Raw genomic sequence first — 115,343 nt, forward strand, 5'->3', positions numbered from 1 at the left:
GAAAAAAATAGACCACCTTTATGAAAATACTTTTTTCGTGCTTGCTACGATTACAACGCGCGTTTTAAAACAAAAAGATCTTAAAATTATTATTGCGAGGACTTAATCATGAATTTCAAACAAGCTCATATATTATTTTTGCTTATTTGTCAAAAATGCAATCTACCGATTAAATAATAAATATAAATGGTAATTTACTTAACTTTGCGCTTTTACCCATGCCATAAACATTGCCTTAAAAGAATCGGTAATGGCGCCGCTGCCTTGGATCATAGTAGCAGATCCGCCACAGTTGAGCCCTTGGCTTTTTAACCATTCAATTAAAGCTTTGCCATTAATTACCGTAAATTGGGGAGAAATAAGTATCAAAAACTGGCTATGTGCAACCAAACAATATACGCCCGATTGTTTTTGAGCAAGTTGCTGAGCAATTTCACGCAGTTCAGACGCAAGCGCAGGCTCTATAGTTACATAACATACCGGTATATTATTAATAATTTCTGTTTTTTGTAGCCATTCTGCGCTATTTTTCTTAATAAGCTCTTTTTTTAATTGCTTATTATCTGCCTGAGATGATTTTAAGAGAGCTTGTTGTTTTTCGATAGCCTCTAGAACATCTGCCGGCTTGACTTTAAATTCTTGAGAAAGTGATTTTATAGTTGCATAACTTTCTTGAAAAAGTGCCACTGCTTGTGGCCCCGTCACCGCAACAATGCGACGATTGCCCGCCGATAATGTTGTTACTTCTGTTATTTTAAAGCAACCAATATCACCAGTTGCTGTTACGTGCGTCCCACCGCATAGCTCTGCAGAAAAACCTGGGACTTCGACTACTCGTACATTCTCTGGATTATATTTTTCTCCAAAAAAGGCAGTAACGCCACGATCAACAGCATTTTTGTATGTACTTACGGTAACCTGTACGCGTATATTTTCTTGAATTTTTTTATTAACTAATGCTTCGATATTTTTTATCTGCTCAGCAGAAAGGGTTTCTTGATGAGTAAAGTCGAACCTTAAATAATCAGGCGCAACGAGGGAGCCGGACTGTTTAATATGTTTGCCAAATATATTCACAAGAGCAGCCTGCAAAAGATGGGTTGCTGTATGATTTTTTGCAGCATTCTGACGCAATTCTTTATCAACAAGTAACGTTAATGCGTCGCCGACTCTTAAAAGTTCTGTTGATTGTAGCTCAACTGCAATCGCATTACCCATTTTTTTAAGATTAAGCACCGGCATGCGATCATGTGATTTTATAATCCAGCCTTGATCGCTTATTTGTCCACCGCATTCTACATAAAATGGAGACTGAGCTGTTATTATCCAACATTTTTCTCCAGCAGGAATTTCTTCTACTTCTACTCCATTGCACAAAATTTTTGTTATATGCGTTGCCGTTTCTAACTCAGAATACCCCGTAAATTCTGAGTGTTCTTCACCAGATACAGTAATAGTAGTTGCCTGAGTATCTATATTTTTTTTACCGGACTGCACTCGCTGGCGTTCCATTTCTTTTTCAAAATTAATAACATCAACAGTATAACCATTATCGTGAGCTATTATCTTAGTGAGTTCTACCGGAAACCCATAAGTGTCATAGAGCTTAAATGCCTGAGCCCCACTAATAATTTTATTTTTGTTATCTTCTTCAAAATATTTTTTCAAGATAGTTTGTCCATGTATAAGATTATGTGAAAATTTTTCAATTTCACCTGTAATCAACGTATGCACAAAGTCTTTTTGCGCAACAAGCTCTGGATATATATCACCCATTGCATGTGCAATAGTAAAAACCAGCTCCGGAAAGAAATTGTCTCCACTGAGTTTTTGTGCAAATAATGCGGCTCTTCTAATAATTTTACGCACTACATACCCACGCCCTTCATTAGAGGGGATACACCCATCAGTAATAGCAAACGTAGATGATCTAATATGATCTGCTATAACCCTAAAAGCCGCTTTTATTTCTGGCGTTGCGCTAGAATAATCATGCCCAGTAAGCTTTTCTGTTGCATGTATAATAGATGCAAAAAGATCTACTTCAAAAACTGATTCTTTGTGTTGCATAACCAAAGATAAACGCTCCAAACCCATCCCTGTATCAACGCCGGTTTGTTTTAAGAGGGCATCATGATAATTACCAGCTTGATCTTTGGAACGATCAAACTGCATAAAAACATTATTCCAAATTTCTAAAAATCTATCGCATGAGCAACCAGGAGCGCATTCTTTTGTTCGACATCCATGATCAGCGCCTCTATCAAAATATATCTCGCTGCAGGGGCCACAAGGCCCTATATCACCCATTTGCCAAAAATTATCAGCGGCCCCTAAACGAAAAATCCGTTCTGTGGACAATCCAATAATGTTATGCCAAATATCATAAGCTTCTTGATCGTCAGTAAAAACTGTTACATATAGCTTTTCTTGGGATAGGCCTAAGTCTATGGTCAAAAATTCCCAGGCATATTGAAGTGCTTCTTTTTTAAAATAATCACCAAATGAAAAATTGCCCATCATCTCAAAAAAAGTTAAGTGGCGCTCGGTAAACCCAACATTTTCTAAATCATTATGCTTACCGCCAGCCCTGATACATTTTTGTATAGAAACGGCGCGCGTATAACTTCTTTTTTCTTTACCCAAAAAAACATCTTTAAATTGATTCATTCCCGCATTGGCAAATAACAGCGTCGGATCTTCAGCAGGTATTAACGACGAACTTGCCACACGCTCATGACCTTTTTTAATAAAAAAATCAAAAAATTTTTTACGAATTTCAATAGATTTCATAGTTTATATCCTGTTATAAGAGGCTTTTCTTATAGTAAACAAGTATATACTAAGAGCCTGGTTTTATAAAACTAGATTCTCGATTCGCGTTTTTTAAAACTTTCTTCTTTAAGATAATAGGCATCTCCACTCAGCTGAATATTTTTATTTACTTGCTGGTGTAATTCTTCGAGAGAAATATTCTTATCCACAAAAATATCTGTTTTATCAAATTCACTACCTTGACTTTGATTATGCCATTGTTCATCTGGCCGTATAACAGGAGTTGATTTTATATCTTGGAGCTTGGTAATAAGAGGGTGCAGCTGTTTTTGTACCGATTTTGATGAAAAAAGAGCCTTATACCAAGGTTCTTTTGTAGCAACTTGCGCTGCATCTGCATAGAAAAAGAGACGTGCAAAATTTTTATGCCCTTTATTTATAAAAACTCGATACTGTTCTATAAACGGGTGTACGGGCTCTTTGATAGCAGCATCTTGCTGTATACAACGGAATCCTCTTGGCGGAGAAAAGTAAAGGCTTTTATAAATAACGCTTTTCGCATAACGAAGTATTATAAACTCTTGCGCATCAATTGAATTGTTTTCATCTTTTTGCAGCACGTAGACGGATCTTGTTGGCACATCATAAGCAACATAAGGCTCTCGTGTATTACTTAGGATAATTAACGGCTTATAGCGCTTATCATCACAAGTCTCTTTCTCAACAGCCAACCCAGAACCAACAAAACATAACATCATTAATATAAATATGCGCATTTTCATAATTATCTTTATTACCACGGTGCAATACGCGACCAAACACGTGCAAATAATCCTTTTGAAGCTAAAGCCTTTTCAGCATTGGCTCTCATCCGCGTTTCGGCCAAAATAATCAAACGCTCATTTTCTTTTTCTCTCTGCTGATTCAATTCTTCACATTTTTTTATTATTTTTCGACCTCTATCATCCATGCTTAAAGAAGCTAGGAAAATACATGCCTTTTGCTTCAAGTGCAACAATTCCTCTGCATCTGTCCAGTATGGTTTTATTTCCATCTTAGAATAGTGCAAAGCCATAGAAACCCCAGGTAACATCGTATCCTCCATCATGCTCATGAAATCTTTTTTGCTTTCTTCAACAGCCAAGCCAGAGCCAACAGAGCATAACGTCATTAACACAAGCATACGCATTTTCATAATTACCTTTTATCTCTATAAAAACATTAAAATAATAGTATGTTTTTATTATATCGGTAATTATATTACTGTCAATTTGAGTTAAAAAAGCTGCCTACGAAACCGTGATACTAGAAGCATTCCCCTGAATAGCATACAATTTACCTGCCGTTACCGATTTGATATTCGTAATAACGCCCCAATTAGGATCGCCGTTCCAAAAAATTTTAAAATTGGCTGGTTTTGGATCAGGATTTGTAGCTGGATCTATAGTGGGTAAATACACTAAAACAGGCGTATCTTTAGGCAAATCTACTTTAAAATTAACCAATAAATCAGTTTTACTATTAAGCCATTGAACGGTAAATACCGTTGATGATAAAGTAGCTCTATTAATCAATTGAATAAACGGAGCGCTCAAGCATATCGGCGCTATGCACAAGCTCAACACAATAAATAATAAAATTTTCATCTTCATATTTTCACTCCAGCAATTAATTATTTACTAAACACACATAATAATACTAATATAATTTAATAAAAAAAATCAAGCTTATACTTGACTTGCTGAGACAAAAAAAGTGACAGTTATACAAGATGCATGAGCAATAGAAGGTTTACAGAAATGAATAAAACAATAATACCTGATCATTATGCATATAGGCCAGTTCGGCCGCTTTTTCAACTGATAATGATAGTCATAACCGGATCTATTCTTGCTGTATCGTTGTATCGGTCATCACTGTATTTTACGTCGACTGATCCAACGCCTGCCATTTCACGATTGACTCCCAAGATCTTAGAAGGCTTTGCGGGCAATCCAAGCGTAGTCCGTACTGGTATCTTTATTAGTGATTTTTTAACATTTGATCCGGTCAAAAATGACTTTATATTTAAGGGAATTGTTTGGTTTGAACTTGACCCCGCCATTATTTCTATAGATATGCTCAAAAAATTCACGTTTGAACGGGCTGAAATACTTGAACGGTCTGAACCATATACTCGTATTATCAATGATAAATTATTTGTAAGATATGATGTAAAAGTTCGATTTAAAACACAACTTCAATATAGTTATTTCCCTTTTGACGATCATAGAATTTTTTTACAATTGGTTCATGGAGTCGTTTCTCCCGACGAAATGATTTTTGAATCGTCCTCTGCTGATTTTATTGTGCATTTTTCTACCGCTGCTTTGGGATGGACCGCTATTGACCGTCATGTTGTCACGGGATTTATCGAGTCGGATGTTGACCCCTATGACCCAAAAAAAAATGTCTATCATCCAAGCGTTTTATTTTCTATTGATTACCAAAGAAATGGCATTAGATATGCCCTAACTATTTTACTGCCACTGTTATTAATTTTCTTTGTTTCTCTATTTATTTTTTCAATCGACGCATTTAAATATTCAACTGTTGCTGTTTCGTTGGCGGCCGGTAGCGTTACCGCTCTTTTAGCATATCGGTTTGTCATAGAAAATTTTTCACCAGCAGTAGGCTATTTTATGCTTTCTGACTATATCTTTTTTCTTTTTTTGTTTGCGTCATCATTTGTTTTTTTCTTCAGCATTATTTTAGTAAAATTAACCCACTTATTAAAAAAAATTATTATCATGGGACTACATACCTTTGTATCAGGAGTGTGTATTTATTTGTTCTTTTTTTGGCTACATTAAATAGAGGCGTGCCGTATGAAAACAACGTTTATTATAATAAACATATTTTTTATACACGCAGTTGCTCTTGAAAATTTTACAGATCTACAGCATTATATCGCAACACTGCCAGAAAATATAAAAAGTGATAATCATGACTGGAGCGATCCTAACTACAGCACTTTTCATGCGCAATTAAAACCTTCTTGGACCGATACTATCATGCAATTTTTGCATCTCAAAAAAAAACCGCTCTGGAATATAAGAAATATAAAAAAATTGCTCGATGAGTTAATTGCAACGCGTAAACCATTACTAGAAAAAGCGCCCTACGTTATTAATATTACCAGTAAACCAGGCGCTCAATTTGTTATATGGGGAGACCTCTTTGGCGCAGCTCACTCGTTATTTAGAGATTTAGAATATTTTTACGAGCAAAAAATAATTGATGATAACTTTTCTATAACAAAGCCCAATTATTATTTTATTTTTTTAGGCGATGCCATGGATCGATCACCCTATGTTTTAGAAACACTTCATATTATTCTTACCTTAATGCAACGCAATCCTGACAATGTTTTTTACCTCAAAGGCAAGCATGAAACGAATGATTATTGGAAAAACTTTGGTTTAAAACGAGAAATAGAGATATTCTTAAAAACAAACTTTCAAGAAAAAAAACGTTTTGAAAATACAGTAAGCTTATTTTTCAAATCATTGCCTGAAGCTCTCTATATTAATCAAAAAGATTCAACGCACAATGTAATTAGACTGTCACATGGCCCACGCAATGATTATACATTTAATGAAATGTATCTAGATAATTTTTTTACAAAAAATATTGGCACCATAGATGCCATTACTTTGCAAGACCAATATAAATCTCTTAACCCTCCAGAAGTCGCTGCAATTATTAAAGGAGGGGAACATATGAAGCCAGCTATTATAACCAATGGATTGGATTTATTAGAACCTGATCAAGGAGCAACTGCCTGGTCGCTTATTTCTTGCCCAACTCAAATATATCAAGAATTTTTTGATTTTTACGCTGACGCATTTGCACAATTAAAACTCGGCGCCACTATTGATCAAGCAACCATACAATTATTTTATCAAGATTTAAGAAACAAAGCCGGGTTTAAGCAAAGCCCTGTATATAATCTTGTTTCTGGACAAATTACAGATGCTAACGTAACGGAAAGTAAACCAACCTATACTATCGGCTCAACAATGGCCCTTACAAAAGGCGTTTTCTTTATGGGTCAACGTATTAAACGTGGTATTTCAACCCTTATTAACCAACAAAATCAACTTGGTGGTATTAATGGTCATATTATAAAAACTATTATCTTTGATGATGAATATGAACGTAGCCTCGCCTTGAAAAATGTCGAAATACTCAGAAATCGCTATAAAATTGATACATTGCTCTTGCCTGTTGGAAGCCCTACACTTGAGGCTTATATCGATTTGGTTAAATCAGGTAAAATTACCGTTTTATTTCCTGTAACAGGGGCTCCCTATTTTAGAAAACCAGAACTAAAAGGGATTATTAATTGGAGAGCTTCTTATGCAGATGAAGCTCGAGCACTTATTGAGCATATGGTAGGCCGATACGCAGTAAAAAAATTCGCGTTTTTTTATCAAAATGATGCGTATGGACTTGGGCCATTAGAAGCAGCTCATACACTATTAAAAGAAAAAGGGATCACCGATTGGGTAGACGTTCCATACAACAGAGCGGAAACCGATTTTACCAGCGAGGCAGAAATTATTAAGAAAGCCCAGCCAGACGCCATAGGATTTTTTTCGATTGCTAGCGCCTCGGAAGAATTGATTAGAAATCTTGGCATTGATACGCTTATTACGCGCAAACTGTTTGGTATATCATTTTTAGCAGAAAACACGTTTAGAAAATTTTTAAAAGATCGGGGATTAGAAGTACTTTTTGCTCAAGTTGTCCCCAACCCAAAAACAAGTGATCTGCAAATAGTACAAGAATTTAGAACACTGATGGATGAAAATAACCTCCCCTATGACATATTTGCCCTAGAAGGATATATCTGCACCAGCCTCTATCTCGAAGCGCTCAAAAACTTAAAAGACCCAATAACGCCAGAAAAACTTATTGGGTACTTTGAATCACTGAATAAATTTCAGTACAAAGGCTTAGAATTAACGTTCAACCCCGAACGTCGCGACCTGACACAAGATGTATGGTTTGAAATCAGCGACGCCCTCTGGACAAAATATAGCGCTACAAAATAGTCTTCTATAATCCAAAGATTAATAATACGGCGCGCAATAAGAGTAGTGTGGCGATAATGAGACAGGCTTTTTTTATAATATTATTTTTTTTGCTTTGATACATCTTGCTCAATCTTACCCACAACAAGCAACTTATAGTTATTACAGCAATTAAAAAACTTATAATAATATTACTGCCTAATGACACAAGAGCACTCACAAATAATGCTTTTTTTATTGATATAACATTCGCCAAATACCATCCCATATTGGGTATTTTTTCTAACAATAAAGAGCTCTTATTTTTATTTGCAACTTCAATATCTACATTTGTTATTGATACATGAGAATTGTTGTATACAACTTTTCCATCAAGCGAAACAATAAATGGCTGCGCATATTGTGTATTTTTTTGCTGCAAATTGGCAATAAATGATTGCATGGAACAGGTAATTCCAATAACCCCAAGCGGCGTACGTTGCTCTTTATCATCAACGGCATAATAGGCCAGCGCATACGTTGTTATCATTTCATGCGTATTGCTGTCTTGATAAGGGGGGATCCACAACGCTCCGTGATCCAACGCCTCTGTAAACCAATAGGGGAGATTGTTATTTTGTAGCTGCGTTATGGCAAGATCACTATTTTTCTTAGTAACTTCATACATATTCCACGGCTGAGCAGGATCATTTTTTGTAATAACAGCTACAGACATTGCACTAGTATTTTCTACAAGATCTTTTTTTAACCGTTCTCCCAACGCATTTAGTACTATTTTTTGGTTACTCAAATCAAAAGCCAACGAATGCGCCCATGCTTCTAATACATACGTAGTGCGACTTATTTGTTGCGCCTCACGCTGTAAATTGATTTTAAATTCTAATTTTTCTGTATATAAAGCCCTACTCACAGAATAATAATATTTATACAAAAACATATTGAACATGATGACAGAGATGATAAAAAAAATTCGTAAACATAACTGCCCTGCATGCGGCAAAAAGTGGTACTTGCGTAGCAAAAATTTAAAATAAGATCGCTTCTTAACCAAAAAATAAATTACATACATAATACACAAAATAAAGAGTGTAAAAAGTATTATTTTCATCATTAATAGCGGGCGCTCTACCTCTCGCATATTTATTTTAACAACAATGCCCCATTCCATGAGTGGTATATATTCCCAAACAAAAAAGCATTTTGCTTTTTTATAATCTAAAAAAATGCCCGTTCCTTTATGCCCATTAACTGACTTTTGCAAGGGGATCGCATGCGATTCGCCGAGTGCAATTTTATAAGTAAAACCTGCGTTTTGATCAAAACGCGTTGGAAACAAAACTACGGCATGATCATCAATTTTTTTCCCCACAACAATTTCACCCGTTGCGCCAAGACCTGCGTAATCATGCGTCAAAACAGTTATATTATTAAGTATTACTGCAAACGCAATGGTTCCTAAAAAAACTTGTTCATAAAAAATGGGCGCCGTTATACATAATGTTTGTTGCTGAGCAATAGGGTGCAAAAAAAAATCAGAAATATCCGGCTCGAGTAAAATTTGAGCTCGCTGCAATGAGTTTTGCAATGCTTTATTATCTTTGTACATCATAAAATTATCAGAAAAAGCTACGAGTGGCGTATTATGCGCATCAAAAATAATAATGTCATGATAATCTTTAGAATAATTTTTTTTTAAAAAATCTTGTACTTGAACTATAGTTATTTTTTTGTTTAAAAAATCTATAACCTGAGACACACTTGTTAATTCTTTAACCTTTTGCATTTCTGATTGTATGTAATGATTAAGCCTTTGCTTGGTCGTATCCAGCGTGCTGTTCATAGCAATACGTGTATTTTTAAGAAAAGTAGTTCGTATATACATATAACCAAAAAATGAGGCTACTACTACAAATGCAATAATACCAATTAATATACTGCGAGCTGCTGCATAAAAATGAGATAAATTAGTTATTCTAAGGCCCATTTTTTATTCCATCCTTCATACAGTTTTTCTAAAAAGCCCTCCCAATTTATTCTTCCACGAAATGATGGAAATGGAATTGGCCGGATCGCTTTATGTGAACTCCATACAATATCAAACTGTCCCTGCTGAGTTATTTTACCAATACGCACTGTTTTCCAGGTATGATTATTATTAGGATCTATGTAGACTATGCCTTCCGGAGCATCTTGACCCTGTTTTTTTATAGCGTTTTTTATTTTAAGCACTTGTGATGTCTTTACTTCTCGAACCGCTTGCGCCCAGAGACCTATGCCAAAATATGCAGCTTCTAACGGATCACTCACCACACGATCTTGACCGTATTTTTTTTTAAACCGATCGACAAAACGTTCATTAGTCGGCGAAGCAACACTTTGGAAATAACTCCATGCAGCATAATCACCTACCAACTCCTGTGCGCCTAATACTTCTAAATCTTGCTCAGCTATACTAAAAGACATAGTGGGAATTTTATCCGGCGTTATGCCCGCATTTCGTAATGCTTTAAAAAAAGTATTATTGCTATTGCCATTAATCGTATTAATAATAACTTTTGGCTGCAATGCGACAATATTTTTTACAATACCCTCAAAAGACGTGCCTCCTAGCGGCACATACGCTTCACCAATTATTTTTCCATTAAATAATTTTATATAATTTTTAATAATTTCATGGGCAGTTCTTGGAAACACATAATCAGATCCGACTAAAAAAAACGTTGCGCCAAGATTATAATAACACCACGTTACCCCTGGTAATATTTGTTGATTGGGTGTAGCTCCTGTGTAGATTATATTCGGAGAATCTTCAAGCCCTTCATATTGAACCGGGTAAAATAACAGATGATCATGTTTTTCTACAATAGACTTAACAGCCTTTCTACTTGCAGACGTCCAACACCCAAAAATAACATCGACCTTATCCTTGGTAATTAACTTTTCTGCTTTGGCTGCAAATGTTGCGGGATCCGATGCACCATCTTCTACAATGGGCTCTATAGACCTTCCCAATAGCCCGCCACTATCATTAATTTCTTCAATTGCCATAAGCGTCGCATCGATAATAGGCAGCTCGCTAATAGCCATTGTCCCCGTTTGGGAATGCAAAATCCCCACACGTATTGGCAATCTTTTTTTTATAACAACTATAGATAGATACACGAGCGAACTTGCAGCAGCAAGAGCAAAAATAAGTATGCTTATAAAAATAATTTTTCTTCCCGCCGCCTGCGCCATTACACCCCTTTTTTTATTAATAAGATTAGTTATTTTTTTATTAATAAAGCAAGATTACGGCCATCATACATTTTTGCAGCGAAAAACAACCACTATTGCTTTTTAACCGCACTTACAGGTTCAAATTTCATTGTGAAGCTTTGACTTGTACCCTTAATACTCAATTTCCATTCAACAGAACCCAAGGGGAATTTTAGTTGCTGATTAAAATTATCAGCTCCAATCGCAGGTATTATTAGATCTTGAATATCAATAGGTAACGCTTGATAACCCTTACTGTCAATCATAGCACTGCGCAATTGATTACTCTTAATTTTTTCTAGATCAATATTAAACTCAAAACTGTTTTTGCTAGATTCTAGGCGCTTATTAAGCGCACTTAAAAAGAGAGAAAGCTGAGTTATATCAGTAAATTCTTTTGGGATTGGTTCTGTTTCAAAAGATACATACTTTTTCCCCTTCTTAGACTCAGGCACCTTTTGGCCCAAGCGCTGAAATTCGATTAAAAGTGAATTTTTATCAAGCTTGGCCTGCAATTTCCATTTAAAAAAGCCAGCCGTAAATTCTACTGGGTTAGCAACATCATTCAAAGAATTAAAAGATTTTAATGTATCTTGAACAGCGACAGGTAATGCCTTAAACTCACCACTCATCACAAAGTTTTTCAACTCGTTATCAGTAATCTTAATTCTATCAATAGTAATATTAAATTCTGACTTACCGACGTCTAACAGCCTATTTATTTCCCCTACAATACCATAAAGTTCGCCCAAATTTTGAACTTGAGTAATTTTTTGATCTGCATAATATTCTTGATATGGCTGTTCTTTAGATGGCAGCTCTTGTTCCGGTGCTGTAGGCGTAATTCTTACATTAACCTTTTTTGGTAGACGCGCCTTATCACCTTCTTCCAACGGATCAAACTCTATCATACACGCAATATTATCCTCACCTTTTCTTTTTTTGAAAGTTATGCGAATGCCATGAATAGTCAACTTTATGGGAATAATACTAGCTGATTGGAGTAATTCTTTAATACCAGCATCAATTTTATTTTTGGCATATGGCTCTGGAATAAAAGCAATAGGTTGCTTCGCTTCATTGTTAATAGAACGTTCAAGATAGGGCACTTGCTCATTCATATTGAAAGTCATAGTGCCAAAGTTTGAATTTTCAATTGTTAATGGTTCTTTATACCTCCGATCATTATCAGCTAAAGCTAATACACTGAAATAGACTATAGCCCTATTCGTTTCAGCATTAATTGCCTCGGTCCTTAAAACAGAATTTGACCACCAGGTATATCCTGTTCTTCCACCAACCAAAAAAGCCACGGCCAACGCCGCGATTTTTGGATTTTGTGCAATTTTACTTGCCGTAGCGGTAATTCCCCAACCTATAGCTCTACCCGCAGCACTACCCGCAGCTTCAGTCGCTTTTTGAAAGCCTTCCGATGTAAAATAACCAGCGTTTACAATAAATCCTTGTACAAGCGTTAAGCTTGCTAATAATACTAAAAATTTAGAGTATATTTTTACTTTCAAAACAGCCCCTTTTCTGCTATTTTATTTCTATTATTATTTTTAATATAACAGATTATGCATTCAATAAACAAGAAAAATGCTTACCAATTTTTTTATAGGAATATTGCACAGCTGAGGGATCCAACTTAATTACTTAGTAAGCGCTATATCGTATTTCAGTTCTTGGAATCCGATAACAACCCGCTCATCATCGGATTTGATCGTGGCGTTCCAGCGGATAGCCTGCGGCTCATTTGGATCAGCATCGAAGGATATCGTCCTGTCCTGATGGCGCGCATCCTCTAGTGCATCTTGTATCAATTTTTGAATATTATCAGGCAAGCCACTATCAATCAAAGATTTTTTTAATTTTTCAGAAGAAGTTTTTCGATACAGAGTAATCCATATTCCGTCTGATTTTTTACTAAACCAAGCTACTATTTTATTCTTAGCACTGCGCGTGCGTGATTCAATATAACTAGCCAGCTTATTCTTAATATCAGCAAGATCATCTAATCCCTTCTGCATATCCGCCTCCTCTGCAGTTAGTACAAGCGCACCAGATCCCGACGGCGTATCACTTTCAACCGGACTCTCTTTTTCTTGGGACACCTCAGGTATCACATTAGGCTGGCTATCAACAGACGGCATAGTACCCATCGCTTGCTGTGACGTTTCAGGGATCTTTGCAGATGCATTAGAAAGAAGTATGGATAGTTTAGGATCTTTTTCGACATCACCCAAAAATGGTAGCTTAATCCAGATATTCCCACTATTTTCTTTCGCAATGGTTACAGGAAAGTTATCTACATACAATGTATTTAAATGCACCGGCCGTGAGCTAATACGTTTCAGATCGCCCTGTATAAGTTGTTCAAGCTTTTCTCTCCTGTCTTTTATAGAAATTGTTTTTTGTGGTTTATCATTAATAGTATAAGCAAGCTGATCATTACCTTGATACTTAAAGTCTATTGTACCAAATATTGCATTTTCACGAACCAACGATGCTCCCACCGTAAGTTGATTTGCAACACTTAACACGCTAAAATAAATTTTTGCCTTCTCTATCTCAACATCGATTGCCATTTGTCTTAACACCGACTTTGACCACCAAATATACCCCAAGCCTCCGGCTGCTAAGACAGCTGCGCATGCTGCAATTTTTGGATTATCTGCAACTTTACACGCAAAAGCCTGCGCTCCTTTGCCCGCAACCTGACCTACATACTGACCAGCTGCTCGAAATTTTTCATAAGAAAAATAACCAGCTTTTAGCGAATACTCCTGCGCGAGTATCAAACTTGCCAATAAGATCAAAAATCGAGAGTGTATATTTTTATTCATAACAAACCTGTTATATTATTTTATTTCTATTATTATTTATAATATAACAAATTACACGCTCAATAAACAAGAAAAAGCATAAGTACTTATGCTTTTTTAAGAAGCTCGTCTTTATAAAAAATATATAGACCACAGAAGGTGATTGATAAAGCGGTGAAGAAATAAGGGGATAGCGGTTCACCAATAACCAATGGGCCATACAGGTGAACAAATAATGGCACAGATAAGCCCACCAAAGAAACAAATGTCGCTGTATAATTTTTTAAAAATGTTGCATACATGCCATAGGCAATAACGTTACCAACAATAACGGTATAAGCGAATAATGCCGTAAATTTTGGCGTAAAACACAGAGTACTCAAACTGTCGCTTTCTATAAAAAAGGCTGCAAGCAAAGCATAACAACCGCCAAATAACATCATCAGGCCATTGAGTTCCGAAGGCATATAGCGCTCATTTTTTAACATTTTTTGAGCTAAAAGCCATCCATATCTACTGATTGCTATGGCAATAATCGCTGCAAGCTCTGGGTATGAAATAACGCACCAGGCACTGATGGTTGAGGTACAAGAAGTTGCCATGAGGAGGACAACTGTTCCGGTAAAAGCCATGCCCATGCCTAATAATTTATTTCTAGTTAATGTTTCTCCAAGTAAAAAATAAGCGTATAAAGCAGTAATGACAGGGTCTAAACTTCCTAAAAAAGCAGCCTTTGATGAAATCAAATATTTAAGAGCATATGCCTTGAGAATTGACGGAATAAACGTCGTATACAACGCGCATATTGCGACTTCCAGAATATCGATTTTCATATGTCCCGGCCGCAGTCGCGGCGATGTTCTAAAATGATATACAACCAGAAACAGACCGGCACATGTCATACGTAAGGCAACAAAAAATGTTGGCGATATAGTTGCAAGAAGAAGCTTGTTTGCCGTAATGCCACTTGCAAGAAGGGCAAAACCAATAAAAATTTCTATCATATACTACCAGGATGTTGCGGCAAAAACAGGCAATAATTTTTTATAAATATCCTGCAAGTCAAGCGATATTGGCTTTGCGTGAGCTAACGCTGGCAAAAAGCTCGTGTCCCCTATCCATCGCGGCAAAACATGCGCATGAATATGTTCAGGAATACTCCCACCAGCAGCCTTACCGCCTAAATTAAACCCAATATTTGTTCCTTCGGTATGCACATGCTCATTAAGCAGAGTGACGCTATGACTTATAATTTCCATCATTTCAGCGCGTGCCTCCTGAACCAATAAGCTTAAATTATCACAGTGATTATAGGGAACAATTAATAAGTGTCCGGGATTATACGGATATATATTTAAAAAAATAGCGTTATATGCGCATCGCTTAAGAATAAAATTTTTTGCATCGGTATGTTCTTCCAACTGCGCACAAAACGCACAGCTATTATTTGATAGATCATGCATATTGTCAGCAATATATGTTCCACGCCATGGAGCATAAAGATTTTTCATGCTTTTTTTCTTTGAACTTGTTGTATAAAAATAAACCACCAGAATGTCACGCTTATAATAATAATAAGGGGTTCTACCGGCAGACGCAAGCGTGCGTAGCCAAAACCGCCCGATTGCATAACAACGGACCCTATAATAATACCGGATACAAGCCACATGTAACAATATTTTTGTATAGACACCCAATAAGTGCTATCACTCCACAAAGGCTTTAATAAAAATAAATATACGCCCCATGCTATACCAAGCCATGTGAGCAATACCCACAACGCTTCCAGCCAGGCAATCATGCGTAACGGCAACGGCAAATAACTAGCCCATAAACACGCCGCCCATTTTTCTGGTAAATATTCTACAAGCGGGTCCCATTTAAAATGATTATTTACCAGCGCAACCAACTGATAAGAATAGAGGTCGAATGTCGTTTTACACACTTCAATAATCCAATCGTATATACATAAAAATGGGTGTTCACGTATAATTGGCCAAGCGGTTGAAAGACACACTAGCTCACCACACATATAATATGGGCTATTATTGCGCTGAAGCACGTACAACTCTTGCCGTTGGGCTTGGGCGGCTGCCTGCGTTAATGCTGTATGAGCATTTTTAAGAGAAATATTGGTTGTTCTGGCAATAATTTTTGGCGCGTTAAAAACATTAAGATACAGACCTATCAACGGACAAAAAAATACTTTCCCCGTTAAGTGATAATTACGAACAAACCATGGCATAAGTAATATAAAAAAAAGTGTTATAAATATAGTAATTTTTTGTAATTTTTTAGACCAAGTGTCTTGCGTTGTAAATAATAACAAGCTTACAGCGCAAGCAACAAACTGTCCCATAGGACGCAACCATGTATACACAGCAAGCCACCCCGCAGCAGCACAAAGCCATGCCAAAGATTTTGTATTATTGGTATACGCATAAAAAAAACTTATTAAAAATAATGTAAAAAATAGTAATCCAAGTGCATCAGTTAATAAAAAAGTGGAAGCTACTACAAAGCCAACGTGAATGACAGAGATACACATGACAAGCCAAGCAACGGGCAACAAACTGGTTATAGTAATGGCAAGCCAAAAAATAAGTATGGGCAAAAAAGAACAAAGTGTAATTTGCAACCACAATGCAGCACAATGCGTCGCCCTGTGTTCTTCAAACGGAGCAGTGATAGGCAATTTATTATATCTATAAAAAGGCGCTAAAAATAATGGATAACCCGGGGTGCGCCAAAATATTGGTTGCTTATTGTCTGGCCGGAACATGCCATACCCATGCGCAATGCACAGCGCACTAATATGATAGTCGACACTATCTGGTTGGCAATAACGCTCCTCGTGTTGTATATAACCCCAAAAGAGCGCCGCCCTGATGCAAAAAGCTATGAGTGCGACTGCGGCATACTCTTGCCATCTTGGATATCTACTGAATATTTTTACCATAGTGCTTTTTATAGTATTTATGATTAACAATTGATTATCTTAACAAAGACTATATGTAAAATTATAAAAAACGTATACGTTTAAAAAAATACTGGAGAATACATTATGTTAATCAAAGTTATAATGAATAGTCTCATTATTACAACGCTTACATCATGCACTATAAGTAAAACAGCTCAATTTACAGAAACTGATTTTTCTTCTCTTAATTCAATTCTACTTATTGTTAATTATAATCACCCTCATTATGGATCAGTAGAATTTATAAAAAACCTGTATAAAAGAGCTTTTCCTCATATTGTTTTTTATGGAGAGCGAAGAATTAGAAGTAAGAATGTAAGAGTTATTCCAACAAATCAGGGATATTATGCTCAGCGAGTTCTTGCCGATGCAATTCAAAACTATCCTGGATATGATGGATACTTAATGCTTCAGGATGACTGTCTTCTTAATTTTTGGAATCTTCTACGTTTTGATAAAAATAAATTATGGATAAATACATTTGGCACCGAAGATTTGCACACTCAAACAACATCATGGTGGTGGAATCAAATGTCAGCACGATATCAAAAAACAAATGCCCAAGCAACTATGGATGGAATACAGGCCCTACCAGATACATTTAAAGAACAAATTACTGCTAATATTGGCAAAGATATGGGCGCAGGCGGGGCGACTGATTTTATATATATTCCCCAAAAATATGCGCACGATTATTGCAGCATATGGAAACACTTTAATGATATTTTTGTAGAAATAGCGCTTCCTACTATATTTTTATGCATGGATGATATACAAAACCTAGAAATAACTCAATCTGCCTGGGGTTCATCGGAATTGAATAACGCCTTAGACTGGATTCATCCCGTTAAATTTTCGAGCAAAGATAATAGGGATAGAGTTTTGAGAGAATTTGTGACACTTGGGGCACTAGCATGAAACGCCGCATACTTTTTTGCATATGCCTTGTTATTATGGTGTATCAAAAAATGCAATCTCAACATAATAAGTGGATAGTAATTACAACAATTCAAAAGCCAACTCCAGCACTAAAAAAAATAGCCCAAAAGTGCCCAGAATGGCAACTGCTGGTAGTTGGAGATGAAAAAACACCAGATGATTGGCATCTTGATGATCATTGTATTTACTTAAGCCCATCTGATCAAAAAAAATTACCTTACTCTCTGTGTAAATTATTACCGTTTAATCACTACGCACGAAAAAATATAGGTTATTTATATGCAATTGCACATGGCGCCCAGATTATTTATGAAACAGATGACGATAATTATATCATTGATACTATTAAAATTTTTAGAAATAACGATAATATAGCACTGCTTTCAAGTAAAAATTTTGTTATTAATGTATATCATTATTTTGGACAAGAAAAAGCATGGCCACGAGGATATCCTCTGGCGCACATTAAAAATAGCGATAATTATTACATAGAACCATTCAAAAACAATGGTAAAATTATTATCGAACAGGGATTGGTTGATAAAGACCCTGATTTAGACGCGTTATTTCGCTTAACTTATCATCAAGAACTTTTTTTCAATGAAGCACAGCGGCCGTGCGTTTTAGCAGATAATATCTTTTCTCCTTTTAATACACAAAATACATTATTTCATTATGAAGCATTTTATGGATTGTACATACCAGCATATGTTCCATTTCGTACTTGTGACATATGGCGTGGTTACATAACACAACGTCTTATGCAAGAAACAGGTCACAAAATTTGCTTTACTCCTCCAACCGCAATTCAAGAAAGAAATGTTCATAATTACATGCAAGATTTTGAAGAGGAGATTGATCTCTATCTCAAATCTCACCTTCTCTTGCAACTACTCAATGACTGGAAAGCCCCAGGTAAAAATATTTTAGACAATATGAAAGATCTATATTCATACTTAATTCAGAATAATTTTTTTGAAAAACAAGAAGAGCCTTTAATTTCTGCGTGGATAGATGATATTACATGTGCTCTTGCTGCACAAAATGCTATTTAGGAGTCTTTTATGAAAAAAATAATAATTTTTACTTGTTTATGCATAGTCGCAACAATACATTCAAACTATCTTTCTGAGAGTCTTATTGCGCTGTCAAATCATCTTGAACAATTTGCTACTTCTTTTTTTAAAACTGAAGCGCCAAAGCCTAAAAAACTTGTCCCGCGAAAAGACTTTTTTAAAGACATTATGGGCATTGATGAAAAAAAATTCGAGCAATTTTTTGATAAAAACGTAGATGTAGAGGAACAGAAAAAAGTACATATTTCTTATAAAGAATATAATAATCATGAAGTTACGCTATTACACAGCGCTGATGGCAAACAGACATTCCAAGCGGGTTATTTTGAAGAACTTTCTATTGGAAAACTACGTGAACAAGTTGCAAAAATTACAAAAACTTCTGATGGCAAATTAAATGCTATTATTGCGTATAATCCCTTTGGCAAAGACTACGCACGCTACGTTGATGTGGGCGCGATGCAAGCAGAACCTGATTATAAGGACGCAATTTTCCAAGTTGCATCAAATTTTAGCACGTTAGAACCAACATCAAAAACTCATCTACCTGAAGCTGGAATAACGGGTTATATAAGTGATAAAACACAAGGACCATTTGCAGCAATTTCTGCTGCACCAGGCCTTATTCAACGCATGTATTATGCTTTTTATAACACTGAGATAGCTTCATTTTTGTGGCGACAAACACGAGATCATCAAATTGCGTTATTGGATGATACTAATATACCCGTTACAAATGGTTACGTTGTTATTGATCCAACTTACCTTGGCAACCTGACAAAAAATGCTGATGTAAAAAAATATTTCTCAGATACACTGGCAAAAATAAAAGTTGGATTCCAAGGAGAAGTGCAAGTAACTTTTGGAGAAGTTACAGGCGACAAGCACGTACTTTTAGAAAGAAATGATCAAATCATTAATCAGGTCTATACCGCGGCGATTGATTTTGGCGGTGAAAATTATAAATATAGAGACAATGCGCTAATTCAAGACTTAGCAAAAACTATATTAAAAGCGGCGTATGAAGGGACGATCTTAGCTGCAATTGCCAAGCGTAAGCAAAAAGTTGTATTAACGCTCATTGGCGGCGGTGTTTTTAAAAATCCGCTTGAATGGATTGCAGGCGCAATTGAACATGTTACGCCGCTTATAAAAGATTATGGGCTAAATGTTACGGTAATCGTGTATAATGCCGCGAATAACAGCGAAATGCCGGAATTCTTGAGTGCATTAAAAACATTAATCGACCAAACGGGCGGCACAATAACAACACATGGAGAGCCAAAATATCAGGTGCTTGTGTGATAAATTTGTAATTAAGAGAAGAGGGTAGTTAATGAAAAAAATAATACTGCTCATTGCGCTATCGAGCGTTATGACCGCACAAGCTGGCTATTTTGATAGTTTTAAAACATCTTTCTACAACGCCATACAAAAAATTACTGGTTACTTTAACGACAAGGCTTCCGGCGCCAAAAAACGCATGGCAACTATTTATTACGCGTGGTTCAAAAAAACAAACCCCACTACGCAGCAGCAAGTACACGAAGAAACAAAACAATCAGAAGTAGCAAAACCCATAGAACTACCAGCAACTCATCTACTACCTGTGACAGAGACCGCATCAACAAAAGCAGAAGAAGTGCTGCCGCAAGAAGTACAACAAGGGCCTGAGGTATCAGTTGAAAGATCTAAATTCTTCGAAGAGATTATGGGCATTAAAGAAAGTGACTTTAAGTCTTTTTTAACAAATGCAACTCAAGAAGATGCAAAACAATATATTATTCCTGCTGGAACAGACAAAATTCTACGCCTAAAGGGCGCTGACGGCAAAATATTTCGGGCGGGTTATTTTGAAGAAATTTCTATCAAAACTCTGCGCACACAAGTAGCAGGCATAACACCAAGTGGAGCCAAAGGGAAACTGAATATTATTGCCGTGTATGATGATCAAATGGAAAACCATGGACACGAGGTTGATGTTGGGGCCTTACAGGCTCTTCCTCAATACAAGGGAGCTGTTTTTCAAGTTGCATCAAACTTTAGCGGCCTAGAACCAAAGATATACACACAAAAACCAGAATTGGGGATAGAAACGTACATAGGAGACAAAACACAAGGCCCATTTGCGGCAATTTCTGCGGCGCCCGGGCTTATCCAACGCATGTATTATGCTTTTTATGATGTCAATACAAAACCATCTGAATGGCGGCAAACAACAGAAAGACAGATACAATTATTGAAAGACACCGATATTCCCGTTACAAATGGTTATATTAAAATTAATGATACGTATTTTGATAAGCTCACCTCTAAATTAGAAGATGCTTTCAAAGACTATCTCAAAGAAACATTAGAAAAAATAAAAGTTGGATTCCAAGGAGAAGTGCAAGTAACTTTTGGGGCAGTCACCGAAGAACGCAAAGACGAAGAAATTATAGAAAAACATGTACGGCTCAATAGAGCTGATCAAATTATTAATCAAGTTTATACCGCTGCAATAGATTTTAACATTACCAATACAAAATATTCTGGCAAAACTAAAATAAACGAATTAGCAAAAACCATTGTAAAGGGAGCTTATGAGGGCACTATTTTATCTGCAATTGCAAAGGGTAAAAAACAAGTCGTATTGACACTTATTGGTACTGGATCATTTGGGAATCCTCTTATTTGGATTACCGAAGCAATTAACGCTATTATGCCTGATATAGAAAAGCACGGGCTAGAGGTTACCGTAATAGTGTATAAAGCAAGAAAAGATACTCAAACCAAAAAGTTTATAACAGCCATGACAGATATTGCTAATGCAACCGGGGGATCTGTAAAAATATTTTAATAAACTATTATTTCTTAAGATTGTGCGGTTGGCTGAAAAATAGTTGGCCGCATTCTAGCAATACTATTGCGCAGAGAAGGCCGCTGGCAAAAGAACACGCAAAGCTTGTCATAATACCACATGAGCTCAACGTGTGTCCAAAAATAAGATAAGCGCACGTTGTTGCAATGCCGACAGGAATAATATACCAAGCCATAGTTTTGATATGTTCAAGATGATGCGCGCCGGTACTTGCAGCGGACATAATAGGGTTGTCAGCAATAAATGAAAGGTGCGTTCCCATAATGCAGCCAGACAGCGTTGCACCAATTATAGGTAAAAGTAATGGAACGGCATCCAATGGTGTTGCAATCGGCAATACCAAAAGCGCTTGCAACATGGGGATAATAATAGGCAGCATCAACGATATTGTTGCCCATGCAGACCCAATAAGCGACGCGATACACGCAGCAGCAATAAAACACACCGCCGGGAACACGGGAACAGTAACAAAAAGGCCAAGAAAATGCGCTATATAATCACCAGTATGCAAATCTTGCTTAAGCAAAGACCCCAGTGTCCATGCATGAATAAGCATGATAATTGATGGCAACATCAGCCACATACCATCATATAAAGATACAAAAAGCGTCTGGCGCGTTAACTGTTTTTTGTATAAAAAATAACAAGAACTTATAACAACAGATACAAGTCCGGCAACCAATAATGATTGATGAATGACGCCATGTTTTAATGCGGTAACAAAATCATGCACGCCGCCAAAAAAACTATACCCACCGGTTAATAATAACATGATAAATATGGTGCTTATTAACGTAAGCAGCGGTAGAAAAAAACCAACCAATGAACCGGTAATTTCTGGAAAATCCTCATGAGGAATCACGTGTGTATGTTTTTCATAATACGCCATGGGCCCAAATGATATTCGACGGATCACAATGTACCATGTAGAAAGAATCAATAATAATGCATAAAAAATAAAGGGAATGGTGTGAATAAAAACATAAAATGGATCTGCAATAATAATCGCGGTCGAACTCTCTGGAGAAACGCCAGATTGCTTAAGCTGCAAAATAATTTCACCAACCCAGCTAGAAACAGGAGATATAATAGTAATAGGGCTTGCCATAGCAGTTACCAAAAAAGCCAATTTTACGGGACTTAATTTATATAACGCCGCAATTGGACGCATAACAGATCCAACAGTTAAGGCAGAAAAATAATCGTCTATAAAAAAAAACAAAGACATGACTAATGAAGCAACCTCTGCCGAACGCCGAGTATGTACAAATTTTTTTATAAATGTACCGTATGCCATAGCTGCTCCTGTACGCTCTAACATAACGATGATAGCCCCTAATGAACATAAAAAAAGAAAGATGGCAATATTCCAATTATTGAAGAACGTATACACAGAATCTATCTGAGATATTCCCGCGCTTACAAAAAACCGCTGTATAATGAGCTGTGCTGTTTGATACATATTCCCATGGGTTGCAATAAGCGCGGCCCAGACAATACCAAGAATAAACGAGAATATCATGCGTCTTGTTATAAAAACAGCTGCAATAACAAGAAGCGGAGGGGTAATGACAATAAAAGAATTATTCATAAAACTATGGAGAATTTCAAGATTTTAAATAATAAAATAAATTTAAAAGTAACATTGCACCATTATCCTGTCAAATATTTAATGACTTTAATGATTCTAATGCACAAGCTTTAACATCTTTATTAATAGTCTGTTGGGCTGCAAGCTGCAAATAATCATGTGCCGCTTTATAATCGATAGGCATGCCCTGACCATTTTTATACATTTCCCCTAAGCGCCAGCGGGCCGCCGCCTGAACGTAGGAATCAACAGTATTATTTGCAACCTGATCGAACAAAATTTTTGCTTTTTTATAATCTTGAGCAACTCCAAGCCCAATGAAATAAAGCTCTGCCAATCTCCAGCGGGCCTTTGCTTGTGTAATAGGCGCATTAAGATCTTGAGCTGATTCAAAATACGCATGTGCCTTACGATAATCACGCTGCGTCCCACGGCCAAGCGACCGCATTCTTCCTAAGCGGTACAAGGCTTCTGCTTTTAATTTTTGATTATCACTTTGTTCGACAACTTCCTCATAAAGATTATAAGCAAGATGTCTTTTTAATTCACAATACGGCATATCATCATAGCTTTTTGCTTCATAAAATTTTTTTTCTATTTCGGTCAATTTCTTTTCAACAACCATGGCATGATTATGCACATGCAATACGATAATACACAGAAAAAGATACTTCATACATTCCCCTATAATGGTTACAAATACCCAATAATTATTATAGAAGATACGCATGATACTTGCATAGTTTTACTTATGTGATATGTTCCCCAGTATGATACATAGAGGGAAAGCCGATGGAAAACAAATCTCATTCTTATGGCATATTATTAGCGGGTGGCGGTGGTTATAGACTATGGCCTCTCAGCAGAAAAAATAATCCAAAATACTTTTTACCCCTCAACAACCAGACATCTTTACTAGAAGCTACATTACAAAGAATGGCTCTACTTATTGATAAAGACAAGCAAGTTATTGTTACCACAAAAGATCAAGTAGCAAACATTAAAAAATATCTGCCCATATCTTTACACAGCATATTACACCAAGATTTTATAGAACCAAGAGCACGCAACACGGCAGCCGCAGTATTACTGGCAACACTACGCATATATACAACAGATCCCGATGCGCTGTTATTTTTTGCACCCGTAGATCATGACATTCCGGATGAACAATTATTTTGCGAGCATATGCACAAAGCGCTCAATTATGCTGCTGAACATAATACACTTGTCTTGCTTGGGATAACGCCAAGTTATCCCGCTACCGGTTATGGTTATATTCAAAAAGAAGATGCTACCACGTACACCACTACAGCATACGCCGTCAAAAAATTTTATGAAAAGCCTCTCTATGCTGACGCATGTTTATATATAAATCAGGGCATGCTATGGAATAGCGGTATTTTCTGCGCACCAGCTGCAGTTATTATAGAGCACTACAAAAACTATGCACAGGATATGCTCTGCGCAATGCAAGACTATATACTGACAAATGATCCTGAAAAATACTATACGTTGCAGTCCATTTCTTTTGATCATCTTATTTTAGAAAAATGCCCGGCATATGTTATTCCAGCTCAATGTGCATGGTCAGACATGGGTACATTTGCAACATTATTAGATCATACCCATTATCAACAACCTGCTATTACAATCGATGGAGACAATAATAAAGCGTTCGCACCTGGCAAATTAGTAACTTTTTTAGGTGTTGAAAATATATGGGTTATAGAAACTCATGACGCAATCTTGGTTATGAAAAATTCTGATACTGAAAATGTTAAAAAAATAGCGAGCAAGCTTACTGAATGTGGTTATGAACAATATGTCTAAAAAAGCTCTGATAACAGGAATAACAGGACAAGATGGGGCATACCTATCGGAGTTTTTGCTACATAAAGGGTATGAAGTACATGGCATCAAGCGCAGATCATCTTCATTTAATACTGCGCGCATAGATCATCTATTTCAGGATAGACACGAAACAGGCCAGCAGCGATTTTTTTTACATTATGGCGATGTTACCGATACCAGTTCTATTATTCGGCTTATTAATGAAATTCAACCGGACGAAATTTATAATTTGGCAGCGCAAAGCCATGTTGCCGTTTCTTTTGAAACGCCGGAGTATACGGCAAACTCTGACGCCTTAGGCGTTTTAAGAATTTTGGAAGCCATTCGCATACTTGGATTAACTCAAAAAACAAAATTTTATCAGGCATCAACGAGTGAACTGTATGGTAACGTTCAAGAAGTTCCTCAAAAAGAAACAACTCCTTTTTACCCACGCTCTCCTTACGCCGTTGCAAAATTATATGCTTATTGGATAACAATAAATTATCGTGAAGCTTATAATGTTTTTGCCTGCAACGGCATTTTATTTAATCATGAATCTCCGTTGCGCGGCGAAACTTTTGTTACACGTAAAATAACTCGCGCCGTCGCGCGTATCGCGCATGACCTACAGCAGACGTTATATTTGGGCAATCTTGATGCGTATCGTGATTGGGGCTATGCGGGGGATTATGTGGAAGCCATGTGGCTTATGATGCAGCAAGAAAAGCCCGATGATTTTGTTATTGCAACAGGCACGATGCATTCTGTGCGTGAATTTGTAGAATGTGCTTTTAAAGAGATTGGTAGAACTATTGTATGGCGTGGAACGGGAATTAATGAACAAGGCTTTGACTCTCAAACTGGTCAAACTTTGATCGCCATTGATCAAAAATATTTTAGACCTACTGAAGTTGAATTGCTCATCGGTGACGCTTCTAAAGCGCATAGCATACTAAAATGGAAGCCCAGAGTGGGCTTCCATGAACTTGTTACCATGATGGTCAAAAGTGATTGCGAAAAACTTAAGCATTCTTGTTAACTTCTTCTCTCGCTTTTACTTCTGCCGCATGACGAGCCTTGTATAGATTATGTATTAATCGTATCGCATCAAGGCCTTCTTCGGGGCTTAGATGTAAATTCTGTGCTAAATTTTCACTCACGAATAGCGTCTGAACAAAATCACGATATTTTGCGCAATAGGCTTCGATCATCGAGTTGTTATCATTATGCTGTGCACAAAAAATAGCCGTGCTCATAAGTTGACATGCAGTATCCGTATCTTTATCGCCGGTTACAACCGCGCCCATTGCAGTCGCTAATAAAAAAAAGTATTTTATTTTTAACATAATTAATTATAACTATTTTATTAAAATATTATTACTAATAAACCATCAAAATAGTACATTTTTTGTCAAATTTTGTTCATTACCTAAAAAACGATTTAACATTTATTTCTAACCTGTAAAACCTTTATTATATCGTCTCAGAGCTCACAATAAATATTTTTTTCACGAAAATGCCGATTATTACGAGTTATACAAGATTATGCTTGCTATTTTATTAAGCAAGTATTACACTTTTTCGAGTTTGCATAATTTTATATTTTATTTATGAGCATTTTTATGAATAATAAACAGATACTATTTTTAACAGCATTATTTTTTCTTATAACACATCCGCTTAATTGCATGAGCAATAAAAACCAACAAGCGCCTATAAAAAAAAATAATATTATTGCAACGATAACGCATACCGTATCTAAAAAATTATATGGCCAAGAATATCCGAACATTATATTAAATAATGGCAAGACCCCCCTGACTCTGGCAATAAAACTGCGAAATTTAAATAGTATCAAGAAATTGCTAGATTTTGGCGCCGATATTAACATGCAAGATAGAGCTGACGGCACTCCAATATCCATTGCACTAGAAGCGCTACAGAGCAAAATACTTTTTAAAAAGTTCTTATTAAATAATGAGTGTCATCTAGAAGAACTTTGCATGAGCGTAATAGAAAAAACAGTAGACCAAAAGTACTTAAAAAGAAATATAAAAAGCATTGCTCTATCAAAAAAAATTTTTAAATATTTATTAATACATTCAAATAAAAATCAAAGCGCTGTAATAAACAAAGAAATATATATAAACCATCAAGAAATAAAAAATATATACATCGAGTACGTACAACAACGATGGGAAAAAGAACAAATAGGCCTTATGATTATCGAAAAATATATGAGAGCGCCGGAAGATAGCACATGCCCTGCGCTACCAAAAGAAATTATTCAAGAAATTTTTAGCTATATCAAATAATAATAATCACAAACTTTAATAATCAAGGTCCCCATTATGCACTATCGATCATTACTCACTCTAGCAACACTTGCATGCCTATCATTACACGCTGGCGTCGATGATGATAATGCAATGGCATTGGCAATCATCGTATGGCGCCTCGACCATACATTAGCGCAATTAAAAAATGTTAACGAAAATAAACAACTTACAAAGGATCAAAAAAGACTTTCTTTTTATCTCGGTGAAAATAAAAATCCGGGCAACTTTGCCTCCGTAGAAGAGTTAGAGGCAATAATAGCACAACATAAAAAAACGGCTCTTAAACTCATATCTATGCCAAAAATAAACATAGAATTAGCCGATAATATGGGAAAAACGGTAAAAAAAATGTGTGAAAACAGTACATTTCCAGAAGTAAAAAATCTTCTAGAAACCTACAATAAAAATCGCCAAATATATAAAGCCAGTCTGCTGTCAAATATCAGAAATGGTAATAAATTGCCCAAAGAAATAGTGCTAGAAATTTGTACATTTATCGCTCAACAAGATGCTGTAAGCCCACTATGAATAACAAACACATATTATTTTTAACAGTATTATTTTTTAGCATAACTCATGCACTGCGCAGCTTTGACCATGACAATAATAAAAAAGTTGCTAAATCAAAAATCACTATTAAAACAGTGAGACATGCAGTAGCGCAAAAATTACACTACTATAAACTATCTGATCGAGCACTTGCGTATGCAATAGAGCACAATAATATAAGCTTAGCAAACCTATTATTAGGCACTCATAAAGATCCGAATATTTATTTTTCTAACGGAGCAACGCCGCTCATTGCGGCAATACAAAAAAATGATACAAACGCCGTTAAAGCACTTATCGATGCCGGCGCCAATATCAATATGGAGGATGAAAAGGGGGATCTGCCATTATTAATAGCCTTGGGCTGCCTAGCAAATGAGCTTTGGACCAGAGCTCAAATAAGACAATATGTTTCCTTTCATAACCGAGCATCATATCCAGGCGCATCATATAACCGCGAATTACCCACAAACCTGAATTCATCAAATTCCAAAGTTAAGGAATATACAAAAATTTTTAGACTACTACTCGCACATCCCCACAATAATCTGGCCACAAAAAATAAATCAGGAAAAAGCATTGCGGAAATTGTGTCTACAATCAAACACGAAGAAATTAGAGAAATATATGCAGATGTTATGCACAAAAAAGCCTATAAATATGCCATATTATTTATGGCATATCCCAGAGAGGCGGGACGCACCCCATTACCACCAGAAATAATTGACCATATTTTTACAGAAATGAAACCAAAGAAGCCATTATGTTTTATAAAAGAAGACTAATACCCTTATCTATACTTCTATCTTGTATAACAACATGCTCATTGCATGCGTCTTATGACAAAGGTATTGAATATGCGTTAAACAAAAAAGCGATACAACTCAATACAGACCTGAATCTATTACACATGGCCCAAGAAACAAAATTGCTGAGCATGCAACTTAAAAAAAATAAACGTAAGTGGGATGGTATTGCAGAAAATATAGATAAAAACATCTCAGTATACTCACATAAAGTATCACAGGGGAGCAGCGAAATTTTTAAATTACTTACTCTGCCAATCACAAATATTGATATAAAAACAGGCGTTATAAAACATTTTTTAGAAGATAGCAACCACCCAGAAATGAAAGAAATTTTAAAAAATTATGAAAATCATAAGAAAAAAATGTTCTCATTGCGTGTAGCATTTATATTATCCAACAATAAAGAACAAAATCGAATATTTCCCAAAGAAATAGCACTAGAAATTTGTAAATTTATTCAATAAAAAAAATATAATCACACATTACGTGGTATACTGATACTTACTACAACAATAAAATAATAAGTATTAGACCATGTATATTAATGTAAAACTTCTTAATGGCTTTCAGAAAGAACTTACCTACAAAGTGCCGGCATCTTTGAATTTGAGCACGTTGATCGGTACTATTGTTCATGTGCCATTGCAAAAGAGAACAGAAGCGGCATTAGTCGTCTCTGCAACTACAGAACTAGCAATAATGCCTGCCTATACTATACGAGAACTCTACGAACAAGATACCCATACGCTTCAAATAGAGTTTGCACAGTTTATTAAACGACTTGCCGAATATTACCATCTTGATCCAATTTATTTTTATAAACGCATTCGCCATTTTTTGCATAAAGAACCTGAAAACACCGCGTGTATTGAAGAAGAATTGTCTTTAACTCTACAAAATAATACTATTCACAATCTAAATATTACATTAACAATGCAGCAGCAACAGATTGTAGATGCGATCACACCTCATGTTATAAACCCATCCTATCAAGCATCACTGATACATGGTGTCACGGGCAGCGGAAAAACCGAAATTTATAAACAACTGATAACAACGGCTTATGAACAGGGCAAAAGTACGATTTTTTTATTACCAGAAGTGTCACTTGCCGTGCAATTTACACATGTATTGCGATCTCAACTGCCATACGGCGATGCTATATATGGATTCCACTCCGCAATCAGCACAAAAGAAAAACTAGCAATGTGGCATGACATTGAACAACAGCGCCCTGTTGTTATTTTGGGGGTGCATTTACCTATGCTGCTCCCGATTAAAAATCTTGGTCTTATTGTAGTAGATGAAGAGCATGATATAGGGTATCAAGAAAAAAAACATCCAAAAGTTAATTCTAAAGAAGCGGCGCTTTTGCGTGCGCAGGCCTACAATATACCCATAATATTAGGATCAGCAACTCCCTCAATTACCTCGCTGCATGCCGTAAAAACAAAAAAATGGCACTTTTTTGAACTGCATGAACGCTTCGCTGGAGCGTTTCCAACGCTCACTATTGTGCCACTTATTTCTCAAAAACAACGCAATAATTTTTGGATAACCCAAGAACTAGAAAATGCTGTACGTAAGCAATTAGAAAAAAAAGAACAGAGCATTATTTTTATTAATAGACGTGGCTATAGCTTTTTTGTGCAGTGCTTGGCCTGCAGCCATATTATTTCATGCAATTCATGCTCAGTCAGTTTAACCGTGCATAATGATGACACGTTACGATGCCATTACTGCTCTTTTCAACAGCCTATGCCATCACAATGCGTACAATGCAAGGGCTCCAAAAAAAACCTCTTAAAAAAGGGTATCGGCACCCAGCAAATCGTCACTATACTGGAAAAGCTGTTCCCCACGGCAAGAATAGCCCGTGCTGACTTGGATGCAACAATTAACAAAAAAAAATGGTCAAAAACGATACAAGATTTTAAAGACGGTGCCTATGATATCCTCGTCGGCACGCAAACAGTTACCAAGGGATATCATTTTCCTAAAGTAACGCTGGTCGGCATTATTTGGGCTGACATACAACTCGGTTTTCCATTCTATAATGCAACCGAAACAACGGTACAGCAAATCATTCAGGTTGCGGGAAGAGCTGGCCGTCAAAGTGCCGAAAGTTCTGTTATTATTCAAACAATGACTCCCCATCCGGCATTTGCTTATCTGCAGGAAAAAGAATACAGCGCATTTTATGACTACGAAATAGCCTATCGCCAGACCCTTAATTATCCACCGTTTACACGTTTTATCGAGCTAGAAATACGCAACAACGACAATACTATACTTGAACATGAAGCTGATGTATTGGCAGACACATTAGAAACTATAGTGCACGATAAAAAATATTCTATCACCATTTTAGGCCCAGCAAAGCCACCGGTAAATAAAATAAAAAATTGCTTTATCAAAAAAATATATCTCAAGTGCGGCAAGATGAGTGAAGCGTTATCGCTGTATACATATGCGCTTGAAAAAACTGAATTTACATCATCAATTTTTTTTACGCCTAATCCATCCCAATAAAAAAATGTTTTCTATAATGTTTAAGTTCTTCTATAGAAGCATACACATCATCAAGTGCTCGGTGATTTTCAGCTTTTTTAAAATATACATTTGAGTTGTGAGGATACCAACGGCGAACAAGCTCTTTGACGCTACTTACATCTATTATTCTATAATGAAAGAATGCCGCCAGCTCGCGCATGTGTCGTCTAAGAAAAGATCTATCTTGATAAATTGAGTTACCACACAGCGGAGCATCTTGAAAAGTGCAATACTGCTTAACAAATGCAAGTGTTTGTTGTTCAGCCTGCTGTAGGGTTATTGTAGAGTCTAGTACTTTTTGCCACAAGCCCGACTTGGTGTGCTGATTTTTGTTCCAATCATCCATTGCCAACAACACTTCTTCCGGGTGGTGTATAACAAAACTAGGCCCAACGGCAATAATTTCTAGGCTGTCGTTGGTGATAATGGTAGCTATTTCTAAAATAAAATCTGTTTCAAAATTCAGCCCGGTCATTTCCAGATCAAGCCAAATTAATTTTTTTTGTGACATAATAATTTTTCGTAAAGTGTGTTAATTGGTATACTAAATATCTGCATTAAATAAAAAATTTTCAAGCTTTTTATGGGTTTCTATGAAAAAATTGCGTATAGGTGTTTTAATGGGAGGTCGCTCAATTGAACGAGAAGTATCTCTCAATTCGGGAAGAACAATATGCGATCATCTCGATACCGCACAATATGAATCAATTCCCCTTTTTCAAACACGTGACAATGTATTATATATTTTACCGCAACGCTTTGTTCATCGCGGCAAAATAGCAGACTTTGAGCATAGACTTGCATCAGAAGCACAAGAAATTTCTTGGGATACGCTTAAAAATTATGTCGACATTATCTACATTGCACAACATGGCAGATTTGCTGAAGATGGAAAACTTCAAGGAACGTTAGAAATTTTACAAATACCGTATATTGGCTCAAAAGTTTTTGCCAGCGCTCTTGGCATGGACAAAGATATACAAAAAAAATTTTTGACTGCTGACGGAATACGTGTTCCAAACAGTATTACCATACAACCGCATGACATCCCGTATTATCAAGAAAATTTAGATATTTTAAAAAAAAATATCTTAGAAAAAAATCTTACACTACCACTTGTTATAAAACCTGTGCATGAAGGGTCAAGTCTTGGAGTTTCGATTGTGCGCTCATGGGATGCACTTATTGCAGCAATAACAACTGCTGCATATATTTTTGAAGATCAACCGCAACATGTGTTGCTAGAAGAGTTTATCGAAGGCATGGAATTTTCATGCATTATTATTACTAATTATATAACAAAAAATCTTATAGCATTGCCGCCAACAGAAATAGTCCCAGAAAAACATTCTTTTTTTGATTACGAACAAAAATATATGCCCGGAAAAGCGTGCAAACACACGCCAGCTCGGTGCACAGAAGAATCTATAGAACACATTAAAAACACTTGTATACAGGTTATGCGCACCTTACAATTTAGTAATATTGCTCGTATCGACGGCTTTTTGACGCATGATGGCTCTATTGTCATCACTGATCCAAATAGTTTCTGCGGCATGGATCCAGCAAGCTTTGCCTTTTTACAAGCAGCACAAATAAATATGAGCCACACGCAATTCATTAACCATCTCATTACAACCGAATTATATAGTTATGGTATGATCAAAGAATCAGAGACTTTACAACGAGAAGATCAAACGACCATGCTTAATAAAAAAAGAATTGGCATCATATGCGGCGGCAGATCCAATGAAAAAGAAATTTCTTTGGAATCTGGCAGAAATGTTGCCTACAAACTTTCGCCACAAAAATATGACCCCGTTCCTCTATTTTTAAACAGCAATCTTGAACTATATAAACTGGATCAAAAATTATTAGTGCTTAATACAACGCGTGAAATAGAAAATCTTCTTACCCCAGAGGCAAAAATAGCCTGGTCAGAACTTGCCAACCATATTGATTTTGCGTTTATTGCGCTACATGGCGGTGAAGGAGAAAATGGATCAATACAGGGCATGCTTGAAATGCTACAGATCCCTTATAATGGATCTGGCGTATTAACAAGCTCGTTATGTATGAACAAATTCACTACAAATCGCTTTCTCAAGCAAAAGGGATTTTGTGTCCCAGATGGCGTATTAGTAGAAAAAGATACCAAAATACCATTATTGCCAGCCTTTCCTGTTATTGTTAAGCCGCATGATGATGGCTGCAGCATGTTAGTACATAAAGCTCACACGCATGAAGAACTTGTGAATGCTCTAGAGACAATTTATGCATCTGGTAAAAATTATGCATTAATCGAAGAGTGCGTTATAGGTATGGAGCTCACCGTTGGCGTTATTGGCAATAATAAACCTCAAGCGTTGCCACCGAGTCAAGCCGTCGCGAGTAAAGGAATTTTGTCCATCGAGGAAAAATTTTTACCTGGTGCTGGAGAAAATCAGACACCGGCTCTCTTGCCGCAGGGCACGCTTGAATTAGTAAAAAAAACTATGGAACAGGTATATACGGAGCTTAATTGCAAGGGCTACGTGCGTATTGATTGTTTTTATCAAACACAAGAACAAAGTCCAACAGGGCACGAGCGTGTTATTATTTTAGAAATAAATACGTTGCCCGGATTAACACCAGCAACTGTTTTATTTCATCAAGCGGCTGAGCTCAATATTAAACCTATGGACTTTATTGACATGCTGATTGAACTTGGCAGCGAAGAACATGGTAAAAATAGGCAGTGCGTCGCTGAGAATACACACGTACAACAGTATTAAAAATATGATCAAAAAAAAAATTATTATCTTTACCAGTGCTGGCGGCAATGGCCATATGAGCGTCACGCGAGCGTTAATGGATTTATTAGAACAGCGCTATGATATCAAGTACGTCTATGCATATACGGATGTACTACAGGATGTCGACTTTTTTCAATGGCTGACAAAAAAAAGAATATGCGGTGAGGATGTTTATAATTATTGTCTGCAAAAAAAATGGATTTTTATGATCCACTTTTTTTTTATTATTGGCAGATGGTACTTTTGGTTATACAAAAAAAAAACGCTCTCTTTGCTCAATAAGTATCTATTAGAGCATAAACCAGATCTTATCATTTCGGTTATGCCACTCATTAACGGCGCACTTTTACATAGTGCAAAAAATTTAAATATACCGTTTTTGCTTATACCAACTGACCTTGATACAACAACATTTATGTATGAAATTGATAAAATTTTGTATAAAAAATTTAAAATTATAGCGACATTTAATGATCCGGATGTTTTAAAAACCGTCCCCGCCTATTTACATAAAGAACATATCGTATTTTCTCGCTTTCCTATTCGGAAAGACTTTTTTACTCACAAAGATACCGTTGCCATCAAAAATAAATGGGCTGTTCCGGTCAATAAAAAAATAGTTCTTGTCATGATGGGAGGGCAAGGGTCATATGCAACATTACTCTTTGCACAGGAACTTGCGCACGTTATGTCGCCCATTCATTTAATAGTATGTATCGGTAATTTTACGACAATAGAAAACGCTCTTACAGCAATAAATTTTCCTGATCATATCACCATAACCATTGTCAAATTCACTCATGAAATTGCTGATTTGATGGCGATTGCTGACATTATTATTACAAAGTCTGGATCAGTAAGTTTTTGCGAAGCACTATACTCAGGAAAGCCTATTGTGCTTGATGGAACATCATCAACTCTTTTATGGGAAGAGTTCAATCATACATTTTTAAAAAAATATACTCTGGGCGATATTATATACAATATTAAAGACACGCCACGTTTAATAGAAAAAATATTACATAACAATGAACTTGTATCGACCTATGCTGACAATATTAATGCTATAATTAGGTCAGAGCACCAGAATAATCAAGCAATACAAGATATTATTCATACGATGCTAGAAAACGCGCGATAATTATTTGAGAGAAAAATTGAACTGATCAGTAATTTCTAAACGCAAAAGCTTACCCAAAAGAGCGTCTTTAACAAGTGTTGTTGGTGTTGTATACGAACTGTTGTGGGCGTCATAATCCAACGATTTTTCTAGAACATAAATAATGCCACGTTCATCGCGCCATAGCCTCCAACACAAATTGCCAATTTTTAATGCAATTGCGTTTTCAGGTACATAATAAACACCAGCAACCATTTGTGATCGATATTTACGCGTTGCCGTAATAAACGGTATTATTATAGGTCGTTTTTTCAAAACAACACTATTACCGGCATTAACAAGCTGGCTATCAAGAGAAACCGTAAAAACAGTCTGATTATTAATGCACGTGACATGCACTACTTTAGACTCAGTCGCACATAGATTGTGCGCCAACATCACAATAACAAGAGATAATATAAAAGTTTTTTTCATCATAATACCGTAAAAAGCTTAAAATTTTATATTCAATCATAAAATGATAATAATATTAAGCTTAACAGATATGATATTTTTGTAAACCCTCTATATGTTTTTTGCCAAAGCACCTAAAACCTTGCGCATGAGATGATCAAACGTACTTTCCTGTGGTTCTTTTCTGATTTTTTCAAGGGCAAATTCTATCTCATTCCTTGAGTAGCCCAAAGATTTTAACGCATCAGTCACGCTTTTAAGCTGTTTAAGCAGCTCAGGTTGCTCACCATAAGCGGTTATATCTAATTTATTTACAGAGTCTTTAAGTTGCAAAATAATGCTTTCTGCCTTTTTACGCCCGATCCCATTAATAGAGCTCAAGAGAGAAACGTCTCCCATAGTAATAGCGGCAACAAACTGGCTTGGGGTAATATTCGCCACCAACGTTAACCCTATCTTGGGCCCAATCCCCGAACAACTGATAACCTGCATAAAAACTTTTTTTTCTAGGAGCGTGGTAAACCCAAACAAAGATGGCCCCTGCTCTTGATTCCAGTGCATGTGTACATGAAAAGCCGCCGTAGCGCCGGGGGTAAAAGCAAGCTCTTGCGGGACATTCAGCGCAAAGCCAATACCACCAACGTCCAAAACAACCCCCTGATGATACACGTCACAAACCGTGCCCGACAACATCGCAATCATATCCATCCCTCTTTCTTCAAAAATTATAATCTTTGAAGAAAAGTATACAGAGGAAAGCCTTCTTTAAATACTACTTATTTTAAGCGCGATGCACTGCTTGAAGATATAGTATAATTTGCCAAAATATTTAATTATTTTTTTGAATGATACCAAGTATATGCATACGTAAGCATACAACCAAATCCGAGTCCACTTGCAAAAATACCCGTAGGCACCATTATATTTTTTATTTTGGAATATTGTCGCACAACTGGCTATGGCGTTGAATTGTCAAGGTCTGTTAGCTCTTGATTAGCACCATGTAAAACTCGCGTATATTGTTGTTGTAATCTTGCAAGATTCTCTTTTCCACCCTCACTCTTAAATTGATAAGACTGCGGCCTTGACTCCATTGAATATCTTGTAGATTTTTCTTCAAATGCAACAACACCTTCTACGGTATATTTATTAAGATCTTTGGTATTTTCCATAAACCTTTTTGCTCTAGCAAAGTTACGCAGAAGAGATTCTGTGCATTGCTTGCTTTCCTCAAGTTCCCCACGTTGTACGCCTCTCTGAATATCTTGTATTCTCTCTTGATTCAATTGACCAATAATAGCTTCTTGTAAAGGAATTAATGACAGGCGAACAACTTTGCTAGTATCTTTTTTTTCAAACTTTGTAACTCGTTCTGGTTGTAAAAAATGTTCTAATCCGCCAATAATAGCTGGCGTAACATCCCATAAAGACACCAACTCATATGTTTCATCTGGGTCAAATTTTTTGTAAGACATACGGCATTGTTCATGCGCCGCACCTTTTGGATGGATAAATATTGCAGAATCTTCATCAGAAGCCAAAAGATTACGCTTTACGGTTGGCTGAACAAAACCATGATCTACCTCAGATGCAAAACGATTAATGCTACAAGTCATTGATTCAGGTTTGTATGCTTGCATGCGATTCTCTATATACGTCATGGCTTGTAATGCCCCAGTTACGCATATCATTGTCATTAAAACAAGTTTGTTTTTCATAAAGTCCTTTTTAAAGAGCGGCTATCCTACCGCAGAGCCTTAATATACTATATTATTAGTATATTACTCATAGAATAATTGTCAATTGGAAATTTTGAGATAATTTATAAGCACAAAATAGCACGTAATGCATTTATTATACCTGGACTGCCTTAAACAATTTACAAGAATAGTTTGACCCTAAAATGGCCTAAAATAGGGGTAAAAATCGGTTATAAGCGTAGTAAACGTGGAAAAAAGGCTTTTTTCCCCCTTCTTGCAGATTTGCTTTATAAACTCCCGGAGATGGACGGCGCGCATTGAGAAAAATTAAATTATTGAGACACTCAATAATACATCTAAAAAACATAGCATTTTTGACAAAATAATCACATTTGATAAAATTTATAACTATCTACTTTAAAAGAGTTTATTTTAAAAACTTCCCACAATTAAAACAATTAAGGATTTTATGAAAAAGATGGCTATGCCTACGCTTGTAATGGCATTATTGATTTCTAGCAACATAGAGGCAAATGAACTGTATTCAAACAAGTTGGCTTTGTCAGCAAATATCTGAGAATAAAATGACGACTGGTTTTCTTGCAGGGCTTGGCATTATGTACAGCGTGCATTTATGGCAGATCAATAAAACGAATAAAGCGTTGACAGAGGCGAATGACAAATTGAATAAATATAAAGCAGTTGAAGATGCTATAGTGCAATTCGAATTTTCGAGCGGCCGAGTATTCAACGAACTTAATACAGCACTTAAAAATTTTGGTTTTGAAGCTAAAGAAATACCCAGCGAACAAAAAGATGAACCAATAGCGTTCAAGTTTGCACGAAAATCATAACGATACTGTGTATTAAAATACATTGGGCGGAGTAAAATTCGCCCAGTTTTTATAATAAAGCTGTGAAGTTTGTTATAAATTAAAAAGCATTTTATAAAAATTTTCTCTCATTTTTATAATTTTATGATTATATAATTTGACAAATTTTACGGTTAATGATAACTTTTTTTCATTAAATGCGGGAATAGCTCAGTTGGTAGAGCGTTGCCTTGCCAAGGCAAAGGCCGCGGGTTCAAGTCCCGTTTCCCGCTCCAAAAATTACGGCACTACCATTTTTTATTTTTCCTTACATGCAAAAAAGGCATATTTTTATGAAATCCGTTATGCAAGAAGCATCTTCTATTGCCAAAGCCATCGAACAAGGCTGGATCAAGGCAAACAAGCCGCAAGAATTTTCTGTAAAAATCCTCGAAGAACCACAAAGAAATTTTATAGGCATGACAATCAAGTCCGCCAAGGTTGCTTTATTTTTCAACGATAAAACAGCTGCGCCTGTTGCACCGCAAAGATATCAAGAAAACAAGCCACGGTTGCATGAAAAAAGAGAAAAAAAAGAATTTCAAAAACCTGTATATAAGCCTACTGAACAAGTAGCTCCAGCAGCAGAATCTGCTTCAGAAGCTCCTGCGCCTCGACAAACAACTCAGCCTTTGTGGAACGACGCAATGCTCAGCACGGTTAACACATGGGTCAAAGATACCCTACGTATCATAGAAAAAGAAAACATTACATTTACGGTTGAACAACAAAATTTTCATATCAGAATAACGTTCAGTCAGCCAATTATGGAAACAGCCGATAAGGAAAAGCACCTTCTTGCCAGCTTTTCAACCCTCATTATTGAAACTCTCAAAAGACAGTTCAGAATGGGATTGAAGGGGCACAAGATTGTTTTAACCCATGCCACATGAATTTTAAAGAAACTATAGATCAGCAAACAATCGTCGCCCAATGCACGCCTCAAGGGCCTGGTGCACTTGGACTCATTCGATTGTCCGGTGAAAAAGCATGGGAAGTTGCTGAAAAAATATGTCGTCTTTCTTCAAAAAAAAAATTATCTGAATGCGAAACGCATACAATTCACCATGGATCTATTATAGACCCTCGCAGACAGCAAATCGACTCTGTCATGTTTTCTCTCATGAGAAGTCCGCGAACGTTTACCGGACAAGACACGGTAGAAATAACCTGTCACAACAGTCAATTTATTATTGATAGCATTATCGAATTATCCATCATGCATGGAGCACGGTTAGCCCATCATGGAGAGTTTAGTCAGCGGGCGTATCTTAATAAAAAAATAGATCTTTTGCAGGCAGAAGCTATCAATGAACTTATTCATGCAAATACCCAAAGTGCACTCAAATCATCACTCGCACAACTTAATGGAAGCTTGTCTCAGTATATATCTTCACTCGAAGACGATCTCATAACAGCACTTGCATTATCTGAAGCTAGTTTTGAGTTTTTAGATGATGAAGGTGACTTTCATCGCATGATTGCCAACAAATTACAAAATATTTTGGATAAAATAGAAATTCTTAAAAAAGATTTTAATAACTACAATGTCATCAGACAGGGGATACGCATAGCGCTTATTGGCTCAGTCAACGCTGGAAAGTCCCAGCTTTTTAATACACTGGTGCATCAAAAAAGAGCGATTGTTAACGAACAAGCGGGAACGACGCGTGATAGTATAGAATATGGCATGTATAAAAATGGCATGTATCTTACGTTTGTCGATACCGCCGGACTGCGTCAAACGCATGATTATATTGAACAAGAAGGTATCGCTCGCTCGTATGATGAAGCGCATAAAGCCGATATTATTTTACTTATTATCGATAATTCTCGCACGCAAACAGCACAAGAAGAGATTATTTATCACACTATAAAAAATGCTTATACGCATAAAATTATTACCGTATGTAACAAAACAGATCTTGCAAATATCAATACAATAACAACGCAAGACACAATAACCACGTCTGGACTTACTGGCGCTGGCTGCGAGCAACTCGAGCAAGCAATTTTTAATAAAATTTCTCATCTTATTGATGCTCAGCAATCGCCGTTTTTACTCAACAAACGTCACTATACTATTTTGGTAAGAATTGAAGACACGATAAAAAAAATTGCATCTACATTGACAGATAACGTACATTATGAGCTACTCTCAATAGAGCTCAAAAACGCCCTAGAAGACAATGGCGAATTAACAGGCAAATCTATATCAGAAGCAGGATTAAATGCCGTATTTAAAGAATTTTGCGTGGGCAAATAAAACATATTTTTTAATATGTCTTTTTCTTTCAACAACATCTCATGCATTTTTTCATGACCTTGATCAGCGAGCACGACAAAATATCGCACAACAGGATTACTTAGAAAAAGAAGCGCGAATACGAGCAGAGCGAGATGCGATTATATATCGAGAATATATTGTACCCATCATGATACTGCTCAAAGCTGGTTGGCGCGTCACGTTATCAACAGGAAAATTTGGTTACTTGTTAGTAACAGATCCAGAAATAGCATGCAAAAAGCTAGTACATTTACACAGTGACGCTATTATTGGTTGCGCCGGGCTCATTATTATCGCCGGGTGCACTATAGCTTACATACGCAATGCATTACGAAAAAATTACCCGAATAATTATCACGAATACAATTGGAATAGAGAAAAACAATAAGAAAGTACTTATGAACGTCAACTACATATTACTATTTTTTTCATTCTATTCTGCTCAAGCATACGTACATGTTATTCCATTATCGTATAACGCAGCTACTCAAAATTATTCTGTGTTATTAGGCCGAGGGAAAAATGAGAATTTTTGGAGTGATTTTAAGATAACCCCAAAACCTGGCCGATCATTAGAAGCAGAAGCCAATCGAACGCTTTTTTATCAAACTAATCAGGTATATAATGTGCAATTTACACAAACAACCCCGCATATTAATTTGCCCAATGGCGAAAAAGCGTATTACATAACTATTAACTTTATACCAGGAAAAAAATTATATAACACGGCACGCAATGAGTTTAAAGACGATTTTGCATGGGTACCTATCACAGATATTTTACAAAACCCAAATCTTACCCGTGCAAGTCACAAGGCACTATTACCTATTGGCAAACAAACAAGAGAACTGCTGACTAATCACTGGAGCACAATTGTGCCACAGTTGCAAGTATCATCATCGCCATTGTGGTTTAATATTCCAAACGCTATCTACTTTTATAATAAAGGACAAGATTATTATGAATTTACCAATTTTCAAGAAAATTATCCTGTAGATCCAAATAATACGGGTACGTGGTGGCCAACAACTGAACATTATTATCAAGCGCAAAAATTTATTAATTACCCAGCCATTCAAGAAGAAATAAGAAAACTACCATCAGCGCGCGATGCTTTTAATAAAGCCCGTGATTATAAAAAATTTGTAAGATCAGATTGGCAATCTGTCAATCTTGGTATCATGCATACAGCAATAAAAGATAAATTTACACGTTACCCACAGTTAAAAAAAATATTACTTGATACACAAAACAGGGTATTGGTAGAAAATGCTGGCCCACATGATAATTTTTTTGGCGCAGGTGCTGATGGGCGGGGCGAAAATCATCTTGGTATTATTTTGATGAGCATAAGGGAAGAGTTGCAATTAACAGAATTATCTCATGATCTTTTTGTACTTTCTAACACTATAGAAGCATCATGACAAAAAAAATTATTATCGCAAACTGGAAAGCAAATAAGCCATTTGATAGCGCATTAGCGTGGGTTAGCGATCATTATAACGATCTTGCAGCATTGGCACAAACTCATACTTTAGTACTGTGCCCTGATTTTGTAACAATAGCTGGTCTCAAAAAAATAGCGCCCAACACCGTACATATTGGCGCGCAAGATTGCTCAGAACATGAAATCGGTCCCTGGACAGGGCAAGTGCCAGCCCTTTCTTTGGCGCAGGCTGGATGCACCTTGTGCATTATTGGTCATACCGAAACACAAAAATTATATCCGCAATCAACAGAATTACTGATAAAAAAAACATATATACTTTGGCATAATAATATAATTCCCATTATATGCGTCAGCACACATCAGCAAGCGCAACAATTATGTCAGCAATTGGCGCAAAAAAAACTAGAAAAGCAAGAACTTATTATAGCTTTTGAGCCAAAAGAAGCTATAGGAGCGCAAAGTCTAGCGCCAGAAAAAATCAAAGAAGTAATATATCTTATACAAGAACAAGCGCAATTATTGCTTCCCCAAATATCCTGTCGAATACTGTATGGCGGCGGCGTACATGAAAAAAACATAAGCGAACTAGCTGCTATTGATACAATTGATGGTTTTTTAGTGGGAAGCGCAAGTCTCGATTTTCAAAAGTTAAAAAAAATAGTATTATCATTAAAGAAGTAAAATTTTATATACATAGGGTAAAAATATGTTCTACGGCTTTCTCATATCACTTTTTGTCATTCTCTGCATCATTCTTATACTCACTATACTGATTCAAAAGAGCAAAGGCAGTATCGGGATAGGCAATCTCGGCGGCAGCTCCCAGATGATTTTTGGTGGATCCGGCGGCCAAGATTTTTTTCAAAAAACAACATGGGTTCTCGGCATTCTTTTCATGGCTGGGTCTCTCGTGCTCGCGCTCATGAAATCTTCATCAATACGTACATCGCGCTATTTAAGCAAAGCAGCACCAGTTCAAGTTGCCCCAGCACAACAACCCGTAGCTGAACCGCAAGCGCCTGTTGCTGAACCGGTTGCTCCGGCTCAAGAACAACCAGCAACCCCGGCTGCTGCACAATAAAAAGTACATATAAAAAAATTTAAAAAAACAGGTGTAATTTATCTTACACCTGTTTTTTTTACAGCCCCCACAAACGCATTGACAAATAGTCAAATTAAGATAATCTATAATTGTATGTAAGTATATAAAAAATAAAGATTATAATTATGAAAAAAGCACACTTATTATTCACAGGTCTCTTTTTATCCATCATCCTGCTGCTCGTCTACTATTGTTCAGTAAGACAATCAGCGCCGGAGCCGTTGACATATCTTCGAACCGATGATGTTGCTAAAGACTTATTATTCGAAGCTCGGCATCGTCCTATAAGGATATAATTATGAGGCTCAAAAAAGTTTCTTTTTTATTATTCTCAATTTTGCCGCTCGCTCATTTCAGCTATAGCGCAAAAGAACCGTTGCCTATAAAAACGCAAGAGACTCTTATGTTTGAGCAAGAAGAACATAGATATATGAAACTATCTATTGACGCAGCAAACATTCTAGAAGAATTAGAAAAAAATAAGGGCTTGTCCGAGCAACAAATTGGCCGTTTTAAGGCTTTGATTGAATTGCAATACTCATCACTATTAAGCTCGCATCAAACAGCGATAAAAGAACAAATAGATACATCAATACGGTTCTGCAATAACGAAGTCAGCAAATCTTATATGAATAGTATAGCCAGCCTTGGCATATATGGCATATCGTTAGGCGTTAACAAAAAATTGCTTTCCGTACACTCATACGATGTTTTTAAACAAATTGAAGCACATGAAAAAAGCGTGGCTGCGGCAAGAGATATAAAAAAATATCAATCCTATAGAAACACTCTCGCGCGCATTTTTGGTACTTTTTTAACATTAAAATAATAGTAATTTCTTGTCCCGACAGGCCTATCCAGACTCATCTCCTTATAATATTGACAAATAGATAAAATTTGGTAAAATATAAGCTATATAATGCATAAAACAAAGGATATAATTATGAATGCTAAAAGTACTCTTTTTTATTATTTACAGGTTTATTGTTGCTTGCAGCGCCGTATAGCCATTGCATGAGTGAAAAACAGTTAATACACAGAGAACAATTAACATACTGTCGAACCGATAACGTGGAGCAAGACTTCAATTTTGAAGCAATACTGAATAGTATAATGAAAGATGCACCAATTCACATTAAAGAAAAATTTACAGAAACAATAGGGATAGATCCTGCAATATTAAGCAAACAAGAAGATAACCTATCGCACCTTGCAGCGGCACAATTAGCAATTCTAGATGAATTAAAGAATACACGATCTATATCTACTGAAAAAAATAAATATTTTACAGATTTCACCCAAAGCTTACAATGTTTTGCAACAAGCAAAAAATCTCTAATGAGAGCAACAACTGAAGAAAATACTAAAGCTCATAGATTTATCAAGCAAAAAATATATGACAAAATACAAGAATTAGACGATGAAGCAACTGACAATATAGATGTTTATAATGCTAAAATTCGCAGCGCTAAAAACCTTATATTTCGTGGTTTTATTGGTTCAATAATGCATATACCAGTTATATGCACATATAACTGGTTACAATATTATTATAATCAACCATCAATTTTTAGTGAGGTTGCGAATGCATCATTATTTACCTCAGGGATTTGGAGTATAATAAAGACATTCAATGTAGCACGTAAATTATATACTTTAGGAAATGAGAAAAAAGAATCTCAAAACTACAAGTTTAATATTTCGCAAGTTGCTAACATTGCTAGTGAAAAATATTTCACAAAGTTTCCAGCGATCATCAGGACTACAAAATAATTTCCAGCAAATAGATTTTTATTTGTTATACGTAAGAGGACTGCTCGATAAGAGTGGCCTTCTTGTGCTTCACGCCCTAACCTTTCGATACACCGCTCTGCGAGCGGCACTCAGGATGAGCGGGTGTACCCATGCAATCCAATTAAGTTATAAAGTTACAATATAATGCGCAGACTAGTCTTTATTTACTCTCTTGTTATACTAAAAATAAATCTTAGATAACAAAGGAATAGAGCATGAATAATACTCCGATCCACGAAAATTGGTCAAAAAACGGCCTGGTAATTGATGAAATTAAAGAGGTCAGTGCGCATTTTAAAAATATCGCCAAAGAAGTAAGCAAAGTTATTATAGGACAAGATCAAACAATCACCTTTATATTAATAGCCATTCTATCTAAAGGACACATACTTTTAGAAGGCGTGCCTGGTGTTGCCAAAACAACGATGATCAAAGCAATTACACAAGCGCTGGGTCTCTGCTTTAAACGCATACAATTTACACCAGATTTATTGCCGGCTGATTTGATTGGCACACTCATGTATAATCCAAAAACACAAGAATTCGAAACTAAAAAGGGGCCCATTTTTGCCAATCTCATTCTTGCGGATGAAATCAACAGAGCGCCTGCCAAAGTGCAATCAGCATTACTAGAATGCATGCAAGAACATCAAGTTACATTGGGGTCGCAAACACATCATCTTGATGAGCCCTTCTTGGTATTTGCAACACAAAATCCATTGGAACAAACAGGAACCTATAGATTACCGGAAGCACAGCTTGATCGTTTTATGTTCAAAATTCTTGTAGGTTATCCATCAATGCAAGAAGAAAAAGCCATCATTACGCGAGCATATACTCAACAGACGGTGTATCAAGTTATTTCGCATGCAGATATTATCAAAGCTCAGAATTTGGTTGAGCATATATATTGCGATGAAAGAATTATTGATTACATTATTGCGCTAGTATGCGCTACGCGCACACCGGAAAAATATCATCTCGATCTTAAAAAATTTATTCAAATGGGAGCATCTCCACGAGCAACGCTTGCAATCCATCAATCTGCACGCGCTTATGCCTTTTTAAAAAAAGAAAGAGCTTTTGTTACACCTGACGATGTAAAAGCTGTTTATCCAGCCGTTATGCGCCATAGGATAGCATTGAGTTATGAAGCTGAGGCACAAGGTATAACAGCTGATGCAATAATAGATAAAATTATGAGCATCATACCAAGTCCTTAAATCAAACTTGACAAATTGTTACTAAGACGAGAATATTATTTGCAGGATGATAAGAAAACTCCTCTGATGTGTGGCGACAAAAGGATATTAATGAAAAGTCCTCTATGGATTTTAAATAGCACGTTGACATGCATTTTTTTGATAACAATCTGCTTCGTCATTTTTAATCAAAAAAAACCAGCAACAAGAACATCGATCAGACCAGAAGCTTTTATAGCAGCGTCGAAAAAAGATGTTTCTAAAATCAATATTGCAACCATTTACGAAAATGATTTATTTAATACGTCTGTAAGAAAAACGTTTGAAGAAAAACAAAAAAGTGATGGAAAAATTGCTATCCCTCAGCCACCAATTTTACAACCACTACCCGTACCACAACCAGCGCGTATAGATTTCTTGTCGCCACTACCTATCACACTTAAAGGTATAATTTTTACCAACAATGATGCTGAAAATCATGCAATAATTGCAAATAACAAAACTAAACAAGAAGCACTCTATAAAATTGGAGACAAAATAGAAGATGCTGATATAATTCATATTAGCAGGCATAAAATAATTCTTATAAGATCAAATGGACAACAAGAAACAATTTTCATTACACCAGCTGATGCTCAAGAGGATCCAATTTATGCACGTGACAAATCTTGGACGTATGTGGTGAAAAAAATATCAGATACGGTATATAAAATCGATCCAAAAGCTTTCATGAAAAGAATTAATAATCTCGCTCAATTTATTGATATGCTTGATGTCACGACAGCATTTTCAAAAGGGAAAAGTTTGGGATGTCGTATTGGGATGTTGACTCCTCAATCAATAGGCCCATCTTTAGGACTCCAGCAGGGTGATATTATTGCAACCATAAACGATATCCCTGTGACAACCACGCAAGATAGATTAACGTTATACAACACAATAACGACCTTACCATTACAATCAACGATACGCGTTAAGTTTATAAGAAATGAACAAGAGTACATTATGAGTTATGTATTGGAACGTATAAGCGAAGCAAAAAATGAACAAGAAAATCTTGCTATCGGTACACCAATTACCATTCAAGAAACAGCAAATATTCAAAACATTCCGCAAGCAACCAAGCTTATAGAAGCATCTCAACAAAATCCTTTAGTAAATGCCATAAAACAGCAAGACAAGGGTACGATGTTGCGACATGGTGGTCGAGCGTCTGTAATTCAACGTATACCTCAATAAGATGGTAGGCAGATTATGAAAAATAAATTATCTCGCATCCATATCTACCTAACTCTCATTTTTGTTATGGGTGCTTTTTATATTTGTAGTAACAATCAAGAACTTTCTTTACCAAAAAGTAGCCCGTTATACTTAAATGATTTTTTAAAGCCTTGGGAATTTGGCAATCCTGATGAATTAATAGAATTTGAATTTGAAAATGCAGAACTTTCCAGTTTGATAACATATATAGAGAAAAAATTTAGCCTTAAATTTATTATGGATGATCAATTGACGCCACTTCCTAACGGCGGCAAGTCTGCTCTTGGCACCAAAATATCATTTAGAACCTATAAGCCGCTTTCCAAAAAAAGCGCCTGGGACATTTTTATTACTTTTCTTGATATGGCTGGCTTGGCAACTGCTCCTGGTCCGGATAAAGGTATTTATAGAATTACAACGACTGACCCGCGTTCTCCATTGTCAGTTAACAAAAATGCATTACCATCATTTATAGGTATCGATCCATCGCTGATTCCCAACAATGATACGAGGATTCGATATATTTATTTTGTAGAAAATACGAGTCTTGACGTTATCAAAAATGTAATCGATACCATGAAAAGCGCATCTTCTCCAGGTCTTATTATTTTCCCTGAGTTACGCGCCCTTATGATGACCGATAAAGGATCAAATATAAAGGCGATTTTGGAAGTTGTTAAAGAACTTGACCGCGTCAATGTCCCAGAAACACTTTCTATTATTAAGCTACGTCGTACCGATGCAACTAAGGTTGCCGATTTATACAAAAGCTTAGTTAAAGATGAAGCACAACAAGCTGGTGTTGGCGGCATACGTCTCCTTGGTGGAAGACGCCAATCGACCAATAGTTATTTTCCAGAAGGTACAAAAGTAATTGCAGAACCGAGAACAAATACGCTCATTTTACTTGGCAACAAAGAGGCCATTAAAAAGATAGAGACGTTTATCATAAAAGAAATAGACAAAGAGTTGGACGTTCCTTTTTCGCCGCTCCACATTTATCAACTAAAATATGTCGCGGCAGAGGCGATGGCAAATATTTTAAAAGAGGCAATTCAATTTCAAACAGATACAGAAGCTGCAAAATATGGTGGCGTAAGAGATGGGGATAAATATTTTAAATCACTCACCATAACACCGGAAAAAACGGGTAATCGATTAATTATTAATGCTGATTATGAAGATTATTTGAAATTATATGAAATACTACAAAAAATAGACGTTGAACAACCTCAAGTAGCTATCAAGGCAATGATTCTGGAAGTCGATCTCACGGATACTCGTAACTTCGGTATACAAATGAGAAATAAAAAACCAGGACCGGATGGACTGCTGGGTAATAACGTTAACTATCAAACATCTGGACTTGCAGGGCTTGATACGCCTGTTGTAGAAAATCCTAATGGAACGGGTGCTACTCGCTTATTAGGAAATTTAGTATCTTTAGCTTCAAATGATACCATTGCAGGCAGCACATTTGTCACATTGGGCAGCGATTTATTTGGGGTATGGGGTATGTTTACGGTGCTTCAATCTTTAACAAACGTTAGTATTATTGCTAACCCATTTTTAATAACAACCCACAAATATCCGGCTTCAGTTTCTATAGGTAATACCCGTCGCGTCATAACAGGTACTTCGGTAACGCCGTCAGGACCGATAAATAGTTTTGATGATTTAACCGCAAAATTAGAAATATATGTTGAGCCGCAAATTAGTTATGAAGGTTTTATTATTATGAATGTCCGTATTGACGTAGAAACATTTACGGATACAGCAACAAGTTCTGGCAATCGTATTAAGCGAGAAATAAAAACATCTGTTATTATGGCTGACAATGAAGTTTTGGCTCTAGGCGGTATTATGCGTGATGATATTGCTGAAAAAGAAAGTAAAGTGCCAATATTAGGCGATATCCCTGTAGTAGGATGGTTCTTCAAAAACAAAAGTAAAGTTGTTAATAGATCTAGCCTTGTTGTGTTAATAACGCCAGAAGTAATTCCATCGTACTCAGAAAAATTTGCAGAACGATTTACTAATACAAAAATTAACGATGCACAATCAACGTTAAGCGAATGTCACGAAATGGACCAATTACGTGATCCAATACATCGTTGGTTCTTTACAGATGCAAATGATACGCAATCAAAGATTATTGATGAATTTTCGAGCGAACAAGGTAGATACATTGATCCAAACCAGCTTAAAGTAGCTCAGTCAGAACATATTTCAGAGCTGCCTGCTGACAAAGAAAAGCCTAAAAAACGCATTACTGCGCACTTTGAGCAAAAAGCAGAATCAGCAGGTAAAATATGATATATACTATTTTTATACCAGAAAAAATTGGCGATTATTACATTTTACCCTGTCGTATCGTTGGTATTGAAATCGAAAAAGAATATATTAATGCAACCGTTGTAAAATATAGCGGCGCGAAAAAAATAATCGAAAAAACTTTAAAAGAGCCGATTGAATATGCAATTTCTTTATCTCATCAAGATCAAGCTTCCGCTGCTATTGAACGTATTTTAGAAAAAATTGGTACCTATGATTATCTTTTTGTAGCACTTTCCAGTTCTTTGATTATCTATAAAGAACTTACGTTACCTTTTATCGACAAACAAAAAATAGGAATGGTTGCCCCCTTTGAAGTCGAATCGATGTTGCCATTTTCATTACATGATGCTGTTATTGATACAATAATCACCAAACATGAAGCCGCAACGGCGACTGTTTTAGCGATAGCTCTTAAAAAAGAAGTGCTTGATGAATATTTGGATATTTTTAAAAAAATTGGAAAAGAACCGGACAAAGTTACCATTGATCTTATAGAATTATACGGATTATATACTTCTATCCCAGATTATATGCACACACAAGGCGTTGTTAGTCTTATTGATATCGGCATGTATGTTACCAGAATAGCGATTATTATTGATGGCAAACTCAAAGTTATGCGTGTGCTCACTCAAGGCATAGCAACTATTTTGAAAATACTTGAGTTAGACCGTAATATAAGCCATTCGGAAGCATATGATTATTTATTTAAATCTGGAATACAAGAAGAAAATGGTTCAAAATTTTTTAGCCAAATTCAATTTACATTACAGACTTCTTTATCAAAATTATCATCTTCACAAACTACTCAAAAAATATTTTTAACTGGTACAGGAACAGAAATACCGCATATTACCGATGCTTTGGCAAAACTCATGTCCTGTGAGTGCGAAGTATTATACTTGCATAAAATTATCCACAATGGAACGATTATTTCAGCAAATAACGGTATAAAAAGTGAATCTATTATAAGCACTGCGACTGCATTGTCATCAAAAATTACCGATAATTTTAATATGCGTGTTGGATATATAAGTGAAACTAAAAAAACGCTCATAACGCAGCAGCTTATTGCTGCGTTATTGTTCATCACAGTAACAATAAGCGCTCTGTCTCTGTATACTTTTTTTACATTACGTGCCTTTAAAAAAGAAACCGTAACATCAGAACAAGAGGCAGTCGATAAGCTCAAGAAAGTATTTTCGCTTTCACGTCGTGGATCAGAAAAAGCTGATAAAGGTCTTTCACTAGAAACAGCTAACAATGCGGCCAAAGCAGAGCTTGTAAAAGAAGAAAATATATGGTTTTCGCTATCAAGTAATAACAGATTTTCATTTTTAACCTATCTGCAAGAACTTACTTCACGGATAGATCGAGACAAGCTCGCTTTGGATCTTAAACGTCTTATCATTAGAACGGGTGAAGGTACTCAACAAGACAGTATAATAATTGAGGGAAGCGTAAAAGATTATAATGCTTTACGAGCTTTCGAAGAAGCCTTATATGAATCTAATATGTTTAAAGATATTCCAAAGTTACAAGAGCCAAAATTTGGAACCATTACGCTTGTTTTGGATAAAACAGATAGAGAAAAAGCATGAATATCTTTAAAAAAATAAGAGAATTTGTTGCACAATTATCACCAGTACAAGTTTATCAGTATATCGGTGGCATTTTAGCAATTTTTTTAGTTGTTATAACTATTATATTATATATTTTTTATAGTCAGCTTAATAATTACGAGCGTAAAATAAAACGGCTCAATCAACTCAGAAAAGAATCGCGTACAATTCTTGAGCAACACGAACGAGTTAAACAGCAGCAAAATGACGTAAACACTATTTTAGCGCAAGACCCAACGTTCAAGATAAAAGAATATTTTTTAAAACTGGTAGCTGAAGTAGGACTCAGTCAGCAAAACACCAAGCAAGAAGTATCTGATCCTCAAGATCTTGAAAATGGTTATTCTGAAATAAAGCTTGATGCAAGTTTTGTAGATATTACGATGCAACAATTAACAGACTTATTATATAAAATTGAACAAAATGAACGCATATATACCAAAGAGCTCGCCATTACCAAGTCATTAAAGGGCCCAATAATAAATGTAACGTTAATTATTGCAACATTGCAACCCAAAGTATCGACATAAAATTGCATGGAATTATTATGAAAAAATTATTTTTATTTATGTTCGGAGCATGTGTAATAAGCAATAATATGTATGCTGATCAGCTTATAAACCACGTTCCAGCAACTGAACCTGCTTATACGCAACTTGCAACTATTCAAGAAGAAGTGCCCTTTTATGCAGTAGAAACTGATAAGAAAAAAAAGAAAAAAGAGCCTCTGATAAAATTCAATTTTGATAACGAAGATCTTGTTAAAATAATTAACATGATCGCCTCAAAGAAAAAAATAAATATTATTCTCCCGCAGGGAGCCGATGTTATTAATCAAAAAATAACTTTTAAACTGCAAAAAAAAATCACACTTGCGCAAGCAGAAAAATATTTATCGATGTTTCTTAATTTATCTGGCTATAGCATGTATCCTGATGGAAATTTTTTTGTTATTGCTAAAAATGATCCCAATATTAATCGGGTTCCGCTTCCACTCTTTATCAATGTTGCTCCTGCAGAAATTCCGCATAGCGAAATGCAAATTCGCGCAGTATATTATCTTGCAAACTTAAAAGTGCCAGAAAATACTATGGGGAGCGAACCGCTCAATCTTATGATTAAAGACATGATGTCTACAAATGGTACGTATGTTTTTGATCCAAAATCAAACGGAGTTATTATAATCGATAAAGCTAACAATATTAGCTCCATTGCAACTATTTTAACCGAACTTGATACATCAGGGACACGCGATGTCATAGCTTTGGTTCCATTATATAATAGTGTAGCTCGTACAGTTGCTGATCTTCTTAAAACTCAGATTGTTGCATCATCAGTTGATGCTCGAGGCATTATTAGAACAGATTTGAAAACAGAATCCGGCATTTATTTTGCAACTAATACACGTGTTGTTCCAGATGATAGAAGAAATACCATTATTATTATGGGCAAAGAAACAGCCGTTGAAAGACTCAAAGATTTTATTAGAGAATACATGGATGCCCCTGCAGAATCTGGCAACTCTATATTACATGCATATGATTTACAATATCTCGATGCAGAAGACTTTGCAAAAGTATTGCAAGATATTGTTACCCCAAAAGGGGCTTCTGGACAGTCACAAAAAGATTCTGCTACAGGGCCGATGCAATTTTTTGAGGGCGTCAGAATAGTACCAGAAACATATAAACCTGTTCAATCAGCGAAAGCGATTGCCGGTGGTTCAACTCTAGAAGAAACAGGAGTTGTATTTCAGGGTGGCAATCGTTTAATTATTGCTGCGCGTAAAAAAGATTGGGATCGCATTAAGGCACTCATACATCGCCTCGATAAACCTCAACGACAAGTGATTATAGAAGTATTGGTTGTCGATTTAAGTGTTAATAATAACAAAATATTTGGCTCGCAAGTTCGTAATCCTATTGTACCTGGGACACCACCTGGATTAGATTTTCAATCGGCGCAACTTATTGGTCCTGTTTTAAATAACCCTGATGTCAATACGCCGCCAACCACTATAGCGGCTGATTTGTTGCGTATTTTATTGGGATCAACTACCAGTATGGCGACCTTGTTAACAAGCTCACAGCAGTTTTCTGGTGGGCTGATTCTTTCTATTAATGATCCTAATGGCAGCGGTGTTTGGGCTGTATTTCAATTATTAGATAATATTATAGAAACAAAATTAATCAGCCATCCATTCTTAGTAACATTAGACAACGTGCGTGGCGAAGAAATTATAACAAATATTAGACGTGCTCCTGGCAACCAATCTATTGGTGAAGGTGGTATTTCTACTATTAATCAAAAAGATTTTGAAGCTACATTTAAGGTTGCAATAACACCACGAATCAGTTCACTCGACAGGCTTAATCTTCAAATAACTATAGAAATTGAAGATTTTACATCCCCAAGTCTTACGGATTTTAGTCGACAAACACGACGCGTACAAACAAATGCAAATATGAACTCTGGCCAAGTTTTAGTCTTGGGGGGGCTTACACGATTAGAAACAACAGAAACTGACACCGAAACTCCTATTTTGGGACAGATACCTCTTGTCGGCTGGTTTTTTAGAAATAAAACAAAAACTACCGTAAAAAATAATCTTGGAATTTTTATATGCCCTACTATTGTTGAGCCAAAGTTACGTGAGGGACAAAAGAAATATACGGGTGACAAGATCAAATATTCTTATAGTACTATTGGAGAATCCGCAACATATGATAATATTCGTGACCCAATAACAAGATTCTTCTTTATGTCGGGTGATAAGAGCGAAACAACTTTAACACAATATTTGGCGGACTCTAAAGAAGGTTCTTACAATTTTGAAAGCCAAGAACGTGAAATATTGGAGCCAAAAAAAATAAAGACTTCTATTAATACCGAAACACCTACTGAAGAAGATCGTGCTTTAAAAGCGCTTTTAAAAGATGAAAAAAATCCGATTTCAGGCGGTAATGAGTGAAAGCATTAATTGATCTTCGATCATTAAAAGCCGGTTGTATTTAGCTATACGATCAGTGCGGCTACAGCCACCGGCTTTTATCTGGCCTGCCGATGCGCCGACCGCAAGATCAGCTATAAAAGTATCTTCAGTTTCACCAGAACGATGCGAAACTATAACATTTAGATTATGCAATTTGCACAATCTAATAGCATGAAGCGTCTCAGTTATTGTGCCGATCTGATTAGGCTTTATAACAACAGCTTGGGCAATACCCTGACGAACGCCTTCTAATATACGTTCTGGATGTGTTGCAAAAATATCATCGCCAACAAGCTGAATTTTATTTTCCATAACATGTGTCATATATTTCCAGCCATCCCAATCTTCCTCACTTAATCCATCTTCTATAGAATAAATAGGATAACTATCAATAAGATTACTGTATATTTCAACAAGTTGTTCTGCGACTATTCGCTCATTATTCCATAGATATGTTTTAGTGAGTGGATCATATAAACGAGAAGCAGCAACATCAAGTGCGATAACGCAACGACTTTCATGAATTTGCTCAACACGAGCAAGAGCCTCACATAACAAAATAAGTGCCTCTTCATCATCAACGCACATCGGAGCGTATCCGCCTTCATCACCAACAGCCACAGATTTTCCATTTTTTTGTAAAACATTTTTCAATTCATGAAAAATTGCAACACTTAATTCAAAAGAGCTTCTAAAATTAGCCGCACCAAGCGGAACTATCATAAATTCTTGTATATGCATGTTATTATTGGCGTGCAAACCACCATTCAGAACATTAATAAGAGGAAATGGAACAGTTACAGAATCAGCGCCAGAAATATATGCAATCAATTCATACGGTTCAATCTGTTCAACATAAGCTTGGGCTTTATAAATTGCCATACTGGTCGCCAGCGTTGCATTGGAACCAAGATGTGATTTATCAGAAGTTCCGTCAATTTCCAAAAGCTTAAGGTCCATTTCTAACCCATTTGGCTCTTGCCCTATTAAAGCCGGAGCTATCATTGATTCAATATTTTCAACAGCTTTCAAAACGCCAAGACCCCATAAACGTTTACCACCATCTCGTAATTCATGGGCCTCGTACTTGCTACGAGAAAGACCCGATGGCGCCGCTGCAACAATACGTACGGTGTTCTCTAATACAACTTCACATTGCACAGTCGGCAAACCACGTGAATCATATATTTCTCGTGCTATTATTTGTGTAATTTTCATAATCTATTTCCCCCTTGCATAACTACATGCCTTTTTTCACTGTAACTAACTGCCCTTTAGTTTGTATAGGTTTGGCAAACTCTTGACAAAATAACAAAGGACCATAGATGTTTATTATAAAAACAATATATGGGGATACGTCTATGACTCTTGATAATCCAACCTATAATAAAATAAAATTAATTCATGAACTGAGCTGCATTTTGTGGTTTATAGAAAAGCATGCACTTGCCGATGCCCACAATGGCGGAGATAAATCTTCTCATGAAGCTCTCGCAGCTTTACAGCGCGATCTTTCAAAACATATCGAAGCGCTTCAAAAATCCATGTGCACGATAACGCATTAAAGTTTCAGGACCATAACATTATCGAGAAGCTGATAAATAGTAAGATGTGGCTTTGGCGACCTCAGATCGGGTGCACAAGTGATATCATTTTGACTATAAATACCAATTTTATTGTTGTAAAACCATAATTTATTATGATCCAAGTCGGTTTTTGTTAGAGCAAACTGCGCAAGAACAGTATAGTTTTTTTTAGGTTTAAACAACTTAACGGCCTCATTTCCACATGTCATAATGCGAGAACTAAAATCAGCATATATCAATTTGCCAGTTGTAGTTAATGCAACAAACTGCCATGGGTGCTCTGCATCAACCGCAATATCTTGAAACACTAAATTGCCAAATTTTTGATTATATGCAACAGATGCATCATGAGAAAGATCGATGGTTATAATAGTGCCGGCATCCGTAAGACCCAAGAGATTTAAACCGGCCAACCATGACACTTTAGATAAATTACTAATTTTATATTGTTTGCATTCATCCGATGATGAAACTTTTTTAAAAAACAATGCGTCTTTTGTAGCCGTCGCCACGTACGGAAATTTAAATGCCAATGCCTTGGCCATGCCATCTAGCGCAGCAATCAATCTTGTACTAAACGTTTTTACGCCATGAGTGCTTGTACCAAAACAATACACAATACTCGCATTCAAATTTGCATAAGGACAGATAACACAACAGATATTGCCAGCATCATCCCTCTGGAATCCATCAAACATAATATGATGCCCACTTTTACTAGTGAACATATCACTTACATCAAAATTGCGTGCTTCTTCTTTACCTTTCAAAAAGGTAGCTATTCTATAATCAAGTATTTTTATAACGAGGGAATCAAAAAATGAGGTCGATCCATATTTTCCATTACCAAAAGTATATTTATCTTCATTGTAAAAAAAATGAGATTTTTGTGATTTTGTATCAAGAGCAAGATTATTTTCACTAAAAGATAGAGGACCGACATGCATATCATCTAAAGACAAGTGATAATCTGCATAAAATTCTATAGTTTTTTTGCCATTAAAAACAATGGCTCTGCCATCATGATATACATTTTCATGAAAATTTTTTTCCATGCCGTTATTCGACAAAAAATATAAAACAAACAAAAAAAATATGCGGTTCATAAAGTTGCAAATTTCCAAACAGAAGAGAATTTATATATAACAAAATTATCAATAATTTTAGCCAGTTTACCTTCTTTAGTAAGAAGAGTTAACTTTTTTTTATTAAAATAATAATCAAGCAATTTATGATAAGAAGTTATACCCAAAAAACGCTTATGCAACTTTATAGCATGCACTTTGCCAAAACCAGATCCATAACCCACAGCTTCAATCGTTTCATGCTTCAATAGACTACTAACCACCATCACATGTCCAGGAAACCAGATTAAATCACCTTCTTCTAGATGATCTTTTTCTGACAATGGCTGCAAATGTCGCGCCAATGTTAATGTATTTTTAAAAAAATATGGGATACCACATATTTGTGCAGCGCGAGCAACAAGGCCAGAACAGTCAAAACCAGCATAAGGTCGACTCATATAAGGGCGATCATATAACGTAACTGTTTGTTTACCAAAAGATGCCTCTTCTTCTTGAACATCATCGCCAACAGCTTCCAAAAAACTAGAACCTCCCCAGATATAAGGGATCGCACCATGATGCAGCATGGTCCATTTTTTTAGCAACTGTACATACTCTTTTTGCCGCTCCGAGCGTGTCATATTTTTTTCTGTCACACAAAGCGCTTTCTGTAATGGTGCGTGATGCGTTGTAAATGTTTCTGGATCAAAAATTTTTACAATAATAGTCGTTGGATGATTTGCAACTTTAACAAAACGAGTTCCTGCGGAATATTTTTTTTTGGTAATAGGATCATGCCATGGCATAATAAGCGTAACTATATTTTTATTTTTAAATGCTTGCTGGTGTACCATATTAATGGGTTCTGGAAATGCAGATATATCAACTCCGGCACTAACAAGCTCATCAAAAAACAATAACGTATCTCTGTGAACCCAAAAATTCTTTAAATGTATACGGTCAGGAGCATCAAAAAAAAGCCTGCCCGTATCGATACACACTTCTTCACCTTTGTGATCTATAACGTCAACAACATCATTAAACAAGGCTTGTGTCGCCCGCCAACAGCCGTTACTGGCACTGCTACTCGCACAGGGCATAGAGTTATACAATTCTTTTAAAGAAGAATATGGTCTTCGTACACTTAATTGATCAAAAAAAAGATCTACAATCGGCGTAATAACCACTGCCTTGCGATAAATACCCTGGACTGCGCTCTCTGCAAAAAAAAAAGCACTAGCGATAAAAATTATTACTTTCATAACATCCCCTGCTAGAAAGCATAATAATTTATGCTAGAGCTTTTCAATAATTTTATAATTATTAGAAACTATTTATTTAGGATTTTTAATTTTACACGATATATTAATGCAGGTGCGATAATCCCAAAAATTTTGCGCACAAGATAATAACCCACCGATACCAACAATAATACCTAAACCTGCACCAACATATTTAAATGGTACTGCATAGCGATGATTAAACATACTAGCAATGGATGGCTGGGTTAACGAATAACAATGCTGAACTGCGGGAATTTTACTTAAAAGATATAATCCAGAAAAAATAGATGTGCCAATAGCAGCTTTTTTAGCTGTATCAACGGCATATATGTTACGTTGCCTTCTTAATGCGTCAATATGTTTACCCAAATTCGTCATGCCTTCCTTATCAGAAATGAATATTGGTTCATTTCCAACAACCACATCCAGAGCTTCTCTATGCCACTTAACACACTCTCGCAAATCAGAAATTGTTCTCAAATTATCTGTGTCAGAAAGCTTATTAAGCGCAGCTAGATCAACACCCATAACCCAATGTGGGGCAAGTGATAAAAATAGTAACAATTTTATAAACTTCATAATTACAATCTCCAATTAATATATTATTTTTTAATTATATATAATATATATACTACTCTCTTTTTAAAAAATGTCAATTTGAATCACAAAATGCAATAATAATTGCCTATTTTAGAAACAAAGCCTTCACAACACAAATCGCCTAAATTCTTCTCGATTCGTTCAATAGGTCGATCAATAGAAGCACATAAAAACTCAAAATCTATTGGCACCTGGTGACTGGTTAAAATACGCAAAATCATGCCCCTAATTTGGCGCTCAGAGCCCTCAAATTTCGATTGCTTGGCATAATGGCTACTTTTGATATTAGGGTTTTTAAACTGTTTTTTGATCATAACGCCATAGTCTGTCAGAGCATAGTACCAAACCCTTGGATTAAGCTTATCAAGAGCCTGTTCTACAAGAGGGAAAAGCTCTTTATCGTTAATTTCAGCTCTTTGTGAGAAGAAAAGATGTATAAACACTGATCTAATGTTAGTTTCTATAAAAACAGTGGGCATATTAAAAGCAAAGGCACAAATAGAACCGGCCGTTGCGGGCCCTATTCCTGGCATATCAAGCAAGATTTCTGGATTGGCTGGCAAAGTAGAATTATAGTCTTTTGTTACAGCCTGAGCGATTTTTAACAGGGCTAGTGCCCGTCTGCTATACCCCAGCCCCTGCCATAGGGTTATAACGTCTCTTGTTGACGCCTGAGCAAGAGCCTCAAAAGTCGGGAAATGAGTTATAAATTGAATAAACTTATCTTTGACGCGATCAGTCTGCGTTTGCTGGAGCATAATCTCAGAAACGACAATGTGGTATGGATTGGTGGTCTGCCGCCAGCTAAAAACCCGCCCGTATTCGGCATAATAGGCATAGATGTGCTGCCTAAAAGCCTCTACACCTTCTGGAGATAATAAGCCATTTTGTTGTATATAATTATCAAACTTCATACCTCAAATCTAGCATATTCTCAGCAAAAATCGACAATTCACTCAAGCCTCTTGATCCTAAATAAAGTCGAGGATATTTTTCATATCCCCGACTTTATAAATTTAAACAAGCAGCATCAGGCAAGCTTGTTGAGCGCTATATTTTAACTAAAATATGCAAGTTCATCAGTTGCTTCAGCCCTATTATCACTATTTATTTTTTTTCGTTGGGCTAATTCATGAATAGGAATATTATGATCCTGTATATATTGAAAAATTTGCCTATACAACTTGTGTGCTTTATTCGATGCAAAAAATCCTTCAGTTTTAATTATATATTCAGGCAACGGTTCTTTAGCACCAGCAAAACCTCTTACAAATTGCGATGATAGAATTTTTGATCTTGGATGAAAATATTCTCCCCTACCAAATAAACCGGCTAAAGTTGATAGCGGCGGTATATGAAATTGATTACCCAAGGGACCATGTACATACTCTTTTTTACTGATTGGCAATACATAGCCATTGCTACCCTTATATAGGTGGTGTGAATATGCGACAGCGCTTGAATGACCATTTTTATGATTATCAAAGAATAATCCGGCAAACCAAGAAGTCCCAAACGATAGAGCCGCATTCTCATCGGGACGATAGTTTTCTACAGCTACAGTTCCTCGATATAAAAGAAAAGTATTATTGTTATGCGCAATATACTCCTGCTTAATGCTTTCTATAATATCGCTATGAATAGAGCGATTATAACCAGATAAAGAGCTAAAGACTTCTGTAGCCTGCCCTTGGAATTGGTCATTTACGATCGAGCGACAAGCATCAAAATTAAGTTGAGCTGGCTGTATATTATTTGCAGTCAGGTGCGCTACAATATGACGATTAATAATTTTATGAAAATCTATTAACGATGAGTGATTATTAATAAGATCAAATGGTAACTTTATTTTCCCATCCGCATTACCAAAAAGATTATATAACGGACTATTCAAATTCAAAGATTTTTCTGAGCTATGAGCTTCTGTATCTCGTTGATTAAATTTCGCCAATAGCCGATTTTTAAATGATGTCACGTTATATAAAGCTCCACCAGTCTTGCTTTCGATATTTGTATTATTCAAGTGTGGATTTAGAAAATGAAAAACAAACATTTCATACAATGATGTAGGAATAAACTGAACTTTTACTCCTGGAACTTGAGTATCAAGCGCATTTTGCATTGCCGCGATCTCATCTTCCTGAAAGTTATTATAGTTTAATGATGTTGGAAATTGATTATGCAATTTAATATCATAAATTTTCTTATGCTCGTCATCAGAGATAACCGAACCATCTGTTTTAAAGAAAATAGTTTCCGCCTTAAGCATTGCCAATCTATTTTTTGCAGATATAAAAGCATTTTTTAAAAATGGTAATAATCTATTATACGGTATTGGATTGCGCGCCAATAAAGCCGTGCTTGAAAACTGACTAATTAACAAGATAATTGATAAAATTTTTAATATATTTTTTTTCATATCCCGCCTTATTCTTAATAGCTTATTTTTTAGTTACTAATAATAGTTTACCATCTATAGAATAATTGTCAAATAGTAATTTCCTATAGAGTACCAGGGCAAAATGGTAGCAGAAGGGTCTAAAATAGGGCTAAAAACACGCTATAAAACACGTAAAAAAGCCGGGTTTTCCTCTCCGGCTTTACAAGATTATCGCACAGCTAATAGCATGCAATTCACTCAAACAGCTTAACCTACATGCCAAGATCTTAATGACAATACAAATATTGTTGTCGTTGCAAGCGTTCCAAAACCCCTTCATTGGTACGAAATACCATTATAGCTTGTTGTTCTTGTTTATCAAACGCATTATTTTGCGCTTCAAGATTACGTATTCTTTTATTGAGATAGCCTTGATAATCAATCGCTCGAAATATATTCTGCATCCCACAATCTGCCACATATAAACCATAATTAAATGACTCTAGGCTTGCAGAAACCACGCAACCTGATGCTATCACTGAAGCAGCGCCGGCGATTATTGATTTGTTATAATATTCAAACGCCATACCGCAAAAAGCAGGAATACATGAAATGCTACTGATGCCCAATATAGCACTCCATGCCATCAAACCTAAGCCCGCATAAGTTTCTACAGGAGCTATTATTGACCTTGCATCAATCTTCATTCTTACATGGCGGGCATTCCGGCGCCTTAGATAGAGGACAGAAAGTTCTGCCCGCAGATCGACTCTCTGATATTGTATATCATACACTCGATCTGCATATCTCTCGGCCAAACGCATATGATGCAAAATCTTCTCATTATGAGTCATGGCTTGCACAGATAATCCAATAAACATGAGGGGTAATATTTTTAATATATTTTTTTTCATTTGTATCTTTCCATTATTACTATAAAACACATTATAAAGCCGGATATATTACAAATCCAGCTCTATAATATTATATATTAAAATCTTACTTGTTAAATGCATTATAAGCTTCATGCGCTTTGCCAAAGTTATAATAGGCACATACGCCTAGGGCAACTACTTGGCCGGCAAAGAGGCCTGCATGTCTCGCATTAGCCCTAAAGCTATTTTTAATACGAGCATACTCTGCCTGAGCCACTTTTACCTTATCCCTACTTTCGCTTGCTTCAAATTCTTTTTTTGAATCCATTTCTTCATGCGAGCTAGAATTGCTGTAAAGCTTATTGTGCAGCTCTTTTAAATCGAGTGCTGCGGTGTTTGCGGAGCGATATGCATGATATTCATGAAATGCACTCTTGGCAGCCTGTTGCGCAATAACCGCAGAGGGCACAATACCAAGCGCTAAAAGAGACCCTGCCGCCGATCTACCAATCACCGTGTACATGCTATCACGTACTGCTTTACCAGTATTCTGAACCGCGCCGACACATAAAAACTGGCCCGCTAACACTATAATTGACAATATTTTTAATATATTTTTCATAGTTTTTACCTGCATTTTTATATTATTTTTTACTATTAATATAAATATACAGGATGCTAAATAATTGTCAATTAGAAATTATATTAAAGAGCTATTATCAATAATTAATAGCAAGCAGCATTCATTGCGTCCTCAAGCGCCTATGCAATTAACGAAATCTTTAAATCTATAGCTTTAGCAAGCCTTTTAATGGGTTTTTTAAAGCGTGCTTTCAAAAAATTATTCAATAAAATTACCAACAGTCTATCGTATTTTATATTCTACCAACTCTGATTTTGACCATTAATTCTGGCTTAAGAACAGTATCAACCGCCTTTTGCACATCAGATATAGTTAACTGAGCAAGCTGCTGCGCACGATTATTGAAATAATTTGCTGGCAGCGCATATTCATCAACATGTAAAAATGTTGCAGCGATACTTCTGTACGTTCCAAAATGATCGACCAGGGAATTTGCAACTGCATGTTGCGCTTCTTCAAGTTCTTCTTGCGTTAAGCCATGAGCAGCATGTCTGATGACTTGCTCAATTTGAGCTTCGGCATCTTTAAGACGATCTTGAGATACAATAGTTTTAACCAATGTCATGCCAGGCTGCTTGCCAACCCCAGCAATAAGCGAGCCGCCAATAGTATAAAAGAGACCAGAGCGCTCACGTAATTCAAATAAGCGCGAGCTCATAGAACCCAAAATACCACCGGTAAAAACTTGATCAAACAATAATAACGCGTCAAAACGCGGGTCTTTTCTATCAACAGAAAGACCTCCAAAAGCCAAGACAATCTGATCTCTATTAATCGGATAATTTATAGTTTCTGCGGTAACTGGCAATAATGAGGGAAATGCAAAATCTGGCAATCTTTCGCCACTCCATGCACCTAAAGTATCCTCTAGAAGTTTAATGATATTATTTTCATCAAAACTGCCAACAATAGACAACCGCGATCCGCACGGCGTGTAATATTGTTTATACGCACGCACAAGATCATCACGCGTAATCTTATTAATACTTTCTAATGATCCCAGCATATTTTGAGCGTATGGATGATGTTTATATAATTCTTGTCGCAACAATTGACCAATAAACTGCGTAGGAGTGTCCCAAAAATTCTTTATATCACCAATCATTTGATGACGAACTTTTTCAATAGAATCAGATGAAAAAACAGCCTGAGTCAAAACTTCATTCAGCAACGTAAGTCCAGAAAACACATCACTTCTCAGCATATTAAGAGTGACTTGCCCAGGAATCACATTAAGATCCATCCCGCGTGATTCTAACTCTTGAGCGAGGTCTTGCGCGGAATAATGCTTCGTGCCTTCTTCTAGCATATCCGCCACAAACATACTTAGCCCCTGTTCACCAACAGGATCATAATAATATTTAGCTTGCAAATCTAAAATTAATTCTACCTTAGGCAAATGCGGATCGTGGTGATAAAAGATTTTAAGTCCATTAGATAGTGTTGCTGTTTTCGCCTGAGGAAAATTAAAACGAGAAGAAATTTCACGAGTAATAGTATGTGCAAATACCGATTCTTCAACTTCAGTTTCTCGTGTTATGCCAGATAATACTTGTTCATCAATCTTATCCGAAGCTTGTTGCAACTGAGTCCAATATTCTTTATGCTCTTCCGGCAAAGGCATAACAACGCCAGAATGCATCATCTTAAAGTTTTCTTGTACAAGCTTACGCATATCGTTTTTTATTTTTTCAAGAGGATAATTGCAATAGCGAGCTAAATAATGCTCATCGCCCGTAGCGAGAAAAAATTTACCCAACAAATATGCCTTTTTTTGATTATTTTCTTGCAACGATATAAAATCCATCTCTGTTTTTTTACGAGCACGAAGTAATTCTGCATCTGATATATCATACGAAGCAAGATTTTTTATCTCGGCATTAATCAGATCGATAATTTTTTCTTTATCAGAAATATTTTTAGGCTGAAAGTTAATCATAAAAAGGCTGTGATCGAAAAGATCGTACGTAAAACTTTCTAGATCAAGCGCAAGCCCCAATTCATCAACGATTTTTTTATATAAACGAGAGCTTTTACCGGCGCCAATAATCCAAGACAATAAATCAAGAAGATAATCTTGCTTGCGATTTATGCCAGGAACAAGCCAAGCAAGCATGCAAGGCGGCTGCTGAATATCGCGATAGAGAGTTATCGAGCGCTCTTCAAGATCATCAAGATGAGAAAAAGCTTCTTTCTTATACATATAATTAGGGGCAATATGTTCAAAATTTTCTACAGCGGCCTGAAAAGCCTGCTCTGGATCAACATCCCCAACAATTACCAGCGTGGCATTATTTGGCACATAATGTTTTTTATAAAAAGCAACCAAAGCATCGCGCTTTAAACTCCATAAATCTTGTTTATAACCAATAATGGGGTGATGATAAGGATGATCAAAAAAAATTGAACCGAGCATGCGTTCAATAAGCGTTGAGCTATAATCGTCATTATACATTTTAAGTTCTTGAATAACCGCTTTAAGCTCAGAATTTAAAAGATCCTGCTTAAATGTGCAATTGGTCATACAATCGGCCATAACTGGCAAAATCTTGGTCCAATTTTGACTTGGCATATCAAAAAGATATCCCGTATAGTCGTATGATGTGAAGGCGTTACAATAACCAGACAATTTATGCGTTAACGTATTAATATCTGATTCAGACAAATTAGTAGTGCCTTTAAAAATCATATGCTCAATAAAATGAGCAATTCCCTTTTCGCCACTTTTTTCATCACGAGAACCCACATTATACCATAATTGAATGGATACCTTAGGAATCGCACGACTCTCCTCAATAAGAATCGTCATACCATTCTTAAGAACTCTTTTTAAAACTCCACTTTTTATCATGAAAACGCCTTGTTCTGAATTATAATTAATTTTATACCTAGCTTAAAATAATCCTGTTATAACAGCAACTTTTACCTGCATCTTATCATATTATTGATTTTATATTATAAAATAATTTAATATTAATACTGAATATGTTTTCAAATAAACAATATACTTTGACGGAGTATACATGAAAAAACTAGTTATCATATGCCTCAGTTTATGTAATATAAGCTTAATAGAGAGCATGAAAAATACTTCAAACACCAACCAATTAGAAGATATAATAAGCTCGCGAAAAAAATTAATAAAAAAGATAATTTTATCACAACAACAAAACAAAAATCATATAGATTCGATAGAAAAAATTTTATCAGCGATAAAAAAATTAGAAAATGAAGCAAATATAACAGAACTCAATAAACAAGTAATGCAGATACGGTATGATAACTGCCTTTATCAACAAAAAAACCCTAAAATAAAAAAATATTTACAAGAAATTAACCTACTTGAACAAAGTATCCGTGATATGACTAAGCCAGAGCGCAAAGCTATTAATAAATTAAGCATAGAAATGGAAAAATCTGGCAGTACAGATAATACACAAAAACAAATTAATCGACTTCAAAAACGTATGCGACAAAAAACACATGCTCAGGTGCGTAAAATTTCGCAACTTAATAATGAAATTTATCGCATTATGCAGGATAAAATTCAAGAAGCTCGACCAATAGCACAGCAATTGGCTGAAAAATACAAAAAAATAAATACTCAAGTAAAAAATCTTAATGGCAAGCTCGAGCAGCATGTAAATGCTATTAATAGTTTGGTAGGCAACAATGAAACATTAAGAACAGCTCGACAACAATTAACTCGAGCACGCAAAAAATTATTAAAAATAAACCCATGCAGTGAACCGGAACTAAATCCAACATGGGAATCATTATTTGTATAAATAATAATATACAGGTTAAGAAATTACAGATACTTTAAGTGAGTCTGCTGTAATTTTTTAACCGTTAGCATGTGTTATGAAAATAATCCCTCTACTTATATTTGCACTCATTATGAGCTGCTGCGCACGAAAGAAACCAATGTCAGAATCATTGCTTAACAAACCAGCTCCAGACTTTACTCTACTCGATGACAATAATACCGCGCGATCACTTGCCGAATTTAAGGGTAAAAAAATAGTTCTTTATTTTTATCCAAAAGACGATACACCGGGCTGCACTACAGAAGCTTGTTCGTTTAGGGACAATTTTGCAGAATACGGCAAAAAAAATATTACCGTCTTGGGTATAAATTATGACACGCCCGAGTCCCACAAAAAATTTAAAGCAAAATACCTTCTTCCCTTTATATTATTAAGCGATAGCACCAAAGAAGTAGCCCAAAAATACGGCGCATACGCCAGTATTCTCAATATTTTATTTCCCAAAAGAATTACGTTTTTAATCGATGAGCAGGGCATTATCATACATATTCTCGATAATGTTGATGTCAAAAATGACGCCCAAAAGATAATAGATATTTTCTCAAAAAACGCCCCTCACTAAAAGTTGCAATAAGAATAATAATTATCAAAAACCCCTCTACAAGATAGTTATTCGATGCATCTTACTTGACTTTACAGTAATAAATCTTTACATTTTCATGCTGTGAAAGATTTATATTCTTAACCGCACAAAGACTACAAAGATCATGAAAAATATAAAAAAAATACACGCGGCATTTTTAATCGCCGCACTAACACTCTGTCAATCAAGCAATTCAATGCAACACTTAGAAAATATTACTAAAAATTTAAATCGTGGATTGGATTTTGGATGGACCGCCGTAAAATACGGTACAATTATCGGCACTTTCTTTGCTGTTAAAAAATATGGCTATGATTATTTTTGGAAACCCAATACCGCTCCAACTATCCCAGTAACCCTTGTGCCAGCCGTACAAAATGCCGTGCAGAACGAAGTGCGCGAACTAAAACCTGTTTTTGAAAATATTATTACAGAACAAAAAGCTCAAACAGAAAACACGAAGCAACAATTTCAATCAATACATCAAGAACAAGTGAAATTTAAAAAACAACAGAATACAGGTTATGAAAATCTCATGAGCGCATTAACGCAATTCGCAGAATGCTCTAAAAAAGCGCATGAAAAAACACAAAAACAAATTGCCGAACATGCAGAACAAAGTAAAATTGGACATGAAACAACTCACCTAAAAATAGAAGAATTATCCAAAAATATTGGTGAAATAAAACATACCCTTGTTGAAATTAAAAAAGGACTAGGTATAACGGCTCCGCAAACAAACACTCCCTAATTCAGATTCTATAGACATAGATTAAAATGAAAAAAAATATTCAATTGGCCAAGCTAATATTAACAATTTTATTAATATATTCCATTGCAAATGCGGTTGAATCGCTGCCAACACATTTTTCAAATCAAATAAATTTTTCTGAATGGGGAAAAACGACGCTCGCAGTCATAGGATGCGGCGCTTTAATATATAAGACATATTCATATTTTTTTGTAAAGAAGCAAGATATATTTCAGCGCGTGGAACAGTTAGAAACAATGTTTAAGAAATTTGAAAATGAAACAAAAATTCGAGAAGCCGCAGAGACCGAAAAAAATAATACTCGCGATAATAAGATTATAAAAATGGAATCTGCTATTGCTCAAATCGAACAAACATGGTCAAAAAAATGTAATGATATCTTAGTAGAATTAGGAAAATCACAAGGTGTCCTTTCAGGAGTAATGCAAAATCAGTTTCAAAAAACCGATGAGCAATTTGATCAACTCTCAAAAAAAGTAATTGGGGTAATTAGCCTTTTTAAAGACGAGCAACAAAAAAATTCCCCAAGTCACCATGAAAATACCACTCCTGCGCCAAGAATAGTTGCTCAATCTCCAGCATGCCGTTATTTTAATGTGCCGAAAAATCTATCAATACCAAATAGCCAATAATCAACAAAACCTACAATGCACCTACTCGCCATTATAAAAACAGCTTTTTTTTTACCGCCGGTGCATGGGCTAGCACTGCTAACAGTCCTATTTATCGCAGGTATTTGCTGGCAAGCCAGCGGGGGGCTCTTAATCTTACCAATCATAGTGGCGATGGGGGCAAGTGCCATTTATTTTCAGAAAAATAATTGTGAACCACAATGCATAGCAATAAAAGAATACGCCATACATATGCTGTTAGCGGCGCTGTTTTTTTTTGGTGGCGCATATCGCTATTATCAAACAGCACACGCATATGCAGAATTTAATCAGGCGATTACAGAAAAAATACTTGATATCACGGGCACAATAAACTCTATCGAAAAAAGCAATGCAGCAGGATATGCTCACGCGATAACGCTTGTTATAGATAATGTGCAACAGCATCAACAAAAAACACATATTGCGCCGACGCGTAATTATGTCATAAAAATATACACACCAGAGCAAGCGCAAGAATTGCGCGTTGGAGACATAATATTATGCTCTAACATGCAATGTGATATGCCAAAAAATGATCACTTTGTACAATACAATATAAAAGAAAAAATAACCCACACGTTTTTTATTAAGAATCCACAAATTACTGTATTGCAACGCCCAAAATATTCATATAATCGCACCATACATGAATATAGACAACATATAACAGATCAACTACGCACAAAAATATCTCCTCCCTGTTTTGCACTCTTTTCTACTATTTTTCTTGGCTCACGAGACGTCGATGCACACAGCCTGCAAACAACACAAGAGCACTTTATCGCATGGGGCATTGCGCATTATTTAGCACGCTCTGGATTACATCTGGTTCTTATTATCATTATGCTCATGATGCTCTTGAGATTTTTACCGCTTCATTTCTATCTAAAACAAGCTATAGTCATTTTTATTATAATGGGCTACACATGTATGACCTGGTTCACAATCTCTTACCTACGGTCTTTTTTGATGTTTATTTTATCAACATTATGCATGACGCTTCTTATTGAAGTACAATTATTTCATATTGTGACGCTCACAGCTTTGGGAATTTTGCTAGAAAACCCATTTCAACTCTTCTTTTTAGATTTTCAATTAAGCTTTGCTTTAACTGCAGCACTAGCATGGTATTCATATCTCAATCAATATAAAAAAATTAAGACTCTTATATAATTATTGCGTTTAATGCGCATGTTAACATAAAATTGTAATTGCACGCCATCATACAGTAAAAAGGGAGTGGGACATGATGCGTAGAGTATTATCAATGCTGTTATTATGTGTTGCGCATACATCACTATTAGCAGCAGAAAATCATAAAAGGCCAAGACCTTCAAGCACCACTATTTTTGATAAAGACTATATACATCCTCCATCAACCTATACAGTTATTGTATATATGTCAGCAGCGAATGACCTGTGGCCATTCGCTGACCGAAATATAGAACAAATGAAACAAGTTGGATCCAATGAGCATCTTAACATTTTAGTACACATAGATATTCGCAAACCTGGCTACAAAAAAGTGACAAAGCGACTTTTTTTGCAAAAAAATAAAACGGTGCAAATAGGTGATGCCATGTGTCTTGATAGTGGCGATGAACAAACACTTATAGATACCGTTAAATGGGCTGAAGATCACTTTCCCGCGCAATACACATTTCTCACATTTTGGAACCATGGAAGCGGAGACCTTAATCCGCTCAGATGGCGAGTGATAAACCCTTCAACACTTTTTAATTATAATCCAGATAATAAACTTATAGAATTAGATAGAACAATTGGATTTGTTGAAGATTACAGTACAATTGACCTCATAGATCGAGGCATATGCTTTGATGAAACGACGGGCAATTATCTCAATGACCAAAAATTAAAAAAAGCCCTGCATGAAATTTGTGCATACAGAAATGGAAAAAAGTTAGACCTTATTTTTTTTGATGCCTGCCTCATGGCAGGCATTGGAACTGCTTGGCTTATCCATGATTTTGCTCACTATATGATAGCCTCAGAAGAACTTGTTTTAGGCACAGGCGCTGATTATGCCCAAGTACTTTTACCACTGCAAAGTGGCACTATCTCACCAGAAGAGTTTGGCAAACACATCGTACAATGTTACAAAAAAACATATGGCCATTTGACAAATGATTATACACAATCTGCAATAAATTTATCAAAAATAGATGCATTAGCAAATAACATTAATTATCTTGCAGAGCTCCTTATCAGAGGGCTAGATCAACAAAAAAACAACTCAGTAAAAAAAGCTCTTAAAGAAAGTCGCAATAAATTTGCATGCACTCATTTTGGAGAAGACGAGCCAAACTATCTGGATTTACGTCACTTTTATTTTAATTTACTCAATCATATAAAAAATATAGAACTTGAAAATAAAACAGAAAGTTTTTTACTGAAAGAAAATATCAAAAAAAATCTAGAACAAGGACTCACGCTGATCAATGAAATTATTATAGCAAACGTCACAGGAAAAAATTTAAAAAACGCAGGGGGAATATATATATATTTTCCAGAAAAATCCATTCACCCATCATTTTCGCTCACCGAATTTGCACAAAACAGTACATGGATGTTGTTTTTAACCACATACACCAATATGCAATTTCAATAAAAATAATATGTAATATTTGAAATTATTATGACAATTGGTTATTTGAAATTATTATCATTTTCACAAAAGCACAAAATGTGGATAACTTGTGGATAACCTGTGGATAACCTGTGGACAACTTTAAAATGAAATTAACGGTTTTCATTATAAACGTCGACCTAGAGCCATTTTTAAGAATACACACATTCGAATAAGTCGATCCAATGAGGCATACTTGATGTTAAAAAAAGTTATCCACAAGTTATCCACATTTCATTCACATATTTTTAATTTAACGATATGACGATTCAGAGGGTCTTTTGAGCATGAAGAAAGCGAGTTATCCACAAAAAACAGCGTCGCCTATTACTATTAAATATATATATTATATTAATATAATAATAGGCGATTACACAAACTGAAATGTTAAATTTATAACCAACGAAGTGCTTTCCATATTCCTTTTTTTTTGGTAATATCAGGGATGCATTGCATAAAAATTATTTTAATACGCCAATATTTTTTTGAATTTAAGGAAAATTTGTGAAACTTTCGCACGTGATTGAAGAGCTTGTAGAAGAAAAAGGACTTGATCGCAGCACTCTGCACACTATTATGTGCGAAGGAATGCTTGCGGCTTATTCAAAAAAATATCCTGAGTTCGATTTTGACGTTATTTATAACAAAAAAATTGATGAAATAGAGATATTTGCTCGCAAAACTATTGTAAATGCGGTAGAAGACGAGAGCAAAGAAATAACAGTTCGCAAGGCAAGGTCTATTAAGCCCGATTCTGAATTGGGCGATATTATAGCCGTTCCCTTTGAGCAAGCGCTTGGCAGAATTGAAATATTAAAAGCCAAGCAAGTTATCGCGCAAAGAATTAGAACCATTGAAGCAGAATCAATCTATCAAGAGTTTAAGCCCAAAGAGGGCACGATTGTTGTTGGAGTTATACATAAGTGCGAACGCAATGGTGCTACCGTTAAAATTCAAGACACGTTGGCGTTTTTGCCTAGGTCGTTAATGATTCCCGATGATAAATGCGTTGCTGGCTATTCGATCAGAGCATTATTAAGAGAGGTTTTGCTGGAGCCGCGCAATGAAAATCAGCTCATTCTTGATAGAGTTTCTTCGGAATTTTTATACAAACTCTTTGAATTAGAGATTCCAGAGGTTTTTGAAAATCTGGTCGAAATCAAGAAAATTGTAAGGGCTGCGGGGTATAAATCAAAAGTTGTTGTTGTTTCGCACGATAAGAACATTGATCCTGTTGGCACATGTGTTGGGGTTGGCGGTGTTCGCATAAAGCCAATTTTAAGAGAGCTTGGATTAGAGAAAATTGATATAATTACTCAAGAAGACTCCACTGAAGAATTTGTAAAGTCAGCTCTTAAGCCTGCGACTATTAATCATGTTGAGATTATTGAAGGCAAGGTAGCCCAGGTGTGGCTTGATGAAGATCAGAGATCGTTAGCGATAGGAAGAATGGGTAAAAATATTGCTCTTGCATCTGAGTTAACTGGTCTCGAAATTCATTTGATGAAAAGTGAAAATCAAAAAGATATTTTAAATATAGCGCTTGACGACGAAGACGACAAGGCTCAAGAGTAATTTGCATTAAAATGCATGATTGGAATATATGACATTGCGAGTTTATGAATTTTCAAAGAAACATGGAATCCCGAGTAAAGATCTTATTTCTTTATTGCGTAATAAGGGGTTTGAAGTTGCCAGCCATATGTCTATTTTGCCATCTGATGCAATTGCATTTTTAGAGCTTCATGTTAAGCAGGGCAGCGGTGCTCTTCATAAAAATACACCAACGCATCAAGAAGATGTATTGGAAGAGGAGCTAGATATCGAGACCCCTGCTGATTCGGCAAGCATTATATTGGAGCCGATGACGGTTTCTGGATTTGCTCATGCTATTAATAAGCCTGTCTCAGAGGTGATTATAGCGCTTCTAAAACAGGGAGTTATGAGCACTAAGAATCAAATTTTACCAGAAAAAGTCATCTCGCAGCTTGCGCACCTTTATAGCATTTCGCTTATTGAAAAGCCTGTAGAGAAGAAGGTTAGCGTGCATCATGCTGCGGTCGATCAAGGGGAAAAAGTTGAACGTCAGCCGGTTGTTGTTGTTATTGGACACGTTGATCATGGCAAAACGACGTTGCTTGATTTTATAAGAAAAACGCGTGTTGCTGCTCGTGAAAAGGGCGGGATAACTCAACACTTGGGTGCTTATGAAGCAAAAACTTCTCAGGGGAATGTTGTATTTTTAGATACGCCCGGACATGAAGCGTTTTCATTAATTCGCGTTCGCGGACTTAAGGTTGCTGATATTGCTATTTTAGTAGTGGCGGCAGACGATGGAATAATGCCTCAAACGATTGAAGCGATTAAAGCAGCTCGTGCCGTCGGTTTGCCTATTATAGTGGCCATTAACAAAGTAGATAAAGCTTCCCCGCAGCAAATAGAGAGCGTAAAGCGCGGACTTGGACAATATGATCTTATACCTGAAGAATGGGGTGGTCAGACAATATGCGTGCCTATTTCTGCCAAAACAGGCCAGGGTGTTTCGGAATTACTTGATATTATCGTGTTGCAATCACAGTTGATGGAGTTGACTGCAAGTATTGATATTCCTGCGCGCGGTTTTATTTTAGAATCAAAGCTTGAAAAGGGTCGCGGTCCTGTTGCAACGGTTATTTGTCAGCATGGAATTTTAAAGGTGGGCGATAATTTTGTCTGTGGCTCTGTTCGCGGCAGAGTAAGTTCTTTGATAGATTCAGCCGGTCAACGAGTTGATTCTGTACTTCCTTCAATTCCTGCTTCTGTTGCTGGTTTTTCAGAATTGCCTCAAGTGGGGGATTTGTTTGAAGTTGTTACTGGTGCTGAAATTAAAAAATCGCATGCTGCATTAGGGCAAAAGGTTGCTCCTGTGCGTCAGGTTATGCATGAAAATGCTCTTAATATTATTATAAAAGCGGATAACGTTTCTTCAAAAGAGGCTTTATTGCAATCTATTTCAAAAATTTCTGGTAAAACATTCAAGCAATTTTATGTTGTTGCTTCTGGTGTTGGTTCGATTACAGAAAGTGATATTGATCTTGCTCTTGATACAAAATCATTAGTCTATGGATTGCACGTAAAAGTTGAGCCTAATGCTGCTTCTCTTGCTCAAAAAATGAGCCTTTCGATTAAGTTGTATGATATTATTTATAAAATGTTAGATGACCTTCAGATTGTTGCTGAACGTGGAAGGCCTATTAAAAAAATCACTAAAAAAATTGGCGAAGCATCCATACTTAAGGTTTTTGATATTAAAAATCTTGGTATCATTGCCGGTGCGCATGTTAGATCGGGTAGGTTTTCTCGTGACGGCAAGGTCGTTGTTTGGCGAGGCAAGTATAAAGTTGGCGAGGGTGCTATAAAGAGCTTGCAACGTGACAAGAAATCTGTAAAAGATGTTCAGGCGGGATTTGAGTGCGCCTTTATGGTTGATGGTTTTACTGATTGGGTCGTTGATGATCGTGTAGAGTGCTATCTTGAGGTAACAGAAGTCGAATAGGTGCTTGTGTCTATTATTTTTAGCAGTATAATAGTTGCCTGTTTTTCCTTTTTTATAACATTTTTTTTAATACCTCTTGTTGCCCGCATGGCTATTTTTATAGATATTCTTGATAAGCCGGATGGCATTTTAAAAATGCAGAGTAAGCCTATTCCATATTTAGGTGGATTTGCAATCTGGTCTGGCTTTATGATTACCAGTATTATATTTTTGCATACTCATGTACATGAGTATGCATTTTTTTTGTATGGTTCAATTGTTCTGCTTATTGTTGGTCTTTTGGATGACATTTATTCTTTCAAGCCTTATCAAAAATTTTGTGGGCAGATTATTGCCGCTTTTATTTTCTTAAAAGGGGGTCTGTGTTTTAAAGAGCAGTTTTTGTTGACGTGTAATACTTCGTTGAGCATTTTTATCTGGAAATTTGTTTCATTTGGCTGGATACTTTCTATTGTTAATGCATATAATCTCGTTGATGTTATGGATGGTCTGGCTTCTTCGTTGGCAATATGTTCTTCGGCATTTTTATTATTATGCGCTTGGTGGGTACATGCATCCAGCGTTGCATTATTATTAGCTATTTTTTTGGGCGCTGTTGCGGCCTTTTTTTATTATAATAAGCCGGCAGCTAGTATTTATTTAGGTGACGCCGGATCGCTTTTTATTGGTGGTTTTTTGGCAACAATGTCATTCATGATCCCCTGGGGAACGTTTTCGGTTTTTGGTTTTTGTGCTCCTATCGCAGCGCAGGCTATTCCTCTTTTAGAAGTGTTAACTCTCATTATTATAAGAAAATACAAAAAAATTCCCTTTTATAGGGGTAGCCCTGATCATTTTTCTTCTTATTTTCAACGGGCAGGTTGGCGCAAGTGGATGATACTAGGTTATTGCTCTTTTGTTGCTATAATGGGAAATATAGTTGCATTCTTATTTTTTATTAATATTATTTCTTTTTCTTTATTTATTCTTATTGGCATGCTTTACGCATTAGCTTGGTATATTGTTTTATTTTTTGCGTGCAATAGAAATTTGTTGCTTTTTAGCAAAAAAACAGAAAAAGCAACAAGCATTTTTAAAATATAGCTTTAAATGAGGATGTTTTTTAAAAAAAACTTTGTTGCGCATGTTGCGTTATTTTTTTTTGTTGTTTTTTTCATCAATTACTTAAAACTAATAAAGCTTCATAGTGAGATCGTCTCATAGAAACTACTTTCCTCTCCTTATGGTTAGTATTGATTGCGAAGCACTGCTTTTTTTTAAAGTGGTGGTTAAGGATTCAGGACCTTAGATTTATCTAATCACCTCGGATCATTAACCATCACTTTTTTTATGGAATAAAAATACTTCGGGAAAATATTATGAAGTCTCTCTTGTATCTTTTTATCACGGTAACTTTTTTTGCTCTATCTGCATCTCAGCAGCAGTTGATCGAAGAACGCGCTGAATATCAAGAATGGCTAAAAATAAAAGCGAATACTAAACTTTTAAAGCGACATGAAGCATATTGTAGGAGCATGCGTTTTATTGCAAGCGGCTTTGACGTCGCTGTTATATCTGGTATTGCCTATTTTGCCGTGGCCGCCATTGATAACCCTAATAGTAATATTTTTGACTCGATATGTATGCTTTTTGTATTTTTTCCTTCGATTTACATTTATAGTAATGCTCGCGCTCATACATCACTAAGTCACAATTCTGACCATAGACACTGTAGCATTTCTCAAGAAATCATGGATCTTGTTGATGATGATAGCCTGAGCGTTTGTGTGCATTATAAGGGTTTTTCTAACATATTAAAGATTGCTTATGATAATGAAGAAAAATACAAAAAATCTTGGCAATTTTTGATAGATAAATATTGGAAGCGAAAAGTACGAAAACCACTTTTATCACATTACATTGGTGTTTATAATGCAGTGAAATCGCAACAATGGCTTAATAAAGAGCGCATTGCTTATATTAGGCCAGAATGCATTTCTGGAATAAGATATGTATTTGTTGATAAGTGCGGGCTAGAATGCAATCCGTCGGTTAAAGATGCTCGCACAGGATATTATTTCCCGAAAATAGAATATTTTTCAAAACATTCATTAGATCATGTTTATCAAAAATCACCACAGAAAGCACCGCCTACTTTTGATAAAATGCAATTAATAAATAGTTGTTGCAATTTCACGTTGGTAAGTAAAAAAACATTGGTTTCTTTATTACCCTATCTTCCTCTGGGAAATTTTAAAAGTATTTTTTGCGATTCTCATGTTGAGCGTTTGTTATGGCACAATAAGTTTGAACAGGATATAGCCCCTAATTTTTTTGATTATCCAGATTGTTTTGTCTATGGGAATTGGTTTTTCGATGGCTATATATACCGCGATTATTATGCACATTCTTATCCCTGTCAGATGTACAGGGATTAGTTATTATAATTTTTGCAAAATTAATTAATATGATAAAATAAAAAACAGAATTTTAAAAAATATACGAATTATAAATGAAATTTTATTTATACCTTTTTATCACGGTAACTTTTTTTGCTCTATCTGCAACTCAGCAGCAATTAATCGAAGAGCGCGCTGAGGATCAAGAATGGCTAAAAACGTCGCTAGAAGCCTCAAAGAGAACGGCAAATACTCAGCTTTTAGAGAAGCATAAAGCATATAATAGTAGAATGCGTTTTGCTATAAAATCATCAGATGTGCTGGCAATGTGTGGTATGCATTGTATGGCAGGTTGGTTGATAGAAAAATCTCTTGTCGATGACGGTTTTCTACCGCTAGCAATGGCTGCGGTAGGCGCTGGTTTTTTGCTTGGATTGGGCGCCGCGCCTTTATATTTTTATGCTCGCGCTTATGCGTCATCGACTCGTGATGTTCATAATTGGCATTGTACGTTGCCGCAAGAGATCTTAGATCTTGCGGATGACGATCAGCCTAGCATTGTGGTGCATCGCCAAGGTTTTCGTGAGCTTGTGCAGTTGGCTTATGAAAATGAAGAAAAATATAAAAGATCTTGGCAATTTTTAGCAAATAAATATTTCAAACAAAAGGTGAGAAATCCGCTTTTGCCATATTACATTGGTGTTTATAAAGAATCGAAGCATGAGTGTAAGAAAAAATATATTACTTATCGTGCTAGGCTTATGTTTTTTTTGTCTAAAAATAAAATTCCCGCAGATCTATTACGTGAAAACATAATGAAAGCATATTTTACTGATCTTGAATCCCTTCCTGGAATTAAATATGTATTTGTTGATAGCAGAAGAAATAAGATTTCCGTATATAATAAAGCATGTTTCAAAAAATATTATTTGCCGGAAATAGAATATTTTGTCAAATCCAAAGATCAATTAGATAATGTTCACCAGCAAACTATGCCAGCCTTTGATGAAATAAAATTAGTAAATAGCGATTGCAATTCCATATTGGTGAGTAAAAAAACACTGGCTTCTCTATTGCCTTATCTCCCCCTGGTGAAATTTGCGAACATTCTTGATACCGGCATTAATTCCAACAAGATTGGAGTGCTATTGTTTCAAGATAAATTTTGTCATGGGAGTTTCTCGGCCTCTGACTCATGTGTTTTATATGATTATCCGTATAATTCTTTATTTGGGAGCTTATTTCATAAAAAGGATCGATCCTCCGATTATTATCTTGTGGATTATGAAAGGCGACGTTTAGGGCTCGCCTAATATGGGTAATTTTAATGCTTGATAAGCTTTCTTAAAACGGTGAGGTTTTCGGCGTGGCCGTAGGCTTCTGTTTTGGGTGTTTCCAAAATCTTTGGTATATCGGCAAATTTTTTGTCATTCATAATAAGTTTAAAAGCTTCTAGGCCTATCTCCCCTTTGCCAATATGCTCATGCCGATCAACGCGGGAATTGCACGCGTTCTTAGAATCGTTTATGTGAATAGCTTTGAGGTAGTCTAACCCTATTATAGTATCGAACTGCTTCCAGAGCGCCTGGTACTCTTTTTCTGTCGAAAATTGATATCCTGCGGCAAAGGCATGGCAGGTGTCAAAGCAGACGCCGACTCGGCTTTTATGTTTAACGTGGTGTAAGATATACGCTAATTCTTCAAATGTAGTGCCAACTGTCGTGCCTTGTCCTGCAGTATTTTCTAATAAAATAGTTGGTCCTGTTTTTACTGTCTCACACGCATGGTCAAGAGCCTCGGCGACCCTTATAAGGCTTTCTTGCCGTGAAGATGTAGTAGCCGCTCCAGGATGTATAACCAGATACGGGATCTTGAGTTGCGCGCAACGTTCAAGCTCTTCGGTTAGCGTTTTGCATGATTTTTGATATAAAGCGTGATCAGGAGAGCCGAGATTGAGTAGATAGCTTGCATGTACAACCATTGTTTCTATTGAAGAGTTTTTCCAAGCCTGTAAAAAAGATTCTATTGCCTCATCAGAAAGCTTTTTAAGATGCCATTGACGATTGCTATGAGTAAAAATTTGTAGCGCGGTGCATTCGAGTAACGCTCCTTCTTCAAAGGCTTTTTCTAATCCGCCTGTTATGGAGACGTGGGCGCCGAGAAGCGCTATTCTATTCTTTTTTACCATGATTTCCTCTGTATATTAAGGCAATCGCATTGACAAATTCACCAAAAATATTAACTTTACTGATATAAAGATCTTTACATACCACATTTTTTTAGGATTTTGCATGAAACGCGGTGCATCTCTTTTGCTCACTTTTATTATTATATCATCTTTAACTTTTCTTGTGGCTGACGGCAAGCAAGAAAATCAAGAAGATCGAGAAGAAATTACAGAAGAAATTTTAAAAATGCCCATAGCTTATGAGAATGGCGATAGCATTTTTGAAATGAGCAATAAGCTCCGCATGGAAGGTTTATATCTTGAAAATGGACGTTTGGTATGTGATAAAAATATTGTGCCCGGTAAACATACATGGGATTTTGGCATGCTATATCGTTATGGCATGAAAAGTCAGGGATATGACGTCGTTAAGGCGAAAAGCACCATTCGTAATAAAGGTATTTGGGGTGATGCGGATTCTATTGCAAGCACCGGCTTTACTACGATAAAAGATCTTGAGGCAAGCGTTGGGGATCATCAACATCCAATTGGTTTGCATGTTCCTATTATTCGTGAATTGTGGATGGAATTTGAATTGGCTCATTTATTGGGCGTCAAACTTGATCATCATCACTATTTAACCATGGGGATCTTCCCATTCCAGGTGGGGCGCGGCATTTCGCTTGGCGATGCATATACAACAACACCTGACGTTCTTGGCTACAATCCCGCAAACTCTGTTCAGCAGTACGCGCCTGGCTTTAAATTGTCCGGTGAATTGATTGCAAAAAATTATCTAACTTATGACGTTTATGCAGAAATTGCAGATAATAAAGCAGATACTTTTGACAATGTCTTTTTAAGAATACGTCAAAATGAATACGGGCATCGCTTTGATCAAGCGCGTGGTTTTGGTGTTTTGAATTATATTTTGGCCGGTCGTTTAAAGTGGCTGCCATACAGTCATGAAGGTAATTTTTTCTCATTAGAACCGTATGGTATCTTTGATCATCAAAAAGAACAAAAAGTTGAGTTTTTAGGTGATGCGACAAGCAAGCTCGGTACTCTTGGCTTAGCATTTGAATTTGCGCAAGGTGATTGGGATGGCGGCGGTGAAATTGCATTTAATCTTGGTCATCAAAAAGTTAAAGGCATAGATAGAAATATTATTGTAAAAGAATTGAGAACGGGCATTCCCTATTTTGTTAATGATAAGGTAACGGCTACTCAAGATAATCCTGCAACTAATGATATAGCTGGTAAAAAAGCTGTGTATACGCCAGAAAATCAAGCAGTTATTGATCAGACTCCAGAATCAGCATCGCTTAACGGTCAGGCGATTAATGATTATCTTAAAAATGATATAACGCGTTTTAGAGACCCATATACCAATACATATCGTGGTAAAATGGCAATTTTTGATTTTTCTTATTGGTTATCAAGGCCGCATGCCAAAATTGCATTTGCCGTTGGATATGCTAGTGGCGATGAAGCACCTAATAAAGACCTGAATAAGGTACATGATTGCAGAGTTGATGGTGACTATGAAGGCTTTATCAGTTTGCAAGAAGTGTATAATGGTACACGTGTAAAAAGTGCCTTCTTGTTAAGCGGCGCTGGTAAAATTCCACGTGTATTATCATTCCCTTCCAATGATCTTAAGGGAGATCGTTTTGCAACTACAGTAACACGTTTTACTAATATTATTTTTACTGGCAGCGCGTTATGGTTGAAGTGGACTGGATTTTCTCGTTTATGGAGTGTTAACCCTAATGCTTTAGCGTATTGGCAAGACAATTGCACGCAATTTTTTGATAAAGATAATAAGGCTCATTACGCTCGTCGTTATTTAGGTTTAGAACTTAATACGTTTATAGAAACGATGCTGCTTGTCGATCTTAAGTTTTTCTTAGTTGGTGCGGTATTTATTCCCGGCGGCCACTATAAAGATATTGTTGGCAAGCCGATTAACAAAGATCAGCAAAAGTACTTGGATAGTTACAATGACAGTGGTATCGAAGTTAATAAAGTACCGTTGCTTAATGCTCATCCAGCTTATTTTGTTAATATTGGCTTAGAATATAAATTCTAATCTTATTTTTAATGCATTGACACATTCCCCCTGTTCTTTTTATAACTTTAATAAATAAGAACAGGGGTTTTCTATGATATCAATTTTTGGCTTGATAGGCAGATCCGTTACCTACTTACTTACCAAAAAATCACTTTATTATTGTATTTTTTGGTATGTTTTGGCCAATAGTCTCCTTGCGTGTTCTTTTTTTACCGTTATACCCATTACAGGGACGATTCTTAATTATTTTATTGTAATTATTATGTCTGTATGGATAGCAACACTTGTGCTCAATGATTATAAGCAAAAATTTATTACCCCTTATCATGCGTTAATTGATTCATGTGGTTATCTATATAAAGCACGGTGGTTTGTGGCCGGCTTTCTGTTTTTAGAACTTCTTTTAGATTTTTTGTTATCTGATTTATCGTGTTATTTTCGTGAAGATCATAATGCAACAACTATACTGGTGGTATTTATTTTTTGTATAGTTATTGCGCTTGGCTTTGCGAGCTTTACCTGCGTGCCTCTTATAGCCGATAACATAACTGCACCAGAAATATTATTATCTGAAGCCGTATATACAATAAAAAAATATTTTTTATATATCTGCCTGCTCCTTATTGCAACAGTTGCTGCATGGGGCATATTATTTACTGCATTATATGTCGTATATTTTATGGTCATGTTATTGGCTGAGCGGTTTTTTGGATATATTCTGTGCGCGTTCATTCAGCACGCTTTTTCGGGATTTTTTTTTGTTGTGACAAATATACTTCTTGTTATTGTGGAGACATTATTTTATATTCAGCGTGACTAGTCGTATAATTTTGATAAAATAATATAATAATCTTTTTTACAAGTTTTATTTTTTTCGGGAATTTTATGGAATTTTTTAAGCGCAGTACTTTTTGCGGTCACGTTGATCAAAGTCTATTAAATAAAACTATTACCCTCTGCGGTTGGGTTAACAAGCGTCGGGATCATGGTGGGCTTATTTTTATAGATTTACGAGATCGTAGCGGGATTATGCAAGTTGTGCTTAATGCAGATTTTTCTCAAAAAGCTCATGCAGAAGCACATGTTTTACGTGCCGAATATGTTATATCGGTAACAGGCAAAGTCGTTAAGCGCACACCAGAAACCATTAATAAAGAACTTCCTACCGGTGAACTTGAGTTGCAGGTCACTGAATTAGAAATACATAATAAAGCGAAAACGTTACCCTTTTCTCTAGAAGAAGGGGATATTATTGATGAAGAATTACGCCTTAAATATCGTTATTTAGACTTGCGTCGCCCATTAATGCGAGACAGATTAGCCTTTAGGCACGCTATTATTTTTGCCATGAGAGAATTTTTTAATGAACAAGGTTTTTATGAAGTAGAAACCCCTGTTCTTACCAAAAATACTGCTGAAGGAGCGCGAGAATTCTTGGTTCCATCGCGTGTTCACCAGGGTTCTTTTTATGCCTTGCCGCAGTCTCCTCAATTATATAAACAATTATTAATGGCTGGAGGCATAGAGCGTTATTTTCAGATTGCCCGTTGTTTTAGGGATGAAGATTTGCGTGCCGATCGGCAACCAGAGTTTACTCAGCTTGATATAGAAATGTCTTTTATCAAAGAAGGTGATATCCAAACTTTGATCGAGGGACTTTTAAGTCACTTTTTTAAAAAGATTTTTAAGCGTGACATTCAATTCCCATTACCAAGAATGACGTATAACGATGCGTTTAAAAACTATGGGTCCGATAAGCCAGATGTAAGATTCGGGCTTTTATTGCATGATATTACAAATCTTTTTGAAACAACGGAACTTTCCTTTTTAAAGTCTGTTATAAAAAAGGGTGGTAAAATTGGCGCATTTTCTGTATCAAAATATGCATTTACCAGATCAGAATTGGAGCATTGGGTCGCGCTCGCCCTTAAAAATGGTGCTCAGGGTCTTGTATGGATGCGTTATAATCATGATGGCACTCTTGATGCTCCTATCGCTAAATTCTTACCAGAGAAGTTTGCAGAACAGCTGAAAGCGAACATGCCACATATTGAACCCGGCGATACTATCTTTATTATTGCAGGTGAATATAAATCGGCTTGGGAGCAGCTCGGCAGATTACGCTTGCAGATTGCAAAGGCTATCAATATTATCCCAACGCATGAATTAAATTTATTGTGGGTAACAGACTTCCCTTTACTTGAATATGATAAAAATAATAACAGGTGGTCTTCAGTGCATCATCCCTTCACGAGTCCTCAAGATGGATGGGAAGCTCAAAAGCCTGAGGATATGAAGGCAAGAGCATATGATCTTGTGCTTAATGGCATTGAGTTAGGTGGTGGATCTATACGCATTCATAAGCCTGAAGTTCAACAACAAATCTTTAATTTTTTAGGTTTTGATACAAGCACTATGCAGGAGCATTTTGGGTTTTTACTTGAAGCTCAAGAATTAGGGTTTCCACCGCATGGTGGCATAGCATTGGGAATTGATAGGCTTGTCATGCTCTTATTAGAATGTGATTCTATAAGAGACGTTATAGCATTTCCAAAAACTGCCCGTGGTAATGATCCTATGATGGAGTCCCCGAGCCCTGTTGAAGCGAAAAAATTACTTGATTATGCTATTGTGATTAAAGAAAAAAAATAATTTTTTTGTATATAGTAAAATTATTTCTATAAAAAACTTTTTGAGTTAAATAAATAGCATATTTCTTTAAATAATTTATAATTAACGCATCTATGAGGTGCTATACATCGATAGAATCGTATTAATTATAAATTATTTTTTTTTAGGGATTTTTTATGAAAGCACAAATATATAAAAAAACTTTTTTTATAGCGTATGTTCTATTGTTTTTTATTACGTTTAGTAATGCTGTATTGGCAATGGAGAATAATAAGAAAGAAATTAATGACCGTCTTAATAAGTGTCTTGAAATATGTAAAAAGTCTGGTTGGATACATGATAATCAGGATATGTTATCAAATATTAGTTTTTTACAAAAAAGTTGTGAACATATCCCGTTGGACGTAAAGCTCGTTAGAAAATTAGATAGTCTTTTTGTAGTTCATGTGCAATGTGATCGTCTATCGAAAATATCATCGAGCGGAGACTCATATGCGCTTGGCGTGGAAAATAGCATTGTTGATATATGTAATCAGTTAACTAAAGATATAAAGCAACACTTACCTGCTGTTGACAATGTCAATAATTCTGTTTTTGAATATTCATTACCTCATGTAGAACAGGAAGAAATTGTTCAAGAGAGACCTAAAAAAAAATCTCGGGTAACTCGCCCTGTAGTAGCTCCTGAAATAGAACATAGTGAGCTTGATTCGCTTGTCAGCATGTACAATTATATGCAAGCAAAACACTCATGGATAAATTATCGTATGTCTAATCCTTCTGTTGATAATTCTGCATGTTTTTATGCATGGTCTTATGCTGATTCATTACTGCCTAATTCTTCTGCTGATATACAGAAAAGCCGTCAAAATATTAAAAGTTTTTTGTTAAATCCGGAAATAGTTAAAGATACAAAGGCTCAAGCGCAGGTCTTTCAAGAAATTGATGCTATCAACGCACAAATTGCACGCATAATAAATTCAAAAAAATAATACGATTTCATTATTTTATGTCACAAGAATTTTACCTAGGATTTTTATGAAAATGCAAATGTGCAAAAAAAGATTATTGATATATTTTATAATATTTTTTTTAAATTTATATAATAATTTAATACTGGGGATGGAGAAAAATAGCTTAAGTCTTAACAAGAGTAAAACGCTTTTGGATGAGTGTTGTGCATTATATGCTGAGAGTAACTGGTTTACCGACAAAACCGATGTAGCTTTAGAGTTTGATTTGTTAGAGCAGGCTGCCGATAGTTTGAATAGCGAATCAAATGATTTTCGCGTTTTGTATAATAATTTATTTATTCAGCAACAATATGCAAATCGCTATAAGTCTTTTACGAATATACCGGATCAATCTCGTATAGCTTATTATGATGCTCTTCAAGCTACAAATCATGAAAATGATATTAGAGCGCTATTAAAGAGTTTGGTTTCTGAGGTAATATCTGTCCCGGATGATATACATTTATTGTTTAAGGATCAAGAAGTTGTGAATGCGGTATCGAATGAAAGCAAAGGCGAGGAGCCAAAAGAGGTTGTTGTTCGAGAAAAACTGTCAAAAAGAGTTTTAGAAGAAGAAAAAATAGCAGATGAACAACCCAATAAAAAAAATTGTACACAACAACAATTGTCAATTGCTTATATGTTAAATGATATTTATAACCATATTTGTGAAAAGCATAGGGTGTTGCATGCGAATATTTTTAAATTTGCTCGTGATACTCAAACGCATAACTATTTTGTCGTATGGCCTACTTTAACGCCCTTTATTCCTATTGAGATGCAAAAAAAATGGGTTCAGCCTCTATGTAAACTATTGTCAGAAGAGCAGGAATGTAGAGAGCAAGAAGAAATCAATCAGAAAATACAGGGGAAAATCCTCCAACATATTGATGCTGTTAATACAGAAATTAAAGCATTTTTATACACTAAAAAATAAATAAAATTATTAAAATAATACGTGAGATTAATAAAGAAGTAGAAAAAAATAGTATATAACAATAAGTTAGATGGGTGAACTATGAAAAAATATATAGCAATTTTTATTATATTGTCTTGCGAAAAGAGTGCTCTAGGAATGGCTGTTAGCGATATGCTTTCATCTCGTGAGTATAAGATACCCTCTTTTTTTGTAACACGCAAAGATAGTAAAACGTATCATATTGTTGATGATGCAAAAGGAGAAAATGTTCAGATCCAATATGCATCATTCAAGGCAACATATATGTATATTAAAAAGCATCATAAATGGATAAAGAGCCGTCCTGATTTGTCTAGCAGCTTTCGCTATTTTAAGGTGTGGCCACATGTCACTTATGAGGTGGGGTCAGAAACTCACGAAAAAAATATGAAATTGCAATTGCTTTTGGATAATAAAATAGCTAGAAAAAATTGTCCTGGCCTAATTACTAATGCTGCACGAGATCTCATTATTAGCAAAATTAATGAAATTAATGTTGAAGTTAAAAAAGTAGTAGATACAGCATCGAAAAAATAAAAAATATTTAATATGTATTTTTACACTCAGAATAAGTTGATCAACTTATTCTGAGTGTTTTTTATTATGCGTTATTAAGTAATTTTTTTATTAATTCTTGAATAATCTGTGGGTTTGCCTTGCCTTGTGTTTTGGTCATGGCCTGGCCTACAAAAAATCCAAACAATTTTTCTTTTCCAGCCTTATAGCCAGCGACTTGTTGAGGATTTGCAGTAATAATATCTTGTATTATTTTTTCCAATTCTGCAGTATTACCAACTTGTTTAAGATCATGCTGCTCTACATACTGTGTAGGGGAATCGCCCGTGGTAATAACATGGGCAAACACGTCCTGCGCCGTGCGACTATTAATAATATTATTTTCAATCAATGCTACTAATTCTGCTAATAATGCGGGGGTTAATAACAACTGAGAAAGCTCAATTTTAGACTCTTTGCTATATCCAACAACATCTCGTAAGACCCAGTTGATTAAAAGCTTGCTGTGTACAAATTTAGCAGCCATTTCATAATAATTTGCAATATCAGGGTTGTTAATCAAAATTTCTGCTTCATAGTCAGATAAATTATAATCTGTTTTGAGACGTTCATGCTTTTGATCGGGCAACTCAGGAAGGTTTTTCTTAATTTCTTCTATAGTTTTTTGCTCAATAACGATTGGTGATAAATCAGGTTCTGGTAAATAACGATAATCAGCCGCTTCTTCTTTGCCACGCATAGGTTCCGTCTTGTGTGTCTTGGTATCCCATAAACGTGTTTCTTGGCGTATTTTTTGTCCTGATTCTAATATATTTATCTGACGCTCCGCTTCATATTCGATGGCATCACCGATAAATTTAAATGAGTTAATATTTTTGAGCTCGCAGCGGGTGCCGAGTTTTTGTTCGCCTTTTTTACGTACAGAAATATTGGTATCAGCTCTAAAAGCCCCCTCTTCCATGTTGCCGGAGCAGACATTAATATACGTTACAATAGAATGTAATGCTTTTAAGTAAGCACGCGCTTCGTACGCATTTGCAATGTCTGGGTGGCTCACAATTTCTAACAGCGGTGTGCCGGCTCTATTAAGATCAACAAAGCTTTCATTGCTGACGGCAGAGTGAATATTTTTGCCCGCATCTTCTTCTATATGAATGCGTATTAGGCGCACTTGTTTTGGCGTGCCATCTTCTTGATGAATGGCGATAAAGCCATCAGAGCATATAGGTTTATCGCTTTGAGTAATTTGATAACCTTTTGGCAGATCAGGATAAAAATAATGTTTCCGTGCAAATTCTGACTGTTCATTAATGGTACAGTTGGTAGCCACGCCTGTCATGATGCCAAACGTGACGACTTCATGGTTAAGAACGGGGAGGACGCCAGGGTATCCGGCGCAAATAGGGCATATGTTTTTGTTCGGTCCTTCGCTCACGGCGGTAGAGCACGGACAGAAAATCTTGCTCTTTGTCGCCAGCTGAACGTGAACCTCTATACCTATAGTAATTTCATAATCTGGATAACGTTCTAAAACGGAAAGTTGTTCTGCCATCTGCGCCCTCTAATAAAATGCATTTTTAACATAGTTTAAAATAGCACACCTACGCCTTTTTATAAAGCCGCCATTTTTTTATAAAATGCCCTGCTTAATCTAGAAAATGTTCATTGTTGTTAGATATAGCCGCTGCGGAAGATACGTTTTCTTTTGTTATCCATGAAGGGTTAATTGGTTTGTTATCCATAATCTCTGTAACTTCTATGCGATCTTCTATAAGCTCAACCGCTGTAACTTCTACTTTGCCATTGCTGCTATTGCCTTCGCTAGACTTGATTTGATTCACATCCATTAAGATAGGTGTCTCTTCTCGATATTGATTGTGTTCTTTATCCCAAGCTTCTAGCTCAAGTTCGGCTTTACATGCCCTATTTAGAATTTCTCCTGGAAAATGTTTGATAGAAGCAATCTTGTGTTGAACTTTGTACACCTCTTTCTGAGCCTCATGATATTTTTGAACCTTATTACTTCTCTCTAATTCTGCATGAGCTTGCAAGTTATTTATATCAACAACATGTTTGCCATCAAAGTTTTTGTACACTTGTTTTGGCTTTATCTTAAAAGGCTCATCGTTAATAATGGTAATAAATACTGGATTTTTTTTAGAAATCCTTTTATCAACATCAACGGCGAAATGGGCGCTTTGGGAATAATGAAGAGGGTATTTGGTTTCCAATTGGGACATGATTTTTACTAAATCTTCAGCCCTATCAACAATGCCTGTGTGCGTAGGTGACTTGCCATTCATTGTTACAACTAATCGCACAATAATTTTACCATTTTGTGGCGCTAATTTGTGTTTGGTAAGGGCGTTATATTCTATTGTACCGGCTACGCAACCTGCGCTGCTACTGGCAAGTGTAGTGGCTCCAGCTGCTATTACAAGTGCTGGGACGCGTAATGCAAGAGTCTTAACAGCATCTTCTAAATCTGACGTTACGGTAGCGAGAATAGCAGGGAATCCTATGCCAAATGCTACTGCCCCTATTACCATTTTTGTGTAAGTAATGGATACCTCTTTTGCATTTTCTTGCAGATCTTCTTTCAGCTTTTTCATGCTAACTTGTGCGGCGTTTACGACGCTGTCGCCTCTGCTCAGTACATGTTCACTGAATGGTCTACAGCCATCACCTTTGGAATGGAGATAGACAAGTTCTTTGAAGTATTTACCCTGATATTCAGGTTGATCTTTGCGAATTGGATACGCAATAAGTATCAGCCTTTCAAATGGATTATGTTCCATAGAGTTCGCCGCACACAGAAAAGCATTGCACCCGTGGCTATGGCCTATGCCATGTATTTCTGCATTTTTATATTTATCGACTCCATTGAAATATTGGGCGAGTAATTCCCCGCCCCTTAATCTCGCTTCATCAGTATTAAAACCCTTCCATGAAAGTGAAATAAGTTCTAATTTTGCTTGTTTTTGAGTCGCAAGCCATTCGCCATAGCGCTTGAAATGGTTAAAGTTTTCATAAGAAAAATTACCATCTTCATCGAGCTCTTTTCTTCTTTTTTCATCAACTTCTTTAAAGCTAGGAGTTTCTCGTCCCCATGTACCATGCCAAAGAGCGAGTAAGCGTAGTCTAGGATCTGTAACCAAGGGCGGAGTAAATTCTTCACTTGAGTTGACTCGAAATTCAGCTTCTTTTTGTTTATTAGAACGTATTGGATGTGGGGCTTTGCGATCAATAACAACCTCTGTAAGATCAGGGCAGATAGTTTTAGGATTTATTATTTCTAATTTTTGCCAAAAACCTGAATTGTTATTGATATGACTAATGCCTTCTTCCATGCATTTAATATTGTTTGCAAATATTAAAAAAGAGAATGCGAAGTTTAATAAATTATTAGCTGTAATTTTCATAGTATTTAAATTTCTTTACTTTTATTTCTTTGATTAGTTTTGGTTTATTATTGCTGGATGATTAATTGTCGATCTAATTGTTAAATATGCATCATACAGAATGTCTTCTAGGCTTATTTAAATTGTTTGTATTTTCGTCTATTACATCTTTGATGATTGATCTATTCGTCCTATTTTCAGCTGCGTTGTATAGAATTTCTTCTGTAATAAAACATCCTGTGCATAGTGCAATAGTTCCTGCTGCTGGGCTAAAAACCTTTGCAATATCTTTTATTTCTAAATTACGAGCAAAAAAATAAATTAATATAGGTGAAGCGATTATATTAGGAATTATGCCAATCGCTAAAGCAGATCCGTAACATATAAATCTTGCTGGTTCTTGACCTTGATTCCGGTGCTTTGCATGAGGAAATAATCTTGCAGACCAAGAAGGCTTTGTTTTTTCAAATTCATCTTTCATTTCTGAAAAGTAACGTGCTTTTAACGAGGGATTGTTTATCGCAATAATGTTTTTGGCGATTGTATCAACTGTAGCTTCATCTGCCTTATGAAGAGCGGGTTTGAGTGCGGGATATTTATCAAATACGCTCATTTGTTTATTGTCTGCTTGTTTCCAAGGGTAAGATTTTCCAAGTATGGTTATGTGTTTCTTGTCCATTGCTGTGCAGTTTTCTGTTATAAGCATTATAATTAGCGTGGTGATTATTTTTTTTGTCATTAGGTCCTTAATATAATTAAAATTACTTTATCTATTCAGTATATATAAAAAATATCTTTAATATAGATAACTAAGTTAAAATGTTTTTTGTAAAAATTACTTACTGAAATGTGTATTTCGGTTGTGCGGGTGTTGGTGATGGGGCGGGTTTTTGGTGAATGGGGTTGTTTATAACTTGCTAAAGGGGCGGTTTTCGAATAAAATACAGATAGTTTTTTTATTACGTTAGTTAGGAGTTTTTATGCAATTGAATAAAATGTTTTTACATATATTAATAGTCACGTTATTTTTGGTGCCGGCGCAGGGGCAGGCTATGTTCAAGGCGCTTTTTAGAACAACGGGTTACACTCTTGGATTTGGTGCTGGCATGGGTACGTTGAGCAGCCTTTATGTGCTGAGAGAAGCGATGGCTAAAGAGCAAAGTGGATTATCGGATGAAGAAAAGCGTGCGCGGCATGATCGACTTGAAAAAGAAGCGGAACGCATCATGCATAAATATGCAGATAAAATACAAGAAATAAAACCTGAACAAATTATTACAATTCCTGTTGCTGGCTGGGCTGTTGCATTAATGACTCCTGGGCTCACACCTGTGGCTGTCGGTGTATTAACCGCAGCAATTAATTTTGGCTATCTTATGGATAAAAAATTGGTTGGTGATGAATCTATGCGCGAAGATGCTATGATTATGGCCCAATATGCTGCTGAACACTTTGGTATACGAGAAGAGTTCAATAAACGCAAAAACGACCCCTGGAATTAAGGCTAAAATATGTTTAAAGTATCAAGCAAAATCTTACTCATGTGCAGCTTATTGGCTGCACAAAGCAATTTTGTACATGTGGGCGCTGGCGCCATTGGGCCAAGTGAACGTGGGATTATTGCTGGAGCGATATCTATAGGTTTCATAGGTGTTGGAGTTGGTGTTGCGGGAGTTTTTGGACTTATGAAGACATATCAATGGGCAAAGCAAGAACAAGGTCCAAAAAAATATATTGGTCGCGGCATTTTAGTAACTGCTGGCGCAGCGACTTTCTTTGGTTTTGGTTATGGCATAGCAAAACTTAGCTAAATGATGGATAAATTTTTATCTGCTTATATAATTTATAATATATTATGTATGTGAACTTTTAGGAGAATTGTATGTTATCTAATAGGGTATTTTTAAAATTATTAGTTGCAATATTCTTGATTATGCCCAAAGAACATTATGCTATGGTAGGGCAGCGGAACGCTGTATTAAAGAAGACCCTAGGCTTTGCTTTTGGGATAAACATTGGTTTATTGTCAGAAATAGTTTCTTCTTTGGCGCTTGAGCATTCATTGGTGTCTGAAGATTATAGCAAATATTCGACTGAAGAATTGAAAGAGAAGCAAGCTCAATTCAAAGATCAAGCGCATGCTTTTTGGGTTAATCGCGATCAGCAAATAAAGCAGGGGATGTTTAGTCGAGTTATCATACCACCTTTAATAGGGGGTGTTTGCGCATCAAAGTGTTCTGGTTTTATCGGCCCTGTCGCAGTGGGCGTATTAACAGGAGCGGCTTGGTATAAATATATAATGAATGGCTCAATGTATGGTAAAAATTACTATATATCTGACTATGTAACCCCTCGGCAAGCTTGTGAAACTATAAAAAAAGAGCTTGAAAAGCGCGAAAATAACACAAAATAAGCTGATAAAAGCGATTAAGCCCCCAAAATTGACAAAATTCTATTTGTATATATAATTATAGTTAATATAGTTTTACAGGTTCAAATGGAGATTTTTTATGAAGAATTATTTCAAAATAGCCCATTGGGGGCTGGTAGCGAGCTTTTTATGGGCTGCAGCGGGCAGTCTTGCCCACTATGAAGAAATACGCTGGGATTGGGCCACTATAGACACCCAACAGCTGAGCTTCCCTTCCAACTTTTTATGGGGTGTAGGGGTCTCAGAATACCAAATTTCTGGTGCCAAAAACTGCCCTGATAGTAACTGGGCAACTTGGGAAAAGAAGCAAAAAACACACCTATCTGGCAATGCATGTGATAGCTGGAACAAGCGTGATCAAATGGTTGATTGTGTCCAGCAAATCGGTGCAAAATCCCTCAGATTATCTTTAGAATGGAGTATTATTGAGCCTGTTGAAGGTGAATTTGATAATACCGCGATAGAACATTATAAAGACTTATGTGGCACATTATTAGCGCAGGGCATTACCCCCGTTCTTACCTTGCATCACTTTACTCATCCAGAATGGTTTGAAAAAAAACAAGCTTTCGAAAAACGAGAAAATACGTTTTATTTCGTACGTTTTTGCACAACCATGTTTAAAGCTTTAGGCGATAAAGTGCATATGTGGTGTACCATTAACGAGCCAACGGTGTACATGTTGCAAGGGTATATGCGTGGCGTTTATCCTCCCGGCAAATGCAATATGGGTCTTGCGGGCAAAGTATTAAAAAACTTATTAGATGCGCACGTACAGGTTTACAAAAAAATCAAACAGTTGCCACATGGTGATGCTGCCCAGATTGGCATTGTGCATAATGTGTTGCAATTTCATCCATACGATAAAAATGGCAGATTAGAAAACATGATCTGCAAAGTGATGAATAATATCATGAACGATTCTGTTATTAACTTTTTTAAAAAAGGTAAATTTAAGTTCAGAATCCCATTATTGGCAAATTTAGCAGAAAAAAATATTGATGCGATCGATTCGCTTGATTTTATCGGCCTCAATTATTATTCACACGTGCTGTTACAATATAATGGCACCTGGAGTAACTTTATTGCAGAAGGCTATAGAGATTGCGATATCAAGACAGATATGCCATATCCTGTATATGCCGAAGGCATGTATGACGCTATAGAGCGTGTATCTGTTCTGAATACTCCAATCTATATCACCGAAAATGGTATTGCCGATAAAAATGATGATCGTCGAGAGCTTTTTATTAATAGATATATGTACGCATTATCGCAAGCTATCGCCGATGGTTATGACGTTCGTGGATATTTTTATTGGTCCCTCTTTGATAATTTTGAATGGGATATGGGTTATACGCAAAAGTTTGGTTTATATGATTTTAATTTTGATACTCATACGCCAACGCTTCGCCCTGGTGCTGCTGCATTTAGCGCGGTAGTAAAAAAATTTAGCGCGTAAATTTATAACATTTCTGGGGGCACGGGTAGGTGCATGCTCCGTAAAATATATGGTGCAATATCAGAAAGTTCTGCGAGTGGTACATTGCCATTCGCAGAACTTTTTTTATTATCTGGCGTTATCATAATAAACGGCACGGGATTTGTTGTATGTTGTGTGAGTACCTGATTATTACTATAATCCCACATGCTTTCTGCTTTACCATGATCCCCCGTTATAAATATTGTCCCGCCAAGCTGTAGCGCACATGTTACTATCTTTTCCAATTGCTTATCCAAAAATTGTATCGCTGTGATCGTTGCTTTAAAATTTCCTGAGTGACCCACCATATCGGCATTTGCAAAATTAATAAGATAAAAATCTGCTGGATTATTATTGAGTGACGTGATGACAGCGTCGGCAATTTTTTGCGCAGACATCTCCGGGTGTTTGTCATAATGAGCCAATCCAAGTGACGGAATAATAGTGCGTGTTTCGCAGGTCCGCTGTGTTTCACGTTCACCATTAAAAAAATAGGTCACATGAGCATATTTTTCTTTTTCTGCGATAGTAAAAATAGTTTTTTGAGCAGCTTCTAGCGCATCACACAGTGTATTCTTAATAATTGTTTTTTTACATAACGCAGGATTATTAAACGCTGTATGATACGATACGCCGGTTATAATATATGAACACATTGGATGATATACGTGTGGCGGTTGTTTGGTAAACATACTGTAGTCTGTGTTGCATAATAATGAGAAAAGTTGCCGTGCGCGATCAGCGCGTATATTAACAAAAATAACGGCATCGCCATCTGTGATAGTTGTATGAGGTTCTAATTGAGTTGGTGCTATATATTCGTCAGTAATATTTTTTGCATAATATTGTGCAATCACCTCTTGCCACGATATTTTTTGAGTACAGTTTTCTTGCGTTAATGCTGTATAGCTGCGCAGCGTGCGTTCCCACTGCTCATCACGATCCATTGCATATAATCTGCCATGAAGCGATCCTATAGAAACAGTTGGCATATGTTTAATATATTTTTCCAAACGATCAAGATATAACGTGGCTGATGTGGGTGGCGCATCTCTGCCATCCAAAAATGGGTGAATAATGATTTTTGGCGCGCCCATAGTGTAGGCGCATTGGATAGTTGCAAACAATATTTTTTCATCACAATGCACTCCGGAATTTGATAGTAACCCCATAATATGCAGCGTCTTGCCCGTTGCTTTAAGTTGCTCGCAACATGCCCGTATATCGTTATTATCAAAAAAACTTTTATTATCTATATTTTTATGTAATTGCGTAATCGCCTGTTCAATAATTCTGCCAGCACCGATGGTCATATGTCCCACTTCTGAATTGCCGATCATGCCATCTAAAAGCCCTACAGCGCACCCCGATGCTAACAAAAACGTATGCTTATAATTATGTAGAGCATTATTAAAAAACTCTGGGTGCGCTGAATAAATAGCGTTATATTGTGTATCAGTGCTATGACCCCAGCCATCGAGAATAATTAAAATAGTTGGTTTTTTTTTCTTCATGGAGTACTCTTTCCTGAACATTAATATATTTTGTAAACATTATTATTGAGTATGTAAAATATGAGTATGAAAAAAATATTATTTTTATTTGCTGTATTATTACAAGGTTCGGCTGCGCTTCTTGTGACCGCTCCTATGATGGAAGACATATCATTTGAAGACGATAAGCCCTTTGAGTTATTATTTGATGATGCAGCGTGCGAAGCGCCCAAAGATCTTGAGCCGGCATCTTCTCTTAAGGTGATGTTGAGAAGAATAGGGGTCGGGCTTTTGATGAAAATTTTGACCATCAAAGAAGTATGCTGTGAATCATTGTCATATATTGTTCATTTTTTTAAAGATAAGATAATTCATGAAGCATGAGTTTGCATTATACTACGCGCTAGCACATACACTAAAATCCGCTGACTGTAATAATAATTACACTATTCTCGATAAAGATCTTTTGCACAGAATAACTTCTATTATTCGCGTGCGTCCAGGAGATCGGCTTGTATTATTTGATAATACAATACAACTAACCTGTACGTTGCATACGGTGTCGCATAAGCGATGCGAAATTATTTTATTAGAAAAACAAGAGACGCAGCGCCTAAAGCCAGAAGTGCACTGGCTCTTGCCCTTATTAGAAAAAAATTATTTTGAAGACGCTTTGTATAGTTTAACGGCAATGGGTGCAACGAGTATTCAGCCGGTTATCACAAAAAAAATACACAAAAACTGGTTTGGGCAAAAAGATAATGAGCGCTTGCAGCGCATTATGATTGCAGCATGTGAACAGGCAAAGCAGTTTGTGTTGCCAGAATTTAAACCAATAGTCTTGTTTGAAAATCTCATGCAGCAACAACACGCGGAGTTGGTATTTTTTGATCCGCAGGGCAAGCCGTGTTTTGATATTCTTACAACATTGATAAAAAATAAACCAACGTCGATAACCTGTCTTGTGGGGCCTGAAGGTGATTTGACGGAAGAAGAAAAGCAGCTTGTTTTTTCGAAAACCCATCTTATTTGTGCTTTAACCCCTACTGTTCTACGCGCTTCTGACGCCGTCGCCGTCGCCATGGGTATTATCCGGTCCTGTTTATAAATACTTTACAGCGTAGTCTGTAATTTTTTACGTTCATAGAAATGTTATTTAAGGCTTTGCTCGCATAGGGGTGTGTGCTCGTTCGTGGTGCTTCTTAGGCTACTCAGGATGCGCCTGTATGCGCCGCCTCGCTCATGGTGAGTGATTTCGCAGAAATCGTATCGAACCATAGCGATGACATAAATCATAGTGCGTTTCTAAAATAATATGGGGGTAAGTATGCTGATGCGTTTGTTATTAATCTTACTAATACAGTTTTTTGGTATATTAAGCATAATGGATTTTAAAAAACAAGAATTTACAGATGCTTTAAATAGCAATAATTTGCCGCTTGTTAAAGAATTGGTCACAAAATTTGGGATTAATGCTAAAGATGATAGTGATAGAACGCTGTTACATTTAGCGGCGGCTGTAGGCAACATTGAAATTATTAAATATCTTATATTGCAGGGTGCAGATATTAAGGCAAAAGATATTCTTTCTCGTACGCCCTATGATTTTGCGATAATAAATAAGCATCCTGAAATAGCAAAATATCTTAATGGCGGTACACCGTTACACTGGGCGGTTTCTGAAGGAAAATTGGAAGAAGTTAAAAAACTTGTAGATCAAAATAAAAATAAGAAATTAATAGATATCGTTAATAATAATGGCGAAACGGCACTGCATATAGCGGCAAAGCAGGGCAACATTGAGATGGCAAAATATCTTGTATTGCATGGGGCTGATACAACGGCAAAAGATAGGTTCGGCTCTACGCCTTATCAAGATGCCAAAGACGCTAGACAATATTTAGTAGCGCAATATCTAAAAGATGCTGAAAGTAATATTGAACCCGAATATCTTCAAGCGCTTTTCAATCTGAATAATGATTTAATTGCATTAACGATGAGTTTAGCTTAATAGTTGCCTTTTTGTTATAATTACTAAAATAGATAAACAAAATATAGTTATTTTATTAGTTAGCAATTATACAAACGAGGCTACATTGGCAAATTTATCAAAAAAATGTGCAATCTATCGCATAACAATTATAGCACTGTCTTTGAGCATGGTTGTTCCTGCGCAAGCCAATATAACAGATTGGCTTGCCCAAAATAAAGTTGCGGCATTCTTTGCGGGAGCCGCCGTTGTGGGATGGGGAGCATTTGGAGTTGTTTGGTGTACGAGGCCGGCATACTCATCAGCGACCACTGCACCTACACCAGTATCTACTACGTCTGTCGCCTCGAAGATTTCATTAGATGAGCAACAAAAACTGCAGGCGGTGATAGAAAAGCGCCCCAAATTTGGCGAATTGCGCCGCACAAGATCTTTTGAAAATCTACAGCAAAATAAAGTAGAATCGGAAGTTGCAAAAAAAATAGAGATACCGAATGCATATTTTGATGCTGAATATATTAAAATGGTTAAAGATATTGCTAATTTGAAAGAAGAAAATAAAGCATTAGAACAATCAAATGAACATCTTCAAAAAACTTATGAAGATTTGCTGAAAGCACGAGTGCCTATGTCATCGACGAAGCAGGAGACAGATCTTGGTGCGTCAAATGCAAGTACCGATAGTTTTCGTACTGCTGAGGATCGACCCTTAAATAATTCCTGGCTCCCATCTTTTCTTACCGGTAGTAAACAAGAAAGTCCCAAGCCAGGGGTTAAAAATAGTAAGCAAGAAATTAAAGAGTGTGAAAACTGTAAAAAAAATAAATATTTTCCTGATGGTTTTCCCAAAATAAGTAGTGGCATTTTCAAGATGGTGTTATTTATTAACCAACAAAGTGGAGATTATGTGAAGGCTCAGGGGATTGCTGGTACGGCACAATTAAAAGAAGGCGATATGCAATTTTTTGATGCATTAGGTTTCCCTAACGTTACTTATGGCCAGGCTGCTCAGGATGAACTTTGTTTTATTGTTCGGAGGCCTGCAGAACAGAAGTCAGTTGAGAGTCCAAAAAAATCTTGATGATGCAAATTTTAGATTGAAAGATTCTTTAAATATAGCGGTAGGAGTTGTTGGTGAAGATTGTCACGCTCTTGCCATTGCTGCTGTGCAGCCGTGCAGATGGCGGCAAATGACGCATAAAGAGGCAGCGATTCTGAGATATGGCAAGTCGGCAATGTTGCCTGAATAAGTGCTTGATGCAACGCGACGCCGTTACCAATAAGAGAAAACGGCGCGTTGTTGGTAAGTTGCTGAAGGTGATGTAAGCATTTTTCGATGGGTAGGCAGCCAGCTTCTATAAAGCCGCTATTTTTTTTGTACACGCCATAATACACATCCTGAGCAAAGGCATTGAGCAGCGCAATAGTATATTCGTGCTCAGGAGAATAATGCTCTTCTAAGAATACGCGCAAACCATCAATGCCGATGAGCGGCTTATCCGTTGCAATCGCAAGGCCATTAATAGTTGCAAGCGCCACGCGCAATGTTGTAAACGGTGCCGGTCCTTGGCACGCAGCGAAAAAATCACAATCGTTTAATGTTTTACTGTGCTTTGTAAGTAGATTGTCAAGTGCAGGAATAAGTTCTCGGCTCGCATCTTTGGGAAGCATCACGGCATGATCGAGTAAGCCGCTGTACGAACATAGACCAAGATACACATGAATATAATCTGAGTAGAGTGTTAAAAAAATTGGAGTTGATTGCATTGCTGTATTTACGTTTTGTTGTGTTTGCTCTGTTGATAAAAAATACTGAAGGCGTCAAATTCTATATTTTTTTCTTTCTTAGTAATTATTTTACCACAATTTAAACATTTCCACGCGTCAAAATTAACAAAGTGGTCAAAAAAAGATTGCAGGACCATAAGTCCTGAGCATTTTGAACATTTCATAGCCAGCGCTCCTTTTTTTAATGGCATACGTAGTCCACTATAAAATGTAGGAGTTTTTTCTACACTTTGTCAAGATTTTTCAATCTAAATCGCGCATATTTCTCTGATAGGTAAGATATGTATCCAATATAAAGGCTGCGGCACGGGCATGCGACTGGATAGCATCTTCTTTGGTGGATTTTTTTTTGAGACTATCGGCCCGCTTGCTACTCAAACGTTCATCCCACAGGATCCATTTTTTATCGACAAACAGTGCTTCTAATTTTTCTTTAGTAGCAATTACTTTTTCAGTTTGTTGGCTATGGCCACCCTTCATTGTTTTTGGATATCCAACAATGATTACATCTATTTCTTGTTCATTAAAAATATCTTTTAATGAATTTTCTAGCTGGTTAACCGTGACTGTCTTATATGGCTTTGCCAAAATATGAAGCACGTCAGAAAGTGCCATGCCAACCCATTGGTCGCCAAGGTCTAGCGCAAGTATCTTTTTCATAGCAGTATAGTTGCTTTCTCATAGGTTTTTTATATGCTTAATAGATATAGTATACGGTACCATGCATGTATGCATTCTGCAAACTCTCTAGTTAGGATTTTTTATGATACTTCACACTCTTGAACAATCGGCGCATGCACTGAATGAATTTATTTGGGGCTGGCCTCTTATTATTTTTGTCATTGCAACAGGAATTATTATGACCTGCGTGCTTGATTTTGTTCAGTTTAGATATTTTTTTCGTGCATGGAAGTTTCTTTTAACGCCGGAAAAGAGTGATAATCAGGGTAAAAATTACATTAGTCCGGTACAAGCATTTGTTAATACACTGAGCTCTAGCGTTGGCAATGGTAGTATCGCTGGTATGGCAACTGCCATGCATTCTGGTGGTCCAGGTGCGGCATTTTGGATTTTTATTATGGGCTTTATTAATATGGCCATTCGGTTTGCAGAAGTATATGCAAGTACGAGCATTATTGATAAATCGAGTTTTGGTGCCTTGCGCGGTGGGCCGATGGTTTATCTCAAGCGTGTTCCAGGCGGTTTTGTCTTGCCATATATCTATGCCTTCTTTTGCTTGATGCTGACATTTATTGGCGGCAACATTATTCAGTGTAATTCTATGGGATTGGGCATTGAAAGAATGACGCATGTCAATCCATACATTATTTCTGTAGGTATGTTTTTGTTGCTTTTATACATTATGCTCGGCGGATCTCAGAGGATTATTGCAATATCAGACAAGATTGTTCCCATTAAAGTTGGTCTTTTTTTTATAGCAACAGGCATTGTGTTGATATATCATTATCAATCTCTCTTTGGAGCTGTGCAAATTATTATTGAAAGCGCTTTCACTTCAAAGGCAATCGCTGGCGGTATCATGGGGTATGCGGTGCAAGATGCAATCAGGTACGGTATGGCACGTTCGCTTAATGCAACAGAAGCCGGTCTTGGTACTGCTGCAATCTTCTTTGGTTCAACGGGTAGCAAAAATCCTATGCGTGATAGCATTATGTCTATGCTCTCAACATTTATTAGTTATCATTTGGTATGCACCGTATTGATGATTGTGTTTGTAGCCAGTGGCGTGTGGACAAGTGGCTTAACCAGTACGCCGTTAACTATCGCTGCCTATGAAACAGTCTTTGGACAAGCTGGCGGTTGGGTTGTTACCTTTTTATCAATCACCTTTGGTTTGGGCGTACTTGTTGCGTATGCCTATATTGGATTAGAAAATTGGTTATTTTTATTTAAAGGCAAAGGCCGATATATTTATACAGCTCTCTATTGCGCTATAGCTTTTTTTGGTCCGTTAGGAAAAGTCGCTATTTTGTGGGATCTTAATGATATTATTATTGCCGGTTTAATTATTACCAACCTGTATGGATTATTATTCTTACTACCAACACTGCGTGCTGGTTTGAAAAAATATCAAAAAAATGAACAATAATTTAAAAATTTTTCCTGTTGCATGTCACACTGATAACATTGGTCCGAGAAGTACTTTTGTTGCTATTAACGGTGTAAAAGAACATGGCACTGCGTATATTCCCTTGGCTATCACAAAAGGTGCTACAAAAATAGTTCTTGAGTTCAATGATCATGTCATTACAGACGCGTCTGTAGAAATAATACGAGTAGATAATGCAAGAAAAGCGCTCGCAGAATTAAGTGCCCAGTCATACAATTATCCAGCAAGAAAGCTGCGTATTATTGCAATAACAGGTACCAAGGGTAAAACGACTACGTCGTTTTTAATCGAACATCTTCTACGCTCTGCTGGTTATAAAACAGCGTTATTAAGTACGGTATATAATAAAATTAATAATGTTATTATGCCCACAACGCTGACAACTCGGCAGCCGGATTATTTACATGCATTCTTTAATGAATGTGTTAATGCTCAGGTTGAGTATGTTATTATGGAAGTTGCCGCACAGGCGCTTTCGTTATATCGTGTTCACGGATTGCAATTTGATGCAGTGGTGATGACCAATTTTAGCCAGGAGCATGCTGAATTTTATCCGACTATGTCAGAATATTTTGCGGCAAAGGCATCTATTTTATCCCAACTGCGTGATCAAGCGCCGCTTGTTATTAATGTTGACGATGCTCATATTGCGCCATTGGCACGTGCATACGCACGTGTAGCGCCATATTCTCTTAATAATATAATATTAATTAACAAACCGTCCGGGCTGGATTTGGTATGCGTTTATCGCAATCAAGAATTGTGCATCACATGCCCTGCATTAATAGGCGCATTTAATGGCTATAATATCTTAGCAGCTATAAAAATTGCAGAGCATTTTGGTGTAGATGCAGTAACTGTGCAAGAAGCTTTGGCAACTTTTGCGGGCGTTCCTGGTAGATTTGATAAGTATGCATTGCCAAATGGGGCGCAGGCGGTCATTGATTACGCACATAATCCTTCTTCTTTTCAAGCAGTATTGCCAACGCTTAAAGCATTAACCGATCATTTTATTGTTGTTTTTGGATGTGGTGGAGAGCGTGATAGCATTAAACGACCATTAATGGGAGAAATTGCAGCTCTTTATGCAGATCTTATTATTATTACAACAGACAACTGTCGTTCTGAGATTGCAGCAGACATCGCGCGTGATATTATGAATGGCATTCCTATAGAAAAGCAGGCACATGTTATTGTAGAGCTTGATCGTGAGCAGGCAATCAAGCGTGCATATACGCAATCAAAATCATCATCAATTATTGCTTTATTGGGCAAAGGACCTGATGAATATCAGCTTATTCAGGGTGTCAAATATCCATTCAGTGAAAAGGCTATTCTTAAAAGCCTCGTCTAAAATCTTGTTATAGTACGCATAAGTTATCTACACTTTTTTATATTATTTTTAAAAAAAAGTTGGAGTTGCTATGCCAAAATTTTTATATCTTTTTTTATTATATGCGATGTCAGCCTATGCTATGCAGAAGCCAAAGGATTTGACTGACGATCTCATTCAACTGATATATGCAAACAAAATATCTGAAGTGAAAAAATTGCTTGAAGAACGCAAACTCGATGTTAAAAGTTTTATAAATAAATTAGGTGCTACTGGCAGCTCCCCTCTTGACATAGCAGCCCTTGAGGGAAGACCAGATATAATGAGATTATTACTACAGTTTGGAGCAGATCCTAATGGAAAAACGAAAAATGGTGATACGATTTTAATAACTGTTATCGCATATTCTATTAACGAATCTTATGAAGATAAAAAGGCGATGATCGAAGTGTTACTTGCGTCTGGTGTTGATATAAATATGCCTGACGGAGATGGGTATTCGCCGTTGTATCATGCAGTACAACGTTTATATCATAATGATTGTAAACTGAAGCACAATGATCTTGAGTTGATTGAATTTTTACTTAACAACGGCGCTGAAATACCGGAAGTAGCGCCAGCAGGCGAGTGGTCTATTTTTGATATGGTAAGTAGATGTAAAAATGAAAAAGTTAAAAATGAGTTGGTTGCATTATTTGCGAATCACCAAAAGTCGAAACCAAAAAAAATGCCTGAGGTAAAAAAGCAACAAACAGAGGAAGAGCAAATAAAGCCACAGGAAAAGAAACCAAAGTCAGGAAATGAGTTGATGGAAACATTATACACCCTGATAGATAGCAAGGAATTGTCTAAGCTACAAACATTTCTTGAAAATCACAAAGCAGATATTAAAAGTTTTATAAATACAAAAGACCAGTTTGGTGACACGTTTCTAACTAAGGTTATTACACTTTTTGGAGCATCTAGATCTCAGAAAATATCTATGGTCAAGCTATTGCTTGATGCTGGGGCTAATATAGATCTGTCGGATATAAGGTCTATGACACCATTGCACTATGCAGTACGATTTGCATGTGGAGCGTTTAGCGATGCTTCTGATATTGAGTTGATTGAATTGTTACTTAATCATAATGCTCAGTTTTACATAAAATCAACAGGATTTTCACCACAAACTGCTCTTGAAATGGTTGAAAATTGTCAAAATAAACAAAATGGCGAAAAGTTAAAAAAATTGTTTGAGCGTTATAGTCTGAGCGAACAGCTTGTTGAGTTTGCCAAAGATCTCGCAGTGTTTAGTCATGTTCTTGCATAAATATGGGAGTGGCTATGCTCAAGTTTTTATACATTTTTTTGTTATGTGTAGCATCTGCTGCATGCGCCATTGATACTGTTAAAATTTTTGATGCCATTAGGCAAGGCAATATCGAGCAATTAAAAATACTGCTTGATGAGGTAAAAGCCGCACAGCAAGATATCAACACTATTCTTGATGCAGATGGCAACACGGTGTTGCATATTGTAGCGGAGGGAAAAAGCGATGGGGGCGCAACGAGAAGAGATATTATAAAATTATTGATAAGAGACTACGGCGCAAATTCAAGGTTAAAAAATAATCAAAACATGATGCCACATAATGTTTTGAGAACTAATCAAAGTACATCTAATGCGTTTCGATATCTTCTTGGAACTAACCCATTACATTGGGCTATTGATGAAAAGGATAGTGATACATTGCACTATTTACTCAAAACGCGTCAAGAATTACTCCAGCAAGCAGATCTTTTTGGCAAAACGCCATTGTTTTACGCCATAGAAGCGGGCAATATTGATATGGCGAAAGAACTACTGAAATCAGGAGCAGATATAAATACATCAAGTAAGTTTGGCGATACGCTGTTGGATTCCATAACAATACATCAAGATGTAACCATCGCAAAATTTTTACTTGAACATGGTGCTCGTATTACGGCAAAAGCTATTCTTTCTGCTTTAGGTAATAAAAATTTTGCTTTAGTGCAATTATTTTTTGATAAAGGTGGTCAGCGCATATTAGATGAATTTATACTTAAACAGTTTACTGATCTCGCTCAGGATCTTGCTATCCTGAGTCATATACTTGTATAAAAGGGGAGTTGTTATGTTAAAATTGCTTTTTGTTTTTTTATTATATGCCATACCAACATATGCCATGAATAGCGACAAGCGAGTTACAGAATTAAATAAACTGATACAAAATAAAAATTTAAAAGAGGTACAAGCGTTTATTAATAAACAGGCAAAAGACGCTGCAGGTCCTCATATTAAAGATCTTATAAACAAGCAAGATGATGATGGCGAGACACCACTTTCTGTTGCTGTAGTTGCTGGCGACGTTTATATTATTGCTGAATTGATAAAGCATGGTGCTCTTCCCAATCAAAAAGATGGCTTTGGTAAAACCCCTCTCATTAACGCTGCTGCAACCAAAGATCTTGACAGCAAATCCAAAATGCATGTTATGGAACAATTGCTTGATTATGGCGCTGATATCACAATCACAGATAATAATAAGGCGACGCCACTCCAGTATGTTGTAGCCGGTTTGTGTGAAAAAATTTCTATAAATAGTGATGATACAAAATTAATTGAAATGTTGCTTGAGCGAGGTGCTTCTGCTGATGCCGTAAGAATATTTGCAAAAGATAAATGTTTTAAAAAGTTGTTCGAATCATTGGAACCATTATTGAAAAAAGATTGGCTGCCTGCACAATTTTTTGATGCGATTCAACGCGGCAATCTTGAACAGTTACAAAAATTGCTTATACAAATTACGCAAGCAAACAAAGATATAAATGCAATACGAGACGCTGCGGGAAATACCGTATTGCATAGCGCGGCCAGAAGAGGGGAAGACCCAGATAAAACTAGAGACATTATAAAACTATTAATACAAGCCGGTGCAAATCCAGCATTAGAAAATAATAATGAAAAAATGGCGCATCACGTTTATGCCATACAGGGAGTTGTGCCCTATCTTACTGACACCAGCCCGTTGCACTGGGCTGTGTATGAAGATGATCCTGTAACGGTAAAAAATTTATTAAAGACGCATAAAGAATTAATAGATAAAGCTGATTTAGCCGGCGAAACGCCATTGTTTTTTGCGATAGAAGCGGCACGCAGTAATAAAGAACATGCTGTTGAAATAATAAACTTGTTGCTAGAAAATGGCGCACAGGCGAATATAGAAAACAAACATAAAAGTACTCTTTTGAGCACAGCAGCACAATTAAAAAATGCGAGTATTGCAACGCTATTAATCAATAAAGGTGCGCATGTTGATGCAAATGCGTTTCGTTCTGCACTGGTAAATGATAACCCCGGCGCAACTACTGCTTTATTAAAATTATTTTTTGATAAAGCAGGTAAAGACGTATCACGGTTGATGCAAGAAAATTTCCTATTGCACGATGCTATACAGTATCAAAATCTTGAAGCGGTACAAGCACTCATAGCTTATGGTATAGATATAAATAAAAAAAATGGTGATGGATATACGCCGCTGTATAAAGCGGTTTTCGAAGCTTGCTATCATAACCGTGATAAAGTAGAGCCAATTATTACAGTATTGTTGGACGCAGGTGCGGACGTGCATATCAAAAATGGTGATGAAGCGCTGAATGATACGGTAATAGAATATATAAATAAAAAAAATATTATTTGTAATCCCGCAAAACAGCAGCGATTACGTGTGTTGCTAGAGCATTATAACTTTGGCTCTCAGCTTGAGACGATTGCCAAGGATCTTGAGGCGTTGAGTCGTACGCTTTCCTAATGCTATTCGAGCCGCGGGGCTTTACAATTACGCTGTTTTTTGTACCATGTAATGTATTAGTTTTGTTTAAATAGTTACTTTTTATTGTGGAGGATGTATGCTGACCAGCTACATTTATGCGAGTATTGCCGCTGCTATCGTGGCAGGTGTGGCAACGATGCTTATTCTTATGAGTAAGATCAAATCTTTAGCCGTTGATCATGAAAAGGGGCGTTATATAGCCAAACTCATTCGGCAAGGCTCAATGACTTTTCTTAAAGAAGAATATAAGATCATAGCCATTGTTGTTCTAGTTATATCAGGCATTCTTGCTTATTACGCTTCACCATTAACGGCGGCGTGCTTTATTGCAGGGTCTGTTCTGTCATTATTGACCGGTTTTATAGGCATGTTTGCGGCGACAGATGCAAACATTCGCACAACGATTGCTGCAAGAGATTCTGGCGAACGCGCTGCGTTTCTCGTTGCCTTTTTTGGCGGTGGCGTCATGGGTTTTGCGGTCGCTACGATCGGTTTATTGGGTCTTGGTGGACTCATGTATTTTTTCTCTCACCAATCAGATTTTGAATTATTACTGACGGCCTTTGGTTTAGGCGCATCGCTTGTTGCATTCTTTGCTCGTGTTGGTGGCGGTATTTACACAAAATCTGCCGATGTCGGCGCGGATCTTGTTGGTAAAGTAGAAGCTGGAATTCCGGAGGATGATCCTCGCAATCCTGCAGTTATTGCGGACAATGTGGGTGATAACGTTGGCGATATTGCAGGAACAGGTGCCGATTTGTATGAATCTTATGTTGCATCCGCTGTTTCTACTATTATTTTGATTGCTACACAGTATCCAGGAAATTTTGTCTATTTATCATTTCCGCTGATGGTGGCCGTTTTTGGACTATTCGGTTCATTAATTGGTTTACTATCTAATATTGTTATAAAAGCTGATTCTGCATCTATGTTGCGTAATGCATCATTTATCGCTGTTGGTGTTTATATTCTTGCATCGTATGTATATATCACACATGTGGGTATAGATTTTGTACTGTTCAATGCGCTTGTTATTGGCTGCTTATCTGGTATTGCCGTTGGATTAGTTACCGAATATTATACCGGTGGTGCTCCTATTCGTCGTCTTGCGCATAGTTCGCAATCCGGCGCTGCAACCAACATTATCTATGGATTATCAATTGGTATGGAATCAACCGTTATTCCTGTTATTGTTCTAGCATTTGCTATTATTCTTTCATTTACATACGGCGGTGGCCTTGTAGGTGTTTCTTTAGCTGCTGTATCTATGCTTGCAACCATAGCAATTACTATGACCGTTGATGCTTATGGCCCGATAGCAGATAATGCTGGTGGTATTGCAGAAATGGCCGGATTTGGTAAGTCTGTCCGTAATATTACTGACAAGCTTGATGCATTAGGGAATACAACAGCTGCTATGGGTAAAGGATTTGCAATAGGATCCGCTCTTCTTGCGGCGCTAGGTGTTTTTGCAGCTTATGCTGAAAAAGCGCACTTAACTATGCTTAATTTACTTGATCCACAAGTGTTGGTCGGTATGTTTGTTGGTGGCGTATTACCATTTTTGATTTCTGCATTAACGATGCGTTCTGTTGGCGATGCTGCATTAAAAATGGTTATGGAAGTTCGTCGTCAATTTAAAGAAATTACTGGGTTAATGGAAGGGACTGCTGAGCCTGATTATGAGCGATGTATCGCAATTAGTACCAAGGCATCTTTGCGTGAAATGATCTTGCCTGGTCTTATCACTGTTTCTGCTCCTGTTATTGTAAAAATATTTTTTGGCGTACAAGCTTTGGGCGGCTTTTTAGTAGGCGCTACGCTTGTTGGTGTACTTCTTGCGCTAATGATGGCGAATGGCGGTGGCGCTTGGGATAATGCCAAAAAATATATAGAAGCAGGTCATTTTGGAGGCAAGGGGTCTGCGACGCATGCTGCTGCTGTTATTGGTGACATGGTTGGCGATCCGTTTAAAGACACTTCTGGCCCTGCGCTTAATATTTTAATTAAATTAATGTCTATGGTTGCTTTGTTATTAGTAACTATGTAAAAAAGTATTAAAAAATACTTACTATAAAAAGAGGGGGCGGGAATTTTCCCGCCCCCTCTTTTTATCTTTTTCTTTTTAATTTTATTACTTCAGCTTTTAAATATTCGACATCGTGTTGTAATTGCTTACATAGTTCCTGATTCTGTTTAAGTTCTTCAAGCGTGATTTGGTGCTTTTTCATTTCTTCTACAATAAATGGCAAAAATTCATGATAGAGCAATGAGTATGGCTTTTCATTCTGATAAACAACTAGATTGGAATTTAATTTATCAACTTCTTCAGCAATCCAACCAAATGTCATGTGCTCTTGAGGATCTTGACCCTTAAAGTTAAATTGTTTGCCATTAAGTTTATAAATCCAAGAAGTATCAGATAGGCCGGTAATATTTTCTTTATATTGAGTAGAAGAAGCTACCGTAACAAATTGAGTGCCGCTTATGCTCAATGCATTGCCAGTTCCTACTGGGATACTTTGCATAAAGATACCGCCTGTAGCATTTACATTGAAAGAATTAACAACACTGCTTGATAATGCCGTGCCGGCTGCATATACAAAAGTGCCATTTGCATTAGCAGTGGCATTGAGACCCATAGCAATGGAGTTTGTTCCTGCCGCGGTATTGTTTTGACCAAGAGCGATAGACACACTGCCGGATGCAATATTACCAGCGCCACCACCAATAAAGCTGGAGCTGCCAGAGCCAGTATTAGAAGATCCACCACAGATTACTGAGTTTGTTCCGTTAATATTATTAAGGTTTCCAGCGCCAATGAATGAAGCGCCTCCAGAAACAATGTTATTGGTGCCGCCAGCAATGGTTGATGCTGTATTAGACGCAGTATTATTACTTCCACCGCTGACTGTAGCATTGGTATTTGATGCCGTGTTTTTATTGCCGCCGGCTACAGTAGAATTGATTCCCGAAGCAATATTAAGGTTTCCGCCACCGATGAAGCAAAAACCACCAGAGCCCGTATTGTTTGTGCCGCCGCCGATGACGCCAGTGTTACCAGAGGCAGTATTATTTGCGCCACCACCTACAACTGATTGAATACCAGATGCAGTATTGGTTCTTCCGCCACCAATAAAACTTAATATTCCAGATGCTGCATTGCTTTGTCCTCCAGCAATAGTACCTGTGTTACCAGAAGCTGCATTGCTGTCACCGCCACCAACAAAAGAACTTATACCGGTAGCAGAGTTTGTTGTACCACCAAAGACACCGGCGCCTGTAGCACCAGCTGTATTATTTTGGCCACCACCAATAGTTGTATTAAGTGCGGAGGCTATATTGCCTTGCCCGCCGCCGATAAAGCTTAATGCGCCAGATGCTGTGTTGTTTTGTCCGCCGGCAATAGCGCCTGTATTTCCAGAAGCTGTATTGTTGCTACCGCCGCCGACAAAAGAACCTATGCTAGGAGCAGAGTTTGTCGTGCCACCAAAGACACTAGCACTCGTTCCGCCGGCACTATTACTTTGTCCACCGCCGACAATACTAAGTAAGCCGGAAGCTGCATTCCCAATGCCGCCAACAATGGCGCTGGTATCTCCGGAACCTATATTATTAGCTCCTCCACCAATAAATGTATTTGTATTGCTAGCCGCATTGTTTACGCCGCCACCAACAGTTGATTGAACGCCGGATGCGGTATTAGTTGATCCGCCGCCAATTGTAGCATTAGTAGTATTTGCTGTATTGGCTGATCCGCCACCAACAGTTGATTGAATGCCAGATGCGGTATTAGTTGATCCGCCGCCAACGGTAGCATTGGTATTGGATGCTGTATTTTTATTGCCGCCGGCTACGGTAGAATTGGTTCCCGAAGCAATATTAAAGTTTCCGCCGCCTATAGCACTTAACGTACCAGAACCCGTATTACTGGTACCACCACTGATAGTACCGGTGTTGCCAGAAACAGTATTATTATTACCGCCACCGATAAAAGAACCTATTGCTGTAGCAGAGTTATTTGTACCTCCGGCTATGGTTGATGTGCTGTTTGATGCAATATTACCGCCGCCACCACCGATAAAGCTAGAGTCGCCAGAGCCGGTATTAGAAGATCCACCAGCAACTATCGTATTTACGCCGCTGGCAATATTTAAGCTTCCACCACTGACCGTAGAGTTGACATTGGATGCCGTATTTCTATTGCCGCCAGCTACGGTAGAATTGGTTCCGGAAGCAATATTAAAGTTGCCGCCGCCGATAAAACTAAAATCGCCAGATCCGGTATTGCTTTGTCCCCCGCCAATAGTTGATGTGCTGCCTGACGTATTATTGCCGCCGCCACCACCGATAAAGCTTGAGTTTCCAGAGTTGATATTTGAAGACCCGCCACCTATTGTTGAATTTGTGCCGCTCACTACGTTAAGGGCGCCACTACTAATGGTAGATTGAATTCCCGATGCAATATTGCCTTGTCCGCCACCAATAAAGCTTAATGTTCCAGATGCTGTATTGCTTTGTCCGCCAGCAATAGTACCAGTGTTTCCAAGAGCTGCATTATTACCGCCGCCGCCAACAAAAGAACCTATGCCCGTGGCAGAGTTGCTCGTGCCGCCAAATACACCAGCGCCCGTTGCACCGGCAGTATTATTATTACCGCCACCAACTGCAGCATTAAATGCGGATGCATTATTGCCGGCACCGCCACCAACAACGCTTGAATCCCCAGAACTTGTATTCCCAGCTCCGCCAGAAACAGTTGAGTTTGATCCGCTAGCGGTATTAGAAGAGCCGCCTGCAACAACAGCATTTGTGTTTGATGCAATATTTTTAGTACCACCGCCAACAGTTGTATTGGTATTTGATGCAATATTAAAGTTGCCACCACCAATAAAGCTTACGTTACCAGAGCCGGTATTGGAAGCGCCGCCGCCAATGGTAGAAGTGAGTCCGATGGCGTTATTATTGTTACCGCCGGCAACTGTTGCATGGGTATTTGATGCAGTATTGCTTCCACCGCCACCAATAGTACTAGAACTACCAGAAGCGGTATTCAAAACTCCACCAGCAACGGTAGAATTTGTTCCACTGGCAACATTGGTATTGCCGCCTGCAACTGTCGCATTATCGATTGATGCAGTATTATTGCTGCCACCTCCTACAAAGGCACTAATACCGGTAGCAGAATTTGTGTTCCCACCGGCAACGGCAGAATTGTTGGTCGATGCGATATTATTGCCACCGCCACCGATAAAGCTAGAATTCCCAGAGCTAGTATTTGAAGAGCCGCCAGCAATGGTTGCATTTGCTCCGCTGGCAGTATTTAAACCTCCGCCACCAATAGTAGCATTGGTATTGGACGCCGTATTTTTATTGCCACCGGCTACGGTAGAATTGGTTCCCGAAGCAATATTAAAGTTGCCACCACCAATAAAGTAAAAGCTACCAGATCCTGTATTGTTAGCGCCACCACCAATAACACCCGTGTTCCCAGAAGCGGTATTAGTTGAACCGGCACCTATAAATGTTTCTATACCACTGGCAGTGTTGCTTTCACCGCCAGCAACAGTAGCATCGTCGGCACTTGCCGTATTGCTGACGCCGCCACCGATCATAGAAAAACTTCCTGATGCAATATTATTTCTACCACCACCAATAAAGCTTAATGCGCCAGATGCTGTGTTGTTTTGCCCGCCTGCAATAGCGCCTGTATTGCCAGAAGCTGTATTATTACTGCCGCCACCAATAAAAGAACCTATACCAGGAGCAGAGTTTGTCGTACCGCCAAAGACACTAGCACCCGTGCCACCGGCGCTATTACTTTGTCCACCGCCGACAATACTAAGTAAGCCGGAAGCTGTATTCCCAATGCCGCCAACAATGGCGCTGGTATCTCCGGAGCCTACATTATTAGCTCCTCCGCCAATAAATGTATTTGTATTGCTAGCCGCATTATTTACGCCGCCACCAACAGTTGATTGAATGCCGGATGCAGTATTAGTTGATCCACCACTAACTGTAGTATTGGTATTGGATGCCGTATTTTTATTGCCGCCGGCTACGGTAGAATTGGTTCCCGAAGCAATATTAAAGTTTCCGCCGCCTATAGCACTTAACGTACCAGAACCCGTATTACTGGTACCACCACTGATAGTACCGGTGTTGCCAGAAACAGTATTATTATTGCCGCCGCCGATAAAAGAACCTATAGCGCCAGCTGTATTATTTTGGCCACCGCCAATAGTTGTATTAAGCGCTGATGCAATATTACTTTTACCGCCGCCGATAAAGCTTAATGTGCCAGAGCCCGTATTGTTTGCACCGCCGCCGATAACGCCGGTGTTGCCAGAAGCAGTATTATTATTGCCGCCGCCGACAAAAGAGCCTATCCCCGCAGCAGAATTTGTTATACCGCCAAAGATGCCGGCTCCTGTTCCGCTTATCCCATTATTTTGCCCGCCACCAATAGTTGCATATTGGGCGTTAGCAGTATTTAAAAAACCGCCGCCAACTGTTGAATCAGGCGCGGTTGCTGCATTTGAAAATCCGCCACCAATAGTAGAAAACGTATTAGATGCACTATTATTATTACCGCCACCTATAGTAGAATTGTCTCCAGAAGCACTGTTAGAGGAGCCACCGCCAATAACACTTTGTTGTCCGTTTGCAATATTGTTGAGACCGCCGCCAATAAAGGCGTATGCTCCAGCGCTTACATTATTGAGACCGCCAGCGACAACGCTATATTGTTCACTAGCCGCATTAATTTGACCGCCACCAATAAAAGACTGTGCTCCGGTCGCAGCATTACTTATTCCGCCACCGATGGTTGCGGCATTATTTGATGCAATATTGCCGCCACCACCGCCAATAAAGCTAGAGTTGCCGGATCCTGTGTTAGAAGATCCGCCCACAATTGCTGCATTAATGCCACTTACAATATTAAAAGTTCCACCACCAATAGTGGATTGAACGCCTGATGCAGTGTTATTTGTGCCGCCGCTTATAACAGAGCTAGAACCAGAAGCAACTTGTGCAGCGTCAGATCTTGATGTTTGCCAATCTACAGCATTTGTTCCACGAGCATTACCACCAACAGAAGTGCTATCTGGAGCATTGCCGATAAGTCCACCGGTTCCAGATGGGGAAATAACAAAAGATGTGTTATTGTCTTCTACTTTTAAGGCGACATAATTTTGTGGTGTTGTTGTAAATTCAGAAAGTGTTATACGTGAATTTTCTATAGTATTGCTATTGTTGCCTGTATAACGAACTACTTCAAAATTATTTCCCGGCAAAATTGTTCCACTTGAACCACCAGTGGCACCAGTTGCTCCCGTTGCACCTGTTGCACCAGTAGGTCCGGTTGCACCAGTTACACCAGCCACGCCAGTTGCACCGGTAGGACCAACATCACCAGTTGCACCGGTTGCACCAGTAGGTCCCGTAGGACCAGTAGATCCAGTTGTACCAGTAGCGCCAGTAGCACCGGTAGGACCAACATCACCAGTTACACCAGTAGGTCCCGTCGGACCGGTAGATCCAGTTGTACCAGTTACACCAGTCACGCCGGTAGGACCAACATCACCAGTTGGACCGGTTGCCCCCGTAGAGCCGGTAGGTCCGGTATCTCCAGTAGCTCCCGTAGGCCCCGTAGGGCCAGTAGTGCCTGTACCAGTTGCACCGGTTGCACCAGTAGGTCCCGTAGGACCGGTAGATCCAGTTGTACCAGTTACACCAGTCACGCCGGTAGGACCAACATCACCAGTTGGACCGGTTGCTCCCGTAGAGCCGGTAGATCCAGTTACACCAGTAGTGCCTGTACCAGTTGCACCGGTTGCACCAGTAGGTCCCGTAGGCCCTGTAGGCCCTGTAGGGCCCGTATCGCCCTGGGGTCCAAGATGGCCAGGGTCACCGGTAACGCCTGTAGGCCCGGTGGCACCAGTAGCGCCTGTGTTACCTGTAGGACCAGTAGCTCCGCTGCCAGTAGGTCCAGTATTTCCCGTATTACCAGTTGATCCTGTTGCACCAGTAGGGCCAGTTGGCCCGGTAGCGCCTGTACCAGTTGCTCCCGTAGGCCCAGTAGGACCAGTTATACCCGTCGGTCCAGTTGGCCCAGTGGGACCAGAAGGTCCTCCTGCAGGGCCTGTTGCTCCCGTTGCTCCGGTAGGACCGGTTGGTCCCGTTGCGCCGAAGCCTACAATTGAATTGCCTCCAACGCTTAAATTCCCATCTACCGTTAAGTTACCGTCAACAATAACATTGTCATTGACGAGTATATTATTTGCGGTTAAAAGACCCATTAATCGTGTTTGATCTTGGACAATAAGGTCAAATGTGGTGAGATCATTTTGAACGATTAAATTGGGAATAACTTTCTTTGTTCCTTTGGTAACATGTAGTGTTGTTTTAAAATCAGAATAAAGATCGATAAAATTTTTTTTAAGATCATTAAAGTCGCTGTCGGTAGAATCTGTTGTTTCAAAAAAAATAAACGCATCTTCAAATGCTTGTTCTAGTATTTTTTGATTGTTAATTTTTTGATTATTTAAAAGTATATTCAAAGAGTTTGGTATGGCGTAATGATATTTCTCCATAATCTTACATAGTTCTGCAAAATGTTCGTGATTGGGAAGAACCGTAAATTGCCACAACATGAGTAGAAATATTATTTTTTTGACGTTCATCTATAAACTCCTAGATTGTTTTAAACAAAATAGGGGACATGCATTCATGTCCCCTATTTTGTTATTGCGATCAATCTTAGAAATTATTTAATCTTACTTTCAAGATATTTAATTTTTTGTGTTAAA

Annotated in this window: 99 protein-coding genes and 1 tRNA gene (1 of these 100 running past the window's edge); 63 read left to right on the forward strand and 37 right to left on the reverse strand. The window is 37.0% G+C overall.

Going from position 1 to position 115,343, the window contains the following annotated elements; genetic code table 11:
* Nucleotides 1-198: 198 nt before the first annotated feature.
* The 4 genes from alaS to WC707_04970 all read right to left on the reverse strand — a co-directional run bounded on the left by alaS (nt 199) and on the right by WC707_04970 (nt 4,427).
* Nucleotides 199-2,793, reverse strand: a complete 2,595-nt coding sequence (gene alaS, locus WC707_04955) for an alanine--tRNA ligase (protein MFA6066498.1) — start codon at nt 2,791-2,793, stop codon at nt 199-201.
* A 71-nt stretch (nt 2,794-2,864) separates the two neighbouring features.
* A complete protein-coding gene (locus tag WC707_04960) occupies nt 2,865-3,557 on the reverse strand; it encodes a hypothetical protein (protein MFA6066499.1) in 693 nt (230 codons plus the stop codon).
* 11 nt (nt 3,558-3,568) lie between these two features.
* Nucleotides 3,569-3,970 (reverse strand): hypothetical protein, encoded by a 402-nt coding sequence (locus WC707_04965; GenBank protein ID MFA6066500.1) that lies wholly within the window; start codon nt 3,968-3,970, stop codon nt 3,569-3,571.
* Nucleotides 3,971-4,064: 94 nt separating this feature from the next.
* Nucleotides 4,065-4,427, reverse strand: a complete 363-nt coding sequence (locus WC707_04970; protein ID MFA6066501.1) for a hypothetical protein — start codon at nt 4,425-4,427, stop codon at nt 4,065-4,067.
* 147 nt (nt 4,428-4,574) lie between these two features.
* On the opposite strand from WC707_04970, the gene WC707_04975 reads away from it, so the two are divergent.
* Both WC707_04975 and WC707_04980 read left to right on the forward strand, forming a co-directional pair.
* Nucleotides 4,575-5,627: a hypothetical protein gene (locus WC707_04975; protein ID MFA6066502.1), complete on the forward strand. Its 1,053-nt coding sequence runs from the start codon at nt 4,575-4,577 to the stop codon at nt 5,625-5,627.
* A 15-nt stretch (nt 5,628-5,642) separates the two neighbouring features.
* On the forward strand, nt 5,643-7,874 hold the full coding sequence (locus WC707_04980) for an ABC transporter substrate-binding protein (protein MFA6066503.1): 2,232 nt from the start codon (nt 5,643-5,645) through the stop codon (nt 7,872-7,874).
* A 4-nt stretch (nt 7,875-7,878) separates the two neighbouring features.
* Here the strand turns inward: WC707_04980 and WC707_04985 are convergent, their stop codons facing one another.
* The 7 genes from WC707_04985 to WC707_05015 form a co-directional block, all read right to left on the reverse strand.
* Nucleotides 7,879-9,837: a hypothetical protein gene (locus WC707_04985; GenBank protein ID MFA6066504.1), complete on the reverse strand. Its 1,959-nt coding sequence runs from the start codon at nt 9,835-9,837 to the stop codon at nt 7,879-7,881.
* Nucleotides 9,822-11,090 (reverse strand): urea ABC transporter substrate-binding protein, encoded by a 1,269-nt coding sequence (gene urtA, locus WC707_04990; GenBank protein ID MFA6066505.1) that lies wholly within the window; start codon nt 11,088-11,090, stop codon nt 9,822-9,824. Before urtA ends, WC707_04985 begins: the two co-directional genes overlap by 16 nt.
* Nucleotides 11,091-11,182: 92 nt before the next feature.
* Nucleotides 11,183-12,634 carry a hypothetical protein gene (locus WC707_04995; GenBank protein MFA6066506.1) on the reverse strand — a complete coding sequence of 484 codons (1,452 nt, stop codon included), beginning with the start codon at nt 12,632-12,634 and terminating at the stop codon, nt 11,183-11,185.
* A 129-nt stretch (nt 12,635-12,763) separates the two neighbouring features.
* The gene (locus tag WC707_05000; GenBank protein MFA6066507.1) at nt 12,764-13,957 is read right to left on the reverse strand and encodes a hypothetical protein; all 1,194 of its coding nucleotides are present in this window, start codon (nt 13,955-13,957) and stop codon (nt 12,764-12,766) included.
* An 86-nt stretch (nt 13,958-14,043) separates the two neighbouring features.
* Nucleotides 14,044-14,940, reverse strand: coding sequence for a DMT family transporter (locus tag WC707_05005; GenBank protein MFA6066508.1), 897 nt, complete (start codon nt 14,938-14,940; stop codon nt 14,044-14,046).
* A 3-nt stretch (nt 14,941-14,943) separates the two neighbouring features.
* A complete protein-coding gene (locus WC707_05010; GenBank protein ID MFA6066509.1) occupies nt 14,944-15,447 on the reverse strand; it encodes an HIT domain-containing protein in 504 nt (167 codons plus the stop codon).
* On the reverse strand, nt 15,444-16,895 hold the full coding sequence (locus WC707_05015) for a hypothetical protein (GenBank protein MFA6066510.1): 1,452 nt from the start codon (nt 16,893-16,895) through the stop codon (nt 15,444-15,446). The genes WC707_05010 and WC707_05015 overlap by 4 nt, the downstream gene beginning before the upstream one ends.
* A 105-nt stretch (nt 16,896-17,000) precedes the next feature.
* Between WC707_05015 and WC707_05020 the strand changes: the two genes are divergently transcribed.
* From WC707_05020 to WC707_05035, 4 genes are read left to right on the forward strand one after another with little or no spacing between them, the layout of a single operon-like run.
* Nucleotides 17,001-17,834: a hypothetical protein gene (locus WC707_05020; GenBank protein MFA6066511.1), complete on the forward strand. Its 834-nt coding sequence runs from the start codon at nt 17,001-17,003 to the stop codon at nt 17,832-17,834.
* Nucleotides 17,831-18,910 (forward strand): STELLO glycosyltransferase family protein, encoded by a 1,080-nt coding sequence (locus WC707_05025; GenBank protein ID MFA6066512.1) that lies wholly within the window; start codon nt 17,831-17,833, stop codon nt 18,908-18,910. The genes WC707_05020 and WC707_05025 overlap by 4 nt, the downstream gene beginning before the upstream one ends.
* Before the next feature lie 9 nt (nt 18,911-18,919).
* Nucleotides 18,920-20,236 carry a hypothetical protein gene (locus WC707_05030; protein MFA6066513.1) on the forward strand — a complete coding sequence of 439 codons (1,317 nt, stop codon included), beginning with the start codon at nt 18,920-18,922 and terminating at the stop codon, nt 20,234-20,236.
* A 31-nt stretch (nt 20,237-20,267) separates the two neighbouring features.
* Nucleotides 20,268-21,770, forward strand: coding sequence for a hypothetical protein (locus WC707_05035; GenBank protein ID MFA6066514.1), 1,503 nt, complete (start codon nt 20,268-20,270; stop codon nt 21,768-21,770).
* 7 nt (nt 21,771-21,777) lie between these two features.
* Here WC707_05035 and WC707_05040 read toward each other — a convergent pair whose 3' ends face one another.
* A complete protein-coding gene (locus WC707_05040) occupies nt 21,778-23,382 on the reverse strand; it encodes a Na+/H+ antiporter NhaC family protein (GenBank protein MFA6066515.1) in 1,605 nt (534 codons plus the stop codon).
* 70 nt (nt 23,383-23,452) lie between these two features.
* Nucleotides 23,453-24,058 carry a tetratricopeptide repeat protein gene (locus tag WC707_05045; GenBank protein MFA6066516.1) on the reverse strand — a complete coding sequence of 202 codons (606 nt, stop codon included), beginning with the start codon at nt 24,056-24,058 and terminating at the stop codon, nt 23,453-23,455.
* A gap of 116 nt (nt 24,059-24,174) precedes the next feature.
* Between WC707_05045 and WC707_05050 the strand changes: the two genes are divergently transcribed.
* Complete coding sequence (locus tag WC707_05050) at nt 24,175-25,215, forward strand: sugar phosphate nucleotidyltransferase (GenBank protein ID MFA6066517.1); 1,041 nt, start codon at nt 24,175-24,177, stop codon at nt 25,213-25,215.
* Nucleotides 25,199-26,257, forward strand: a complete 1,059-nt coding sequence (gene gmd, locus WC707_05055) for a GDP-mannose 4,6-dehydratase (protein ID MFA6066518.1) — start codon at nt 25,199-25,201, stop codon at nt 26,255-26,257. The genes WC707_05050 and gmd overlap by 17 nt, the downstream gene beginning before the upstream one ends.
* Here the strand turns inward: gmd and WC707_05060 are convergent.
* A complete protein-coding gene (locus WC707_05060) occupies nt 26,241-26,564 on the reverse strand; it encodes a hypothetical protein (protein MFA6066519.1) in 324 nt (107 codons plus the stop codon). The two genes, gmd and WC707_05060, sit on opposite strands and share 17 nt — an antisense overlap.
* Nucleotides 26,565-26,840: 276 nt before the next feature.
* Here WC707_05060 and WC707_05065 point away from each other — a divergent pair, with 276 nt between their 5' ends.
* From WC707_05065 to priA, 5 genes are all read left to right on the forward strand, one after another.
* Nucleotides 26,841-27,533 (forward strand): ankyrin repeat domain-containing protein, encoded by a 693-nt coding sequence (locus tag WC707_05065; protein MFA6066520.1) that lies wholly within the window; start codon nt 26,841-26,843, stop codon nt 27,531-27,533.
* 36 nt (nt 27,534-27,569) lie between these two features.
* Nucleotides 27,570-28,085 (forward strand): hypothetical protein, encoded by a 516-nt coding sequence (locus tag WC707_05070; protein ID MFA6066521.1) that lies wholly within the window; start codon nt 27,570-27,572, stop codon nt 28,083-28,085.
* Nucleotides 28,082-28,891 (forward strand): ankyrin repeat domain-containing protein, encoded by an 810-nt coding sequence (locus WC707_05075; protein MFA6066522.1) that lies wholly within the window; start codon nt 28,082-28,084, stop codon nt 28,889-28,891. Before WC707_05070 ends, WC707_05075 begins: the two co-directional genes overlap by 4 nt.
* Nucleotides 28,870-29,379, forward strand: coding sequence for a hypothetical protein (locus WC707_05080; protein ID MFA6066523.1), 510 nt, complete (start codon nt 28,870-28,872; stop codon nt 29,377-29,379). The genes WC707_05075 and WC707_05080 overlap by 22 nt, the downstream gene beginning before the upstream one ends.
* A gap of 70 nt (nt 29,380-29,449) precedes the next feature.
* Nucleotides 29,450-31,447: a primosomal protein N' gene (gene priA, locus WC707_05085; GenBank protein ID MFA6066524.1), complete on the forward strand. Its 1,998-nt coding sequence runs from the start codon at nt 29,450-29,452 to the stop codon at nt 31,445-31,447.
* Here the strand turns inward: priA and orn are convergent.
* Nucleotides 31,431-31,979 (reverse strand): oligoribonuclease, encoded by a 549-nt coding sequence (orn, locus tag WC707_05090; GenBank protein MFA6066525.1) that lies wholly within the window; start codon nt 31,977-31,979, stop codon nt 31,431-31,433. The two genes, priA and orn, sit on opposite strands and share 17 nt — an antisense overlap.
* An 82-nt stretch (nt 31,980-32,061) precedes the next feature.
* On the opposite strand from orn, the gene WC707_05095 reads away from it, so the two are divergent.
* Both WC707_05095 and WC707_05100 read left to right on the forward strand, forming a co-directional pair.
* Nucleotides 32,062-34,242: an ATP-grasp domain-containing protein gene (locus tag WC707_05095; GenBank protein MFA6066526.1), complete on the forward strand. Its 2,181-nt coding sequence runs from the start codon at nt 32,062-32,064 to the stop codon at nt 34,240-34,242.
* Nucleotides 34,190-35,404: a glycosyltransferase gene (locus WC707_05100; GenBank protein ID MFA6066527.1), complete on the forward strand. Its 1,215-nt coding sequence runs from the start codon at nt 34,190-34,192 to the stop codon at nt 35,402-35,404. The genes WC707_05095 and WC707_05100 overlap by 53 nt, the downstream gene beginning before the upstream one ends.
* Here the strand turns inward: WC707_05100 and WC707_05105 are convergent, their stop codons facing one another.
* The 3 genes from WC707_05105 to WC707_05115 all read right to left on the reverse strand — a co-directional run bounded on the left by WC707_05105 (nt 35,405) and on the right by WC707_05115 (nt 37,554).
* Nucleotides 35,405-35,857, reverse strand: coding sequence for a hypothetical protein (locus tag WC707_05105; protein ID MFA6066528.1), 453 nt, complete (start codon nt 35,855-35,857; stop codon nt 35,405-35,407).
* A 90-nt stretch (nt 35,858-35,947) separates the two neighbouring features.
* Nucleotides 35,948-36,538, reverse strand: a complete 591-nt coding sequence (gene ruvA, locus WC707_05110) for a Holliday junction branch migration protein RuvA (GenBank protein ID MFA6066529.1) — start codon at nt 36,536-36,538, stop codon at nt 35,948-35,950.
* A 254-nt stretch (nt 36,539-36,792) separates the two neighbouring features.
* Nucleotides 36,793-37,554: a hypothetical protein gene (locus tag WC707_05115; protein ID MFA6066530.1), complete on the reverse strand. Its 762-nt coding sequence runs from the start codon at nt 37,552-37,554 to the stop codon at nt 36,793-36,795.
* Nucleotides 37,555-38,069: 515 nt separating this feature from the next.
* Here WC707_05115 and WC707_05120 point away from each other — a divergent pair.
* The 16 genes from WC707_05120 (at nt 38,070) to WC707_05195 (ending at nt 54,433) form a co-directional block, all read left to right on the forward strand.
* Nucleotides 38,070-38,390, forward strand: a complete 321-nt coding sequence (locus WC707_05120; GenBank protein MFA6066531.1) for a hypothetical protein — start codon at nt 38,070-38,072, stop codon at nt 38,388-38,390.
* 178 nt (nt 38,391-38,568) lie between these two features.
* A tRNA-Gly gene (locus tag WC707_05125) sits at nt 38,569-38,644 on the forward strand.
* 57 nt (nt 38,645-38,701) lie between these two features.
* On the forward strand, nt 38,702-39,301 hold the full coding sequence (locus tag WC707_05130) for a hypothetical protein (GenBank protein MFA6066532.1): 600 nt from the start codon (nt 38,702-38,704) through the stop codon (nt 39,299-39,301).
* A complete protein-coding gene (gene mnmE / locus WC707_05135; protein MFA6066533.1) occupies nt 39,298-40,674 on the forward strand; it encodes a tRNA uridine-5-carboxymethylaminomethyl(34) synthesis GTPase MnmE in 1,377 nt (458 codons plus the stop codon). The genes WC707_05130 and mnmE overlap by 4 nt, the downstream gene beginning before the upstream one ends.
* Nucleotides 40,640-41,083, forward strand: a complete 444-nt coding sequence (locus tag WC707_05140) for a hypothetical protein (GenBank protein MFA6066534.1) — start codon at nt 40,640-40,642, stop codon at nt 41,081-41,083. The genes mnmE and WC707_05140 overlap by 35 nt, the downstream gene beginning before the upstream one ends.
* 10 nt (nt 41,084-41,093) lie before the next feature.
* The gene (locus tag WC707_05145) at nt 41,094-42,119 is read left to right on the forward strand and encodes an NADAR family protein (protein MFA6066535.1); all 1,026 of its coding nucleotides are present in this window, start codon (nt 41,094-41,096) and stop codon (nt 42,117-42,119) included.
* Nucleotides 42,116-42,826, forward strand: coding sequence for a triose-phosphate isomerase family protein (locus WC707_05150; protein ID MFA6066536.1), 711 nt, complete (start codon nt 42,116-42,118; stop codon nt 42,824-42,826). Before WC707_05145 ends, WC707_05150 begins: the two co-directional genes overlap by 4 nt.
* Nucleotides 42,827-42,851: 25 nt before the next feature.
* Nucleotides 42,852-43,226: a preprotein translocase subunit SecG gene (gene secG, locus WC707_05155; protein ID MFA6066537.1), complete on the forward strand. Its 375-nt coding sequence runs from the start codon at nt 42,852-42,854 to the stop codon at nt 43,224-43,226.
* A 319-nt stretch (nt 43,227-43,545) separates the two neighbouring features.
* The gene (locus tag WC707_05160; GenBank protein MFA6066538.1) at nt 43,546-44,076 is read left to right on the forward strand and encodes a hypothetical protein; all 531 of its coding nucleotides are present in this window, start codon (nt 43,546-43,548) and stop codon (nt 44,074-44,076) included.
* Between the two features lie 284 nt (nt 44,077-44,360).
* Nucleotides 44,361-45,020 (forward strand): hypothetical protein, encoded by a 660-nt coding sequence (locus tag WC707_05165; protein MFA6066539.1) that lies wholly within the window; start codon nt 44,361-44,363, stop codon nt 45,018-45,020.
* 236 nt (nt 45,021-45,256) lie between these two features.
* Nucleotides 45,257-46,264, forward strand: coding sequence for a MoxR family ATPase (locus WC707_05170; protein ID MFA6066540.1), 1,008 nt, complete (start codon nt 45,257-45,259; stop codon nt 46,262-46,264).
* A 90-nt stretch (nt 46,265-46,354) separates the two neighbouring features.
* Nucleotides 46,355-47,482 (forward strand): type II secretion system protein N, encoded by a 1,128-nt coding sequence (locus tag WC707_05175; GenBank protein ID MFA6066541.1) that lies wholly within the window; start codon nt 46,355-46,357, stop codon nt 47,480-47,482.
* A 15-nt stretch (nt 47,483-47,497) separates the two neighbouring features.
* The gene (locus tag WC707_05180) at nt 47,498-49,819 is read left to right on the forward strand and encodes a secretin N-terminal domain-containing protein (GenBank protein ID MFA6066542.1); all 2,322 of its coding nucleotides are present in this window, start codon (nt 47,498-47,500) and stop codon (nt 49,817-49,819) included.
* Entirely contained in the window at nt 49,816-51,441 is a 1,626-nt protein-coding gene (gene pilM / locus WC707_05185) for a pilus assembly protein PilM (protein ID MFA6066543.1), read from the forward strand. Before WC707_05180 ends, pilM begins: the two co-directional genes overlap by 4 nt.
* The gene (locus WC707_05190; protein MFA6066544.1) at nt 51,438-51,992 is read left to right on the forward strand and encodes a hypothetical protein; all 555 of its coding nucleotides are present in this window, start codon (nt 51,438-51,440) and stop codon (nt 51,990-51,992) included. Before pilM ends, WC707_05190 begins: the two co-directional genes overlap by 4 nt.
* 17 nt (nt 51,993-52,009) lie before the next feature.
* Entirely contained in the window at nt 52,010-54,433 is a 2,424-nt protein-coding gene (locus tag WC707_05195; protein MFA6066545.1) for a secretin N-terminal domain-containing protein, read from the forward strand.
* Here WC707_05195 and eno read toward each other — a convergent pair.
* Entirely contained in the window at nt 54,416-55,672 is a 1,257-nt protein-coding gene (gene eno, locus WC707_05200; GenBank protein ID MFA6066546.1) for a phosphopyruvate hydratase, read from the reverse strand. The genes WC707_05195 and eno overlap by 18 nt on opposite strands.
* A gap of 107 nt (nt 55,673-55,779) precedes the next feature.
* On the opposite strand from eno, the gene WC707_05205 reads away from it, so the two are divergent.
* Nucleotides 55,780-56,019, forward strand: coding sequence for a hypothetical protein (locus WC707_05205; protein MFA6066547.1), 240 nt, complete (start codon nt 55,780-55,782; stop codon nt 56,017-56,019).
* On the opposite strand, the gene WC707_05210 is transcribed toward WC707_05205, so the two are convergent.
* From WC707_05210 to WC707_05245, 8 genes are all read right to left on the reverse strand, one after another.
* A complete protein-coding gene (locus tag WC707_05210; protein ID MFA6066548.1) occupies nt 56,016-57,095 on the reverse strand; it encodes a hypothetical protein in 1,080 nt (359 codons plus the stop codon). The genes WC707_05205 and WC707_05210 overlap by 4 nt on opposite strands.
* Nucleotides 57,096-57,142: 47 nt before the next feature.
* Nucleotides 57,143-58,369: a hypothetical protein gene (locus tag WC707_05215; protein MFA6066549.1), complete on the reverse strand. Its 1,227-nt coding sequence runs from the start codon at nt 58,367-58,369 to the stop codon at nt 57,143-57,145.
* Between the two features lie 72 nt (nt 58,370-58,441).
* Nucleotides 58,442-58,969 carry a hypothetical protein gene (locus tag WC707_05220; protein MFA6066550.1) on the reverse strand — a complete coding sequence of 176 codons (528 nt, stop codon included), beginning with the start codon at nt 58,967-58,969 and terminating at the stop codon, nt 58,442-58,444.
* Nucleotides 58,970-59,052: 83 nt separating this feature from the next.
* Nucleotides 59,053-59,904 (reverse strand): hypothetical protein, encoded by an 852-nt coding sequence (locus tag WC707_05225; protein MFA6066551.1) that lies wholly within the window; start codon nt 59,902-59,904, stop codon nt 59,053-59,055.
* A gap of 143 nt (nt 59,905-60,047) precedes the next feature.
* Nucleotides 60,048-61,409 (reverse strand): hypothetical protein, encoded by a 1,362-nt coding sequence (locus WC707_05230; GenBank protein ID MFA6066552.1) that lies wholly within the window; start codon nt 61,407-61,409, stop codon nt 60,048-60,050.
* A gap of 248 nt (nt 61,410-61,657) precedes the next feature.
* Nucleotides 61,658-62,284 carry a hypothetical protein gene (locus WC707_05235; GenBank protein MFA6066553.1) on the reverse strand — a complete coding sequence of 209 codons (627 nt, stop codon included), beginning with the start codon at nt 62,282-62,284 and terminating at the stop codon, nt 61,658-61,660.
* Nucleotides 62,285-62,369: 85 nt separating this feature from the next.
* Entirely contained in the window at nt 62,370-62,867 is a 498-nt protein-coding gene (locus tag WC707_05240; GenBank protein MFA6066554.1) for a hypothetical protein, read from the reverse strand.
* 253 nt (nt 62,868-63,120) lie between these two features.
* Entirely contained in the window at nt 63,121-65,739 is a 2,619-nt protein-coding gene (locus tag WC707_05245; GenBank protein ID MFA6066555.1) for a pitrilysin family protein, read from the reverse strand.
* A gap of 172 nt (nt 65,740-65,911) precedes the next feature.
* Between WC707_05245 and WC707_05250 the strand changes: the two genes are divergently transcribed.
* The 11 genes from WC707_05250 to WC707_05300 all read left to right on the forward strand — a co-directional run bounded on the left by WC707_05250 (nt 65,912) and on the right by WC707_05300 (nt 78,599).
* Complete coding sequence (locus WC707_05250) at nt 65,912-66,676, forward strand: hypothetical protein (protein ID MFA6066556.1); 765 nt, start codon at nt 65,912-65,914, stop codon at nt 66,674-66,676.
* Between the two features lie 76 nt (nt 66,677-66,752).
* Nucleotides 66,753-67,280, forward strand: coding sequence for a peroxiredoxin (locus WC707_05255; protein MFA6066557.1), 528 nt, complete (start codon nt 66,753-66,755; stop codon nt 67,278-67,280).
* Between the two features lie 145 nt (nt 67,281-67,425).
* Entirely contained in the window at nt 67,426-68,052 is a 627-nt protein-coding gene (locus WC707_05260) for a hypothetical protein (protein MFA6066558.1), read from the forward strand.
* A 26-nt stretch (nt 68,053-68,078) separates the two neighbouring features.
* Entirely contained in the window at nt 68,079-68,705 is a 627-nt protein-coding gene (locus tag WC707_05265; protein ID MFA6066559.1) for a hypothetical protein, read from the forward strand.
* 15 nt (nt 68,706-68,720) lie between these two features.
* A complete protein-coding gene (locus WC707_05270; protein MFA6066560.1) occupies nt 68,721-69,899 on the forward strand; it encodes a ComEC/Rec2 family competence protein in 1,179 nt (392 codons plus the stop codon).
* Nucleotides 69,900-69,972: 73 nt separating this feature from the next.
* Nucleotides 69,973-71,355 (forward strand): clostripain-related cysteine peptidase, encoded by a 1,383-nt coding sequence (locus tag WC707_05275; GenBank protein MFA6066561.1) that lies wholly within the window; start codon nt 69,973-69,975, stop codon nt 71,353-71,355.
* 522 nt (nt 71,356-71,877) lie between these two features.
* On the forward strand, nt 71,878-72,948 hold the full coding sequence (nusA, locus tag WC707_05280) for a transcription termination factor NusA (GenBank protein ID MFA6066562.1): 1,071 nt from the start codon (nt 71,878-71,880) through the stop codon (nt 72,946-72,948).
* A gap of 28 nt (nt 72,949-72,976) precedes the next feature.
* The gene (gene infB, locus WC707_05285; GenBank protein MFA6066563.1) at nt 72,977-74,908 is read left to right on the forward strand and encodes a translation initiation factor IF-2; all 1,932 of its coding nucleotides are present in this window, start codon (nt 72,977-72,979) and stop codon (nt 74,906-74,908) included.
* 87 nt (nt 74,909-74,995) lie between these two features.
* Nucleotides 74,996-75,991: an MraY family glycosyltransferase gene (locus tag WC707_05290; GenBank protein MFA6066564.1), complete on the forward strand. Its 996-nt coding sequence runs from the start codon at nt 74,996-74,998 to the stop codon at nt 75,989-75,991.
* Nucleotides 75,992-76,266: 275 nt separating this feature from the next.
* Entirely contained in the window at nt 76,267-77,325 is a 1,059-nt protein-coding gene (locus WC707_05295) for a hypothetical protein (protein ID MFA6066565.1), read from the forward strand.
* A 74-nt stretch (nt 77,326-77,399) separates the two neighbouring features.
* Nucleotides 77,400-78,599, forward strand: a complete 1,200-nt coding sequence (locus WC707_05300; protein ID MFA6066566.1) for a hypothetical protein — start codon at nt 77,400-77,402, stop codon at nt 78,597-78,599.
* Between the two features lie 11 nt (nt 78,600-78,610).
* Here WC707_05300 and WC707_05305 read toward each other — a convergent pair whose 3' ends face one another.
* On the reverse strand, nt 78,611-79,474 hold the full coding sequence (locus WC707_05305) for a deoxyribonuclease IV (GenBank protein MFA6066567.1): 864 nt from the start codon (nt 79,472-79,474) through the stop codon (nt 78,611-78,613).
* A 103-nt stretch (nt 79,475-79,577) separates the two neighbouring features.
* On the opposite strand from WC707_05305, the gene WC707_05310 reads away from it, so the two are divergent.
* The 6 genes from WC707_05310 (at nt 79,578) to WC707_05335 (ending at nt 86,666) form a co-directional block, all read left to right on the forward strand.
* Complete coding sequence (locus WC707_05310) at nt 79,578-81,545, forward strand: hypothetical protein (protein MFA6066568.1); 1,968 nt, start codon at nt 79,578-79,580, stop codon at nt 81,543-81,545.
* 73 nt (nt 81,546-81,618) lie between these two features.
* Nucleotides 81,619-82,347, forward strand: coding sequence for a hypothetical protein (locus WC707_05315; protein MFA6066569.1), 729 nt, complete (start codon nt 81,619-81,621; stop codon nt 82,345-82,347).
* A gap of 65 nt (nt 82,348-82,412) precedes the next feature.
* On the forward strand, nt 82,413-84,179 hold the full coding sequence (gene aspS, locus WC707_05320; GenBank protein MFA6066570.1) for an aspartate--tRNA ligase: 1,767 nt from the start codon (nt 82,413-82,415) through the stop codon (nt 84,177-84,179).
* Between the two features lie 155 nt (nt 84,180-84,334).
* Nucleotides 84,335-85,150: a hypothetical protein gene (locus WC707_05325; protein MFA6066571.1), complete on the forward strand. Its 816-nt coding sequence runs from the start codon at nt 84,335-84,337 to the stop codon at nt 85,148-85,150.
* A 130-nt stretch (nt 85,151-85,280) separates the two neighbouring features.
* Nucleotides 85,281-86,108 carry a hypothetical protein gene (locus WC707_05330; protein ID MFA6066572.1) on the forward strand — a complete coding sequence of 276 codons (828 nt, stop codon included), beginning with the start codon at nt 85,281-85,283 and terminating at the stop codon, nt 86,106-86,108.
* An 81-nt stretch (nt 86,109-86,189) separates the two neighbouring features.
* A complete protein-coding gene (locus WC707_05335; GenBank protein MFA6066573.1) occupies nt 86,190-86,666 on the forward strand; it encodes a hypothetical protein in 477 nt (158 codons plus the stop codon).
* Between the two features lie 64 nt (nt 86,667-86,730).
* Here WC707_05335 and gatB read toward each other — a convergent pair whose 3' ends face one another.
* The 3 genes from gatB to WC707_05350 all read right to left on the reverse strand — a co-directional run bounded on the left by gatB (nt 86,731) and on the right by WC707_05350 (nt 90,752).
* Entirely contained in the window at nt 86,731-88,197 is a 1,467-nt protein-coding gene (gene gatB, locus WC707_05340) for an Asp-tRNA(Asn)/Glu-tRNA(Gln) amidotransferase subunit GatB (protein MFA6066574.1), read from the reverse strand.
* 94 nt (nt 88,198-88,291) lie between these two features.
* On the reverse strand, nt 88,292-90,067 hold the full coding sequence (locus WC707_05345; protein MFA6066575.1) for a hypothetical protein: 1,776 nt from the start codon (nt 90,065-90,067) through the stop codon (nt 88,292-88,294).
* Nucleotides 90,068-90,158: 91 nt separating this feature from the next.
* Nucleotides 90,159-90,752, reverse strand: a complete 594-nt coding sequence (locus WC707_05350) for a hypothetical protein (protein MFA6066576.1) — start codon at nt 90,750-90,752, stop codon at nt 90,159-90,161.
* Nucleotides 90,753-91,026: 274 nt separating this feature from the next.
* Here WC707_05350 and WC707_05355 point away from each other — a divergent pair, with 274 nt between their 5' ends.
* The 4 genes from WC707_05355 (at nt 91,027) to WC707_05370 (ending at nt 93,939) form a co-directional block, all read left to right on the forward strand.
* Nucleotides 91,027-91,548, forward strand: a complete 522-nt coding sequence (locus tag WC707_05355) for a hypothetical protein (protein MFA6066577.1) — start codon at nt 91,027-91,029, stop codon at nt 91,546-91,548.
* A 9-nt stretch (nt 91,549-91,557) separates the two neighbouring features.
* Entirely contained in the window at nt 91,558-91,857 is a 300-nt protein-coding gene (locus tag WC707_05360; protein MFA6066578.1) for a hypothetical protein, read from the forward strand.
* Between the two features lie 71 nt (nt 91,858-91,928).
* Entirely contained in the window at nt 91,929-92,459 is a 531-nt protein-coding gene (locus WC707_05365) for a hypothetical protein (protein MFA6066579.1), read from the forward strand.
* Nucleotides 92,460-92,556: 97 nt separating this feature from the next.
* Entirely contained in the window at nt 92,557-93,939 is a 1,383-nt protein-coding gene (locus tag WC707_05370; protein ID MFA6066580.1) for a family 1 glycosylhydrolase, read from the forward strand.
* A 2-nt stretch (nt 93,940-93,941) separates the two neighbouring features.
* On the opposite strand, the gene gpmI is transcribed toward WC707_05370, so the two are convergent.
* Nucleotides 93,942-95,474 carry a 2,3-bisphosphoglycerate-independent phosphoglycerate mutase gene (gene gpmI, locus WC707_05375; protein ID MFA6066581.1) on the reverse strand — a complete coding sequence of 511 codons (1,533 nt, stop codon included), beginning with the start codon at nt 95,472-95,474 and terminating at the stop codon, nt 93,942-93,944.
* A gap of 66 nt (nt 95,475-95,540) precedes the next feature.
* On the opposite strand from gpmI, the gene WC707_05380 reads away from it, so the two are divergent.
* The 4 genes from WC707_05380 (at nt 95,541) to WC707_05395 (ending at nt 98,524) form a co-directional block, all read left to right on the forward strand.
* The gene (locus WC707_05380; protein MFA6066582.1) at nt 95,541-95,837 is read left to right on the forward strand and encodes a hypothetical protein; all 297 of its coding nucleotides are present in this window, start codon (nt 95,541-95,543) and stop codon (nt 95,835-95,837) included.
* Nucleotides 95,827-96,561, forward strand: a complete 735-nt coding sequence (locus WC707_05385) for an RsmE family RNA methyltransferase (protein MFA6066583.1) — start codon at nt 95,827-95,829, stop codon at nt 96,559-96,561. The genes WC707_05380 and WC707_05385 overlap by 11 nt, the downstream gene beginning before the upstream one ends.
* Nucleotides 96,562-96,780: 219 nt before the next feature.
* Nucleotides 96,781-97,464 (forward strand): ankyrin repeat domain-containing protein, encoded by a 684-nt coding sequence (locus WC707_05390; protein ID MFA6066584.1) that lies wholly within the window; start codon nt 96,781-96,783, stop codon nt 97,462-97,464.
* 85 nt (nt 97,465-97,549) lie between these two features.
* Nucleotides 97,550-98,524, forward strand: a complete 975-nt coding sequence (locus tag WC707_05395) for a hypothetical protein (GenBank protein MFA6066585.1) — start codon at nt 97,550-97,552, stop codon at nt 98,522-98,524.
* An 11-nt stretch (nt 98,525-98,535) separates the two neighbouring features.
* On the opposite strand, the gene tsaB is transcribed toward WC707_05395, so the two are convergent.
* The 3 genes from tsaB to ruvX form a co-directional block, all read right to left on the reverse strand.
* Complete coding sequence (tsaB, locus tag WC707_05400) at nt 98,536-99,210, reverse strand: tRNA (adenosine(37)-N6)-threonylcarbamoyltransferase complex dimerization subunit type 1 TsaB (protein ID MFA6066586.1); 675 nt, start codon at nt 99,208-99,210, stop codon at nt 98,536-98,538.
* An 8-nt stretch (nt 99,211-99,218) separates the two neighbouring features.
* The gene (locus WC707_05405) at nt 99,219-99,395 is read right to left on the reverse strand and encodes a hypothetical protein (protein MFA6066587.1); all 177 of its coding nucleotides are present in this window, start codon (nt 99,393-99,395) and stop codon (nt 99,219-99,221) included.
* Between the two features lie 79 nt (nt 99,396-99,474).
* Nucleotides 99,475-99,891, reverse strand: a complete 417-nt coding sequence (ruvX, locus tag WC707_05410) for a Holliday junction resolvase RuvX (GenBank protein MFA6066588.1) — start codon at nt 99,889-99,891, stop codon at nt 99,475-99,477.
* A gap of 103 nt (nt 99,892-99,994) precedes the next feature.
* Here ruvX and WC707_05415 point away from each other — a divergent pair, with 103 nt between their 5' ends.
* The 6 genes from WC707_05415 (at nt 99,995) to WC707_05440 (ending at nt 108,580) form a co-directional block, all read left to right on the forward strand.
* Complete coding sequence (locus WC707_05415; GenBank protein ID MFA6066589.1) at nt 99,995-101,341, forward strand: amino acid carrier protein; 1,347 nt, start codon at nt 99,995-99,997, stop codon at nt 101,339-101,341.
* Nucleotides 101,331-102,716: a UDP-N-acetylmuramoyl-L-alanyl-D-glutamate--2,6-diaminopimelate ligase gene (locus tag WC707_05420; GenBank protein MFA6066590.1), complete on the forward strand. Its 1,386-nt coding sequence runs from the start codon at nt 101,331-101,333 to the stop codon at nt 102,714-102,716. Before WC707_05415 ends, WC707_05420 begins: the two co-directional genes overlap by 11 nt.
* 70 nt (nt 102,717-102,786) lie before the next feature.
* Nucleotides 102,787-104,007 carry an ankyrin repeat domain-containing protein gene (locus tag WC707_05425; GenBank protein MFA6066591.1) on the forward strand — a complete coding sequence of 407 codons (1,221 nt, stop codon included), beginning with the start codon at nt 102,787-102,789 and terminating at the stop codon, nt 104,005-104,007.
* Nucleotides 104,008-104,021: 14 nt separating this feature from the next.
* A complete protein-coding gene (locus WC707_05430; protein MFA6066592.1) occupies nt 104,022-104,819 on the forward strand; it encodes an ankyrin repeat domain-containing protein in 798 nt (265 codons plus the stop codon).
* Between the two features lie 13 nt (nt 104,820-104,832).
* Nucleotides 104,833-106,509, forward strand: a complete 1,677-nt coding sequence (locus WC707_05435) for an ankyrin repeat domain-containing protein (GenBank protein ID MFA6066593.1) — start codon at nt 104,833-104,835, stop codon at nt 106,507-106,509.
* Nucleotides 106,510-106,606: 97 nt separating this feature from the next.
* Nucleotides 106,607-108,580 (forward strand): sodium-translocating pyrophosphatase, encoded by a 1,974-nt coding sequence (locus WC707_05440; protein ID MFA6066594.1) that lies wholly within the window; start codon nt 106,607-106,609, stop codon nt 108,578-108,580.
* A gap of 61 nt (nt 108,581-108,641) precedes the next feature.
* Here the strand turns inward: WC707_05440 and WC707_05445 are convergent, their stop codons facing one another.
* Nucleotides 108,642-115,217, reverse strand: a complete 6,576-nt coding sequence (locus WC707_05445; GenBank protein MFA6066595.1) for a hypothetical protein — start codon at nt 115,215-115,217, stop codon at nt 108,642-108,644.
* Between the two features lie 83 nt (nt 115,218-115,300).
* Nucleotides 115,301-115,343 carry the 3' portion of a tail fiber domain-containing protein gene (locus WC707_05450; GenBank protein MFA6066596.1) on the reverse strand. It continues 2,687 nt past the right edge of the window, so 43 of the gene's 2,730 nt are visible here — the last part of the coding sequence; its start codon lies off the right edge, out of view — the gene reads right to left on this strand; the stop codon is at nt 115,301-115,303.

The organism is Candidatus Babeliaceae bacterium (genome assembly GCA_041660765.1).
Classification (GTDB): Bacteria; Babelota; Babeliae; order Babelales; family Babelaceae; genus JBAZVR01.

What these genes read in the sequence shown, in the direction of transcription:
- alaS (MFA6066498.1), bottom strand. Translation starts at nt 2,793, where the DNA reads ATGAAATCTATTGAAATTCGTAAAAAATTTTTTGATTTTTTTATTAAA.
- WC707_04960 (MFA6066499.1), bottom strand. Translation starts at nt 3,557, where the DNA reads ATGAAAATGCGCATATTTATATTAATGATGTTATGTTTTGTTGGTTCT.
- WC707_04965 (MFA6066500.1), bottom strand. Translation starts at nt 3,970, where the DNA reads ATGAAAATGCGTATGCTTGTGTTAATGACGTTATGCTCTGTTGGCTCT.
- WC707_04970 (MFA6066501.1), bottom strand. Translation starts at nt 4,427, where the DNA reads ATGAAGATGAAAATTTTATTATTTATTGTGTTGAGCTTGTGCATAGCG.
- WC707_04975 (MFA6066502.1), top strand. Translation starts at nt 4,575, where the DNA reads ATGAATAAAACAATAATACCTGATCATTATGCATATAGGCCAGTTCGG.
- WC707_04980 (MFA6066503.1), top strand. Translation starts at nt 5,643, where the DNA reads ATGAAAACAACGTTTATTATAATAAACATATTTTTTATACACGCAGTT.
- WC707_04985 (MFA6066504.1), bottom strand. Translation starts at nt 9,837, where the DNA reads ATGGGCCTTAGAATAACTAATTTATCTCATTTTTATGCAGCAGCTCGC.
- urtA (MFA6066505.1), bottom strand. Translation starts at nt 11,090, where the DNA reads ATGGCGCAGGCGGCGGGAAGAAAAATTATTTTTATAAGCATACTTATT.
- WC707_05000 (MFA6066507.1), bottom strand. Translation starts at nt 13,957, where the DNA reads ATGAATAAAAATATACACTCTCGATTTTTGATCTTATTGGCAAGTTTG.
- WC707_05005 (MFA6066508.1), bottom strand. Translation starts at nt 14,940, where the DNA reads ATGATAGAAATTTTTATTGGTTTTGCCCTTCTTGCAAGTGGCATTACG.
- WC707_05010 (MFA6066509.1), bottom strand. Translation starts at nt 15,447, where the DNA reads ATGAAAAATCTTTATGCTCCATGGCGTGGAACATATATTGCTGACAAT.
- WC707_05015 (MFA6066510.1), bottom strand. Translation starts at nt 16,895, where the DNA reads ATGGTAAAAATATTCAGTAGATATCCAAGATGGCAAGAGTATGCCGCA.
- WC707_05020 (MFA6066511.1), top strand. Translation starts at nt 17,001, where the DNA reads ATGTTAATCAAAGTTATAATGAATAGTCTCATTATTACAACGCTTACA.
- WC707_05025 (MFA6066512.1), top strand. Translation starts at nt 17,831, where the DNA reads ATGAAACGCCGCATACTTTTTTGCATATGCCTTGTTATTATGGTGTAT.
- WC707_05030 (MFA6066513.1), top strand. Translation starts at nt 18,920, where the DNA reads ATGAAAAAAATAATAATTTTTACTTGTTTATGCATAGTCGCAACAATA.
- WC707_05035 (MFA6066514.1), top strand. Translation starts at nt 20,268, where the DNA reads ATGAAAAAAATAATACTGCTCATTGCGCTATCGAGCGTTATGACCGCA.
- WC707_05040 (MFA6066515.1), bottom strand. Translation starts at nt 23,382, where the DNA reads ATGAATAATTCTTTTATTGTCATTACCCCTCCGCTTCTTGTTATTGCA.
- WC707_05045 (MFA6066516.1), bottom strand. Translation starts at nt 24,058, where the DNA reads ATGAAGTATCTTTTTCTGTGTATTATCGTATTGCATGTGCATAATCAT.
- WC707_05050 (MFA6066517.1), top strand. Translation starts at nt 24,175, where the DNA reads ATGGAAAACAAATCTCATTCTTATGGCATATTATTAGCGGGTGGCGGT.
- gmd (MFA6066518.1), top strand. Translation starts at nt 25,199, where the DNA reads ATGAACAATATGTCTAAAAAAGCTCTGATAACAGGAATAACAGGACAA.
- WC707_05060 (MFA6066519.1), bottom strand. Translation starts at nt 26,564, where the DNA reads ATGTTAAAAATAAAATACTTTTTTTTATTAGCGACTGCAATGGGCGCG.
- WC707_05065 (MFA6066520.1), top strand. Translation starts at nt 26,841, where the DNA reads ATGAATAATAAACAGATACTATTTTTAACAGCATTATTTTTTCTTATA.
- WC707_05070 (MFA6066521.1), top strand. Translation starts at nt 27,570, where the DNA reads ATGCACTATCGATCATTACTCACTCTAGCAACACTTGCATGCCTATCA.
- WC707_05075 (MFA6066522.1), top strand. Translation starts at nt 28,082, where the DNA reads ATGAATAACAAACACATATTATTTTTAACAGTATTATTTTTTAGCATA.
- WC707_05080 (MFA6066523.1), top strand. Translation starts at nt 28,870, where the DNA reads ATGTTTTATAAAAGAAGACTAATACCCTTATCTATACTTCTATCTTGT.
- priA (MFA6066524.1), top strand. Translation starts at nt 29,450, where the DNA reads ATGTATATTAATGTAAAACTTCTTAATGGCTTTCAGAAAGAACTTACC.
- orn (MFA6066525.1), bottom strand. Translation starts at nt 31,979, where the DNA reads ATGTCACAAAAAAAATTAATTTGGCTTGATCTGGAAATGACCGGGCTG.
- WC707_05095 (MFA6066526.1), top strand. Translation starts at nt 32,062, where the DNA reads ATGAAAAAATTGCGTATAGGTGTTTTAATGGGAGGTCGCTCAATTGAA.
- WC707_05100 (MFA6066527.1), top strand. Translation starts at nt 34,190, where the DNA reads ATGGTAAAAATAGGCAGTGCGTCGCTGAGAATACACACGTACAACAGT.
- WC707_05105 (MFA6066528.1), bottom strand. Translation starts at nt 35,857, where the DNA reads ATGAAAAAAACTTTTATATTATCTCTTGTTATTGTGATGTTGGCGCAC.
- ruvA (MFA6066529.1), bottom strand. Translation starts at nt 36,538, where the DNA reads ATGATTGCGATGTTGTCGGGCACGGTTTGTGACGTGTATCATCAGGGG.
- WC707_05115 (MFA6066530.1), bottom strand. Translation starts at nt 37,554, where the DNA reads ATGAAAAACAAACTTGTTTTAATGACAATGATATGCGTAACTGGGGCA.
- WC707_05120 (MFA6066531.1), top strand. Translation starts at nt 38,070, where the DNA reads ATGAACTGTATTCAAACAAGTTGGCTTTGTCAGCAAATATCTGAGAAT.
- WC707_05130 (MFA6066532.1), top strand. Translation starts at nt 38,702, where the DNA reads ATGAAATCCGTTATGCAAGAAGCATCTTCTATTGCCAAAGCCATCGAA.
- mnmE (MFA6066533.1), top strand. Translation starts at nt 39,298, where the DNA reads ATGAATTTTAAAGAAACTATAGATCAGCAAACAATCGTCGCCCAATGC.
- WC707_05140 (MFA6066534.1), top strand. Translation starts at nt 40,640, where the DNA reads ATGCCGTATTTAAAGAATTTTGCGTGGGCAAATAAAACATATTTTTTA.
- WC707_05145 (MFA6066535.1), top strand. Translation starts at nt 41,094, where the DNA reads ATGAACGTCAACTACATATTACTATTTTTTTCATTCTATTCTGCTCAA.
- WC707_05150 (MFA6066536.1), top strand. Translation starts at nt 42,116, where the DNA reads ATGACAAAAAAAATTATTATCGCAAACTGGAAAGCAAATAAGCCATTT.
- secG (MFA6066537.1), top strand. Translation starts at nt 42,852, where the DNA reads ATGTTCTACGGCTTTCTCATATCACTTTTTGTCATTCTCTGCATCATT.
- WC707_05160 (MFA6066538.1), top strand. Translation starts at nt 43,546, where the DNA reads ATGAGGCTCAAAAAAGTTTCTTTTTTATTATTCTCAATTTTGCCGCTC.
- WC707_05165 (MFA6066539.1), top strand. Translation starts at nt 44,361, where the DNA reads ATGAAAGATGCACCAATTCACATTAAAGAAAAATTTACAGAAACAATA.
- WC707_05170 (MFA6066540.1), top strand. Translation starts at nt 45,257, where the DNA reads ATGAATAATACTCCGATCCACGAAAATTGGTCAAAAAACGGCCTGGTA.
- WC707_05175 (MFA6066541.1), top strand. Translation starts at nt 46,355, where the DNA reads ATGAAAAGTCCTCTATGGATTTTAAATAGCACGTTGACATGCATTTTT.
- WC707_05180 (MFA6066542.1), top strand. Translation starts at nt 47,498, where the DNA reads ATGAAAAATAAATTATCTCGCATCCATATCTACCTAACTCTCATTTTT.
- pilM (MFA6066543.1), top strand. Translation starts at nt 49,816, where the DNA reads ATGATATATACTATTTTTATACCAGAAAAAATTGGCGATTATTACATT.
- WC707_05190 (MFA6066544.1), top strand. Translation starts at nt 51,438, where the DNA reads ATGAATATCTTTAAAAAAATAAGAGAATTTGTTGCACAATTATCACCA.
- WC707_05195 (MFA6066545.1), top strand. Translation starts at nt 52,010, where the DNA reads ATGAAAAAATTATTTTTATTTATGTTCGGAGCATGTGTAATAAGCAAT.
- eno (MFA6066546.1), bottom strand. Translation starts at nt 55,672, where the DNA reads ATGAAAATTACACAAATAATAGCACGAGAAATATATGATTCACGTGGT.
- WC707_05205 (MFA6066547.1), top strand. Translation starts at nt 55,780, where the DNA reads ATGTTTATTATAAAAACAATATATGGGGATACGTCTATGACTCTTGAT.
- WC707_05210 (MFA6066548.1), bottom strand. Translation starts at nt 57,095, where the DNA reads ATGGAAAAAAATTTTCATGAAAATGTATATCATGATGGCAGAGCCATT.
- WC707_05215 (MFA6066549.1), bottom strand. Translation starts at nt 58,369, where the DNA reads ATGAAAGTAATAATTTTTATCGCTAGTGCTTTTTTTTTTGCAGAGAGC.
- WC707_05220 (MFA6066550.1), bottom strand. Translation starts at nt 58,969, where the DNA reads ATGAAGTTTATAAAATTGTTACTATTTTTATCACTTGCCCCACATTGG.
- WC707_05225 (MFA6066551.1), bottom strand. Translation starts at nt 59,904, where the DNA reads ATGAAGTTTGATAATTATATACAACAAAATGGCTTATTATCTCCAGAA.
- WC707_05230 (MFA6066552.1), bottom strand. Translation starts at nt 61,409, where the DNA reads ATGAAAAAAAATATATTAAAAATTTTATCAATTATCTTGTTAATTAGT.
- WC707_05235 (MFA6066553.1), bottom strand. Translation starts at nt 62,284, where the DNA reads ATGAAAAAAAATATATTAAAAATATTACCCCTCATGTTTATTGGATTA.
- WC707_05240 (MFA6066554.1), bottom strand. Translation starts at nt 62,867, where the DNA reads ATGAAAAATATATTAAAAATATTGTCAATTATAGTGTTAGCGGGCCAG.
- WC707_05245 (MFA6066555.1), bottom strand. Translation starts at nt 65,739, where the DNA reads ATGATAAAAAGTGGAGTTTTAAAAAGAGTTCTTAAGAATGGTATGACG.
- WC707_05250 (MFA6066556.1), top strand. Translation starts at nt 65,912, where the DNA reads ATGAAAAAACTAGTTATCATATGCCTCAGTTTATGTAATATAAGCTTA.
- WC707_05255 (MFA6066557.1), top strand. Translation starts at nt 66,753, where the DNA reads ATGAAAATAATCCCTCTACTTATATTTGCACTCATTATGAGCTGCTGC.
- WC707_05260 (MFA6066558.1), top strand. Translation starts at nt 67,426, where the DNA reads ATGAAAAATATAAAAAAAATACACGCGGCATTTTTAATCGCCGCACTA.
- WC707_05265 (MFA6066559.1), top strand. Translation starts at nt 68,079, where the DNA reads ATGAAAAAAAATATTCAATTGGCCAAGCTAATATTAACAATTTTATTA.
- WC707_05270 (MFA6066560.1), top strand. Translation starts at nt 68,721, where the DNA reads ATGCACCTACTCGCCATTATAAAAACAGCTTTTTTTTTACCGCCGGTG.
- WC707_05275 (MFA6066561.1), top strand. Translation starts at nt 69,973, where the DNA reads ATGATGCGTAGAGTATTATCAATGCTGTTATTATGTGTTGCGCATACA.
- infB (MFA6066563.1), top strand. Translation starts at nt 72,977, where the DNA reads ATGACATTGCGAGTTTATGAATTTTCAAAGAAACATGGAATCCCGAGT.
- WC707_05290 (MFA6066564.1), top strand. Translation starts at nt 74,996, where the DNA reads ATGGCTATTTTTATAGATATTCTTGATAAGCCGGATGGCATTTTAAAA.
- WC707_05295 (MFA6066565.1), top strand. Translation starts at nt 76,267, where the DNA reads ATGAAGTCTCTCTTGTATCTTTTTATCACGGTAACTTTTTTTGCTCTA.
- WC707_05300 (MFA6066566.1), top strand. Translation starts at nt 77,400, where the DNA reads ATGAAATTTTATTTATACCTTTTTATCACGGTAACTTTTTTTGCTCTA.
- WC707_05305 (MFA6066567.1), bottom strand. Translation starts at nt 79,474, where the DNA reads ATGGTAAAAAAGAATAGAATAGCGCTTCTCGGCGCCCACGTCTCCATA.
- WC707_05310 (MFA6066568.1), top strand. Translation starts at nt 79,578, where the DNA reads ATGAAACGCGGTGCATCTCTTTTGCTCACTTTTATTATTATATCATCT.
- WC707_05315 (MFA6066569.1), top strand. Translation starts at nt 81,619, where the DNA reads ATGATATCAATTTTTGGCTTGATAGGCAGATCCGTTACCTACTTACTT.
- aspS (MFA6066570.1), top strand. Translation starts at nt 82,413, where the DNA reads ATGGAATTTTTTAAGCGCAGTACTTTTTGCGGTCACGTTGATCAAAGT.
- WC707_05325 (MFA6066571.1), top strand. Translation starts at nt 84,335, where the DNA reads ATGAAAGCACAAATATATAAAAAAACTTTTTTTATAGCGTATGTTCTA.
- WC707_05330 (MFA6066572.1), top strand. Translation starts at nt 85,281, where the DNA reads ATGGAGAAAAATAGCTTAAGTCTTAACAAGAGTAAAACGCTTTTGGAT.
- WC707_05335 (MFA6066573.1), top strand. Translation starts at nt 86,190, where the DNA reads ATGAAAAAATATATAGCAATTTTTATTATATTGTCTTGCGAAAAGAGT.
- gatB (MFA6066574.1), bottom strand. Translation starts at nt 88,197, where the DNA reads ATGGCAGAACAACTTTCCGTTTTAGAACGTTATCCAGATTATGAAATT.
- WC707_05345 (MFA6066575.1), bottom strand. Translation starts at nt 90,067, where the DNA reads ATGAAAATTACAGCTAATAATTTATTAAACTTCGCATTCTCTTTTTTA.
- WC707_05350 (MFA6066576.1), bottom strand. Translation starts at nt 90,752, where the DNA reads ATGCTTATAACAGAAAACTGCACAGCAATGGACAAGAAACACATAACC.
- WC707_05355 (MFA6066577.1), top strand. Translation starts at nt 91,027, where the DNA reads ATGCAATTGAATAAAATGTTTTTACATATATTAATAGTCACGTTATTT.
- WC707_05360 (MFA6066578.1), top strand. Translation starts at nt 91,558, where the DNA reads ATGTTTAAAGTATCAAGCAAAATCTTACTCATGTGCAGCTTATTGGCT.
- WC707_05365 (MFA6066579.1), top strand. Translation starts at nt 91,929, where the DNA reads ATGTTATCTAATAGGGTATTTTTAAAATTATTAGTTGCAATATTCTTG.
- WC707_05370 (MFA6066580.1), top strand. Translation starts at nt 92,557, where the DNA reads ATGAAGAATTATTTCAAAATAGCCCATTGGGGGCTGGTAGCGAGCTTT.
- gpmI (MFA6066581.1), bottom strand. Translation starts at nt 95,474, where the DNA reads ATGAAGAAAAAAAAACCAACTATTTTAATTATTCTCGATGGCTGGGGT.
- WC707_05380 (MFA6066582.1), top strand. Translation starts at nt 95,541, where the DNA reads ATGAAAAAAATATTATTTTTATTTGCTGTATTATTACAAGGTTCGGCT.
- WC707_05385 (MFA6066583.1), top strand. Translation starts at nt 95,827, where the DNA reads ATGAAGCATGAGTTTGCATTATACTACGCGCTAGCACATACACTAAAA.
- WC707_05390 (MFA6066584.1), top strand. Translation starts at nt 96,781, where the DNA reads ATGCTGATGCGTTTGTTATTAATCTTACTAATACAGTTTTTTGGTATA.
- tsaB (MFA6066586.1), bottom strand. Translation starts at nt 99,210, where the DNA reads ATGCAATCAACTCCAATTTTTTTAACACTCTACTCAGATTATATTCAT.
- WC707_05405 (MFA6066587.1), bottom strand. Translation starts at nt 99,395, where the DNA reads ATGAAATGTTCAAAATGCTCAGGACTTATGGTCCTGCAATCTTTTTTT.
- ruvX (MFA6066588.1), bottom strand. Translation starts at nt 99,891, where the DNA reads ATGAAAAAGATACTTGCGCTAGACCTTGGCGACCAATGGGTTGGCATG.
- WC707_05415 (MFA6066589.1), top strand. Translation starts at nt 99,995, where the DNA reads ATGATACTTCACACTCTTGAACAATCGGCGCATGCACTGAATGAATTT.
- WC707_05420 (MFA6066590.1), top strand. Translation starts at nt 101,331, where the DNA reads ATGAACAATAATTTAAAAATTTTTCCTGTTGCATGTCACACTGATAAC.
- WC707_05425 (MFA6066591.1), top strand. Translation starts at nt 102,787, where the DNA reads ATGCCAAAATTTTTATATCTTTTTTTATTATATGCGATGTCAGCCTAT.
- WC707_05430 (MFA6066592.1), top strand. Translation starts at nt 104,022, where the DNA reads ATGCTCAAGTTTTTATACATTTTTTTGTTATGTGTAGCATCTGCTGCA.
- WC707_05435 (MFA6066593.1), top strand. Translation starts at nt 104,833, where the DNA reads ATGTTAAAATTGCTTTTTGTTTTTTTATTATATGCCATACCAACATAT.
- WC707_05440 (MFA6066594.1), top strand. Translation starts at nt 106,607, where the DNA reads ATGCTGACCAGCTACATTTATGCGAGTATTGCCGCTGCTATCGTGGCA.
- WC707_05445 (MFA6066595.1), bottom strand. Translation starts at nt 115,217, where the DNA reads ATGAACGTCAAAAAAATAATATTTCTACTCATGTTGTGGCAATTTACG.